The organism is Corynebacterium sp. LK2510, assembly GCF_040946405.1.
Lineage (GTDB): Bacteria > Actinomycetota > Actinomycetes > Mycobacteriales > Mycobacteriaceae > Corynebacterium.
In genome coordinates this window covers 115,343-228,485 of sequence record NZ_JAYWLR010000001.1, presented here as the reverse complement: position 1 = coordinate 228,485, position 113,143 = coordinate 115,343, and the positions used below count along the sequence as shown (strand labels likewise).

At 63.8% G+C, this 113,143-nt stretch carries 110 protein-coding genes, 7 tRNA genes and 1 pseudogene (2 of these 118 cut by a window edge); 49 read left to right on the top strand and 69 right to left on the bottom strand.

What is annotated here, in order from left to right:
* The 3 genes in view from VVR41_RS01100 to VVR41_RS01090 are tightly spaced (each overlapping or abutting the next) and all read left to right on the top strand, a layout consistent with a single transcriptional unit that may run on beyond the window.
* Window positions 1-189: the 3' end of a TIGR01777 family oxidoreductase gene (locus VVR41_RS01100; RefSeq protein ID WP_409338250.1), read on the top strand. The gene continues 1,107 nt to the left of window position 1, outside the view; only the last 189 of its 1,296 coding nucleotides appear in the window; its start codon lies off the left edge, out of view; its stop codon occupies window positions 187-189.
* Entirely contained in the window at window positions 186-728 is a 543-nt protein-coding gene (locus tag VVR41_RS01095; RefSeq protein ID WP_368523242.1) for a YbjN domain-containing protein, read from the top strand. The genes VVR41_RS01100 and VVR41_RS01095 overlap by 4 nt, the downstream gene beginning before the upstream one ends.
* Window positions 718-1,158, top strand: a complete 441-nt coding sequence (locus tag VVR41_RS01090) for a YbjN domain-containing protein (protein ID WP_368523241.1) — start codon at window positions 718-720, stop codon at window positions 1,156-1,158. Before VVR41_RS01095 ends, VVR41_RS01090 begins: the two co-directional genes overlap by 11 nt.
* 28 nt (window positions 1,159-1,186) lie before the next feature.
* Here VVR41_RS01090 and VVR41_RS01085 read toward each other — a convergent pair.
* From VVR41_RS01085 to aspS, 20 genes and pseudogenes are all read right to left on the bottom strand, one after another.
* A pseudogene (locus VVR41_RS01085) lies at window positions 1,187-1,548 on the bottom strand (2,3-butanediol dehydrogenase); the annotation flags it as partial.
* An 82-nt stretch (window positions 1,549-1,630) separates the two neighbouring features.
* Window positions 1,631-2,392, bottom strand: a complete 762-nt coding sequence (locus VVR41_RS01080) for an ATP-binding cassette domain-containing protein (RefSeq protein ID WP_368523240.1) — start codon at window positions 2,390-2,392, stop codon at window positions 1,631-1,633.
* 3 nt (window positions 2,393-2,395) lie between these two features.
* The gene (locus tag VVR41_RS01075) at window positions 2,396-3,424 is read right to left on the bottom strand and encodes an ABC transporter permease (protein WP_368523239.1); all 1,029 of its coding nucleotides are present in this window, start codon (window positions 3,422-3,424) and stop codon (window positions 2,396-2,398) included.
* Window positions 3,421-4,416, bottom strand: a complete 996-nt coding sequence (locus tag VVR41_RS01070) for a substrate-binding domain-containing protein (protein WP_368523238.1) — start codon at window positions 4,414-4,416, stop codon at window positions 3,421-3,423. The genes VVR41_RS01075 and VVR41_RS01070 overlap by 4 nt, the downstream gene beginning before the upstream one ends.
* A 120-nt stretch (window positions 4,417-4,536) precedes the next feature.
* Window positions 4,537-5,394 (bottom strand): PPK2 family polyphosphate kinase, encoded by an 858-nt coding sequence (locus VVR41_RS01065; RefSeq protein ID WP_368523237.1) that lies wholly within the window; start codon window positions 5,392-5,394, stop codon window positions 4,537-4,539.
* 93 nt (window positions 5,395-5,487) lie between these two features.
* Window positions 5,488-6,051, bottom strand: coding sequence for a transcription antitermination factor NusB (nusB, locus tag VVR41_RS01060; protein ID WP_368523236.1), 564 nt, complete (start codon window positions 6,049-6,051; stop codon window positions 5,488-5,490).
* A complete protein-coding gene (efp, locus tag VVR41_RS01055) occupies window positions 6,051-6,614 on the bottom strand; it encodes an elongation factor P (protein ID WP_321103596.1) in 564 nt (187 codons plus the stop codon). Before efp ends, nusB begins: the two co-directional genes overlap by 1 nt.
* A gap of 53 nt (window positions 6,615-6,667) precedes the next feature.
* Complete coding sequence (locus VVR41_RS01050) at window positions 6,668-7,759, bottom strand: M24 family metallopeptidase (RefSeq protein WP_368523235.1); 1,092 nt, start codon at window positions 7,757-7,759, stop codon at window positions 6,668-6,670.
* Window positions 7,746-8,201 (bottom strand): type II 3-dehydroquinate dehydratase, encoded by a 456-nt coding sequence (aroQ, locus tag VVR41_RS01045; RefSeq protein WP_368523234.1) that lies wholly within the window; start codon window positions 8,199-8,201, stop codon window positions 7,746-7,748. Before aroQ ends, VVR41_RS01050 begins: the two co-directional genes overlap by 14 nt.
* Window positions 8,198-9,259 carry a 3-dehydroquinate synthase gene (gene aroB / locus VVR41_RS01040; RefSeq protein ID WP_368523233.1) on the bottom strand — a complete coding sequence of 354 codons (1,062 nt, stop codon included), beginning with the start codon at window positions 9,257-9,259 and terminating at the stop codon, window positions 8,198-8,200. Before aroB ends, aroQ begins: the two co-directional genes overlap by 4 nt.
* A 26-nt stretch (window positions 9,260-9,285) precedes the next feature.
* Entirely contained in the window at window positions 9,286-9,894 is a 609-nt protein-coding gene (locus VVR41_RS01035; protein ID WP_368523232.1) for a shikimate kinase, read from the bottom strand.
* Complete coding sequence (gene aroC / locus VVR41_RS01030) at window positions 9,887-11,104, bottom strand: chorismate synthase (RefSeq protein WP_368523231.1); 1,218 nt, start codon at window positions 11,102-11,104, stop codon at window positions 9,887-9,889. The genes VVR41_RS01035 and aroC overlap by 8 nt, the downstream gene beginning before the upstream one ends.
* Window positions 11,105-11,143: 39 nt before the next feature.
* Complete coding sequence (locus VVR41_RS01025; RefSeq protein WP_368523230.1) at window positions 11,144-11,554, bottom strand: prepilin peptidase; 411 nt, start codon at window positions 11,552-11,554, stop codon at window positions 11,144-11,146.
* Window positions 11,555-11,578: 24 nt separating this feature from the next.
* Window positions 11,579-12,418, bottom strand: a complete 840-nt coding sequence (locus tag VVR41_RS01020) for a shikimate dehydrogenase (RefSeq protein WP_368523229.1) — start codon at window positions 12,416-12,418, stop codon at window positions 11,579-11,581.
* Window positions 12,419-12,432: 14 nt separating this feature from the next.
* Window positions 12,433-13,584, bottom strand: a complete 1,152-nt coding sequence (mltG, locus tag VVR41_RS01015; RefSeq protein WP_368523228.1) for an endolytic transglycosylase MltG — start codon at window positions 13,582-13,584, stop codon at window positions 12,433-12,435.
* A 3-nt stretch (window positions 13,585-13,587) separates the two neighbouring features.
* Window positions 13,588-14,076: a Holliday junction resolvase RuvX gene (gene ruvX, locus VVR41_RS01010; protein ID WP_368523227.1), complete on the bottom strand. Its 489-nt coding sequence runs from the start codon at window positions 14,074-14,076 to the stop codon at window positions 13,588-13,590.
* 210 nt (window positions 14,077-14,286) lie between these two features.
* Entirely contained in the window at window positions 14,287-16,956 is a 2,670-nt protein-coding gene (gene alaS / locus VVR41_RS01005) for an alanine--tRNA ligase (protein ID WP_368523341.1), read from the bottom strand.
* A 65-nt stretch (window positions 16,957-17,021) separates the two neighbouring features.
* Complete coding sequence (locus tag VVR41_RS01000; protein WP_368523226.1) at window positions 17,022-18,368, bottom strand: replication-associated recombination protein A; 1,347 nt, start codon at window positions 18,366-18,368, stop codon at window positions 17,022-17,024.
* A gap of 11 nt (window positions 18,369-18,379) precedes the next feature.
* The gene (locus tag VVR41_RS00995; protein WP_368523225.1) at window positions 18,380-19,621 is read right to left on the bottom strand and encodes a phosphotransferase family protein; all 1,242 of its coding nucleotides are present in this window, start codon (window positions 19,619-19,621) and stop codon (window positions 18,380-18,382) included.
* A gap of 23 nt (window positions 19,622-19,644) precedes the next feature.
* On the bottom strand, window positions 19,645-21,441 hold the full coding sequence (gene aspS / locus VVR41_RS00990) for an aspartate--tRNA ligase (protein WP_368523340.1): 1,797 nt from the start codon (window positions 21,439-21,441) through the stop codon (window positions 19,645-19,647).
* 181 nt (window positions 21,442-21,622) lie between these two features.
* Between aspS and VVR41_RS00985 the strand changes: the two genes are divergently transcribed.
* The 4 genes from VVR41_RS00985 (at window position 21,623) to VVR41_RS00970 (ending at window position 25,929) form a co-directional block, all read left to right on the top strand.
* The gene (locus VVR41_RS00985; RefSeq protein ID WP_368523224.1) at window positions 21,623-22,525 is read left to right on the top strand and encodes a neutral zinc metallopeptidase; all 903 of its coding nucleotides are present in this window, start codon (window positions 21,623-21,625) and stop codon (window positions 22,523-22,525) included.
* Between the two features lie 180 nt (window positions 22,526-22,705).
* Window positions 22,706-23,833, top strand: coding sequence for an LLM class flavin-dependent oxidoreductase (locus tag VVR41_RS00980; RefSeq protein ID WP_321103977.1), 1,128 nt, complete (start codon window positions 22,706-22,708; stop codon window positions 23,831-23,833).
* Entirely contained in the window at window positions 23,833-24,525 is a 693-nt protein-coding gene (locus tag VVR41_RS00975) for an FMN reductase (protein WP_368523223.1), read from the top strand. Before VVR41_RS00980 ends, VVR41_RS00975 begins: the two co-directional genes overlap by 1 nt.
* 9 nt (window positions 24,526-24,534) lie before the next feature.
* Entirely contained in the window at window positions 24,535-25,929 is a 1,395-nt protein-coding gene (locus VVR41_RS00970; protein ID WP_368523222.1) for an L-serine ammonia-lyase, read from the top strand.
* Here VVR41_RS00970 and hisS read toward each other — a convergent pair.
* Window positions 25,926-27,218 (bottom strand): histidine--tRNA ligase, encoded by a 1,293-nt coding sequence (gene hisS, locus VVR41_RS00965; protein ID WP_368523221.1) that lies wholly within the window; start codon window positions 27,216-27,218, stop codon window positions 25,926-25,928. The genes VVR41_RS00970 and hisS overlap by 4 nt on opposite strands.
* Before the next feature lie 39 nt (window positions 27,219-27,257).
* Complete coding sequence (locus tag VVR41_RS00960) at window positions 27,258-27,905, bottom strand: MBL fold metallo-hydrolase (RefSeq protein WP_368523220.1); 648 nt, start codon at window positions 27,903-27,905, stop codon at window positions 27,258-27,260.
* A 105-nt stretch (window positions 27,906-28,010) separates the two neighbouring features.
* Here VVR41_RS00960 and VVR41_RS00955 point away from each other — a divergent pair, with 105 nt between their 5' ends.
* Window positions 28,011-28,946: a peptidylprolyl isomerase gene (locus VVR41_RS00955; protein ID WP_368523219.1), complete on the top strand. Its 936-nt coding sequence runs from the start codon at window positions 28,011-28,013 to the stop codon at window positions 28,944-28,946.
* A 106-nt stretch (window positions 28,947-29,052) separates the two neighbouring features.
* Complete coding sequence (locus tag VVR41_RS00950) at window positions 29,053-29,385, top strand: hypothetical protein (RefSeq protein ID WP_368523218.1); 333 nt, start codon at window positions 29,053-29,055, stop codon at window positions 29,383-29,385.
* A 91-nt stretch (window positions 29,386-29,476) separates the two neighbouring features.
* Here the strand turns inward: VVR41_RS00950 and VVR41_RS00945 are convergent, their stop codons facing one another.
* The 20 genes from VVR41_RS00945 to VVR41_RS00850 form a co-directional block, all read right to left on the bottom strand.
* Window positions 29,477-31,753, bottom strand: a complete 2,277-nt coding sequence (locus VVR41_RS00945; RefSeq protein WP_368523217.1) for a bifunctional (p)ppGpp synthetase/guanosine-3',5'-bis(diphosphate) 3'-pyrophosphohydrolase — start codon at window positions 31,751-31,753, stop codon at window positions 29,477-29,479.
* Window positions 31,754-31,779: 26 nt separating this feature from the next.
* Window positions 31,780-32,337, bottom strand: a complete 558-nt coding sequence (locus tag VVR41_RS00940) for an adenine phosphoribosyltransferase (RefSeq protein WP_368523216.1) — start codon at window positions 32,335-32,337, stop codon at window positions 31,780-31,782.
* An 8-nt stretch (window positions 32,338-32,345) separates the two neighbouring features.
* Window positions 32,346-33,965 (bottom strand): ABC transporter substrate-binding protein, encoded by a 1,620-nt coding sequence (locus VVR41_RS00935; RefSeq protein ID WP_368523215.1) that lies wholly within the window; start codon window positions 33,963-33,965, stop codon window positions 32,346-32,348.
* A 90-nt stretch (window positions 33,966-34,055) separates the two neighbouring features.
* Entirely contained in the window at window positions 34,056-35,258 is a 1,203-nt protein-coding gene (secF, locus tag VVR41_RS00930) for a protein translocase subunit SecF (RefSeq protein ID WP_368523214.1), read from the bottom strand.
* A 2-nt stretch (window positions 35,259-35,260) separates the two neighbouring features.
* Entirely contained in the window at window positions 35,261-37,081 is a 1,821-nt protein-coding gene (gene secD / locus VVR41_RS00925) for a protein translocase subunit SecD (RefSeq protein ID WP_368523213.1), read from the bottom strand.
* 177 nt (window positions 37,082-37,258) lie between these two features.
* Window positions 37,259-38,335 (bottom strand): Holliday junction branch migration DNA helicase RuvB, encoded by a 1,077-nt coding sequence (gene ruvB / locus VVR41_RS00920; protein ID WP_368523212.1) that lies wholly within the window; start codon window positions 38,333-38,335, stop codon window positions 37,259-37,261.
* A gap of 17 nt (window positions 38,336-38,352) precedes the next feature.
* Entirely contained in the window at window positions 38,353-38,961 is a 609-nt protein-coding gene (gene ruvA / locus VVR41_RS00915; RefSeq protein WP_321100805.1) for a Holliday junction branch migration protein RuvA, read from the bottom strand.
* Window positions 38,961-39,515 carry a crossover junction endodeoxyribonuclease RuvC gene (gene ruvC, locus VVR41_RS00910; protein ID WP_321100807.1) on the bottom strand — a complete coding sequence of 185 codons (555 nt, stop codon included), beginning with the start codon at window positions 39,513-39,515 and terminating at the stop codon, window positions 38,961-38,963. Before ruvC ends, ruvA begins: the two co-directional genes overlap by 1 nt.
* A gap of 138 nt (window positions 39,516-39,653) precedes the next feature.
* Entirely contained in the window at window positions 39,654-40,409 is a 756-nt protein-coding gene (locus tag VVR41_RS00905; protein ID WP_368523211.1) for a YebC/PmpR family DNA-binding transcriptional regulator, read from the bottom strand.
* A 187-nt stretch (window positions 40,410-40,596) separates the two neighbouring features.
* The gene (locus tag VVR41_RS00900; RefSeq protein WP_368523210.1) at window positions 40,597-41,469 is read right to left on the bottom strand and encodes an acyl-CoA thioesterase; all 873 of its coding nucleotides are present in this window, start codon (window positions 41,467-41,469) and stop codon (window positions 40,597-40,599) included.
* 59 nt (window positions 41,470-41,528) lie between these two features.
* A complete protein-coding gene (locus VVR41_RS00895) occupies window positions 41,529-41,999 on the bottom strand; it encodes a hypothetical protein (protein WP_321102801.1) in 471 nt (156 codons plus the stop codon).
* Complete coding sequence (locus VVR41_RS00890; RefSeq protein ID WP_368523209.1) at window positions 42,000-43,100, bottom strand: glycosyltransferase family 4 protein; 1,101 nt, start codon at window positions 43,098-43,100, stop codon at window positions 42,000-42,002. It abuts the gene before it with no gap.
* A gap of 6 nt (window positions 43,101-43,106) precedes the next feature.
* Window positions 43,107-44,027: a phosphatidylinositol mannoside acyltransferase gene (locus VVR41_RS00885; protein WP_368523208.1), complete on the bottom strand. Its 921-nt coding sequence runs from the start codon at window positions 44,025-44,027 to the stop codon at window positions 43,107-43,109.
* A gap of 6 nt (window positions 44,028-44,033) precedes the next feature.
* Complete coding sequence (gene pgsA / locus VVR41_RS00880) at window positions 44,034-44,672, bottom strand: phosphatidylinositol phosphate synthase (protein ID WP_368523207.1); 639 nt, start codon at window positions 44,670-44,672, stop codon at window positions 44,034-44,036.
* Window positions 44,665-45,234, bottom strand: a complete 570-nt coding sequence (locus VVR41_RS00875) for an HIT domain-containing protein (RefSeq protein ID WP_321102809.1) — start codon at window positions 45,232-45,234, stop codon at window positions 44,665-44,667. Before VVR41_RS00875 ends, pgsA (VVR41_RS00880) begins: the two co-directional genes overlap by 8 nt.
* 19 nt (window positions 45,235-45,253) lie before the next feature.
* Window positions 45,254-47,338, bottom strand: a complete 2,085-nt coding sequence (thrS, locus tag VVR41_RS00870) for a threonine--tRNA ligase (RefSeq protein ID WP_368523206.1) — start codon at window positions 47,336-47,338, stop codon at window positions 45,254-45,256.
* Between the two features lie 114 nt (window positions 47,339-47,452).
* Window positions 47,453-48,712, bottom strand: a complete 1,260-nt coding sequence (locus VVR41_RS00865) for a Dyp-type peroxidase (protein WP_368523205.1) — start codon at window positions 48,710-48,712, stop codon at window positions 47,453-47,455.
* Between the two features lie 42 nt (window positions 48,713-48,754).
* The gene (locus tag VVR41_RS00860; RefSeq protein WP_368523204.1) at window positions 48,755-49,348 is read right to left on the bottom strand and encodes a copper chaperone PCu(A)C; all 594 of its coding nucleotides are present in this window, start codon (window positions 49,346-49,348) and stop codon (window positions 48,755-48,757) included.
* A gap of 58 nt (window positions 49,349-49,406) precedes the next feature.
* A complete protein-coding gene (locus tag VVR41_RS00855; protein ID WP_368523339.1) occupies window positions 49,407-50,039 on the bottom strand; it encodes a copper resistance protein CopC in 633 nt (210 codons plus the stop codon).
* 247 nt (window positions 50,040-50,286) lie between these two features.
* Window positions 50,287-50,358, bottom strand: a tRNA-Val gene (locus tag VVR41_RS00850).
* Window positions 50,359-50,670: 312 nt separating this feature from the next.
* Here VVR41_RS00850 and VVR41_RS00845 point away from each other — a divergent pair.
* The 9 genes from VVR41_RS00845 (at window position 50,671) to msrB (ending at window position 53,657) form a co-directional block, all read left to right on the top strand.
* Window positions 50,671-50,746 (top strand) — tRNA-Gly (locus VVR41_RS00845).
* Between the two features lie 22 nt (window positions 50,747-50,768).
* A tRNA-Val gene (locus VVR41_RS00840) sits at window positions 50,769-50,840 on the top strand.
* Between the two features lie 34 nt (window positions 50,841-50,874).
* Window positions 50,875-50,950, top strand: a tRNA-Gly gene (locus tag VVR41_RS00835).
* Between the two features lie 42 nt (window positions 50,951-50,992).
* A tRNA-Cys gene (locus VVR41_RS00830) sits at window positions 50,993-51,066 on the top strand.
* 16 nt (window positions 51,067-51,082) lie between these two features.
* Window positions 51,083-51,154: transfer RNA gene (locus VVR41_RS00825), tRNA-Val, on the top strand.
* 30 nt (window positions 51,155-51,184) lie between these two features.
* A tRNA-Gly gene (locus VVR41_RS00820) sits at window positions 51,185-51,260 on the top strand.
* Window positions 51,261-51,315: 55 nt separating this feature from the next.
* Window positions 51,316-51,972 (top strand): dihydrofolate reductase family protein, encoded by a 657-nt coding sequence (locus tag VVR41_RS00815; protein WP_368523203.1) that lies wholly within the window; start codon window positions 51,316-51,318, stop codon window positions 51,970-51,972.
* A gap of 31 nt (window positions 51,973-52,003) precedes the next feature.
* A complete protein-coding gene (locus tag VVR41_RS00810) occupies window positions 52,004-53,290 on the top strand; it encodes a glycosyltransferase family 87 protein (RefSeq protein WP_368523202.1) in 1,287 nt (428 codons plus the stop codon).
* Window positions 53,235-53,657, top strand: coding sequence for a peptide-methionine (R)-S-oxide reductase MsrB (msrB, locus tag VVR41_RS00805; protein WP_321103547.1), 423 nt, complete (start codon window positions 53,235-53,237; stop codon window positions 53,655-53,657). The genes VVR41_RS00810 and msrB overlap by 56 nt, the downstream gene beginning before the upstream one ends.
* Before the next feature lie 35 nt (window positions 53,658-53,692).
* Here the strand turns inward: msrB and hemQ are convergent, their stop codons facing one another.
* Entirely contained in the window at window positions 53,693-54,403 is a 711-nt protein-coding gene (gene hemQ, locus VVR41_RS00800) for a hydrogen peroxide-dependent heme synthase (RefSeq protein WP_368523201.1), read from the bottom strand.
* A 170-nt stretch (window positions 54,404-54,573) separates the two neighbouring features.
* On the opposite strand from hemQ, the gene VVR41_RS00795 reads away from it, so the two are divergent.
* On the top strand, window positions 54,574-55,176 hold the full coding sequence (locus VVR41_RS00795; RefSeq protein ID WP_409338257.1) for a DUF3000 domain-containing protein: 603 nt from the start codon (window positions 54,574-54,576) through the stop codon (window positions 55,174-55,176).
* 3 nt (window positions 55,177-55,179) lie between these two features.
* A complete protein-coding gene (locus VVR41_RS00790) occupies window positions 55,180-56,382 on the top strand; it encodes an HRDC domain-containing protein (RefSeq protein WP_368523200.1) in 1,203 nt (400 codons plus the stop codon).
* Here VVR41_RS00790 and dxs read toward each other — a convergent pair.
* The 4 genes from dxs to dut all read right to left on the bottom strand — a co-directional run bounded on the left by dxs (window position 56,372) and on the right by dut (window position 61,162).
* Window positions 56,372-58,291: a 1-deoxy-D-xylulose-5-phosphate synthase gene (dxs, locus tag VVR41_RS00785; protein WP_368523199.1), complete on the bottom strand. Its 1,920-nt coding sequence runs from the start codon at window positions 58,289-58,291 to the stop codon at window positions 56,372-56,374. The genes VVR41_RS00790 and dxs overlap by 11 nt on opposite strands.
* A 124-nt stretch (window positions 58,292-58,415) precedes the next feature.
* Entirely contained in the window at window positions 58,416-59,678 is a 1,263-nt protein-coding gene (locus VVR41_RS00780; RefSeq protein WP_368523198.1) for a class I SAM-dependent RNA methyltransferase, read from the bottom strand.
* Between the two features lie 38 nt (window positions 59,679-59,716).
* Window positions 59,717-60,619: a DUF3710 domain-containing protein gene (locus tag VVR41_RS00775; protein ID WP_368523197.1), complete on the bottom strand. Its 903-nt coding sequence runs from the start codon at window positions 60,617-60,619 to the stop codon at window positions 59,717-59,719.
* Between the two features lie 114 nt (window positions 60,620-60,733).
* Window positions 60,734-61,162 (bottom strand): dUTP diphosphatase, encoded by a 429-nt coding sequence (dut, locus tag VVR41_RS00770; protein ID WP_368523338.1) that lies wholly within the window; start codon window positions 61,160-61,162, stop codon window positions 60,734-60,736.
* Window positions 61,163-61,435: 273 nt separating this feature from the next.
* On the opposite strand from dut, the gene VVR41_RS00765 reads away from it, so the two are divergent.
* Window positions 61,436-61,861, top strand: a complete 426-nt coding sequence (locus tag VVR41_RS00765) for a DUF3093 domain-containing protein (RefSeq protein WP_409338256.1) — start codon at window positions 61,436-61,438, stop codon at window positions 61,859-61,861.
* A 76-nt stretch (window positions 61,862-61,937) separates the two neighbouring features.
* Here VVR41_RS00765 and VVR41_RS00760 read toward each other — a convergent pair whose 3' ends face one another.
* Window positions 61,938-62,231, bottom strand: coding sequence for a DUF4193 domain-containing protein (locus VVR41_RS00760; protein ID WP_321103187.1), 294 nt, complete (start codon window positions 62,229-62,231; stop codon window positions 61,938-61,940).
* Between the two features lie 158 nt (window positions 62,232-62,389).
* Window positions 62,390-63,277: an inositol monophosphatase family protein gene (locus tag VVR41_RS00755; protein ID WP_368523196.1), complete on the bottom strand. Its 888-nt coding sequence runs from the start codon at window positions 63,275-63,277 to the stop codon at window positions 62,390-62,392.
* Between the two features lie 110 nt (window positions 63,278-63,387).
* Between VVR41_RS00755 and ppgK the strand changes: the two genes are divergently transcribed.
* The gene (gene ppgK, locus VVR41_RS00750; RefSeq protein WP_368523337.1) at window positions 63,388-64,155 is read left to right on the top strand and encodes a polyphosphate--glucose phosphotransferase; all 768 of its coding nucleotides are present in this window, start codon (window positions 63,388-63,390) and stop codon (window positions 64,153-64,155) included.
* Between the two features lie 254 nt (window positions 64,156-64,409).
* Complete coding sequence (locus VVR41_RS00745) at window positions 64,410-65,876, top strand: RNA polymerase sigma factor (RefSeq protein WP_368523195.1); 1,467 nt, start codon at window positions 64,410-64,412, stop codon at window positions 65,874-65,876.
* 91 nt (window positions 65,877-65,967) lie between these two features.
* On the opposite strand, the gene VVR41_RS00740 is transcribed toward VVR41_RS00745, so the two are convergent.
* The 3 genes from VVR41_RS00740 to VVR41_RS00730 are packed head-to-tail and all read right to left on the bottom strand — an operon-like array spanning window position 65,968 to window position 68,503.
* A complete protein-coding gene (locus VVR41_RS00740) occupies window positions 65,968-66,486 on the bottom strand; it encodes a DUF4190 domain-containing protein (RefSeq protein ID WP_368523194.1) in 519 nt (172 codons plus the stop codon).
* A gap of 11 nt (window positions 66,487-66,497) precedes the next feature.
* The gene (locus VVR41_RS00735) at window positions 66,498-68,189 is read right to left on the bottom strand and encodes a DEAD/DEAH box helicase (RefSeq protein ID WP_409338255.1); all 1,692 of its coding nucleotides are present in this window, start codon (window positions 68,187-68,189) and stop codon (window positions 66,498-66,500) included.
* A gap of 59 nt (window positions 68,190-68,248) precedes the next feature.
* Entirely contained in the window at window positions 68,249-68,503 is a 255-nt protein-coding gene (locus VVR41_RS00730; protein ID WP_321103252.1) for a DUF3039 domain-containing protein, read from the bottom strand.
* A 62-nt stretch (window positions 68,504-68,565) separates the two neighbouring features.
* Between VVR41_RS00730 and VVR41_RS00725 the strand changes: the two genes are divergently transcribed.
* From VVR41_RS00725 to galE, 6 genes are all read left to right on the top strand, one after another.
* A complete protein-coding gene (locus VVR41_RS00725) occupies window positions 68,566-69,105 on the top strand; it encodes a DUF3099 domain-containing protein (RefSeq protein ID WP_368523192.1) in 540 nt (179 codons plus the stop codon).
* A gap of 97 nt (window positions 69,106-69,202) precedes the next feature.
* A complete protein-coding gene (locus VVR41_RS00720; RefSeq protein WP_368523191.1) occupies window positions 69,203-70,741 on the top strand; it encodes a methyltransferase in 1,539 nt (512 codons plus the stop codon).
* The gene (dtd, locus tag VVR41_RS00715; RefSeq protein WP_321103198.1) at window positions 70,738-71,172 is read left to right on the top strand and encodes a D-aminoacyl-tRNA deacylase; all 435 of its coding nucleotides are present in this window, start codon (window positions 70,738-70,740) and stop codon (window positions 71,170-71,172) included. Before VVR41_RS00720 ends, dtd begins: the two co-directional genes overlap by 4 nt.
* A gap of 84 nt (window positions 71,173-71,256) precedes the next feature.
* Window positions 71,257-72,252, top strand: coding sequence for a sigma-70 family RNA polymerase sigma factor (locus VVR41_RS00710; protein WP_321103199.1), 996 nt, complete (start codon window positions 71,257-71,259; stop codon window positions 72,250-72,252).
* 247 nt (window positions 72,253-72,499) lie between these two features.
* Complete coding sequence (locus VVR41_RS00705) at window positions 72,500-73,195, top strand: iron dependent repressor, metal binding and dimerization domain protein (RefSeq protein WP_368523190.1); 696 nt, start codon at window positions 72,500-72,502, stop codon at window positions 73,193-73,195.
* 43 nt (window positions 73,196-73,238) lie between these two features.
* Window positions 73,239-74,222 (top strand): UDP-glucose 4-epimerase GalE, encoded by a 984-nt coding sequence (galE, locus tag VVR41_RS00700; RefSeq protein WP_368523189.1) that lies wholly within the window; start codon window positions 73,239-73,241, stop codon window positions 74,220-74,222.
* A 42-nt stretch (window positions 74,223-74,264) separates the two neighbouring features.
* Here the strand turns inward: galE and VVR41_RS00695 are convergent, their stop codons facing one another.
* Complete coding sequence (locus VVR41_RS00695; protein ID WP_368523188.1) at window positions 74,265-75,383, bottom strand: DUF4192 domain-containing protein; 1,119 nt, start codon at window positions 75,381-75,383, stop codon at window positions 74,265-74,267.
* 393 nt (window positions 75,384-75,776) lie between these two features.
* Between VVR41_RS00695 and VVR41_RS00690 the strand changes: the two genes are divergently transcribed.
* From VVR41_RS00690 to hrpA, 4 genes are all read left to right on the top strand, one after another.
* Window positions 75,777-76,868, top strand: a complete 1,092-nt coding sequence (locus tag VVR41_RS00690) for a PAC2 family protein (RefSeq protein ID WP_368523187.1) — start codon at window positions 75,777-75,779, stop codon at window positions 76,866-76,868.
* A 35-nt stretch (window positions 76,869-76,903) separates the two neighbouring features.
* Window positions 76,904-79,447 carry a DEAD/DEAH box helicase gene (locus tag VVR41_RS00685; protein WP_368523186.1) on the top strand — a complete coding sequence of 848 codons (2,544 nt, stop codon included), beginning with the start codon at window positions 76,904-76,906 and terminating at the stop codon, window positions 79,445-79,447.
* A 154-nt stretch (window positions 79,448-79,601) separates the two neighbouring features.
* A complete protein-coding gene (locus VVR41_RS00680) occupies window positions 79,602-80,558 on the top strand; it encodes a hydrogen peroxide-inducible genes activator (RefSeq protein WP_368523185.1) in 957 nt (318 codons plus the stop codon).
* Window positions 80,559-80,625: 67 nt separating this feature from the next.
* Window positions 80,626-84,528, top strand: a complete 3,903-nt coding sequence (gene hrpA, locus VVR41_RS00675) for an ATP-dependent RNA helicase HrpA (protein WP_368523184.1) — start codon at window positions 80,626-80,628, stop codon at window positions 84,526-84,528.
* Between the two features lie 13 nt (window positions 84,529-84,541).
* Here the strand turns inward: hrpA and nrdR are convergent, their stop codons facing one another.
* Window positions 84,542-85,000, bottom strand: a complete 459-nt coding sequence (gene nrdR / locus VVR41_RS00670) for a transcriptional regulator NrdR (RefSeq protein WP_368523183.1) — start codon at window positions 84,998-85,000, stop codon at window positions 84,542-84,544.
* Between the two features lie 159 nt (window positions 85,001-85,159).
* Window positions 85,160-85,531, bottom strand: coding sequence for a hypothetical protein (locus VVR41_RS00665; protein ID WP_368523182.1), 372 nt, complete (start codon window positions 85,529-85,531; stop codon window positions 85,160-85,162).
* Between the two features lie 216 nt (window positions 85,532-85,747).
* Here VVR41_RS00665 and lexA point away from each other — a divergent pair, with 216 nt between their 5' ends.
* Both lexA and VVR41_RS00655 read left to right on the top strand, forming a co-directional pair.
* Entirely contained in the window at window positions 85,748-86,437 is a 690-nt protein-coding gene (gene lexA / locus VVR41_RS00660) for a transcriptional repressor LexA (protein WP_368523181.1), read from the top strand.
* A 130-nt stretch (window positions 86,438-86,567) separates the two neighbouring features.
* Entirely contained in the window at window positions 86,568-87,353 is a 786-nt protein-coding gene (locus tag VVR41_RS00655; RefSeq protein ID WP_368523336.1) for a DeoR/GlpR family DNA-binding transcription regulator, read from the top strand.
* 12 nt (window positions 87,354-87,365) lie between these two features.
* Here the strand turns inward: VVR41_RS00655 and VVR41_RS00650 are convergent, their stop codons facing one another.
* A complete protein-coding gene (locus VVR41_RS00650) occupies window positions 87,366-88,655 on the bottom strand; it encodes a uracil-xanthine permease family protein (RefSeq protein ID WP_368523180.1) in 1,290 nt (429 codons plus the stop codon).
* Between the two features lie 77 nt (window positions 88,656-88,732).
* Window positions 88,733-90,295: a GTPase HflX gene (gene hflX, locus VVR41_RS00645; protein ID WP_368523179.1), complete on the bottom strand. Its 1,563-nt coding sequence runs from the start codon at window positions 90,293-90,295 to the stop codon at window positions 88,733-88,735.
* Between the two features lie 239 nt (window positions 90,296-90,534).
* Here hflX and VVR41_RS00640 point away from each other — a divergent pair, with 239 nt between their 5' ends.
* The gene (locus VVR41_RS00640) at window positions 90,535-91,272 is read left to right on the top strand and encodes a hypothetical protein (RefSeq protein ID WP_321103255.1); all 738 of its coding nucleotides are present in this window, start codon (window positions 90,535-90,537) and stop codon (window positions 91,270-91,272) included.
* 23 nt (window positions 91,273-91,295) lie between these two features.
* The gene (locus tag VVR41_RS00635) at window positions 91,296-91,817 is read left to right on the top strand and encodes a hypothetical protein (protein WP_368523178.1); all 522 of its coding nucleotides are present in this window, start codon (window positions 91,296-91,298) and stop codon (window positions 91,815-91,817) included.
* A 6-nt stretch (window positions 91,818-91,823) separates the two neighbouring features.
* Here the strand turns inward: VVR41_RS00635 and dapF are convergent, their stop codons facing one another.
* Window positions 91,824-92,651 (bottom strand): diaminopimelate epimerase, encoded by an 828-nt coding sequence (gene dapF, locus VVR41_RS00630; RefSeq protein ID WP_368523335.1) that lies wholly within the window; start codon window positions 92,649-92,651, stop codon window positions 91,824-91,826.
* 35 nt (window positions 92,652-92,686) lie between these two features.
* Window positions 92,687-93,595: a tRNA (adenosine(37)-N6)-dimethylallyltransferase MiaA gene (gene miaA / locus VVR41_RS00625; RefSeq protein ID WP_368523177.1), complete on the bottom strand. Its 909-nt coding sequence runs from the start codon at window positions 93,593-93,595 to the stop codon at window positions 92,687-92,689.
* Window positions 93,596-93,737: 142 nt separating this feature from the next.
* Here miaA and VVR41_RS00620 point away from each other — a divergent pair, with 142 nt between their 5' ends.
* From VVR41_RS00620 to VVR41_RS00610, 3 genes are all read left to right on the top strand, one after another.
* Window positions 93,738-94,790: an ABC transporter substrate-binding protein gene (locus tag VVR41_RS00620; RefSeq protein ID WP_368523176.1), complete on the top strand. Its 1,053-nt coding sequence runs from the start codon at window positions 93,738-93,740 to the stop codon at window positions 94,788-94,790.
* A gap of 110 nt (window positions 94,791-94,900) precedes the next feature.
* A complete protein-coding gene (locus tag VVR41_RS00615) occupies window positions 94,901-96,481 on the top strand; it encodes an ABC transporter permease (RefSeq protein WP_368523334.1) in 1,581 nt (526 codons plus the stop codon).
* Window positions 96,482-96,487: 6 nt separating this feature from the next.
* Window positions 96,488-97,561: an ABC transporter ATP-binding protein gene (locus VVR41_RS00610; protein ID WP_368523175.1), complete on the top strand. Its 1,074-nt coding sequence runs from the start codon at window positions 96,488-96,490 to the stop codon at window positions 97,559-97,561.
* Between the two features lie 72 nt (window positions 97,562-97,633).
* Here the strand turns inward: VVR41_RS00610 and VVR41_RS00605 are convergent, their stop codons facing one another.
* Complete coding sequence (locus VVR41_RS00605) at window positions 97,634-98,224, bottom strand: hypothetical protein (protein WP_368523174.1); 591 nt, start codon at window positions 98,222-98,224, stop codon at window positions 97,634-97,636.
* Window positions 98,225-98,374: 150 nt separating this feature from the next.
* Between VVR41_RS00605 and VVR41_RS00600 the strand changes: the two genes are divergently transcribed.
* Together VVR41_RS00600 and VVR41_RS00595 are read left to right on the top strand one after the other, a co-directional pair.
* A complete protein-coding gene (locus VVR41_RS00600) occupies window positions 98,375-99,781 on the top strand; it encodes a DUF349 domain-containing protein (RefSeq protein WP_368523173.1) in 1,407 nt (468 codons plus the stop codon).
* Window position 99,782: 1 nt separating this feature from the next.
* Window positions 99,783-100,808 carry a GNAT family N-acetyltransferase gene (locus VVR41_RS00595; RefSeq protein ID WP_368523172.1) on the top strand — a complete coding sequence of 342 codons (1,026 nt, stop codon included), beginning with the start codon at window positions 99,783-99,785 and terminating at the stop codon, window positions 100,806-100,808.
* Between the two features lie 140 nt (window positions 100,809-100,948).
* On the opposite strand, the gene VVR41_RS00590 is transcribed toward VVR41_RS00595, so the two are convergent.
* Complete coding sequence (locus VVR41_RS00590) at window positions 100,949-101,596, bottom strand: hypothetical protein (RefSeq protein WP_321103228.1); 648 nt, start codon at window positions 101,594-101,596, stop codon at window positions 100,949-100,951.
* A complete protein-coding gene (gene miaB / locus VVR41_RS00585; RefSeq protein ID WP_368523171.1) occupies window positions 101,596-103,143 on the bottom strand; it encodes a tRNA (N6-isopentenyl adenosine(37)-C2)-methylthiotransferase MiaB in 1,548 nt (515 codons plus the stop codon). Before miaB ends, VVR41_RS00590 begins: the two co-directional genes overlap by 1 nt.
* 152 nt (window positions 103,144-103,295) lie before the next feature.
* On the opposite strand from miaB, the gene gluA reads away from it, so the two are divergent.
* The 4 genes from gluA (at window position 103,296) to VVR41_RS00565 (ending at window position 106,638) form a co-directional block, all read left to right on the top strand.
* Window positions 103,296-104,045 carry a glutamate ABC transporter ATP-binding protein GluA gene (gene gluA, locus VVR41_RS00580; protein ID WP_409338249.1) on the top strand — a complete coding sequence of 250 codons (750 nt, stop codon included), beginning with the start codon at window positions 103,296-103,298 and terminating at the stop codon, window positions 104,043-104,045.
* A gap of 32 nt (window positions 104,046-104,077) precedes the next feature.
* On the top strand, window positions 104,078-104,947 hold the full coding sequence (locus VVR41_RS00575) for a glutamate ABC transporter substrate-binding protein (protein ID WP_368523170.1): 870 nt from the start codon (window positions 104,078-104,080) through the stop codon (window positions 104,945-104,947).
* 66 nt (window positions 104,948-105,013) lie between these two features.
* Window positions 105,014-105,700, top strand: coding sequence for a glutamate ABC transporter permease GluC (gluC, locus tag VVR41_RS00570; protein ID WP_321103233.1), 687 nt, complete (start codon window positions 105,014-105,016; stop codon window positions 105,698-105,700).
* A complete protein-coding gene (locus tag VVR41_RS00565; protein WP_368523169.1) occupies window positions 105,700-106,638 on the top strand; it encodes an amino acid ABC transporter permease in 939 nt (312 codons plus the stop codon). Before gluC ends, VVR41_RS00565 begins: the two co-directional genes overlap by 1 nt.
* Window positions 106,639-106,796: 158 nt before the next feature.
* Here the strand turns inward: VVR41_RS00565 and VVR41_RS00560 are convergent, their stop codons facing one another.
* From VVR41_RS00560 to VVR41_RS00550, 3 genes are all read right to left on the bottom strand, one after another.
* Window positions 106,797-107,438 (bottom strand): regulatory protein RecX, encoded by a 642-nt coding sequence (locus VVR41_RS00560; RefSeq protein WP_409338254.1) that lies wholly within the window; start codon window positions 107,436-107,438, stop codon window positions 106,797-106,799.
* Window positions 107,413-108,549, bottom strand: a complete 1,137-nt coding sequence (recA, locus tag VVR41_RS00555) for a recombinase RecA (protein WP_368523167.1) — start codon at window positions 108,547-108,549, stop codon at window positions 107,413-107,415. The genes VVR41_RS00560 and recA overlap by 26 nt, the downstream gene beginning before the upstream one ends.
* Window positions 108,550-108,842: 293 nt before the next feature.
* Entirely contained in the window at window positions 108,843-109,058 is a 216-nt protein-coding gene (locus VVR41_RS00550) for a DUF3046 domain-containing protein (RefSeq protein ID WP_368523166.1), read from the bottom strand.
* A gap of 74 nt (window positions 109,059-109,132) precedes the next feature.
* Here VVR41_RS00550 and VVR41_RS00545 point away from each other — a divergent pair, with 74 nt between their 5' ends.
* The 3 genes from VVR41_RS00545 to VVR41_RS00535 are packed head-to-tail and all read left to right on the top strand — an operon-like array spanning window position 109,133 to window position 111,036.
* Entirely contained in the window at window positions 109,133-109,723 is a 591-nt protein-coding gene (locus VVR41_RS00545; RefSeq protein ID WP_368523165.1) for a biotin transporter BioY, read from the top strand.
* A 3-nt stretch (window positions 109,724-109,726) separates the two neighbouring features.
* Window positions 109,727-110,425, top strand: coding sequence for an energy-coupling factor ABC transporter ATP-binding protein (locus VVR41_RS00540; RefSeq protein WP_368523164.1), 699 nt, complete (start codon window positions 109,727-109,729; stop codon window positions 110,423-110,425).
* The gene (locus tag VVR41_RS00535; RefSeq protein WP_409338253.1) at window positions 110,425-111,036 is read left to right on the top strand and encodes an energy-coupling factor transporter transmembrane component T family protein; all 612 of its coding nucleotides are present in this window, start codon (window positions 110,425-110,427) and stop codon (window positions 111,034-111,036) included. Before VVR41_RS00540 ends, VVR41_RS00535 begins: the two co-directional genes overlap by 1 nt.
* An 84-nt stretch (window positions 111,037-111,120) precedes the next feature.
* Here VVR41_RS00535 and VVR41_RS00530 read toward each other — a convergent pair whose 3' ends face one another.
* The 4 genes in view from VVR41_RS00530 to pgsA (VVR41_RS00515) are tightly spaced (at most 56 nt apart) and all read right to left on the bottom strand, a layout consistent with a single transcriptional unit that may run on beyond the window.
* Window positions 111,121-111,963 (bottom strand): PspA/IM30 family protein, encoded by an 843-nt coding sequence (locus VVR41_RS00530; protein WP_321103245.1) that lies wholly within the window; start codon window positions 111,961-111,963, stop codon window positions 111,121-111,123.
* Between the two features lie 56 nt (window positions 111,964-112,019).
* A complete protein-coding gene (locus VVR41_RS00525) occupies window positions 112,020-112,427 on the bottom strand; it encodes a helix-turn-helix domain-containing protein (protein WP_368523162.1) in 408 nt (135 codons plus the stop codon).
* Window positions 112,428-112,435: 8 nt separating this feature from the next.
* A complete protein-coding gene (locus VVR41_RS00520; RefSeq protein ID WP_368523161.1) occupies window positions 112,436-113,008 on the bottom strand; it encodes a CinA family protein in 573 nt (190 codons plus the stop codon).
* Window positions 113,001-113,143, bottom strand: the 3' end of a protein-coding gene (gene pgsA, locus VVR41_RS00515) for a CDP-diacylglycerol--glycerol-3-phosphate 3-phosphatidyltransferase (RefSeq protein WP_368523160.1). The gene runs 430 nt beyond the window's last position; 143 of the gene's 573 nt are visible here — the last part of the coding sequence; its start codon lies beyond the right edge, outside the window — the gene reads right to left on this strand; the stop codon is at window positions 113,001-113,003. Before pgsA (VVR41_RS00515) ends, VVR41_RS00520 begins: the two co-directional genes overlap by 8 nt.

The following is a 113,143-nucleotide window of genomic DNA, read 5'->3' as shown; positions in this document are numbered from 1 at the left end:
CGCCCTGCACCGCTGCCCATTCCCGCGCTCGGACCCAAGCTTCTCCTCGGCACAGAAGGTGCGCGGGAACTTGCGATGGCGGACATCAAGGTCACTCCCGCCCCTGGGACACGCTTCCGTTACCCGCATCTAACCGAAGCCTTGGAGCATGAACTCGGCCTGGAGGCCCGGGTAGAGTCAGACGAGTGACTGAACCTAACCAGCCCGATTCCGCCAACACTGAGCCCGCTGAGCCCACTGCGCCCACTGCGCCCACTAATCTCACTGAGTCCCCCGTACTCAACGAGCGCAATGAGGTCGCCGACGTCGACCTTGCCGCGATCTCCGCAATCTTCGACGAGGAAGGCCTCGAGTACCGCATCGAGGACAACCTCGTTCGCACGGGGTTCGTGAACGCAGCGATCGTGCTTGTGATTGACGATTCCCGCCTCGTTTTCGAGGCGGTCTGGCGTGGCGAGGCTCCGCTCGAGATGGCCTCCCATCTCCTCTTCGCCTGCAACGAGCACAACCAAACTCACTTCGCCCCGACCTTGCGGTTTTTTGAGAAGGGCAGCGACAACCTCGCGGTGAGCGCGATCCGCTCGATGGATATCACACACGGCGCGAGCTTTAACCAGCTCGGATCCTTCATTGTCAGCTCCATCGATGCGACCATGCAGGCCTTCGACTTCCTCGCCACCTCTTTCCCCACCCTGGTCACTTGGGAGGACACACACAATGAGCGCTAACACCGCCACGCAGGTCACCATCGACCGCGTCATTACAACCATGGCAGCGAAAGGCATCACGCTTGACGACGACCCCTCGGGCCGCGCAGCACGCTGCAACCTCAACGGGTTCAACGTACTGTTCGTGCTGCTTGACTCGGTGCTCATCATCCGCGCCGATGCCGAAACCGACACGGCGTCCGACAACCCTGACGCCACCTTGTATTTGGCTGCAAACCAGATCAACTCGACGACTCTCGGCGCCCGCGCCCTCGTTGTGAACAAGACGCAGAACATCATCGTGCGCACGGAGGCGGAACTGCCCGTGGGTGCGGGGATGACCGACGCCCAACTTGACGCCTCACTCTCCTGTGCCGTCGACGGTCTTGTTCGGGGCCAAGACGCCATGAAGGCGCTATCTGAGGCGATCGCTCAGGAGCGCCGCGGATAACGCCTACATAGGTTAGTGCGGTCGAGTCTTACAGGCCCTCACCCGAAGGAGACACGAGGATCTTGACCGCAGTCTCGTTGTGGTTGATCAGGTGCTCGATGCCTTCCTCGACGAGCTTGATCGTTGCCGGGTGGGCGTGAGCGTAGGCGATCGTTCCGCGCAGGTCGATCTCCTTCATCACGAGCTCGCGAACTTCCTCAGCAACATCGACCTCGGCCGGGTTGAGAGCGTAGTCCGCGACACTTGAGTCCAGGGCCTTCTGTCGGCGCAGCGGGGACAGCTCCGAAATCGCCAGGTCGCGCCGAACGCCTTAAGAACCGCAGCGGTGAGCAAACCGAGCGGGCCGGCTCCACCGATGAGGGCGAGTTTGCCCTTCACTGCTTTGTCAGCAAGGTGGTAGTAGCGGTTGCCCTCGGAGGTGTCGACCTCTATTGCACAAGAAGATCGCGGATATTTAAAAAGGTATGTGATTCTAGTTCCTGTTTAATTCGTGACTGAGCGTGTCGAGTTCGGCCCCGCCCGACATCTGCCGGGTGAGTTCCTCGAGCGTCACCGCACTACGCGGGGCGTCAAGGACCTGGCGGCCGAGGTTGAGGATGGTGAAATGGTCACCCACGAGGAAAGCGTGGTGGGGGTTGTGGGTGACCAATACCACTGCCACACCGCGGTCCCGGGCAGCCGCGATGAACCGCAGGACCATGCCGGATTGTTTGACCCCGAGGGCTGCGGTGGGCTCGTCGAGAATCACGACGCGGGCGCCGAAGTGAATCGCCCGGGCGATTGCCACGACCTGGCGCTGGCCTCCCGAAAGCGTTCCCGCTTCGACGTCGACGTCGGGGATGTCCACGCCCATTTCGGCTAGCTGCGCCGCACAGATGCGTTTCATCTCCGCGGTTTTCAGCGAACCAGCCACCCCGCTTTGCTCCTGCCCCAGGAAGAAGTTGCGCCAGACGCTGAGCTCGTCGACGATCGCCAAGTGCTGGTAAACCGTCGAGATTCCCACCTCGAGCGCATCGCGCGGGGAGGAAAACGCGGTGGGTTGGCCGTCGATAAGCAACTCCCCGGCCGTGTGGCGGTGCATTCCCGACAAGATGTTGATCAGCGTCGACTTGCCCGCCCCGTTATCCCCCAAGACGCAGACAACTTCGCCTTCGCGGACGCTCATATTGACGGCGCGCAGGGCGTCGAATCCGCCGTAGGATTTGGAGACATCGCGCAATTCAATAATCGGCATGGGTTACCTGCTTCGTGTGTAGGTTGCGACAGAGGTGTTGGTGAATACGGCGAACAGGAGCATCGCGCCGAGGAAGAACTTGAACCAGTCAGGATTCCACCCGGCATAGACAATGCCCTGGTTCGTCATTCCGAAAATCAGAGCTCCCAACGCCGTGCCCACAGCGGTGCCCCGTCCGCCGGTCATGGCGCAACCGCCAATCACGGCAGCGATAATGTAGAGAAACTCGTTGCCAACACCCTGGCCCGCCTGGATCGAATCGAAGGCCATAAGCGTGTGCATGCCCACGAACCACGCGGCGAAACCGACGAGCATGAAAAGAACCACCCTGACGCGGCGCACGGGAACACCCACCGCCCGCGCCGCATCCTGGTTGCCGCCAACCGCGAAGATCCAGTTACCGTACTTGGTCCGGAGCAGCACGTATGACGCGAGCGCCACAAACACGAGCCACCACACGACGACCACGCTAATTCGGACTCCACCGAGAGTGAACGATCCGGCGAAGACCGCACGCGCCGAGGGAAAGCCCTCCATGTCGGCGATAGTTGGGGTGGCCACCTGGCGGGTCACCAATTTCGTGATGGCGAGGTTGAGACCTTGCAGCATGAGAAAAGTTGCCAATGTGATGAGGAAGCTGGCAATACCAGTGCGCGTGACCAACACACCGTTGAGCAGACCAATTGCTAGCGAGATGCCCAACGCCAGCAACGCACCGACCCACACGTTGAGATGCAGGTTGTAGTTGAGCATGGACGCGGCCAATGCCGCAGTCGTCACGGCCACACCCGCTGACAGGTCAAACTCCCCGCCAATCATGAGAAGGCCAACCGCCAATGCAACGATGCCCAGCGTTGCGCTGGCGTAGAGGATGGTGGCCATCGCCTCGAACGAGCGGAATGCCGGGGCGACAGCCATAAAGAGCGCGAAGATGGCGATGAATCCGAGCAAGCTCGCCAACTCTGGGCGCCGCACGAGACGCCCCAGACTGCCCCGCTGGCGCAGCCGATCGTCGGTCGTCGCTACCGTCATCGCATGCCCGCCTTTGCTGCCTCAGCGATCGTGTCGACGTTGGACTGGTCAACGAAACTGGGGCCGGTGAAGACGGGCTGGCCTCCACCCAGAGTCGCACCATTGCGCTTGGCCAGCCACAGGGAATCGACGGCAAGGTAGCCCTGCAGGTAGGGCTGCTGGTCGACCGCCCACTTCACGCGGCCGTCTGCGATCGCCGAAACAAGCTCAGCATTGGTGTCGAAAGTGACCACCTGCGCCGGGGAGCCTGCCTGCTGCGCCGCTTCGACAGCCCGCAGCGCGACGGGGGCCTGCAGCGCAAACACCGTGTCGATGCTGGGGTCCTGTGAAAGCTTGGAGTTGATCGTCGCCTGCACAGAGGTCAGATCTTGGCCATTGACGTAGAGCAGCTCGACGGGTTGACCGAGCCCCTCTCTCACTCCGGCGCAGCGCTGTTCCTGAGAGGTATTGCCCTGTTCGTGGACGACGCACAGAACGCGCGCCGCCCCTTCTGCCTTCAACCGTTCGCCCGCGGCGGTGCCGGCAACGCCTTCGTCCTGGCCGAAGAATCCGCTCAACCCGTAGGTCTGGTAGTCCCCCATCCCGGCGTTGAGCCCCACCGTCGGGATGCCGGCCTCAACGGCCTCCCGGGCTACCGGCCCGATCGCCTCAGGGTTGGGCAACGTCACGGCAATGCCGTCCACGCCCGAATCAATTGCGGAGCGCACCAGGTTCGCCTGGTTCGGCGACTGCGGGTCCGAGGAGTACCGCAGTTCGATGTTGTCCTTCGTCGCGGCATCTTCCGCTCCCTTGCGCACCAGATCCCAGTAGGTATCACCCGGGGCTCCGTGGGTGACCATCGAGACGACGTAACGCGGGGTGTCGACACCGCCTGCGGTCGTCGCGGTGTCCCCTGGACGCGGGGCACCGCCTGTCGACGAGCAGGCGCTGGCAGACAAGGACACAGCGGCGAGCACAGCGGCCGCCTTAAGGATTTGGGTAACGGAAGTCACCTCACGATACTGGTTCACCCTATTTGCCCACGTCAAACGCTCTTCCGGCACGCTTGACCGATACAGACGCGGTATCCAGCGCTGTTCATAGGGGGTGGCGCTACCCCCGACATAGACGGATCACGACTGCGCGAGCCGGCGTAGCTCCTCCTCTTGGTCGAAATCCGCCGCCGGCCACGCGAGATCGAGTGACATCAACGCCTCGTACATGAGGGTCTTGACCACGCTACGGCAATACTTCTTGTTGTCTGACGGGATGCAGTACCACGGAGCGACGTCGGTGGAGGTACGCGTCAGCGCAATCTCGTACGCCTCCATGTACTCCGGCCACAACGCGCGGTCATCGATGTCGCCGGGGCTGTACTTCCAGTGCTTCGTCTCGTTCTCGATTCTCTCGCGAAGATTCTTCGCCTGGAATTCACGGGAGATGTGCGCCATCACCTTGATGATGCGTGTCCCATTGGCGGCAAGTTGGTCCTCGAACGCAACGATGGCACCGTAGCGGCGCTCGATCTCCTCCGGCGGAGCCATCTTCTTCACCCGCTGAACGAGCACGTCTTCGTAATACGAGCGGTCGAAAATGGCGATCTCACCCGGTGACGGAAGGTGTTTTTCAAAGCGCCAGAGGAAATCGTGGGCCGCCTCCGCGTCCGTCGGCGGTCCAAACGCCGCGACGCGCAGGCCTTGGATGTCCATGACGGAGCCGAGCGCCTTGACTATCCCGCCCTTGCCCGAGGTATCCATCCCCTGCAGTACCAGCAGAACTGAGCCAGCATCGACGTTGCCACTTCGCCCGTTGGCGTAGAGGCATTCCTGCAGCAGCTCGAGGTTGTCATCGTATGCGGTGTAGGCAGCCTCAATTGCTTCGTGACGCCCGGCAGATGGGAGGCCCGGCGTCGCGCCTGGGTCAACCTCGGCGATCCTAAACCCCGGTTCGACCCGCAGCGCGTGTACTTCTTTCATCGATAGTGTGGCCATGTCCTGCTCCATCATTGTTGGTGCGCGCTCGCTCTGGAAAGCGCATCAGGGCAAAGAAAAAGTGCCTCTTACTGTAGAGGCACTTCCCTTCTTCTAGAGCTTCGGCGCTGCGTCCGGACCGTGGTCCGTCTCGTCGCCACCGTCCGTTGTCGCGGAGGTCGATTCCTCGCGCTCGGAGGTGTCCGCCTCGTCCGAAGCATCGCCCAACGCGGGCGCGTTTGCGGCGTTCCACTGAACGACGTCGTCGAGGACTGCGTGGATGTACGGCGGCGCTGCGCTGCCGGCGTATTCCGTAGCCATTTCAAGCGCGTTCGCGATGGTGATCGCGGGCGCGACGTCCTCGTTGTAAAGAATCTCCCACGTTCCGACGCGCAGAATCTGGCGGTCTACTGCCGGAAGGCGGTCGAGTTCCCAATTCTCCGAAATGAAGCGCTCAATGGCGTCATCGATGTCGTCCAGGTGCTCGGCGGCACCCCGGATGATCACGCGGGTGTACTCCGCGACGGGAGCGACGGCGTTCTGCGGGTCCTTGGACAGCTCGGCGCGATCTTCAACGATCGACACTGGGTCAATGTCGCGGGTCTCAGCTTCAAAAAGGATGTCCACTGCGCGGCGACGCGCGCGGTAGCGGGCTCCGTGTCGTTTGTAATCAGGCATTAGTTGTTGACGCGGGAGAGGTACTCACCGGTACGGGTATCAACCTTGACAACATTGCCCGTCTCCAGGAACAGCGGCACCTGAATCTCGGCACCGGTCTCGAGGGTGGCGGGCTTGGTGCCACCGGTGGAGCGGTCGCCCTGCAGGCCCGGCTCGGTGTGCTCGACCTTGAGGTCAACCGAGATCGGGAGTTCCGCAAAGAGGGCGTCACCCTCGTGGAAGGAAACTTGCACGCGCATGTTCTCGAGCAGGAAGCGCGCAGCGGGGCCGAACTTGTCCTCGGAAAGCTCAAACTGCTCGTAGGTCTTGTCGTCCATCACAACGAAGTTGGTGCCATCGTTGTAGAGGTAGGTCATGTCGCGGCGATCCACAGTAGCGGTTTCGACCTTCACGCCCGCGTTCCAGGTCTTGTCCACGGTCTTGCCGGAGACGACGTCCTTGAGCTTGGTGCGGACGAAGGCCGGGCCCTTACCCGGCTTCACGTGCTGGAACTCCACAATCTGCTGAAGCTTGCCGTCAATCTTCAGCACCAGCCCGTTCTTGAAATCAGCGGTAGTTGCCACTGGATACCTTCCTTATCAGGTAGACGAACGTGTGCAAACAGAACAATCCTACATCACAGCTCGACGAGGTCCTTTTTCCACGGCGTAATGATGCGTGGCGCGCCGGATGTGACAATCAAAGTGTCCTCGATGCGCACTCCCCCTTTGCCTGGAAGGTAGATTCCCGGCTCGATGGTCAGGGTCATGTTTTCACGCAGCACTCCCGTGGATGTCGCTGCCGCGTAGGGGCGCTCGTGAACCTCGAGCCCGATACCGTGGCCGGTCGAGTGCACGAAGTACTCGCCGTAACCCGCCTGCTCGATGATGTCGCGACAAGCCTTGTCCACGCGGGCGGTGTCGGTTCCCACAGTGGCGGCCTCCACACCCGCGAGTTGGGCGGCGTGGACGACGTCGTAGATCTCGCGAAGTTCGGGGGCGAGCTGGCCCATGGCGAAGGTACGCGTCATGTCAGAGTTAAAGCCGTCGCGGTGCGCGCCGAAGTCGATGGTGACTAAATCTCCCGGCTCCAGGACTCGGTCTCCCGCAGCGTAGTGCGGCAGGGCTGAGTTAGGCCCCGAGGCGACGATGGTGTCGAAGCTGACGCGCTCAGCGCCGAGGGTGCGCATGCGGTATTCAAGGTCGGCGGCGACCGCGCGCTCGGTTCGCCCTGTGCGCAGCTCGCCGGCGTCGATAAGTCCGTGGAGGGCGTCAACGGCGATCTCCGCGACCTGTTCGAGCTCGGAAAGCTCACCATCGTCCTTGATCTCGCGCAGCGGTTCGACAACCCCGGTGAGCGGAACCAAGGTCACGCCATCGGGGCAGGCGGCCTCGAGGTTTCGGTGCATGTTGACTGACACATAGTCGGCCTCAAAGCCCACGCGGCGGCCCTTTGCGACGCGCTCGAGCAGTGCCGGGGCGACGTTGCGGATGATTGTCGCCTCAATATCGGGCACTTCTCGCGCGATCTGGGACACGTATCGTCCGTCGGTGGCAATGGCCGCGGACCCGTCCCTCGACACGATAAGCGCGCCGTTGGAGCCGGAGAAACCGGACAGGTAGCGCACGTGCGTCAGGTTGGTCACCAGCAGATCGTCGACGTCGCGGGTGACCAGCTCCTCGGCAAGCGCCCGCCGACGGGTGTCGTATCGTGCATCAGCGGCGGTCATGGGTGCTCCCTCCCCTGCTGGCAAAGTAATCCAACGCTGCGATGTAGCCCTGCGTACCCAAGCCCGCGATCACGCCCGCCGCGATCGGCGACAGGTACGAGTGGTGCCGGAACGGCTCGCGCGCGTGCACGTTGGAGATGTGAACTTCGACGAATCCGGCGCCGTCGGAAATCTCAGCGAGCGCGTCGCGCAGGGCCACGGACGTGTGCGTCAGACCGCCGGGGTTAATGACCACAGCCCACCCGTGATCGGCTGCCTCGTGGACCCATTCAATGAGCTGGCCCTCGAAGTTCGATTGACCGCACTCCACCTCGAGCCCCAATGCTTCACCATGGTCGCGGCATCGCTTCTCGACGACCGCGAGCGTCTCCGCCCCGTAGACATCCGGCTGCCGGGTGCCGAGTCGGTTGAGATTCGGACCGTTGAGCACCAGGACCCTCATCGCTGTGCCCCCTCGGAGATTGCGGCGTACGCCTCCCGCATTTCCTCGACGGTGGCATCTTCCATCCTGGTGCATTGGCCGAGCGAGCTCAGGACGACAAAACGGATTCGTCCATCCCTGTTCTTCTTGTCGCGGGTCATGTTCTCGTAGAGCTCATCAAACACACCGCCCTCGTACGTCGTGGGCAGGCCGACCAAGTCAAGGATCTCGTGGTGAAGGGCGAGAAGGTCGGCGTCGATAAGCCCGCGATTGTGGGCGAGGTGAGCGACGAACATCATGCCAACGGCCACCGCATCGCCGTGGCGCCAGGCGTAGTTCTCCCGGCGCTCAATGGCGTGGCCGAAGGTGTGGCCGTAGTTGAGGATCTCTCGTAAGCCCGACTCCTTGAGGTCCTGGCCCACCACCCCAGCCTTGACCGCGACGGAGCGGCTGACCAGTTCCTCCCAATGCCTGTCGGCGCCCTCGCGGAAGAGGTCGAGGATGCGCGGATCCGCGATGAACCCGGTCTTGATCAGCTCCGCTGAGCCCGCGACCAATTCCTCTTCCGGCAGCGTGTGCAGACGATCCAGGTCCGCAAACACCGCATCGGGCTCGTGGAAGGCACCAACAAGGTTCTTCCCGTATGCGGTGTTGATACCGGTTTTGCCACCGACAGCGGCGTCGACCATGGCCAGAAGTGTCGTCGGGACCTGAATGATGCGAATACCGCGCATCCAGGTCGCGGCCGCGAACCCCGCGAGGTCCGTCGCCGCGCCACCCCCGAGTCCGATGACGAGGTCCTGGCGCCCGAAACCTGCCTCACCTAGAGAGTCCCACAACCCACTGAGCACCTCGATCGTTTTGCCGGACTCCGCGTCTGGCACATCGAGCAAGGTGAACTCGACAGTACTGCCGACTTCTTGGACAATTTGGCGGGCGACGGCAGCGAGCGGACGCTGGTGGACGATCGCCACATTTCGTGCGCCAGATTCGCGGACTCGCTGGGCAAGCGCCCCGGTCAGGGTGTGGGCGATATGGACGTCGTAAGGCGACGGCCCCTTCACTGTGACGACTGTCATGGCTAATCCGCTTTCTCTCGCTGCGCTTACTGTGAATCGATGATGCCCAGAACTTCGGCGACCACCCGTTGCGGCGGTCGCTCGTCAGTCCTCACTCGGAAGTCGGCGACCTCGCGGTAGAGCGGGTCGCGCTCCTCAAGGAGCTCGCGGTACCGCTGCGCCGGATCCTTCGCCGCGAGCACTGGGCGGCCGGGCTCACCAGCGGTTCGACGAACGCCTTCCTCGGCCGACACGTCAATCCACACCACGGTGTGGGGCTGCAGAAGTGCCCGCGTCATGGGGTGGACCACCGCCCCGCCACCGAGACTGACAACACCACCGGTAGCGAGAGCGCTGGCGACATAGCCTGCCTCGAGCGCGCGGAACTTCTCCTCGCCGAGCTCCGCGTACACGTCACCACAGCTCTTGCCCTCCCCGGCCTCAATAAGCTGGTCGGAATCCACGAGCGGCAGACACAGAGACGACGCTAGACGACGGCCAATCGTCGTCTTTCCCGCTCCGGGAGGACCGACTAGAACCACCCGAGGTCGGGAGTGCACTACCGAATTGGAGACGTCCCCGTTTGAGACATCCCCGCCTGCGATCGCGACGTCCAGCTCGACGCCGTCACCGTCGCGCAGGGTGGAATCAAGCATCTTCTCCTCCGAAGGCCATCCGCTGGGAAACGTATTCATTGTACGAGGAGAGATTGCGCTTCACCTCCGCGAGGCTGTCTCCGCCGAACTTCTCCGTCACCGCACGAGCAAGCACAAGGGCGACCATGGCCTCCGCCACGACACCGCCGGCGGGAACCGCGCACACATCGGAGCGCTGGTGGATGCCCGTCGCGGCCGCGCCGGTGGACATATCCACGGTGCGCAGAGCACGCGGGACTGTGGAGATCGGCTTCATCGCAGCGCGCACCCGCAGCTGCTCACCGTTGGTCATGCCGCCCTCCAGGCCACCGGCCCGGTTGGTCAGGCGCCGTAGGCCCTCGCCCTCACGCACCATTTCGTCGTGCGCCGCGGAGCCGCGCCGGCGAGCCTCTTCGAAACCGTCGCCGATCTCGACACCCTTGACGGACTGGATGCCCATGAGCGCCGCCGCGAGCTGCGCATCCAGGCGGTGGTCACCGGAGATGTGCGAGCCGAGTCCGACGGGCAGGCCATCCACGACGACTTCGACGATGCCGCCGAGAGTGTCGCCGTCCTTCTTGGCTGCCTCAATACGCGCGATCATGTCCGCCTCGCAGGTGGCGTCGAACGCGCGTACCGGGGAGGCGTCGATAGCCTCGATGTCCGAAAACGCCGGGGCGGGCCCCTCGTACGCGGCAGACTCGCCGATGGACACGACGTGGGAGAGAACCTCAACGCCCAGGGTGGAGCGCAGGAAACTGCGTGCCACGGCACCCGCGGCCACGCGGGCTGCAGTCTCGCGCGCAGACGAGCGCTCGAGGACCTTACGGGCGTCATCGAAGCCGTACTTCACCATGCCTGCGAAATCCGCGTGGCCGGGACGCGGGCGCGTCAGGCGCGCACCGCGCCCAGATGACATCGCCTTCGCCGTCTCGGGATCGTTCATGTCCAAAGGATCTGGCGACATGATCGTGGTCCACTTCGGCCACTCGGAGTTGCCGATCTGGACCGCGATGGGGCTGCCGATTGTCTCCCCGTGCACGATGCCCGTGAGAAGCGTGAGCTGGTCCGCCTCGAACTTCATGCGTGCACCGCGGCCGTATCCGAGTCGGCGGCGGGCGAGCTGGTAGGAAATCTCTTCTGCGGTGACGGGAACGCCAGCCGGCATGTTTTCGATGAGAGCGACTAGTGCTTGGCCGTGGGATTCCCCGGCAGTGGTCCAACGAAGCATGGTGTTCATTGTGTCACACAGGACGCTCTCAGCCGGTCATTAGTGCACAAACGCGCCCGCGCAGCACATCCACGCGGCCGCAATCATCGACGGCCCGTGGGCCACCGCCCGCTCTCGGACAACGAAGGCGTGGACGAGTGTCAGTGCACTTGCCAGCGCCATGGCGACGAGCACCCCCACGACACCTCCGGTGACGCCAGCGACTGCGACGCCCAAAGGCAGTGCAAGCTTGACGTCACCTCCGCCGACTCCCCGGCCGATGGCGAGGTAGATAAGCGGCCATGCCATCCCCCACCACCCAACCGGATGGGTCACGGCCCACCCAAGGGCGATGAAACCGGCCGGAAGCGTCAGTGCATCGGGCAGCCTCCGCGCACGCAGATCCCAGACGCACAACACGGCGCTCCATATCGCGGCCACGATCCCGGCCGCCAACCCCCCGGTCAGCACGGCTCGTAGCGTAGGCCAAAGAGACTAAGTCTGCACGGAACGCACGTGCGCTTCGAGCGCGGCGCGCATTGCGGCGCGCGGCGCGGGGTGCCCGGTGAACTGCTCGAACTGTGAGTATGACTGCCCGGCAAGCATGGACAACCCTCCGACTACACGGTGACCATTCGCCGCCGCGGCGGTAGCCAGGGGCGTCGGCCATGGGTTGTAGATAACGTCGAACACCGGCGCGTGTCCCAGATCTCCGGCGTGGAGTTTCAGCGCGTCTGCCGGAACCGTCGAGACAATGAGGTCGGCGTCCATTGCACGCTTTTCGACGTCGGTGTCGAAGCCCATGAACTCCAACGAGGCGGCACCAACGAGGTGCTCGACCTCACTGCGGCGGTCGCTCCGGTTGATCACCGTGATTGCCTCCACGCCCCGTCGCCCGAGTTCCCACAGCGCAGGCCGGGCCGTACCGCCAGCACCGACAACAAGTGCCGACCGTACCGGTCGATCCCCGAGGAGTTCGTCGAGTGCCGCGGCGATGCCCTCCGTGTCAGTGTTGTCAGCGCGCCACCCGGATGCGGTGCGAACGAGGGTGTTGGCAGAACCGATGGCACGCGCCCTGTCTGTGGCCTCCGTGGCACACTCCAGCGCGGCAAACTTGGCGGGCATGGTCACAGAGAATCCTCGAAAGCTGCGGTCTGCGCTCGCGACGACGCGGGCGAGGTCGGCCGCAGTGCATTCGATCCGGGAATACTCCCAGCCATCGAGTCCCGCGGCGAGATAACCCGCGCTGTGCAGCACCGGCGACAGGGAATGCGCAATCGGCGAGCCGAGCACCGCAGCCCGGTGTGTGACACCAGAGAGCGAAACGTCCGTCATGGGTCCAGCGCCACCTAGCGGTTGGAGTCGAGAATGCCGGACTCCACGGCGCGGGTGACGTCGTCGAGGTGCTCCTCGAAAGTGTTGTTGAACACCGTTGTGCCGTCGCTGTCGATGGTGACGAAGAACAGCCAGTCGCCCTCCTCCGGGTTTTCCATGGCCTCAATGGCTTCCATGGACGGCGAGGCGATCGGCGTCTCAGGCAGGCCATCCTTGGCGTACGTGTTCCACGGGGTCGGACGTAGGCGGTCTTCGTCGGTCGTGGCGACCTCGACCGACGGCAGCCCGTAGTTCACGGTGGAGTCGAACTCGAGACGCATCGGCTCCGCCAAGCGGTTGAGAATGACCCGCGCGACCTTACCGAATTCGCCGGCAGGCGCCTCGCGCTCGACGAGCGACGCGGCCGTGAGCAGCTCGTACGGCGTCAGGCCGATTGCTGCAGCGCGGTTGACGATGTCCGTGGACTCGTACTGGTTCGCAGAGCGTGTGATGAGGTCCGTCAGGATTTCCTCGGCGGAGGCGTCCGGGTTGACGATGTACTCACCCGGGGCGATGAGCCCTTCCAGGCGCTTCGGGTCGCCACTGTGCTGGTTGACAGCGTCCATCGCCCAGGCGGGCACTCCGAGCTGGGCGGGGTCCTCGTTGGCGGCAACGTTATAGAGTTCCTCTACCGTCACGCAGCCCGGTTTCGGAGAGTCACCGCAGGTGACCTGCTGAATCATGGAGAGGATTCCCAGACGCGTCTGTCCTCCCACGACAGCGACGTCCAGCAGCGTCGCTCCGCCGTAGACCTGCAGCGGGGTGATCTTGTTTGCAGGATCCAGCAGTGCCGCGACGGCGGACTCGGCACTCATTTCCTTTTGCAGGCGGTAGAAACCAGGCTGGATGTTATCCGAGTCCGCGTTGCTGAACGCCGCGGTTTGGAAGGCGCCGTTGGATTTGATCACGCCCAGTTCCTCGAGCTTCGGGCCCAGCTGAGAGACGTTGGAGCCTTCCGGAACCTCGACGATTTGCTCCTCCCCGTTTCCTGCGCCTGCAAAGTCGGAACCGCCTCCCGCCGACCGCGCGACCGAAATCCAGGCGACAAGACCGATGATGAGCAGGATCGACGCCACGAGGACGGCGGTGCCGCGCGTCCTGCGCTGGCTGTTGAGTCGGGAGCTCACGTGTTACTTCTCCTTTAGGTAGTTGGCTCGGCCATCCAGCCAGGACTGGAGGATCTCCACAGCCGCTGCCTGATCGATGACCTTGCGGCCGGCCTTCTCACTCACTCCTGCGGTACGCAGAGCGTGGGTTGCGGCAACCGTCGTCAACCGCTCGTCCGCCATACGCACAGCGACGTCGCTGCGGCGGCGGATGCGGAAAGCAATTTCTTTGGCGTGCTTGACGCTCGCAGATCCGTTGCCCTTGAGGTCTCGCGGCAATCCGACGACGACCTCCACGGCACCGTATTCCTCGATGAGTGCGAGAAGGCGCTCGATATCGGCGCCGTCCCGATCCTTGAAACCCGTCACTCGGGCAATCGTTTCAACCGGCATAGCCAGCCGCGCGTCCCGGTCCGAACACGCGACACCGATGCGCACGGTTCCCACGTCAACGCCGAGGCGGCGACCGGCGCCCGGGTCATCAACCCCAGGGGTGTCGGGCTGCACCTTCATACAGCACTCCTTGCGTCTCAGTGTTTCGGTGTTTCAGTGTTTCGGTGTTCAGGTATTTCAGTTGTCCACGGCCCGGGCACTGTGTCCTGTCGATCGGTACCAATTTTTGGCAATGAATCGGCCAAACAACACGCTAGCCGGTCACTGAGAGACCTCTGTGACCGGCTCGGCGTGTCTTAGACCTGTTTTGCTACGTTACCCAGGATCGGCCTAGCGTGCAGCGAGGTCCTCCCGCACGGCACGGAACGCGGCCTCAATACCGTCCGGGTTCGCGCCGGAGCCCTGTGCGAGGTCGGGTTTTCCGCCGCCGCGCCCATCGACGTACTCGCCGATGAGCTTGACCAGGTCTCCGGCCTTAACACCGGCGTCCACACCCGGTTTGGTCACTGCCACCGCGTACGGGATCTTCCCGTCGTTGCGGGAGGACACGACGACCACGGCCGGGGTGGTGCCAAGCCGTCCACGCAGGTCACCCGCGACGGTTCGCAGGTCCCCCGCCGCGACGGAATCGGCGAGCTCAGTGATAACGACGGTGAAGTCGCCGATGGTCTCGGAGCGCGCCATCAGCTCGGCGGTCTGGCTCATCAGCTGCTCGCGTCGCAAAGCTGCGATTTCCTTCTCCGCCGCGCGCAAGCGCTCGGTGAGCTGAGCAATACGGTCGGGCAGCTCCTCCGTCGGAGCCTTGAGCTCGCTAGCGAGGCCTGCTGCCAGTGCCGCCTCCTTGGAGAAGTAGCGGAACGACTCCATACCGGAGTATGCCTCGATGCGGCGCGCGCCCGAGCCAACGGAGGACTCGCCGAGAACGGCGACGGGGCCAATCTGTGACGAACGCTCCACGTGGGTACCGCCGCACAGCTCGATGGAGAACGGCCCACCGATCTCGACGACGCGTACCTGGTCGCCGTAGTTCTCGCCGAACAGCGCCATCGCGCCCATCGCCTTCGCCTTGTCCAACGACGTCTCGAGCGTGTTGACGGCGAGGTCGGCGTCGACAGCCTGGTTGGTGATGGTCGCGATGTCCTCGAGCTGCTGCGGGGTGAGCTGCTCGGTGTAGTTGAAGTCGAAACGCAGGTAACCGGGCTTGTTCAGCGATCCCGCCTGAACGGCGGTCGGGCCAAGCACCTGGCGCAGCGCGGCGTGGATGAGGTGCGTTGCGGTGTGCGCCTGGCGCGCGCCGTGACGCCACGCCTGGTCCACCTCGGCAGTGACCGTGGAGCCCAGGTCGAGGCCGCCGTTTTGCACGGTTGCTTTGTGGACCCACAGCTTCTTGCCAATCTTCTGCACGTCGTTGACGTTGAGAACCGTCTCCCCCATCACGAGGCGGCCACGGTCTGCCATCTGCCCGCCGCCCTCGGCATACATCGGCGAGACGTCGAGAATCACCTCGACCTCGTCACCCTGGCGGGCTTCGCCGACCTTCTCACCGTCGCGGACGAGACCGATGACAGTGCCGTCGTGAGTCAGTGTGTCGAAGCCGACGAACTCCGTCGGGTGAGCGTCGACCCACTCGCGGTACAGCGATTCGTCGATGTTGCGGTGCTTCTTCGCCTTGTTGTCGGCCTTGGCACGCTCGCGCTGGGCCTTCATCTCCGCGTTGAACGCGTCCATGTCGACCTCGAGGCCCGCTTCGCGCGCCATCTCAAGGGTGAGGTCAATCGGGAACCCGTAGGTGTCGTGCAGCTCGAAGGCCTGCTCGCCGGCCAGCACAGAGCTTCCCGACGACCGGACCGACGCCGCAGCCTCATCAAAGCGGTGCGTGCCGGATTCGAGCGTGCGCAGGAACGCGCGCTCCTCGGCCTTCGCCACACGCAGGATGCGGTCGCGGTTGTCCTCGATCTCCGGGAACGACGGGCTCATCGTGTCCATGATGGTGGTCATGAACGTCTCGATGACGTCGCCCGTGGCCCCGAGCAGTCGTGCCGAGCGAATGATGCGACGCAGCAGGCGGCGCAGGATGTAACCGCGTCCCTCGTTCGAGGGGGTCACACCGTCGAGGATGATCATCATCGCCGTTCGGGAGTGATCGGCGATCACGCGGAAGCGGACGTCGTCGACCTGGTTGCCCGCGTCGTAGCGGGTTCCAGTCAGCTGCGCTGCGGCGTCGATGACCGGGCGCAGCAGGTCGGTCTCGTAGACGTTGTCGACGCCCTGGAGGATGCAGGCGACACGCTCGATGCCCATACCGGTATCGATGTTCTTCTTCGGCAGCTCTCCGACGATGTCGAAGCCGCCCTTCTTGTCACCTTCGCCGCGGATGGACTCCATGAACACGAGGTTCCAGATCTCCATGTAGCGGTTGTCATCGGCAAGCGGGCCGCCCTCCTTGCCGTACTCGGGGCCGCGGTCGTAGTAGATCTCCGAGCAGGGGCCACACGGTCCCGGGATACCCATCGACCAGAAGTTGTCCTCCATGCCCATGCGCTGGATGCGCTCTTCGGGAACTCCGATAACGTCGCGCCAGATACCGGCGGCCTCGTCGTCGTCGAGGTAGACCGTCACCCAAAGACGATTCGGGTCGAGGCCAAGGCCGCCGTCCGCAACCGGGTTCGTCAGAAGCGACCAGGCGTGCTTGATCGCTCCCTCCTTGAAATACTGGCCGAAGGAGAAGTTGCCCGCCATCTGGAAGAAGGTGTTGTGGCGCGTGGTGATACCGACCTCTTCGATGTCGAGCGTGCGAACGCACTTCTGGATCGAGGTTGCGGTGCCGTTTTCGAACGGCGGATTCTGCTGGCCCAGAAAGTACGGCTTGAACGGCACCATGCCGGCGTTGACGAACAGCAAGGTGGGGTCATCCAAGATCAGCGAGGCGCTCGGCACGGGGGTGTGCCCGGCGTTGACGAAGTGCTCAGTGAAGCGCTTGCGGATCTCATGAGTGTGCACGGCGATGGCCTCCGGAGTGTTGGCGGAATTGTCCGCAACTACTTTACCCGCGCCCACCCGCTGCCCTACTTTCCCCGGACGATGCGGCGCAAGCGCCCGATGTAGTCGCGGATCCGTTTCTCCGCGCCGTGGTCCGTGGGCTCGTAATACACGGCGCCTTCAAGGCCCTCGGGAATGTATTGCTGAGCCACGACACCGCGAGGATCGTCGTGAGGATAGACGTAGCCCACGGCGTTGCCGAGCGCTTTGGCTCCCTCGTAGTGACCGTCGCGCAAGTGAGCGGGAACAGCGCCCGTCTTGCCTGCCTTCACGTCTTCTTGGGCGCGCGTGATCGAAGCAATCACGGCAGCAGATTTCGGCGCAGTGGAGAGGTGAATCACCGCCTGGGCCAGGGGAAGCCGCCCCTCGGGCATCCCAATAAGCTGCACGGCCTGCGCCGCAGCGGTCGCTGTCTGCAGTGCGGTGGGATCGGCCATGCCGATATCCTCCGATGCCAAGATGACCAATCGACGCGCGATGAACCGCGGGTCCTCCCCCGCCTCAATCATGCGAGCCAGATAGTGCAGGGCGGCATCAACATCCGAGCCACGAATCGATTTGATGAAGGCCGAGACCACGTCGTAGTGCTGGTCCCCGTCGCGGTCGTAGCGCACAACCGCGCGGTTGACGCTGTTTTTCACTACCTCGGGGGTGATCGTCTCGCCCTCGTCGACAGCTTCCGCAGCAGCCTCAAGATACGTCAGCGCGCGGCGCGCGTCACCGCCTGCGAGCATGACCAGTTGCTCGCGTGCTGTGTCATCGAGCCGAACCCGGTTGTCCAGTCCGCGGGGGTCAGTGACAGCTCGGTCGATCACGGCAGCGAGGTCATCCTCGCTCAGCGATTCAAGCTGCAGCAGCAGCGACCGCGACAAAAGCGGCGCAACCACGCTAAACGACGGGTTCTCGGTCGTTGCCGCGACGAGCAGAACGGTCTGGTTCTCGACAGCCGCGAGCAGCGCGTCCTGTTGCGTCTTGGAGAACCGGTGGACCTCATCGATAAACAAAACGGTGCGGTCCCCGCGCGCGAGGTCGCGGCTCGCTTGGCTGATGATGGCCCGCACCTCCTTCACCCCGGCGGACAAGGCGGAAAGCGCGACGAAGTTCTGTCCAACCTGGGCGGCGATGAGCGATGCGATAGTCGTCTTTCCCGTCCCCGGTGGCCCGTACAAGATGACAGACGCGGCGCCGGATCCTTCGATGAGCCGGCGCAGGGGCTTGCCCTCGGCGAGGAGTTGACGCTGTCCGAAGATCTCGTCGAGCGAGCGCGGCCGCATCCGCGCCGCCAACGGCGCAGACGCCGCGGTGTCGAAAAACGACGTTCCCCGGTGCCCGTCAGTCGAGCTCGTGCTGTCGCCGAAGAGTCCCTCCTGCATAGCGGCGTCGCCTACTTCAGCCGCTGCGCGACGCTGCAGGCCCACTCCGACATGACCGGGCAGGAGGGAGCTCGGCCGAGGGCGCAGTAGCGGGCTAAGGCGTCGAAGGTCTCGTAAAGATCGCGGCGCACCAGGATCTCGTCTTTGGTGAACGGGCCTTCGGAGCGCGGCCTGAGGACGTCGCCGAGGATCTCCAGCGATTCTCCCGGAGACACGACGGTGTCGAGATCTGCGCCGGCTGCACTGACGTCCTCGGTCAGCGCTTCGCCGGCAACACCGAGCTCGTCCAAGTCGGTCACGTTGAGGATAGACACGCTTGACAACGCCCACCCCAGCAAGGCCCCGGATACTAGGTCGTGCAAGGTGTCCTCGTGGCGCACGGCAGGCCAAATGGTTTCTACCTCGTGCACCCATGCGTCGAGAAACGCCTGCGCCTCGTCATCCGAGATCTGCCGGGTAGCGACGTAGTTGGGGAACCCGCCAACGACAAAACCAACGTCGAAAGTCGCGTCACGGAAGCCCGCCCACTCGTAGTCCAAGAACTCGGTGCGGCCCGCGTAGATGATGTTGTCGGGCGAGAGATCAAACGGAGTAAAAGCACGGTGGGAGCCGTTGAGCAGCCGGGTGTGCATTTTCTCCGTCGCCTGCGCGACCTCGGGAGGGATCGCAATGCCGGACTCCTCCACCATGGACAAACCCAACCGGATACGGTGCATAAGCAACCGCTCGCGCAGCCCCTGTACTTGACGCTGCGATTCCCGGCTGCGCATCATCCGGGCGAGCAGCGCATCAAAATCCGCCTCCCGGCCGGCTGTCCCGGCGTGCATCCTTCCCAGGGCAGAACCCAGCGTGCGCAGAATCTGCACGCGGTCCTCATCGCCTGCAGCGGCGAGGAGCGTTTCGAGGGTGTCGCCGTCACCGGAATCGGAAATGATGATGAGGCGCTGCTTAGTGTCATAGCCCAGCAAGAAGGGCCCGGGCCGAACTTCCTCGCTCAGCGAGGTGGTGAACTGATATGCCACGACCTCGCGGAGGAAGGCAGAATCCTCAAGCACGTCGCCGGTCCGCGGCGACTGCTTGACCACTACGGAACGGTGCTGCAGAAAGGGATTCGTCGCCACTCGGGCGCGGTAGACCTCCGCGAATCCCGAGCCGGTGAGCCGGGTGGCGTCGAGAAGCTTCTGCGTCCCTCCGTAGCGGCGGGTGAGGATATCCTCCGCCGCCGTGATGACCTCTGGGTTGTCGTGCTCCATCGGGGTCCTCCTAGCGGACTGGGTTATTTCTCCTCGGCGGCCTCCGCAGCCTTGGGCTTGGCGTCGACGCCTGTTTCCTTGCGCTGTTCGCGGGTGATGGGGGCCGGTGCATCCGTGAGCGGGTCGACGCCGCCGCCGGACTTCGGGAAGGCGATGACGTCGCGGATGGAGTCGAATCCGCCGAGCAGGGATACGATGCGATCCCAGCCGAACGCGATGCCGCCGTGCGGAGGCGCACCGTAGGAGAAGGCCTCGAGCAGGAAGCCGAACTTCTCCTGAGCTTCTTCGTCCGAGATGCCCATGACCTCGAAGACGCGCTGCTGCACCTCGCGGTCGTGGATACGGATCGAACCGCCGCCGATCTCGTTGCCGTTGCAGACGATGTCGTACGCGTAGGCGAGGGCCTCACCCGGGTTCTTGTCAAAGGAATCGAGGTATTCAGGCTTCGGCGAGGTAAAAGCGTGGTGGACTGCAGTCCAGCTGGAGTTACCCAGGGCAACATCGCCGGAGGCGGTGGCATCAGCGGCCGGCTCGAACAGCGGTGCATCGACGACCCAGGTGAAGGCCCAGTCGCCGTCCTTGATCAGGTCGAGCTTTCGCGCGATCTCACCGCGGGCTGCACCAAGCAGAGCGCGAGCGCTCTTCGCGTCACCGGCAGCGAAGAAAATGCAGTCACCCGGTTTTGCACCGACGTGTGCGGCGATGCCGGCCTTTTCTTCGTCGGTGATGTTCTTCGCCACGGGGCCGCCGAGCTCGCCGTCATCCTGGACCAGGATATATGCCAAACCCTTCGCGCCGCGCTGCTTGGCCCAGTCCTGCCACGCATCGAGTTGGCGGCGTGGCTGGGACGCCCCGCCTTCCATAACGACGGCGCCGACGTACTCATTCTGGAACACGCGGAATGTGGTGTCCTTGAAGAAGTCCGTGCACTCCACAAGCTGGATATCAAAACGCAGGTCCGGCTTGTCAGAGCCGTACTTCTCCATTGCGTCTTTGTAGGTCATGCGCGGAATCGGCGTGGAAATTTCGTAGCCGATGAGCTTCCACAGCTCAACCAAGATCTCCTCGGCGAGCTCGATGATGTCTTCCTGGTCGACGAAGCTAGCCTCGATGTCGAGCTGCGTGAACTCAGGCTGGCGGTCAGCGCGGAAGTCCTCATCACGGTAGCAGCGCGCGATCTGGAAATAGCGCTCCATACCCGCGACCATGAGCAGCTGCTTGAACAGCTGCGGAGACTGCGGCAGGGCGTACCAAGAACCCGGGCGCAGTCGCGCCGGGACCAGGAAGTCGCGCGCTCCCTCCGGGGTGGAGCGCGTCAGGGTCGGGGTTTCAATCTCGACGAAGTCGCTCTTGGCAAGCACAGTACGGGCGGCGCGGTTGGCCTCGGAGCGCAGGCGCAGGGCGCGCGCCTGGCGCTCGCGGCGCAGATCCAGGTAGCGGTACTTGAGGCGGGTTTCTTCGCCGACTTCGCTGGAGGAGAAGTCCTCAACCTGGAACGGCAGCGCGGCAGACTTGTTCAGGACCACCAGGTCGGTGGCGTTGACCTCAATCTCACCGGAAGCAAGGTTCGGGTTAGCCGAGCCCTCCGGGCGCGGCTCAACCACGCCTGTGACCTGGACGCAGTACTCACTGCGCAGGTCGTGCGCGGCTTCAGCGACCTCAGACTCTCGGAACACCACCTGCGCGAGGCCTGAGCGGTCACGCAGGTCGATAAAGATCACTCCGCCGTGGTCACGGCGGCGGGATACCCAACCGGTAAGGGTAACGGTCTGACCGTCGAGTTCTTTGCGGAGGTCTCCCGCCAAGTGAGTGCGCAGCACGGTAATTTCCACGTCCTTCCACGTGAGGGCTGTTGCTATCTGTGGGCAGTCTACCCGCGGCCCCGACACCGGGACACAGAACCCGCCCCATGGTTCGAACCAGCCCAGGGTTGCCAGAGGCAATCCAGCAGATGGGCGGGTCACGCTACCGACGGGGGCTATCTTTTGGCAGACTTTCGCTATGACATTCAACAGCAACTTTAACCGTGGCGGCGGCGGCCGCGTCACCACCAGCTCCGGAGGCGGAACGGGCGGTGGTTTGGGCGGCATGCCCATCGCCATCGGCGGCGGAGGTATCGGCACACTGCTCCTCGTCGCCCTGCTTTACTTCCTCGGCGGAGGTTTGGGTGGCGGGCAGACCACCCAGCCTGGCCCCCAGGCAAATTCCGCGGGCTCTTACAACCTCGACCACTGCGAAAGCCCGAACGCAGCGAACGAATACGACGACTGCCGCGTCGAAGCGACCATGTATTCCACCGATGCCGTGTGGCAGGAGGTGCTTCCTGCTCAGGCCGGGATTGCGTACCAGCAGCCTGGGATGCACCTTTTCCGTGATCGTGTCGCCACGGCCTGCGGTAACGCCTCCTCGGCTACTGGGCCGTTCTACTGCCCTGCTGATAGCACTGCGTACCTCGACGTCAGCTTCTTCGAGCAGCTTGGCCAGCTCGGTGGCGCCAACGGCCCGCTCACTCAGGAGTACGTGGTCGCCCACGAAATTGGTCACCACGTCCAGCAGCTTGAGGGAACTCTCGGGTTGAGCAACTACAACGACCCTGGCGAGGATTCCGCGGCGGTGGCTATCGAGCTTCAGGCTGATTGCTACGCGGGCATCTGGGCGAAGCACGCTGCTGAGGGCCCGGACGCAATGCTCGAACCCATTACTCGCGAGCAGCTGAGCCAGGCGGTGCAGACTGCCCGCGCGATTGGTGACGACAACATCCAGAAACGCTCCGGGCAGGAAGTCAACCCGGACGCATGGACCCACGGCTCCTCCCAGCAGCGCGAGGAAGCCTTCATGGCCGGTTACGAAACCGGCCGGATGGGCTCCTGCGACTTCCTCAACCGCGGGGTGTACTCCTCTTAGCTTTTACCCTTCGGCTCGAGACGGGTACGTTTCTTCCGACCTCTACCCAGTACGACGAACCCGCCTTGGCAGTATCTGCCGGGCGGGTTTCGCTTTGCCCCGGCGGGAATAGGTGACACATCATCAATGTTGCGTAGAATGTAAACCACGAACCCGACACACCGACAGTTAGGAAAGCTCATGCAGTTCGGAATCTTCAGCATCGGCGACGTCACCACCGATCCGACCACCGGGCACACCCCCACGGAAAAGGAGCGCATCGACGCTATGACAGCGATCGCGCTCAAGGCTGAGGAGGTGGGGCTCGATGTCTTCGCCACCGGCCAGCACCACAACCCGCCTTTCGTCCCCTCCTCGCCGACCACACACCTCGCCTACATCGGTGCGAAAACATCGCGGATCCAGTTGTCCACCTCCACTACGCTTATCACCACCACAGACCCGGTGCGCATCGCCGAGGACTACTCATTTTTACAAAACCTTGTCGACGGCCGGATGGACCTCATGCTCGGGCGCGGCAATACCGGACCGGTCTATCCATGGTTTGGCAAAGATATCCGCCAAGGTATCCCGCTTGCTGTAGAGAACTATCACCTGCTGCGGCGACTGTGGCGCGAACCTGTAGTGAACTGGCAAGGACAGTTCCGCACCCCGCTCAACGGGTTCACCGCAACACCCTCCCCACTCGAGGGCGTCGCACCCTTCGTCTGGCACGGCTCTATCCGTTCGCCCCAGATCGCCGAGCAAGCTGCGTTCTATGGGGACGGCTTCTTCCACAACAACATTTTCTGGAACATGGAACACACCGCCTCGATGGTGAACTTGTACCGCAACCGGTACGAGTCTTACGGCCACGGCCGCGCAGATCAGGCAATTGTGGGTCTGGGTGGACAAGTCTTCATCGCCGAGTCGGAGGAGGCAGCAAAGAAGCAATTCCGCCCCTACTTCGACAACGCGCCGGTCTACGGCCACGGCCCGAGCTTGGAGGAGTTCACGGCTAGCACCCCGTTGACGGTGGGCACGGCAGAGATGGTCATCGAGCGCACCATGAGCTTCGCCGACGCTGTGGGCGACTACCAGCGACAGTTGTTCCTCATGGACCATGCTGGTCTGCCGCTCGAGGTTGTTCTCGACCAGATCGAGCTGCTCGGCACCCAGGTCGTGCCCGAGCTGCGCCAGCGCATGGAGGCACGTCGCCCGGAGCACGTGCCGTCAGATCCGCCCACCTTTGACACCCTGCTCGCCGCCAAGAAGGCAGGCACACCCCACCCGCACTTCGAGGTCAACCCGGGAGAGGAGAAGAAGTAATGCCCACTCTGTTCGTTATCAGCGCGGGGGTCTCCACCCCCTCGACGACCCGCCAGGTGGCAGATGCGCTTGCCGAAGCCGTCGCGAACGCGGCCGGATCGAATCCACTCGACATCACCACTGTGGAGCTGCGGGAGTACGCTTCCGACCTCGCACACGCCGTCTCCACCGGTATCTCCACGAAACGCCTCGATGAACTCAAGCGCTCATTGTCCGCCGCGGATGGGTTGATCGCGGCCACGCCGGTGTTCGCGGCGAGCTACAGCGGCCTATTCAAGATGCTCTTCGACATCCTCGACACCGACGCGCTCAACGGCATGCCGACCATTCTCGCCGCAACAGCGGGCACACCACGCCACTCACTCGTTACCGAACACGCAATGCGCCCGCTGCTGACGTACCTCCGCGCGGTCATCGTGCCGACATCGGTTTTCGCTGCCACGGAAGATTTCGGCGGTGTAGGTGGTAAAGCCCTCAACCAGCGCATTGAGCGCGCGGCCCAAGAACTTGCCGGCCTCATGTTCTCGACTCCCAACACGCGCTTTTCTGGCCCGGAAAACGCCGACTACAGCACTCGGCCGCGCAAGTCGGGGCTCGATCTCGACGATGACTTTGTGCCCTTTAGCGAGCTGCTCGCAGGCCACTCCGGTGTACCCGCCTCGTCCGAGCCGGGAGCCGCCACGATGCGTTAATATTCCGTCATGTCACAGAGCACAGTGAGCGTGGTTGACCTATTCAGTATCGGAATCGGTCCGTCGTCATCACACACGGTCGGGCCGATGCGCGCCGCGAATCAGTTCGTGGAGAAGCTTGGCGCAGTGCCTACCCGTGTCCGAGTTGAGCTGCGCGGCTCACTCGCGGCGACAGGCATCGGCCACGGCACAGACCGTGCAGTCCTGCTCGGTCTTGTGGGGTGGACCCCGCTCACCGCCTCGTCGGACGTTGCTCCACTACCAGGTGAGTCAATCCCCGCAAAGGGCACCATTGAGGGGTCCGGCGGAACCGTCGAGTACGAGGTCGTCTTCGACCCCGCACCGGTGTCCCCACACCCCAACTGTCTCATTTTTGATGCGTGGGATGACGCAGGAAACCTCGTCGCTGACCGGGCGGAGTATTACTCCATCGGCGGCGGGTTCATTCTTGACCACGCAGGGATGAACGCTAAAGGTGCAGATCCCGACATCGCCACCGAGCATGCGGGGCAGGTCGTGCCGTTCGAGTTCCACAGCGCCGCCGAACTCATGCGCATTTGCGAGGACAACGATCTGACCATCGCAGAGGTTATGCGGGCCAACGAGGACGCTCTTCACGGGTGGAGCTCCGTACGCGAGCACCTCGATCGCGTGTGGGACGTCATGCAGGAGTGCGTCTCCCGCGGGTTGAAATCAGAGGGGATCCTGCCGGGAGGATTAAACGTGGTGCGCCGCGCGCCCCGCCTCTACCGCCTCCTCACCGCAGAATACGAGGCTTCCACCGCGCGCGGGCTTGACGCAATGGAATGGGTCAACCTGTACGCTCTGGCGGTCAACGAGGAAAACGCCGCCCACGGCCAGGTGGTAACAGCGCCGACGAACGGAGCGGCCGGAATCATCCCGGCAGTCATGCACTACTGCCGCGACTTCACCGACGGTTTTACCCAGGACAAGGCCCGCGAGTTCCTGCTCACCGCAGCCGCCATCGGCATCATCATCAAGACGAATGCATCGATCTCCGGCGCAGAGGTGGGCTGCCAGGGTGAGGTTGGTTCCGCATCGTCTATGGCTGCTGCGGGCATGTGCGCCTTGCTCGGAGGATCCCCGTCGCAGGTAGAAAACGCCGCCGAAATTGCCCTCGAGCACAATCTCGGGCTCACATGCGACCCGGTCGGGGGCCTTGTCCAGGTGCCGTGCATCGAGCGCAACGCGATCGGCGGGGTCAAGGCCATCAATGCCGCCCGCTTAGCCAAGCTTGGCGACGGCTCCAACATCGTCACACTCGACAACGTCGTCGAGACGATGGCCTCCACGGGCCGCGACATGTCCGACAAATACAAAGAGACCTCCATGGGAGGCCTCGCTGTACAGCTGGGGATGCCGGTAAACCGGATCGAGTGCTAGCGCATCGCCCCGATCACGGCCTCAATGTTAAGCGCGACGTCGACCTGCGAGTGGTTCGCCAGATCCTTAACAGCAATTTGGCCGGATTCGAGTTCGCGCTCGCCGAGGACAAGCGCGTAGCGTGCCCCCGCACGGTCTGCGCCCTTCATTGCGCCCTTGAGCCCGCGGCCGCCGTAGGACATGTCGGCGGCGATGCCGGAAGCCCGGAGGGCGTCGATAAGCGAGCTCATCCGCTTGCCCGCTGCCTCACCGATGGCCACGCCGAAGACATCGACGCGACGGTCAACACCCTCGAGCTGGACCTGTTCCGCCTCGAGCGCGAGAACAGTGCGGTCGACGCCTAGGCCGAAACCAATGCCGGACAGATCCTGCCCGCCGATCTGGGCCATCAATCCGTCGTAGCGGCCGCCGCCACCAATGCCCGACTGGGCGCCGAGGCCGTCGTGGACGAACTCGAAGGTGGTCTTGGTGTAGTAGTCGAGGCCACGCACCATGCGCGGGTTCACCACGTAGGGAACACCAAGTTCGTCCAGGCCCCCGGTAACCGTCTCGAAGTGGGCCTGAGACTCTGGTGAAAGGTGATCGAGCATCAGGGGGGCCTCGGCAAGCAACTCCTGGACCTCCGGGCGCTTATCGTCGAGCACGCGCAGCGGATTAATCTCCGCACGGTGGCGGGTCTCCTCGTCCAGCGGAAGCTTGAGCAGGAATTCCTGCAGCTTCTCGCGGTACTGCGGGCGGCACGTTGCATCGCCCAAGCTGGTCAGCTCGAGACGGAAACCGTTCAGCCCGACGCTGCGGTAGCAGCGATCGGCGAGCGCGATGACCTCGACGTCGAGCAACGGGTCATCGACGCCGATAGCTTCGACACCGACCTGCTGGAGCTGGCGGTAACGACCAGCCTGGGGGCGCTCGTAGCGGAAGAAGGGCCCGTAGTAGTTGAGCTTGACCGGCAGGTATCCGCGATCGAGGTTGTGTTCGATGACAGCGCGCATGACACCCGCGGTGCCCTCGGGGCGCAGCGTGACGGAGCGGTCGCCGCGATCCGCAAAAGTGTACATCTCCTTGGAAACAATGTCCGTCGACTCACCCACACCACGAGCGAAAAGGTTGGTGTCTTCGAAGATTGGCAACTCGATGTGCTGGTAACCCGCGAGGCGGGCCTGGCGGGCAAACTCATCGCGCACCCGGATGAAGGTTGCGGAGGCCGGGGGCACGTAATCTGGCACGCCCTTCGGGGCAGAAAGGGGCTGGCGCTTGGCGGTAGTCGAGGTGTTCTGGCTCGCGGTCATGACGACCAATTCTAGCGCCCCTCCCCCGCTGACCCGCTGCTAGCGTCCGGTGTTTGCGGCGCGCAGGTACGGATTGGTTCGACGCTCGTAGCCCATCTGGGTTGTCGGACCGTGTCCTGGCAGGATGGCGGCTTCATCTGGCAGATCCCACACGGGACCGCGCAAGCTGTCTCCCATCGCCGCATCGTCGGAGTACGGCAGGTCCGTGCGGCCGATGGAGCCGCGGAAGATGACGTCGCCGGCGAGCACGAAGCCCTCGCCAATAAACAGGGTGCTTCCCGGGGAATGGCCAGGGGCGTGGCGTGGGAGCAGCTCGATGCCGGCGAGAACGATCTCCTCGCCGTCGTGGACGTCTACAACCTCCTCGACTCGAGTCATCGACTCCACGTCGAAGGGAAGACGAAGGCGCTCGGTCACGCCCTCGCCCGCTTCGAGCATGAACGCGTCAGCCGGATGGATGTATGTGGGAAGGCCAAACGCACCGGCGTCGCGGGTGTGGTCGATGTGGCCGTGCGTGAGCAGCACCGCCTCCAGCGTCGCGCCCTCCTTCGCTACGAGCTCGCAGACGCGCTCGTAGGCACCGAGGCTCGGGTCCACCACGAAGGCGGGACAGCCCGTAGCCGTGTCGTTGATGATGACGTAACAGTTCGTCTGGAATGGTCCTGCGCCGAAACCTGTAATTTTCATACCGCTACCCTACTGCCCGCGCTGCTACACCTGTGGTGGTGAGCACACCTGATAGGCTGATCGCGTCCATTTGACCGTCAGCTAGGCACAACGAGGTAACCCAAAGTGGCACACAACGAGCAGCGAGGCAAAGACGCTCTGAAGAACTTAGAGCGCGACCTCAACTCCCGCGATCGCAAGGAGAAGTCCGCCCCCTGGACCATCGCGGCACTCTCCGCCGTGGTCCTCCTGGCTGCTGGCGGCGGTATCTACTTCCTCGCCAACCAGGACGACGGCGATACTGAGGTCTCCGCAGCCGACGAGTCCCCTGCTTCCACCACCGCCGAGCCGATCCAGGGCGAACCTCTCTCGCGCCAGCGCGCCACCCCCCTTCCGGCAACGGTTTCCTGCTCCTACGACGAAGCCCCAGGTGCGGGCAAAAGCACCGACGCGGGCGTCCCCCCGACTGACAATGTTTCCACCGAGGGCACCGCGACCATCAATCTCGAGACCTCCGCCGGCCCGATCGGCCTCGAGCTCGACCGCTCTGTTGCACCCTGCACCGTCAACTCCATGGAGTATCTCGCGTCCGAGGGGTACTTTAACGACACCGTCTGCCACCGCCTGACCACCAGCGAAGGCCTCAAGGTCCTGCAGTGCGGCGATCCGACGGGTACCGGCTCCGGTGGCCCGGGATTCCAGTTCGCCAACGAGTACCCCACCGACGAAGCACTGGAAAACCTTGACGATTCCGCCCTTCCGGAGGGCATTCCTGCCGAGCAGGAAGATGCCTACCGTGGTCAGCTGCTGCAGGCCGAAGGCCCCGTCACCTACGAGCGCGGCACCATCGCTATGGCAAACGCCGGACTCGGCACCAACGGCTCCCAGTTCTTCCTCAACTACGGCGATTCCACCCTCCCGCCGCTCTACACCTACTTCGGCACTATCAACGACGAGGGCCTTCGCACTCTCGACGCCATCGCCGAGGAAGGCGTCGAAGGCGGGCTTGCCGACGGCGCCCCCGCCGAAGAGGTCAAGATTGAGTCTGCAAAGACAGCCTAGAGGGGTGTGGCGGGGCATGGTCTCACCTCCGTGCCCTTGCGATACGTTAACTACAGCATTAAGGTAAGTCAGCGTCACTTCGATGCCCAGAAAGATTGGATCAAACATGCAGTTCCGCAAGGGATTCCTCGCAGCCGCAACCGCTACCGCTGTTCTCGCCGGTGGCCTCGCCGCTCCGGCCCAGGCCGAGGAGAACAACGCCCCCGTCGTTGACGCCACTATCAAGGTCGAGACCACCACCCCGGAGAAGACCGAGACCACCGACACCGAGAGCAAGGGCTCTGCTGACGACTTCTCCTCCCAGATCGGTTCCTCCGACTTCGCAGACAAGACCTCCAAGGAGCAGGCTGACGAGATCAAGTCTTGGCTCAGCGTCATCACCGCCATCATCGGTGTGCTGACCGCAGTCGGCGGCTTCGCCGTGAAGTACATGCGCTAAATCCCTTCGGGGTTTACAACCCGCGCGTAACCGAAAGGCCCGCAACCAGATGGTTGCGGGCCTTTCGCATGCACGCTTCTGCGCGTACACTCTACGAGGTCACACGGTAGATGTCGAAAACACCCTCGATGTTGCGCATCTGGTTCATCAGCGTGCCGAGTTGCTTGGTGTCGGACACACCTACGGTGAAGCGGACGTTGGCGATGTTGTCGTCGCCGAGCCTCGAGCTCAGAGCCATGATCGGCAGCTTCTGTTCGCTCAAAGCACCCGTTAGCTCGGCGAGAAGGCCCTGCCGGTCGAGGGCCTCAACCTGAAGCGTCGACACGGTCGCGCTCGAGTCTGCCGGCGTGTTCGACCAGGCGACGCTGACCATCCGCTCCGGCTCTTCGTTGAGCTTCGCAGCGTTCGTGCAGTCCGTGCGGTGCACCGACACGCCGCCGCCGCGGGTGACGAATCCGAAGATCTCATCCCCCGGCACCGGCTGGCAACACTTGGCAAGCTTGGCCATAACGTCGGGGCTGCCCTCGACGAGGATCGCGGGCCCACCAGTGCGCGGTGCTGGGCGGACCAGCTCCGCAATTGGTGCACGCGCGGTCAGCGCGTCGACAGCATCGCTTTCTCCGCCGACAAGGTCGGTGAGGAGCTTGGTCACATGCTGCGCGGAGACAGTGCCTGCGCCGATTGCCGTGTAGAGCGCATCCACATCCGGGTAGTGGAGCTGGACCGCGACCTGGCGCATGTACTCGGCGGTGAAAAGCCGGTGCAGCGGAAGGCCGCCGCGCTGCACCTCCGTGGCAAGGGCATCGCGTCCCGCTTCGAGGTGCTCCTCACGGCGTTCCTTGGCAAACCACTGCCGGATTTTCGCTTTTGCCCGCGGGGAGACGACAAAGTCCTGCCAGTCGCGCGACGGGCCAGCGTTCTCGTCCTTGGAGGTAAAAACCTCGACCTTGTCACCGGACTTCAGCTCCGACTCCAGGGCCACGAGTTTTCCGTTGACCTTCGCGCCGATACAGCGGTGCCCCACCTCTGTGTGCACCGCGTAGGCGAAGTCCACGGGAGTCGAACCCGCCGGGAGGTTGACCACGTCGCCCTTCGGCGTGAACGCGAAAATCTGCTGGCTGCTCAGGTCGTAGCGCAGGGAATCGAGAAACTCGTTCGGGTCCGCGGCTTCTTTTTGCCAGTCGAGCAGTTGACGCATCCACGCCATCTGATCGACCTCTGCCTGGTCGCCCTTGTGGGAGCCCTTCGTTTCCTTGTAGCGCCAGTGCGCAGCCACACCGAATTCGGCGTTGTAGTGCATCTCGTGGGTGCGCACCTGCACCTCCAGAGCGCGGCCCCCATCGGTCATCACGGTGGTGTGCAGCGACTGGTAGACCCCGAATCGGGGGTTGGAGATGTAGTCCTTGAAGCGTCCGGGCAGCGCCGAATAGAGAGCATGCACCACACCAATGGCGGCGTAGCAATCGTTGACGTTGTCAACGAGCACGCGCAGACCCACTAGGTCGAAGATCTCGTTGAACTCGTGGCCGCGCACGACCATCTTCTGGTAAATGGACCAGTAGTGCTTTGGCCGGCCCATAACCTCGGCGTGAATACTGTTGGCTTTAAGCTCCGCCTCAAGTTGGGCGGTAATTTCCTTCAAGGCGCGATCCCGCGACGGTGCTCGGTCAGCAACGAGGCGGACGATCTCCTCGTACTTCTTCGGGTAGAGAATGGCGAACGCGAGGTCTTCGAGCTCCCACTTCACCGACGCCATACCGAGACGGTGCGCGAGCGGGGCGATGACGTCGAGCGTCTCCTTAGCCTTCTTCGCCTGCTTTTCTGGCGGCAGGAAGCGCATGGTGCGCATGTTGTGGAGTCGGTCGGAGACCTTGATCACCAGCACGCGCGGGTCTTCGGCCATCGCGACAATCATCTTGCGGATCGTCTCGGCCTCGGCGGCCGCGCCGAGAGCGACCTTGTCGAGCTTCGTCACGCCGTCGACAAGCCTGGCGACCTCGGGGCCGAAGTCGCGCGAGAGATCCTCCAGCGAGTAATCCGTGTCCTCGACTGTGTCGTGCAATAGCGCTGCGACGAGCGTCGTGGTGTCCATGCCGATCTCGCCGCAGATTGTGGCAACGGCCAACGGGTGGGTGATGTAGGGCTCGCCCGACTTGCGGAACACGCCCTCGTGAAGCCGCTCGGCGGTGTCGTACGCGCGGTTGAGCAGCTCGGCATCCGCCTTGGGGTGGTACGTCCGGTGGATCGACAAAAGTGGATCCAGAACGGGATTGACCTTGGCTCGGCCCCCCGTTAGGGAACGCGCCAGGCGGGCAGAGACGCTGCGCACGCTTGAGGCCGAACGCCTCGGCGTCTTTTCACTGGTCATCAACAGCCCCTTTCCTCGCGGCGCCGCTACTTGCCCTCAGCCAGGACCACCAGCGGTGCACCTGACAACTTGTCTCGGCCCCCAAGGTCGGGGACCTCGAGGACTACGACGTAGCCCACGACGCTACCACCTGCGCGCTCAATGAGGTCGGTAGCAGCTACGAGTGTGCCACCGGTGGCGAGGACATCGTCGACAAGCACAACCTTGCGGCCCTTAACCTCGATTCCCTCCCCGGGGATCTCGAGCGCTGCGGTGCTGTACTCGGTGGTGTATTCCTGCGTAAGCACAGGAGGCGGCAGCTTGCCTTTCTTGCGAATCGCCAAAACGCCAAGCCCGAGCTCGTAGGCGACAGCGGATCCGAGGAGGAAACCGCGGGCGTCGAGGCCGCCGATCAGATCCGCACCCAAGTCACGGCTGTGCTGGGCAAGTTCGTGAATCACGGCGTGGAGCGCGGGGCCGTCAGCCAGCACCGGTGTGAGGTCTTCGAACACAACCCCCTGCTCAGGGAAGTCCTTCACTTTCCGGGTCTTTGCCGCCAAGGCCTCCGCTGCCGAGGTGTACGGCTGCGTCGCGTTAGGTTCCACCGGTTACCTCACTTGTTCTCGGTCATGCTGGCAGACTGCGGGCTCGCAGCCTGCCATCGGTCCATGTTCCAGCCGATGCCGGCACTTCCCGTGTACACAACTACGTTACCCACGTTGCGGTCGACGACGAAGTTCCTAGGTTGCGCGGACAGCGGGATCGACGGAAGCTCCTCCCACAGGCGTCTCTCGTTGTCGCGCAGCGCTGCGATATCCTGCGCTCGCGTTCCCACCCCGGTGTATTCCGTTGCCGGGTCAACCGGGCGAAGAAGGACGTCGATCGTTCCCTCTGTCTCGATCGCCTCCCCCCATTCGCCGAACTCCACGCGCGCGAGGTCACCCAGCGTCTTGTCCCCGCCGGCGTCGATCACGGTCACGCCGAAAGGCTCGCAGGAGGCGCGAACTGCCTCGAGCATTGCTGCGTAACGAGCGGACGATCCGGTGTAACCGATCCTGATCTCCATCCCAGCCAGAACACTCGCGGCGGCGGGGTCGACCCCGCCATGCGCGTCGACGATGTCGTAGAAGCGCCGCGCAAGAGCGTCGTTCGCAGAAACAACGTGCACGAGGTGAGGCGGCACCTCCATTCCGCTTGCGGCACTCGACGCCGCAGCCACGGCTCCATGGTCCATGCAGGCAGCGAAGGCGCGCCTGTAGTCGTGGTACGCCCAGATACCGTTCGTGGCGAAGGTCAAAGAGTCCGTCAGATCGCCCACAGCCTGCTTGACGTCGAAGGGGTTCGCTTCTTCGTTCGGATCGAGCCAGCTTGGGGTGGAGCTCGGAAGCTCAGCGACGCGCAGTGCGCCGGACTCAGCGAGCGTCGCTGTATCAGCGCTCGCTGGCCACACCACTAGCTTCGGAGTGCGTGGAGCGTCTCCGTGGTATGACTCGTTGGCTACGAGGGTTACCTCTCCCGCCTCGCCGACTGATTCGATCCGGTAGGGCCCAAACGCGGCCGCCATCTCGGGGTCGAACGTTGCGAGGTCGAACCCGTCACGCCACGCTTGAGCAATCGTATACATGCCGGTGACATCGCTCGATGCAAGTACATCGCCGAGCTGGTTCTCGTCGATACCAGCCTTGCGTGCGACGGCATGCGCAGGCACAACGGTTCCGGCGCCGAACAACCCGCGCCACCTGTCGCCGGCACCTTCGTTGAACACAACGGTGAATTCCTTGCTCCCGGGCTCGCAGAGTAGATCCGCGACCTCAGAAAACAGCGGCATGTGGGAGCCGAAAAGCTCCGGCGTTTCGCCTGCTTTGAAGGCTAAGAGGTAATCCGTGCAGGTAACCGGGGCACCGTCGGAAAACGTCGCGGCCTCGTTGAGTGTGTAAATCACCCGCCGTTGAGCGCCGGGCAGAACCTGCGTGGTGGCCAGATCCGTATTCGGGATCATCTGCCCGTTCGGTCCCGGCACGAACACGCCTGGATACAGGCGCCCGGACAGCGTCTGCGCCATCTCCGAGACACCCGCCATGGTGCCGGCATTCGTCGTCGAGACGTCTGTTGGCAACTGATAGCCGAAGTGGTCGGTGGTCTCCCCCGCCTCCTGCTGTGAGGTCGGACCGGAGCACGCCGCGAGAAACACCCCGGCTCCCGCCAGGACACCCACGGTGCGACTACGGTTCATGCTCACTCCAATCTCTCCGGCGCCGTGCGCTGACACAGTGCGTTTAGGCCGCGTGTTGCAGCCTCGCCGCAGTGCTTATCGACGCCACCGCTACCTCGTGGTCGGCCGCCACGTGCTCGTCGCGGCCGCCGGGGCGTCGTCGACAGCACCCGGATGCTGCACGGGGCTCGCGACGGTGCGCGAGGCTGCGGTCGCGGCCTTTGTTTCGGCTGACTCGGTGAGTTCACCAGAACGGTAGCGTTCTACCTCCCGGTTGTGCTCGCGGAACTCCTTGCGGCGATTGACGATGGTCACCAGCAGCGGGGTTGCGAGGAACAGGGAGGAGAAGATGCCTTCCAGAACTCCGATGAGCTGGATCAGTGCGAGGTCGCGCAGCGTGCCCACGCCCATCATCCACACTGCGACGACCATCAGGGCGATAATCGGCAAGGCCGAGATGACCGAGGTGGAGATCGAGCGCATGACCGTCTGGTTGATTGCCAAGTTGGCTTCTTCCCCGTAGGTCGACCGGCGCGAGTCAAGCACCCCGGAGGTGTTCTCCTTGACCTTGTCGAAGACGATGACCTTGTCGTAGATTGAGAAGGTCAGCACGGTGAGCAGACCGATGATCATCGCCGGCGTGACCTCAAGCTGGAACAGCGAGTACAGGCCGAGGATGAGAATGCCGTCGACGACAAGAGTCACCATTGCTGCGATAGCCATGTCGCGCTGCAGACGCAGAGCAACGTAGAGCGCAGCGGCGATGAGGAACACGCCCATGGCCAGAAGCATGCGCTGGGTGATGGTGGAACCCCACGACTCGGAGACGGTGGAGTCGCCGATGGCGTCGGCAGTGGCCTCACCTTGGTCATTGACCGGCTGGTGCTCCTCGTAGATCGCTTGGCGTGCCGCGTCGATCTGCTCCTGGCTCAGGTGCTCGGCGTTGATCTCGAGGACGCGGGTATCGCCGGCGCCGACGATCTGGGTCAGTTCAGGCACCACGCCGGTGGCGTCGATGAAGGTCTCTTCGACCTGCTCTGCGACAAGGTCGCCGGCAGGCATGCTGAGCTTGGTGCCGCCTTCGAAGTCGATGCCGAGGTTAAATCCGCGCACGGCGATTGCCAGCAGGGAAATTGCCAGCAAGGCGGTCGCGAGGATGTACCACAGCTTCGATCGTCCGATGAAGTCGATGGCGCCGTCGCCGGAATACAGCTTGTCGTAGCGGGAACGGACACGCGGCGATGCGACGGCGGTGGTGGATTCCGCGGTGTCGGCAGCGGCTGCACCGTTGTTTGAGATAGAGGTGCTAGACATGGTTACTTCTCCTCACCGTGGGTGTCGGCTGCTACGGGGGCTACAGGCGCTGCGGTGGGCGCTGTCCGAATAGTGCGCGCAGTGCGCTCCTCGTCCGCGAGACGGAAGATCTTGCCCAAGCCATTGACGGAGGGTTTCGACCAGAACTTGCTTCGCGACGCCAGCACCATCAGCGGTGCAGTCACAAGGAACGTGACCAGCAGATCGAAGACCGTGGTCAGACCCATGGTGAAGGCAAAGCCCTTCACGTCACCGACTGCGAGCAGGTAGATGGTCACGGCGCCGATCAGCGTGACCATGTTTCCTGTCACGACGGTCGCCTTTGCGCGGTCCCAACCGTGCGCAGTTGCAGAGCGGAACGTCTTGCCCTTACGTAGCTCATCCTTGATGCGCTCGTAGATGACCACAAACGAGTCGGCGGTAGTGCCGATACCGATGATCAGACCGGCGACGCCGGACAGGTCGAGCGAGTACCCGATCCACCGGCCCAGCAGGACCAACGTGCCGTAGACCAGCACACCGGCGACGACAAGGGTGGCGAGCGAGATCAGGCCGAATAGGCGGTAGTAAGCGAAGACGAACAACGCCACCAGCGCGAGACCGGCCAGACCCGCGTACATACCGGCCTTGAGCGATGCCAGACCGAGCGACGGCGGAACCGTCATGGCCGTACCGCCCGGCTCGCCGTTTTCACCGGCGAACGACAGTGGCAGCGCACCGTAGCGCAGGTTGTTGGCAAGCGTCTCTGCCTCTGCCTGGGTGAAGTTGCCCGTGATTGAGGTAGCCGAACCCGGAGGGGTCGCTCCCTGGATGACCGGAGCCGAAATCACCTGGGAGTCCAGCGTGATCGCAATCTGCCGACCGAGCATGTCGCTGGTGAGCTGCGCCCACGTCTGCGAACCGTTCGAGTCTCCACCCTGGCTAAAGGCGAAGCTGATCTCCATCTGCGAGCTTTGCGGGTTGAATCCACCGGTAATCGGGCGCGAGGTGTCGATCTGGTCGCCGGTAAGCCGCTGGCCGGCCTCGTCGGTCTGGCCGTTGAGCAGCGGGACTGCGTCGAGAAGCATTGGCTGACCGGTTGTGGAGTCGCAGGCCACGAGCGGCGCGTCCGTCTCGTCGGTGCCCGCCAACGGGTCGGTCTGCTGGGTAGAGCACACTCCCGACATCAGGGCCAGGGAGGCATACTGCTCCGTCGGGTCCTGCGACTGCCGGGTCTCACGCAACATGTCGATCGTTTCCTGGCGGCGCTGCGCGGTCTCGGCCGGACCGTCTGGCGCATCGAGCGGCTCCGCGTCGATGGTGGGGGCCTCGGCACCCTCACCAACGGCCTGAGCGGCGACCGCCTCAGCCGTAGCCTTCGGGATCACTCCGTAGCGCACCCACTGGTTCGCGGTCTCCTCCAGCGCGGTGGGCAGCTGCGCCGGATTTACCGCGGGCGGGTCGAGCACCGGGCGGAACGCGAGCTGCGAGGTCTGTCCCAGGTTGCGAACCTCGGAGGTGTCGTCTCCGGCAGCGGTGATCACCAACGTGTTGCCATCGACAACGACGGACGCACCGCTGACGCCCATACCGTTGACGCGGTTTTCGATGATGTTCCTCGCATCCTCGAGCTGCTCACGGGTCGGCTCGGCGCCCTGCGGCACAAGGGTGACACGGGTTCCGCCCTGCAAGTCAATGCCGAGCTTCGGGGTTGCGGACCTATCGCCTGTGAAAAACACGAGGCCGTACACAAGCGCGACGATGCATGCGAACAGGGCGAGGGCCTTTGCGGGCCACGTCCTTTTCGCACCTGTCTCGCCGGGACGCCGGTTACTAGCGGACACTGAGGTGACTCCTCTACATCAGAACTGCACAATGAGCCTTCCACCAAGCCCGGTGACGGCATGGCGAGCACGCAGGGCCTGGCGGAAAGAGCACAACAACGGGTCATGGTACGGCATCGACCGCATGAACTGAGCCCTGCCCCACTGTGAACCCGTGCAAAGAACCCGTGTAGAGAACTAGTGCAGGTTGAGTTGGCCCGGCGCCTCCGGTGGCGGTGCGAGCCCGAGATGGTGCCAGGCGGCTGCAGTCGCAACACGCCCACGCCCCGTCCGGGCCATCAACCCAGCGCGGACCAGATAGGGCTCGCAGACCTCTTCGACCGTGGCGGGTTCCTCACCCACAGCGATCGCGAGGGTGTTGACTCCCACCGGCCCACCGCCGTGTCCACGGATCAGTGCATCGAGCACTGCCCTATCCAACCGGTCCAGGCCAGCCTCGTCCACGTCGAACACATCGAGCGCAGCCTGAGCCGCCGGCACATCCACCCGGCCCGAACCATTCACGTCCGCCCAGTCACGCACACGCCGCAACAGGCGGTTCGCAATTCGAGGTGTGCCACGAGACCGCGAGGCAATCTCCACTGCGGCATCCGGGTTGATTTCGACCCCGAGGATGCCCGCGGCGCGCGTGATCACGCGAGTGAGGTCATCGACGTCGTAAAACTCCATCTGGGCGGTAAACCCGAAGCGGTCGCGCAGCGGACCAGTCAGCATTCCAGCCCTCGTCGTAGCGCCGACAAGGGTAAACGGAGGGATCTCCAGCGGAATTGAAGTTGCACCCGGACCCTTGCCCACGATCACATCGATGCGGAAGTCCTCCATCGCCATGTAAAGCATTTCTTCGGCGGGACGGGCAATCCGGTGGATCTCGTCTATAAAGAGGACATCGCCCTCCATCAGGTTCGACAGCATCGCCGCAAGATCTCCCGCCCGCTCGAGGGCGGGCCCTGAGGTCATGCGCAGTGAGGTGCCGAGCTCCTGGGCAATGATCATGGCCATCGTGGTTTTGCCCAGCCCGGGCGGGCCCGAGAGCAAAATGTGGTCCGGGGTCACGTCGCGGCGCCGCGCCCCAGCAAGCACGAGATTGAGCTGCTCGCGCACCTTCGGCTGCCCAATGAACTCCGTGATCGACTTCGGACGCAGGGACTTTTCGACGTCGCGCTCCTCGGCGTTCACTGTTGCGTCGACAATCGAAGCGTCGGGGCGTGCATACCCTGCGGGCAGCGAAAACTCGGTCTTTTCGACGTCGGACATGCGCTACACCCTACCGTCTACTTCTTGCCCAGCTGGGTCAATGCGGCGCGCAGCACCACCGAGGACGACTCCTCCGGGGACTGCTCGATGAGAGCTTCCACCACCGGGCGAGCCGATTTCTCCGCAAACCCCAGCCCGACGAGAGCCTCCACCACCTGCTCGGTGACGAGGGTGGTGCCGGCAGCCGCGGGGGTTGCGGCGCGCGCCCCGCTTGCACCCGCCGCGAAGCCTTCGACTTTGTCTTTGAGCTCAAGTACGACACGTTCCGCCATCTTCTTACCCACGCCTGGGATCGCTTGGATCGCTTTGGCGTCACCGGCGGCGATGTGACCGGCAAGCTCGCCAGGCTCGAACACCGACAGGCATGCCAAGGCCAATTTTGGGCCAAGCCCCGTCACCGACTGCAGCTTGTGGAACATCGAGCGCGCATCCGCATCCGAGAAGCCGTACAGGGTCATCCCGTCGTCCTTGACCACCATCGCGGTGAGCACACGCGTGCGCTCCCCACGGACAAGCCTGCCCAAGGTCGGAGGTGCCGCGAGGAAGCGGTAGCCCACACCGGCGCACTCGATCACGCCATGATCCAGCCCGATGCTGAGGACCTCACCGTGCAAAGAATCGATCATTATGTCCTCCTGTTGTTGTCAGCAAGCTCGCGCGCCGCACCGGCCAGCTGCGCACTGCGGGCAATCAGCGGAGCGCGCCAGCAGTGGCACACCGCGATGGCGAGTGCGTCTGCGGCATCCGCAGGTTTCGGCGGCTCTGCCAGCCCGAGGATGCGGGTAACCATCGTGGTCATCTGTTTCTTGTCGGCGCGGCCATTTCCGGAAATCGCTTTCTTCACTTCCGACGGGGTGTACATATCCACCGGGATGCCCCGCTCCGCAGCCGCGAGGATGAGCACCCCAACGGCGTGAGCGGTGTGCATCACAGTAGAGACGTTGCCGCGCTCGAATATCCTTTCCATCGCGATCACGTCCGGCTGATACTCGTCTATCCACTCCCGGACAGCAGTGGACAACCGCAGCAGACGCTCCGAGATCTCCGCCCCCGCAGGGGTGCGAACGACCCCGACCGCAATGGGGATAACCTGCCTTCCCCTGCCCGCCTGCACCACAGAGAGCCCGCACCGCGTCAAACCAGGATCAATGCCCATGACTCGCAGGCCCTCCAAGTTCATCGGACACCTCCTTAACCTGCCACCGTAGACCAATGCGCTAACACATATGTTCTACCACACCCAGAAGACACCAGCCGCACTCTCCCGATACGCCAAACGCCCCGCCCGGTTAGGGCGAGGCGCTGACGCGAGCGCAGGCTAAGCCTCTTCGAGCTGCTGCGCTACCTCATCAGAGATGGACATGTTCGTGTAAACGTTCTGCACATCGTCGGACTCCTCGAGCGCGTCGATAAGCTTCTCCATCTTCTTCACTCCCGCGATGTCCATGTCGACCTCGACCGAAGCGCGGAAGTCCTGCTCCGCGTCCTCGACTTCGATACCCTCAGCAACGAGTGCGTCGCGCACGGCGTGGAGATCAGTGGGGGCGCAAATGACCTCGAACATTTCACCGAGGTCGTTGACCTCCTCGGCACCGGCGTCGAGCACAGCACCGAGGACATCGTCCTCGGCCAGCTCGCCCTTCTGCACGGTCACCACACCGGTACGGCTGAACATGTAGCCGACGGAGCCGGACTCGCCGAGGTTGCCACCGTTCTTCGACATAGCGGTACGGACCTCAGTTGCCGCGCGGTTGCGGTTGTCCGTGAGGCACTCGATGAGAACGGCCACTCCATTGGGGCCGTAACCCTCGTACATCACGGACTCCCAGTTCGCACCGCCGGCTTCCTCGCCGGAACCGCGCTTGCGGGCACGCTCAATGTTGTCGTTGGGAACCGAGGCGCGCTTGGCCTTAGCAATCATGGTTTCAAGCGTCGGGTTGCCTGCCGGGTCACCGCCGCCGGAGCGTGCCGCCACCTCGATGTCCTTGATCATCTTGGCAAACATCTTGCTGCGCTTGGCGTCGTTTGCAGCCTTCTTGTGCTTGGTGGTCGCCCACTTTGAGTGGCCTGACATGTCAAGCTCCCCTTTCCCGTTGCTGGTGCGCCGCACGCGAACATTGGCCGTTTCGGGCCTGGCTGACCCCGCGGGGTCTCCTGCAGCGCGCAGGTGTTATGAACAGGGGCCAATTATACGTGGGGCCCACAACCAAGGTCGCGTCGCATTGGGCTTGGCACAGCCTGCGCACTCCTTTGGGCAAGCGCTACTCCGGGCGCGATCCGTTCGCCACAGGCACAGAGGTGGCTCCCTCACGCAGGTCGCGGGTCAGCCCCTCCTGCATGCACACCGCCACCAAGTTGCCACGCTCGTCGTAGATCTTGCCCTGGGCCAGTCCCCGCCCGTGGTGTGCAGAGGGCGAAGACTGGTCATACAGCAGCCACTCGTCGGCGCGGAACGGGCGCACAAACCACATTGCATGGTCGAGCGATGCCAACTGCACCTTGTGGCCGGGGTGCGGCACGAGAGCTGTGTAGATCAGGGTCATGTCCGACATGTAGGCAAGAGTGCACACGTGGAAGGTGTCGTCATCAGGAAGCGGGACCTTCGACTTGAACCACACCAGCTGCTGGCCGGCGGAATTGGCATCGGGTTCAAAGGATTCCGGCGGGACCTGGCGCACATCCCAGTCAGACCACTCCTTGGCCAGGCCGAGCATCGTCGGGGCCAGCGTCTGGTCCGCGGGAAGGAGATCCTCGGGACGTGGCACCTGGCGCATGGGGTCGAAATGCTCCGGTCCGGAATCCCCCGTGGCGTGGAAGCTGGCTTGCATGGAGAAGATCACCTCCCCGTCCTGCACCGCTTCGACAGTGCGGGTAGAAAAACTGCGTCCATCGCGGGGCCTGGAAACCTTGTAGACAGTCTCGGCGCTCGCCACCCCACCGCGCAGGAAATAACCGTGGAGTGAGTGCACCCGCTTGTCGCTGCCCACCGTGCGCGTCGCGGCGACCAGCGCTTGGCCGGCGACGTGCCCACCGAAGGTGCGCACAAAAATCTGCGACTCCATGGCCCGACCGCGGTAAAAGTCCTTATCAATGCGTTCGAGGTCGAGCACTGCTTGAATCGTCGGGGTAGCCATGGACGATAGGGTAGCGCTTTGCGACGATCCCCGGTGGAGGCCCTGTTTGTGTGTGCAGGCTAGGGCACGTCAGGCATTCTCGCTACCTCGGGCAGTGCAGCCGTACCGCCGAGCTTGAGTGCCCGCACAAGCGGGTGGAGGCGCAGCGCCCGCGTGTCGCCAACCGCCTCGTTGTAGAACCGTAGTGCGAGCAACACCCGGGTGTCGGCCTCGCGCATGTCGCCGTCACTGCCAGTTGCCGATTCTGTAGCGCTGTCGTCTGGCACACGGGCTCGCAGTTCTGCGTCCGCCCGAAGCCGGCTATCGAGGTCAGTCGGGCGCAACGGTATGTTTTCGACCGCCCGCGCCGCCGGACCGAGCCGTTCATGGTGCGCCGCGATCACGGCGCAGCGCCGGTCAAGCGCCGCCTGCAGCGCGTCGCGCGAGCGGTCAAGGCGGATGTGGAGGCGGTCGAGCCGCTGCGCGGTGAGCACCGCCCAGGCGCACACCAACGCCACTGCCGCAACCAGCACAACCCACACAGCCGTCACCTACCCCACCCGGACCTTCTCGTTGTGGGAGACCGTTTCGTAGACGGCCAAAATCTGGTCGGTCACAACAGCCCAGTCGTAGTGAGCGGCGCGCGCGGCGCCGGCCTGAGCGAGACGCTGCCTGCGCGCGGGGTCATCGATTAATGCTCGCAACTCGTTGGCGAGCGCGGCTGCGTCCCCCGTCGGGAACAGGACACCGGCTGGATTGGCCTGATCGGCCGCGCAGACGGCCGCGAACGCATCGAGGTCGCTGGCGACAACGGCGCAGCCCGCTGCCATTGCCTCGACGAGCACGATGCCGAATGATTCACCACCGGTGTTCGGGGCGACGTAGATATCCGCTTCACCCAGAATGCGTGCCTTGTCCTCGTCGCTGACTCGCCCGACAAAGTCCACCCCGGGCGCGCTCGGGTGGTCTCCTCCCCCGATCACTGTCACCCGCACATCTCGGCCGAGCATTTCGAGTGCGTCCAGGAGGATTCCCAACCCTTTGCGGGGCTCGGCGAGGCGGCCGAGGAACGCGATGTGTACCGTTTCGCCGCGCCGCGCTTGCGGCTGAGCGCGGCGCGCGAAACGACCGGTGTCAACGCCGTTCGGAATCACAACCGGGTCGGTGCCCACCTGTTGGACCTGCCAGCGCCGCGCCATTTCACTGACAGCGATGCCGCCGCGGATCTTCTCCAGACCGATGCGCAAGGTGGGAAGCGCCGCCCGCAGGGCGAGCGACGACTGCGCCGAGGCGTGGTAGGTGGCCACAATCGGGCCCTCCGCAGCGAGCAACGCGGCCAGTGAGTAACTCGTCGCGTTGGGCTCATGTATATGCAGCACGTCGAAGTTGCCGCCACGAATGAACTTCCTCGCGATCATGCGCACCTGGGGCCCTAGGGCGAGCCGCGCCACCGAGCCGTTATAGGGCAGCGGCACGGCGGGACCCCCGCGGGTCACCCAGTCGGGCAGCTCTCGGGTGCGGCCTGCCGTCGCCGGGCCAAGAACGTAAGCGTCATGGCCCCGACTGCGCAGTGAATGCGCTAAATCAAGGACATGGGCTTGAACCCCACCAGGTTCATCAAAGGAGTACGGGCAGATGAGTCCCACGCGCATGGACCGTCACCGTCCCTTTGTCAGGCGCCGCGGCGTGGCCGGGCGGTCGGCGGGCCACATCGGCTGGAGCATGTGCCAGTCCCGCGGATGGGCAGCGATGTTGGCGGCAAACAGGTCCGTAACCCGCTGCGCGGTGGCACCGACCTCGGTCACCTCCACTTCCGGTTCCACCTTCATGCCCCATCCCGGGCTGCGGTGAGAACCCGTGCGCTCCGTAAACCACGTGTGCGCGACGAGCAGGCTCGCCCCCGTGCGTTGGGCAAGCGCCACCGAACCAGCAGGGATCGTGGTGCGCTCGCCGAAGAAATTGACCTGAATCCCGGTACCTTTCAGGTCGCGCTCCCCCATCAGACAAACGACTCCGTTGCTGCGCAACACCTCCTCGAGACGTTCGCGCGGCGGTGTCGTGCCGCCTGCGTGCGGCAGCACCTCGAAGCCGAGGGAGGTGCGGTAGTCGACGAAGGCGTCGAAAAGCGCCTCGGGGCGCAGGCGCTCGGCGACGGTGGTGAAACCGCCGTACGTTGCGGCCGCCCATACCCCCGCCATGTCCCAGTTTCCCGAGTGCGGCAGAGTCAGCACCACGCCGCGGCCGCGGTCGAGCGCCGCGTCGATGTGGTCGCGGCCCGCAATAGCCTCATCGAGCCTGGCCAGCAACGCCGGATCACCCGCCAACCTCGGCAGCTGGAAGGCCTCACGCCAGTAGCGCGCGTAGGAGCGGACCGAATCCCGGACGAGAGCACGCGTGACGTTTTCCGCGCCCACCACGCGGGTGAGGTTGCGCCGCAGGGTGTCCATGCCGCGACCGGAGTGGGAGATCGCGTCCGCCCCGGCGTCGAAAAGCAATTCGGCAACCCGCGACGGCATGGCCCCGACGACCTTCCATCCCGCCAGGTACGCCGCAGTCGTCGCTGTGTCCCGCACATCCACGTCTAACTACCCCGATCCCTCGGGCGCGGCGACGGGAGCCGTGGCGCGCGGATCCCGGGCGGCGGCGAGCAGGCGCTGCGCCACCGTCACGGTGGAACCGGCGACAAGGATCCAGAGCGCAACCTCGATGGCGAATGCGACGCCCATACCCTCGAGTGCCAGTCCGACGAGCGCGATGATGAGACGCTCCGGGCGCTCCACAAGGCCACCAACGATGCGGATGCCACCGGCCTCACCACGCGCCTTGACGTAGCTGGTCACCTGCGACAGCACAAGGACGATCAGTGCGGCCACCACCGTTACGACGGAAGCATTATCGACGTAGACGAGCCACACAACCATCGCCCCAAACAGGGCGCCGTCCGTAATTCGGTCACAGCTCGCATCGAGAGTCGCACCGAACGCGGTACCGCCTCCCCGCAGCCGCGCCATTGTTCCGTCGATCATGTCGAATGCGGCCAGGACGAGCGAGAGGACAGCCGCCCACACCAGGTGGTCCTGCGGGATGAGCAGCACGGCCGCGGCCACTGTCGCCGCGGTGCCGCACACCGTCGTCGCATTCGGGGTCAGCCCGACCTTGAGCAGGGCTCGCGCAACCGGTTCAACGACGACCGCGGCGGGCTTGCGCCCGTGGACGCTAAGCATCGTCTCCCCCTTCCCGGCGGGCGGAAGCGACGTCCTTCCAGCCTTCGGCAAGCACCTCGCGGGTCTGCTTAAGCAGCTGAGGCAAGACCTTGGTCCCACCGATCACCGTCATGAAGTTCGCATCCCCCGCCCAGCGTGGCACGACGTGGAGGTGGAGGTGATCGCCGACCGATCCACCCGACGCCTTGCCCAGGTTAAGACCGACGTTGATCGCCTCAGGACGCGACACGTGCTTGAGGGTGCGCACGGCGAGTTTGGCAAAAGACATCAGCTCCGCCGTCTCCGCGTCGGTGAGATCCTCCAGGTTCGCGACCTTGCGGTACGGCACAACCATGAGGTGTCCCGCGTTGTATGGGTACAGGTTGAGCAGAGCGTAGACCGTCTCGCCACGTGCGATAACGAGCCCGTCTTCGTCACTCATCTGAGCCGCCGCGACGAACGGATCGCCGCGCCCATCACGTCCATCACTTGTCGACGCCGCCGCAGAGACGTAGCTCAGCCGGTAGGGCGCCCACAACCGCTCGAGGCGGTCGGGCTCACCCGCACCGGTGTCCACGTACATCGAGGCGCCTTCTTCCCCGCTACGCCCGCCGGGCAGCAATAGCTTCCTCGCTCGGCTGGTCGTTGCGCTTGTCATCAACCCACGCGGAGATGATCTCCACTGCTTCGTCAACAGGCACGCCGTTGATCTGGGTGCCGTCCAAGAAGCGGAAGCTCACTGCGCCAGCTTCCACATCCCGCGCTCCTGCAAGCAGCATGAACGGGACTTTGCCGGTGGTGTGGGTGCGGATCTTCTTCTGCATCCTGTCGTCGGAGTAGTCGACCTCGGCACGCAGCCCGCGAGCCTTGAGCTTTGCGACGACATCCGCCAAGTGCGGCGCGAAGTCATCCGCGACCGGGATGCCGACAACCTGGCGCGGAGCAAGCCATGCCGGGAATGCGCCCGCGTAGTGCTCGAGGAGCACGCCGAAGAAGCGCTCGATGGAGCCGAACAGGGCGCGGTGGATCATGACCGGGCGCTGCTTGGTGCCGTCCGAGGCGGTGTACTGCAGGTCGAAACGCTCCGGCAGGTTGAAGTCGAGCTGCACGGTGGACATCTGCCAGGTGCGGCCGATCGCGTCGCGCGCCTGGACGGAGATCTTCGGGCCGTAGAACGCCGCACCCGCGGGATCCGGGACGAGTTCCAGACCGGACTTTTCCGCAACCGACTGCAAGATCGACGTCGAACGCTCCCAGATATCGTCGTCGCCGATGTACTTCTCCGGGTCCTTCGTGGAGAGCTCCAGATAGAAGTCGTCGAGGCCGTAGTCCTGCAGCAGCGAGATGATGAACTCGAGGACGCTGGTCAGCTCGTCCTCGAGCTGGTCTTCGGTGCAGTAGATGTGGGCGTCGTCCTGCGTGAAACCACGGGCGCGGGTCAGTCCGTGCACCACGCCCGACTTCTCGTAGCGGTATACGGTGCCGAACTCGAACAGGCGAAGAGGAAGCTCGCGGTACGAGCGCCCGCGCGAGTCGAAGATGAGGTTGTGCATCGGGCAGTTCATCGGCTTGACGTAGTAGTCAACCGCCTGCTTGGTCACGGTGCCCTGGTCGTCGGTCTCACCGTCGAGCTTCATCGGCGGGAACATGCCGTCGGCGTACCAGTCGAGGTGCCCGGACTTCTGGAACAGCTCACCCTTGGTCACGTGCGGGGTGTTGACAAACGAGTAGCCCGCCTGGATGTGGCGCTGGCGGGAGTGGTCTTCCATGGCCATGCGCACGATGCCGCCGTCCGGGTGGAACACCGGCAGACCAGAGCCGACCTCGTCCGGGAAGGAGAACAGGTCCATCTCGTTGCCGAGGCGACGGTGGTCGCGCTTTTCTGCCTCGGCCAACATGGTCAGGTACTCGTCGAGCTTCTCCGTGGACTCCCACGCGGTACCGTAGATGCGCTGCAGGCCAGCGTTGTTCTGGTCGCCGCGCCAGTAGGCAGCCGAGGAGCGCGTCAGCGCAAACGCAGGGATGTACTTGGTGGTGGGCACGTGCGGGCCGCGGCACAGATCGCCCCACTCGACCTCGCCGGTGCGCGGGTTGAGGTTGTTGTAGTACGTCAGCTCTCCTGCGCCGACCTCGGCCGCCTCGTCGGAGTTCGGGTCGACGTTGCCTTTGTCGTGGACGAGTTCAAGCTTGTACGGCTCATCTTTGAGCGACTCCGCGGCAGCGTCGGCTGAGTCGTAGACGCCGCGGGCGAACTTCTGGCCCTGCTTGATGATCTTCTTCATTCGGCGCTCGATGGCCTTCAACGCATCCGGCGTAAACGGCTCAGCGACGTCGAAGTCGTAGTAAAAGCCGTCGTTGATCGCCGGGCCGATGCCCAGCTTCGTGCCGGGGAACTCCGCCTGGACGGCCTGCGCGAGAACGTGGGCGCAGGAGTGGCGGATAACGGAGCGCCCGAGCTCGGTGGACGCGGCCACCGGCATGAACGTTGCCGCCTCATCCGGGACGTAGGACAGGTCCTTCAGGTTTCCGTCGGCGTCTTGCACGACGACAACCGCGTCCGGGCCCTTGTTCGGAAGCTCGAGCTCGCGCATCGCCACCCCGACGGCTGTTCCCGCCGGAACCTCAAACGGCTCGAAAGTGTGGGCAGGCTGGGCGTTGGCGTCAATGTTGTCGGTTGCGTCGGCCATAATGGTGCGCTCCTTTGCGCTTACGGTGTTCGACATACCTGGCCGCACACCTGTGTTGTCGTGGATTCCTACGGCACCCGCCCCGGCATGTCGGGTCAGATACACGCGGTGAGTTTACCCCGGCTGCGAGTTCAGGACCGTCTCGCCCCAATAGGAGTCTCCGTCCCGTCCCGCCGATGCTGGATCGCGGGTCCCGGGTGGCACCCAGTACACGGCGGAGCCGATATGGGTTATCCACGCGTTGAGGCGATCGGAAGCGTCCAGGCGCTGGAGCACCGGGGTGAATTGGATGTCTGGGTTTCGCTGGTAAGCGATGAAAATGAGGCCGGCGTTGCTGAGGTGTTCCGACCCCGGCTCGGGAGGCAGGTTGTAGTTGTAGGGGCGCCTTTTGAAGCGCTGCTCCGGGTGGTCCGCGGGTGGCATGGCGCGGGCCATGTGGGAGCCCCGGTCGATGACCGGCAGGCCGTAGTCGTCGGTGGCGTCCATGTCGGGGGCGGTGAACTCGTCGCCGCCGGTGAGCGGGGCGCCGTCGACAAGCGAGCGCCCGATGGCCTGCTCCCGCGACGGTCGATCGAGCAGCTCCCACGTATCGAGGTTCATGGCGATGCGCCGCACCACCATGGAGGTGCTGCCGGCCATCCCCGCAGGTTCGTCGATCCACACCTGCTCGGCGTACTCGTCGGCGCTGCGTGGATTGACTGTTCCGTCGACCTGGCCGAAGAGGTTGCGTGGAGTGCGGCCTTTCGGGATCGCGCCGAAGGCGTTCATGAACCCCTGCTGCACCCACATTGTGCGCGCGTAGTCCATCCCGCTGCGCGTCATGTGGCGCATCGCCCAGGCGCACATGACGGGATCGTCGGAGCAGATCTGCAAGACAAGATCCGTCTGGGACCACTCGGGGCGAAGCTCGTCGCGCGTCAACGCCGGGATGTCGTGGAGCCACGCAGGTTTCGCCCCGGGCGCGGCGATGTCGAAGATGCGTTCGCCGAACCCAACCGTGATGGTCAGGTTCGCAGGCCACTCGCTCATCTCGGGTTCGAGCCCGCCCAGCGGAGCGCGGCCCGAACACAGGGCGCGGGCATCTTCTGTCCACACACGCATCAACCGCACGACCGCTCGCTTGTCGACGCCCTCCTTAAGATCGAACCCCACAAGGTTGATGCTCGCCTGGGTTGGGGTGTCCACTCCCGCCTGGTGTTCGCCATCGAACTCGACAACGGCATCGGTGAGTGGTTCGGCGTTGGTGGCCGAGCTGGTGCCTTCTCCCCCGCTTGCTTCGCCCGAGGTGCTTGCTCTGTCTTCCGCGCACGCGGCAAGCGCTGCCGCGGACGCGACTGAGGTACCGGCGATAAACGCCCGCCGTGTCACTGCCATGGCGTCGCTCTCCTGCCCGGTGCCGGGTCCATCTTTTGCACCCTACTGCTGTTCGCGGTCTGCATGGTCGGCGTGGTCGGCGTAGTCCTCGTGGCCCGGGATCATCGTGCGCACTGCCACACCAGGGATGCTGATCTCGGCGCCGTCTGCCGTGTCCAACGTGATGTCGACTGTGTCACCGGCGGGAATCTCCGGGGCGTAGTCAAGGATCATCATGTGGTCCCCACCGGGGCCCAGCTCACGCGTCCCGCCCGCGGGAATCTCGAATCCTGTCTCTACCGGACGCATGGTGCCGTCGACAGTTTCGTGCAGCTCGTAGCGGGCCTCACCCAGGGACGTGGTAAAGCCCGTGATGGTGATCGTCCTGTCCGAGGTGTTGCGCAGTGTGCCGAAGATGGCCGTCATCGTCATGGACGGGTCTGTCTTCGCCCGCACGGTTGCATTGTCAAGCACCACGTCGCCGGCGCCCTGCGTTGCCGCAGGGGCAACAGCGTCGCTTGTCACTGATGGTGAAGGTGCAGTCTCTGACGACGTGGAAGCCGAGGAGACCGTAGAAGTCTCAGAGCTCGGCGCAGTGCACGCAGAAATGCCGATGCTTGCCGCGACAACGGCGGCGAAGAGAGGAAAGTTACGCATCGTGGTTTCGTCCTTCCTGAGGTGTGGTTGGCATGGTGTGTTGGCGAGCAGCGGACCGCTAGCGGCGCACCTGCTCCGACGAGCCCGCCGGTTCCGCAGGGCCTGCGTTGCGGCCACGCTTGCCCAGTGCCGCAATCGCCGCAGCGGCCACAATCACGACACCCGCGCCGACTGAAAGCCACGTCACCCACGTCGACGGGGAAGCGTTTGTGTTGTCGGTGGACTCAGCGGGCACGGCAGGGCTGGCAGGTTCGCTCGCCGTCGGGGCCACCGCAGATTCTTGGGCGGTGGACTCAGCGGGCTGGAAACTAAACGAGGTCACACCCTTGGTTGCGTGCCCATCCGAGGAGATGATCTGGAATCCAACTTGGTAGGCACCCGGTGCTGGCTCGAGGTCGTCGGGCACGTCAAGAATGACGTCGCGGCCGTCAAGGTACGGCTCACCCGAGTACACAACTTCACCGGAGTCGGCGCTACTTACGGCGAACGTGTTGAATCCGTCTTGGACCTCGCCGGAAAACGTCAACGCGATGGTGGAGGGAAACTCCTGCACCACCTCCCCTTCTGCTGGCCGAGCATCGACGACGGCGTCGTGGGCGAGAGCCTGCGGCACCCCGGTCCCCACGACCAAAAGCGCAGACACAGCGGCCGTGGCCGCGAACGTGAGTGGGGTGGACAGGTGCGGTGGCATGGTCACCGAATCACTCCTTAGCGTGGACGTTTGTCCTACTGGACTGTTCATTGTCAGACAAGTTAATAGTCGGTTAACCACGCTATCGAGTTCCCCAAGCCCCCGCTGGGGTTACATTCCTCACACCGGGTCAGGACCCCCTGTGGGTTAAGGTGCAGAAGGTCCACGTCCCCTTTTGTGTCTTACCCCCGGCCCGGTTCACACGAAAAATCGCCTCGGGTGAATACCCCGGGGCGATTTGTTGATGTGGTCCTAGCTGGGATCGAACCAGCGACCTTTCCGGTGTGAACGGAACGCTCTTCCACTGAGCCATAGGACCTTGTGCTGCGAGAAAACTCTACACCGCCACAAAGGCTAGCGACGAATCCGCTGGTGATCGACCACTTCAAGCGCGTTCCACCAGATGCGCCGCGAAGCTCCCAGCGAAAGCGTCCGCCAAGGCGCTTGCCGATCCACCTCGAGACCCCACCTAGGCCCGCACAGCGCAAAGTATCCGGCGCCCGCCATAAAGAAGGGCGACGCGAAACGGCGGTTGACCTTTCGATTTGGCCATTAAGCGCCGTGCGGATAATGTTTACTCTCGCGTAACACAGAGATGCCAGACCGGCAACGGCGACATCAAGTTGCGTGTGCGGATGTAGCGCAGTTGGTAGCGCATCACCTTGCCAAGGTGAGGGTCGCGAGTTCGAGTCTCGTCATCCGCTCCAAGTTCCTCGAGAACTTGATTAGGCGCGTTTAGCTCAGCGGGAGAGCGCTTCCCTGACACGGAAGAGGTCACTGATTCAATCCCAGTATCGCGCACAGAGGGTTCACCCTCTTCAACCAAATAGTGAATGCGGATGTAGCGCAGTTGGTAGCGCATCACCTTGCCAAGGTGAGGGTCGCGAGTTCGAGTCTCGTCATCCGCTCCAAGTACATTCCGGCTTAGCCGGGTACTTTGGAGGTAACTCCACGGTGGATTGGTCGAGTGGTTAGGCAACGGTCTGCAAAACCGTGTACACGGGTTCGATTCCCGTATCCACCTCCAAGCCATCAGGCTTCCTGCGCGATTAGCTCAGCGGGAGAGCGCTTCCCTGACACGGAAGAGGTCACTGGTTCAATCCCAGTATCGCGCACAGAGGGTCACTCCTCTCAAACCGAATAATGCGGATGTAGCGCAGTTGGAAGCGCATCACCTTGCCAAGGTGAGGGTCGCGAGTTCGAGTCTCGTCATCCGCTCCATTTAGACGTAGCAGCCCCGCCCGGGACCACCGGCGCGGGGCTGTAGTCTTTGCGCATGGACGTCTCGCACATCATCGGCACTTCTTCTGACACCCACGAATTGCGCGCGGTCATGGCCACTACGCTGCTCGGATCCTTTACCCGGGGCGGCACCTCCGGCCCCCTCGGCAACACCAACGACGCCGCGCTACTGGCTGGCCTGCGCGCGTGGTCCGACTGTGTGCTCGTCGCCGCCGGCACAGTGCGCGCAGAGAACTACGGCTACTCGGACACCCCGATGTCGATCGTCTCTACGTCCCTCGATGTCGATGCGGGTAGCGAGCTGTTCCACGGTCACGTCCTCGTGCTTTGTCCCGAAGCCTCGCTTTACGACGCCTCCCTCGCCCCGCGCCGCGCAACACTCATCAATGCCGGCGCGCAGTTGATCTCCACCGGCAGAGGCTCAGCCGAAGAGATCCTCAATGCCCTCCACGAGCACGGCTACGCACACATCAGTTGCGAGGGCGGCCCCAGCCTGTATAGCTCCCTACTCCAAGCTGACCTCGTGGATGTGCTCCACCTGACGATTGACCCCTCGGTCAGCGACGCCGACGGCCACGGCGGCCTCAACTTCGAGGGTGACAGACCGTTTCTGCACCGCTTCCAGCTCGAAGCTGTGGAATCAGACGCCGAGTCCATGTTGTTCTGCCGCTACCGCCGGGCACGTCCCTAAACCAGCCGACCTTCTCGGTACGGTATGGGGCGTGAATACAACCCGACTCAGCCAGGTATGGACCTGCTCTGCCCCACCCGCGGCGCCGCGCGACGAGCGCCTATTGCGTGCCGTAAACGCCGCGGCGTGGCCGTTTGCCATCCTGGCGATAGTCCACCGGCTCCTCGTCCTCGCGTGGGCGGGTTCCGTCACCGACGACTTCACCACCGTGTGGTCCGCGGCTCGGAGATTCGTCGAGCGTGTGCCGGTGTACAACGAGGTCTACGAGTACGTCGACCCCCATTATTTGTACAGCCCGGGCGCGACACTGCTCCTTTCACCGCTCGGGTTGCTGCCCAGTGCAGAGGCCGCCCGCCCCGGGTTTGTCCTCCTCAACGCGGTGGCGATTATCGTCGCCGTCGCCTGGCTGGTGCGCCGCAGCGGGTTTTCGCTGTCGCATCCGCTCTTTCCCGTCTCCCTGGCAGCCGCGTTTCTCACCGAGGCGGTGACCAACACGTTGGTGTTCTCCAACATCAACGGCGTGCTCCTGCTTGTCCTCGTCGCTTTTCTGGTTGCCCTCGTTGACTCACGCCAGTGGCCGGCCGGTCTTCTGCTCGGGGTTGCGATTCTGATCAAGCCGATGTTCGCGCCGCTGATTGTCTTGCCGCTGATGCGATTGCAGTTGCGCGCCGCAGTGGCCGCCGTTGCCGTACCCGCCGCCATGAACCTGCTCGCTTGGCCGATCACTCCTGGAGTCGCGGAGTACACGGACAGACTCGTGCCGTACCTGGCCCAGACACGCGACTACGCAAACTCGTCGCTTGCCGGTTTCGCCGTGTATTTCGGTATGCCGGCCGCGATCCACGCGGTGTTCTTCATCGTTTTCGCGGCCTCAGTGGCCGTCGCGGTCATCGGGTTGGCGCGCTTTCGCTACAGCGATAGTTGGCTCTGGGCGTGCACGAGCGCAGGCGTGCTGATCGCGGGCGTCTGTTTGTTGTCCTCGTTGGGCCAGGCCTACTACTCGCTGATGCTGTTTCCTGCCATCGCCACCGCCGCTGGGCGCAACAGTCCCCTCCACCTGCCCACGACGTGGCTGGGAATACTGCTGTGCCTAGTTCCGTTGACGTGGAATAACCCGGCATTCGGCAGCGCGAGCAGCTGGATTGGGACCTTTCTCCCCACCGCGGGCTGGGCAGTTTTCCTCATCTCGGTCGCAACGTGGGCGGGGATCTTCGCATTCAATGCACCTACAGCGGATTCGACAACACGTAAGGGAGCGGTTCATGACGGACATCAATTACACCGGTTGGACGGAAGATCAGTGGCGCGAGAAACTTAGCCCCGAGGAATACCACGTCCTGCGCGAGGCCGGGACTGAACGACCGGGCATCGGTGAGTACGTCACAACGAAAACCGAAGGCGTCTACCGCTGTCGCGCGTGTAACGCTGAGCTGTTTCGCTCAACCGAGAAGTTCGATTCACACTGCGGCTGGCCGTCGTTTTTCACCCCGCTGGCGGGTGATTCCGTCATCGAGCGGGAGGATCGTTCGCTCGGAATGGTGCGCACTGAGGTGCTCTGCGCCACCTGCCACTCCCACCTCGGCCACGTCTTCGCCGGCGAAGGCTACAACACACCGACCGACCTGCGCTACTGCATCAACTCCATCTCCCTCACGCTCGAAGAAAAACCGGTCGAGGGCCGCTAGGCGCACTCGACCGGTCATTTCCCCGGAAGTTTCCGCTACGGCAGGATCTCAACGACCTCGCCGATGTCAGCTACGCGGCGGCCGGTCTGGAACGGCAGCTCCTCACGCACATGCAAGCGCGCCTCGGTGTAGCGCATCTTGTGCATCAGGTCCTCAATGCGAGCCAGGTCGGAGGCTTCAAACGCGAGCATCCACTCGTAATCGCCGAGCGCGAACGACGCCACGGTGTTGGCACGAACGTCGGCGTGGTTTACCGCGGCGCGGCCGTGTTCCGCAAGGATGCGGGCGCGCTTTTCCGGTTCCATGACGTACCAGTCGTAGGAACGCACGAACGGGTAGACGGTAATCCACTCCTGCGGAGGTTCACCCATGATGAAAGCGGGCAGATGCGCCTTATTGAACTCAGCCGGGCGGTGCAGGCCATTGCCGATCCATCCAAGCTCGAGACGCTGTCCGAGGGAGGTGGTGCGGCGGAAATCGGCGAGAGCCTTCTGGATCTGCTCGAAGTTTTCGGCATGCCACCAGATCATCATGTCGGATTCTTTGCGGGTGCCAGTGACGTCGTAAATGCCGCGCACCGTGACCTCGCCCGCTGCCTCCAACCTTGCGAAGAACTCCTGCGCTTCAGCGATAATCTCACCGCGCTCCGAGCCGAGCGCCCCTGGGATAGCGCGGAAAGTCACCCACTGGGTGTAGCGCTGCACCTTGTTGAGTTCCTCGAAGTTGATGTTGCTCCCGTCGGTCATACGACCGTCTCCTTTCTCACCCGCGTCGGCGGGCCGATCCAACTAAAGTACGAGTTCGGTGACGCCGCTCAGTCTAGTCACACCACCTGGGTCTCCGGCGCGCCTCCCCCTATGTGGACCGCAGGAAAGATAGTTTGTTCGTCGTGACGAATTCCGACACCTCCTCCCACTTGTCCGGCATCGCGGCGTCCCACGGGGACTCGACCGGTACGCCGACGGAGTTCACCGCGGCCGCGGAGTCCATGCACGCAGCACGGTTGCGTCCTGAGATCACTCTCGGGGAGATTCGCCCGCCCCAGCGCCCAGCTCCGTTCAGCCACGCCGTGGGCCTGGAAGTGACCCGCTCTCTCGACGAATCTCAGGTGCCGGTAGACTCTGAAGGCGACGCATTTGGACGTCTCATCCTCCTGCACTCTCCCGACGCGGAAGAGTCCTGGGAGGGCTCCATGCGCTTGGTCGCCTACATCCAAGCAGATATGGACGATGCAGTCGCCTCAGACCCATTGCTTCCCGACGTCGCTTGGCAGTGGCTGAACGAATCCCTCACGGAAACGGGTGCGGGCCACACCAACCTTGGCGGCACGGTCACGTCCACTGCGTCCGTTCGGTTTGGGGAAATTGGCGGCCCCCCGCGCGCCTACCAGCTAGAGATGCGCGCCTCCTGGACCGCTGACGGAATCGATTTGTCCACCCACGTGGAGGCTTTCGCGCGAGTCTTAGCCCTTGTCGCCGGGTTGCCGCCTGAGAATGTCACCGAGCTGCGCGCCCGCTAGACCGTGGCCACCCACCCTCCGTACGACGTCGCGGATTCACCTGCCGCCTTTGAGCAAGTAGCCGCGAGGTTACTCCGCGGCCGTGGCCCCTTCGCGCTCGACACAGAACGCGCGTCTGCCTACCGCTACGACGACCGCGCGTTCCTTATCCAGGTGCACCGCCGCGGTTCAGGCACCTTTCTCATTGCGCCCGAGGGGCACCGCGACGACGTCGAACGCATCCTCGCCCCCGTCCTCAACGGGCAAGAGTGGATCCTCCACGCTGCAGGAGAAGACCTGCCTAGCCTGGCTGCACTCGGGCTTTACCCGGGTGTCCTCTTCGACACCGAACTTGCTTCTCGCCTGGCCGGTTTCGACCGTCCCAACCTCGCAGCGATGGTCGAATTCTTCACTGGCGTGACTCTGGCCAAAGGCCACGGCAAGGAAGACTGGTCGGCCATTCCCCTACCACCGTCGTGGCGCACCTACGCGGCCGAGGATGTCCTGTATCTTTTCGCCCTCGCCGAAGGGCTGGCAGAGTACCTCGACGCCGCGGGCAAACTGGAGATCGCAGAGCAGGAATTCGCCCACCTAGTGCGCAGCTCCAGCGATTGGTCGCGCGCCGCGCGCCGGACGTGGCGCGAGTCGAAGGGCGTCTCGGCACTGACTCGCCCACAGGAACTGCAGGTGGCCAGGGCCGTGTGGACCGAGCGCGACGAACGCGCGCGCCGCTCGGACACGGCACCTGGTTCCATCCTGCCGAACCGGGTGCTCATCTCCATCGCACGCGCCCAGCCGACGTCGTCGGCTGCCGCGGCCTCCATCTCAGGTTTTCCCCGGAAGCGCCGCGGGGCCGCGGAAAAGTGGTCAGCGGTGGTGCGGCGTGCTCTTGACGAGTCTCCGAGTACGTGGCCAACCCGTGCCCCGCGCACGACGGGTGCGCCGCCGAAGAAGATGTGGGAGCACAAGGACCCGCAGGCGTGGGCTGCCCTCATCCGCGCACGCGATGCGGTGCACGCTGCAGCGACGCAACTCAACATTCAGCCGGAAACGGTGCTCGCTGCGTCGGTCCTACGGGAAACTGTGTGGGCGGCGACACGTTTGCCTTGCACCCCCGATACACACTCCATTGCCCTCGAGCTGGCTGGCCACGGTGCTCGTCCCTGGCAGGTGGAGATCACGGCGCCGCTGATCGCCGCAGCGCTAAACGTCCCTGCTACTGCGTAGCGATCGTCTCCACCCAGCCACGCAGTGATTCTGCCGCTGAAGCGGAGTCAAGCCCGTGGTCAGCAAGCAGCTCGGAACGGCTAGCGTGTTCGGGGAAAATGTCCGGAAACGCGAGGTGACGCACCGGAGTGTCGACCTCCGCGGCGGATAGCGCTTCTGCGAACGCGGAGCCGACACCACCACGAATGACGCCGTCTTCGTACACGACGACGAGGTCTGCGTCCACGGCGGCGTCGATAAGCTCAGGCTTGATCGGGATGACCCAGCGAGGGTCGATCACGGTGACCTTGATGCCGTCGTTCTCAACCGCGTGGGCGACCTCGATTGCCTGCTCAGCGAGGGACCCAACAGCGACGAGAAGAACGCTGAACTCGTCCTCGGATACTTCGCTGCCCGGACGGTAGAGCACATCGGATCCGCCGGAGAGCCGCTCGAGTGCCGGGACGGCCTCTCCGACGTCCCCCTTCGGGAAACGCACCACAGTAGGGCCGGTCTCGACCGCGATGGCCTCGCGGAACTGTTCGCGCAAACTCTCAGCATCGCGAGGCGCGGCGATGCGGATGCCCGGGATGACCGAGGTGAGCGCCATGTCCCATACGCCGTTGTGGCTCGGCCCATCATTGCCGGTAACACCGGCGCGGTCGAGCACGATCGTGACAGGCTGGTCAATAAGCGCGACATCCATCAGGACCTGGTCGAACGCGCGGTTGAGGAACGTCGAATAGACCGCCACGACGGGGTGCAGCCCGCCAAGCGCCATTCCAGCTGCCGATGTAATCGCGTGCTGTTCCGCAATCCCGACGTCGAAAAAGCGCTCCGGAAACTTCTCGGCGAATGGTGTCAGCCCCGTCGGCCCGGCCATCGCGGCGGTCAGCGCCACGATGTCATCACGCTCGTGCGCCGCGAGAAGCAGCTCTTCAGAAAAGATTGAGGTCAAACCTGGCGCGGCGGCAGTCAACGCCTCACCTGTAACCGGATCGATAACCCCGGTCGAGTGCATCTGATCGGCGATATTGTTCACTGCCGGAGCGAAACCGTGGCCCTTCTCCGTAACCACGTGGAGCACAATCGGGCCATCGAAGCGGCGAGCGTACTCAAAAGCTTGCGTCAAGGCCTTGAGGTCGTGTCCCTCGATCGGGCCGACGTACTTCATACCGAGGTCCGGGAACATTTCGGTGGGCACGACCTGGGCTTTGACGCCTTCTTTGAGAGCGTGGAGTGCCTCGAACGTGCGCTCCCCGACCCACCCCATGGATTTCAGAGTGCGCTTGCCGGACTCCATGACCTCGTCGTAACCGGGCTGAATTCGAATCGCGGCCAACTGGCTGCGCAGGTGGGTGAGATTGTTGGCAAAACCACCGATGGTCGGTGAGTAGGACCGGCCGTTGTCGTTAACGACGATAACCACGTTCCGGTCACCATCAGCGATGTTGTTCAACGCCTCCCAACACATGCCGCCGGTAAGCGCCCCGTCACCTACTACGGCGACGACATTTTCGTGGCCGCGCCCTGCCAAACGCTTGGCCTTCGACAACCCGTCCGCATAGGACAGCGCCGCCGATGCGTGGGAGGATTCCGTCCAGTCGTGCTCGCTCTCCCCGCGAGATGTATAGCCCGACAGGCCACCCTTCTGACGCAGGGTATCGAACTTCTCCGCGCGCCCAGTCAGGATCTTATGCACGTAGGACTGGTGCGAGGTATCGAAAAGAATGGGTTCATCCGGCGAGGAAAATACCGAATGCAAGGCAATTGTCAGCTCAACCACGCCGAGGTTGGGACCGAGATGACCACCCGTCGCGGAGACTTTCTCAATGAGCAGGACGCGAATCTCGTCCGCTAAAGCAGTCAGCTCATCGAGTGAGAGCCCCTTCAGGTCCGCCGGCGACGCAATCGTGTTGAGCAGTCCCACAGCTAGATCAATACTCCTTTAACGATCGGTACCCGAGTCGGTCCGGGCCGGGAAAATCCCCGCGATTCTTCCCAGTAATCTTACACTCCACGCGAATGGCGCAAGAACCAATCAGCTACGTTCTTTATTGTGCGGCCGCGGTCACCGCGGGTTCAAGCAGCGCAATGGTTTCGAAGTGGTGGGTGCCTGGGAAGGCGTCGATAAGCTCCATGCGTGCGACCTTGTATCCCCCCTCACCCCAGAGACCGAGGTCCCGCGCGAAGGTAGCTGGGTCGCAGCCGACGTGGATAATTCGCTCCGGCGCGGCGTTGACCACAGCGCCGATGACCTCAGCGCCCGCGCCGGAACGGGGCGGATCCAAGACGACGAGCCCGGGTTGCTCGAGATCAGCGAAGCCAGCCTCGACCTTCCGATTGTGCTTGACCATGTCCACACCGTCCAGCTCGGCCGTCGATGCCGATGCTGCCGGGGAATAGTCCACTGACTCAACGCGGCCACCGCCAATGGCGCGTGCAATGTACGGCGCGAACACGCCGACTCCTCCGTAGAGATCCCACCCCACTTTGCGGGCGTACGAGCCTGCTCCCCACTCCGCGACAATGGCGGCATAGCGCTCGGGCGCGGCAACGTGAGCCTGCCAAAACGCCGTTGACGGGAAGCTGAAGGTGTACTCGCCGACCTGTTCGGTCACCGTGCCGGAGCCATCGATGACGGTGTCAATGCGTTCGACGCGACGGCCGCGCTGCGCCCGAGTGGTCTCCACGACATGGCGCGTACCAGTGGAATCGAGCACTGCAACGACTTCCGCGCCAGGAGTGAAGGTGCGCGCACCTTCTCCCACGAGGCCTGCGAGAAGCCCCGGCGCCGCCTGGGTACAGGTCACCTCATGCACTACCTCGTTGGATCGCGCCTGACGCAGCCCGGCGCGCCCCGCTGCGTCGACTCCGAGGCGCACACGCGTGCGCCACCCACGCACCGGCTCGAGCTGGTGGGCAGAAAGCGAGGTGTCGAGATCAAAGCCCTCGAGGGCCGCCGAATTGCGAGCCAGTGACGTGAGTTGACCGCGCAAGACGTCGAGTTTGAGTCCGAGCTGCGCCGCGGGCGCAATGTGCGAATAGTCGCAGCATCCTGCGCCCATGGCGGCGGCGGGACAGGCAGGATCAACGCGCATGTCGGAAGCAGCGGTGACCTCCATGAGTTCAGCACGCGCCCAGCGCTTCTTGGACTTGGTTACCTGCGCGGTCACTGTGTCGCCCGGGACGGTTCCGGCGACGAAGACGACGCGGCCGTCGGCGCTGCGTCCGATGCCCTCGCCCCCGTGCGCCATCGCCGTGATTTCCAGGTCCTCGAGAACGAGGCCGGCTCCTGCGGTAGAAGGTGAGGTCATTGGCGCGGGGCCTTTCGTGTCGTCGATGCGTTCGGCCACTACTGCTGCGGCTTCGGGTTGTTGTTGTCGTTGACGAGGTTTTGCACGCCGTTGCTCAACGCGTTCGGGTCAGCCTGGGCTGGAGGCTGCTGAGCGCTTTGCTGAGCCTGTTGCTGCTGGGCGCGTTGCTGCGCGTCGCGCTGCGCAACCGCTTGCTGCACCTGGGCGGCGAGCTGGTTCGGCAGGACTACGGGAAGAGAGTTGCCCGCAAGAATCGGGTCGGTGCCGCGGTAGACGAACGAGCGCGCGACGATGTCGCGGCCCAGCGCAGTCAGCTCATCTTCCTGGCCGGCTGGTGCCGCAAGAGTGAGGCGGTAGAGCCAGCGCGGGCCTTCAACGCCGATGATGCGAATGGTGCCGTTGGTGCCCGTGCCCACGACCTCGCGGCCCCACGGGCCGGTTTCGAAGGTCACGGGCATGCCCTCGGCGCGCATGCCTTCGGCGATCTCTTCGGAGGAGCTTTCCCAGAGTCCACCGGTACGGGGCGCGGCGAACGCGACTGGGGTGGCGCGGCCGTGGCGCGTGACGATGTGGATCATCTTCGGGCCGGTGTCGCCCATCTCAACCTGGACCTGGGACTGCTTCGGCAACGGAATGCGCACAGACTTCAGGTCCAAGGTGACCTGGGAGAAATCGGAGAAGTCGAAATCGCCAATCGTGACGGAATCACCATCGAACGGACCCGTTTGACCGTTAACTGCGTCGTGCGCGATGACCACGGGGGAAGCATCGCCGTGCACGGAGTCCGCCCGCACAGCCTCGGTGCCGGGGTCGGTCTCATTCGCGGAGTTGGCGGCAGACGCCTGTTCCCCCTGCGCTGCCGGAGCGGCGGCCGGAGCGGTGTCCGCAGCCTCGGCGGGACGCTCGTTCTTCTTGTTCTTTCCAAACGGCCACATGGCCATGGTGAATCACCTTTCGTCGCGGTTGTTGTCGTTGTCGCGGGTGCAATAGACCCGACTCTAATGCGGTGCTTAGCCCTGGCGCGGAGTTGGTCAGCGGAGCCGCACCGGAGGGCGTTAGTGGGTGCCCGTCGATCCGTGGCCCCCCTTGCCGCGTTCGGTGGTGTCCAGTTCGGCGACTTCGGCGAAATCGACCAATTCCACCTCCTGGATGACGAGCTGCGCGATGCGCATCCCGCGTGTGACCTGGAAGGCGTTGTCGCGGTCCGTGTTGAGCAAGCAGACCTTCACCTCGCCACGGTACTGCGCGTCCACCGTGCCCGGAGCGTTGACGACGGTAAGCCCGTGCTTGGCTGCGAGGCCGGAGCGCGGGTGGATCAACCCCACAGTCCCGAGGGGCAACGCAAGTGCGATGCCCGTGCCTACGAGGGCGCGCTCACCGGGGCCGAGAAGAACGTCCTCAGTGGAGAACAAGTCCGCTCCGGCATCGCCCGCGTGCGCGCGACGCGGCATCTCCAGGTCAGGGTCGAGGCGCTTGACCGGGATCGGGGAATACCGAGAACGCGGCGCGGAGCCAGCGGTGGAGGATTCTTGTGACGTGTCGGTTGTACTCACGCCGTCTACCCTACGCGTGGCAGCTTATGCCTCCACCTCGCGCAGGGCACGCCCGGAAGATGCGCTGCGCCCCTATCTGCTTTGAGGCTGACCCCCATTGCTGAACTAGAGTGAGGGAAAACTCAAGGAGGGACAAGAGTGGAAAACACGCAGGGGCATGCACCACAGATTCTCTACCGTGAGCGACAGTGGGCCCCGTGGTACATGTGGCTCGCTGGCGCGGGCCTCGTGGTGTTGCTGGCGGCACAGTTCGCCCTCAACCGGAACGTGTGGTGGTTCATCGTCCCGCTGATAGCGCTTGGCGCGATAGCCGGGTGGTTTCTGATGTGGCTGTCACGGACGGAGGTTGTCGTCGAAAAGCATGCGGACGGCTCGCGCTGGTTGCTTGTCGACGACGCCTCCCTCCCCGCCGAGGTCGTCTCCCGCTCACTCGCAGTTCCTGCATCAGCCCGCCGCAATGCCCTCGGCCGCCAGCTGGATCCCGCCGCTTTCTTGGTATCGCATGGCTGGGTTAAAGAGCACGCGCTCATTGTTCTCGACGATCCGGAGGATCCGACGCCCTACTGGCTCATCGCGTCACGCGACCCGGAGGCGCTGCTCACGGCTTTTGTTCCTCATCAACGCAACTAGGTGAACATTTCGCCTCACGCCAACGCCGCCGTACCCCCATAAGGAGTGCGGCGGCGTTGCTGTGCGCTGCGGAGAACTATTCGCAGTCGAGGCACACCTTTGAGCCATCGGACTCGGTGAACGCGAGCCGGTTGTTTTTCTGGACCAGGAAGCAGAACGCGCAGGTGAACTCGTCGTCCTGGCGAGGCACCACGGTGACGTTGAGCTCCTCTCCGGAGAGGTCCTGGGTGGGGATATCGAAAGAGTCGACGATTTCACCGTCGTCATCCATGCTGCTTCCGGCAACCTCTGCAGCCTTCAGGCCTTCGAGGGAGTCGGTTTCAATCTCATCCTCCATACGGCGGCGCGGGGCATCGTAATCGGTGGCCATCTTGACTCTCCTTTGAGCAGTTCACGCTCAGTCGTGGCCGCCTCGCTCCCAGCGAACATCGGCCCTTTTTTACGCTGTTCTGCGGAATCATAAAGCATCTAGTTATGACTGTCATATCCGCCCTACACCCAATGTTTTTGGAGCCAAACCGACCGGTTTTACGCCCCAGAATCGCCAGTGTGCGCAAGCGGTTCGAGAGCCCCCGCCGCGCGAAGCGTTTCCTTCAACGTTTCGGCGACACCCGGGGCCGCCGCGTACACGACGTCGCCGGTCGATCCATGTGCCGAGATTTCCGGGTGTTCCACAATGGCGCCCGCTTCTCGAGCGATGAGGGAGCCTGCGGCCCAGTCCCACGGATGGGTGCCGTGCTCGTAGTAGGCGTCGACGCGTCCTGCCGCGACTGCGCACAAGTCGAGCGCCGCTGATCCGGCACGACGGATGTCACGCACTGCCGGCAAGACGGCTCCGAGGATGGCCGCCTGCCGGGAGCGCCACTGCGCCGAGTAGGAAAACCCGGTGGCGAGCAGGACGTGCGACACCTCTCCTGCGTTCGACGCGCGCAGCGCGTGCGCGCACCCGCCCACGGTGCACGTCGCGCCCTCGCCGATTGCCGCGGAGAACACCTCCCCCGTCACGACGTTGTGGACGGCCCCAGCCACGACCTCCCCATCGACGGCCGCGCCGAGAGAGACGGCAAAGGCGGGAATACCGTAGAAAAAATTCACCGTTCCGTCGATTGGATCGATGATCCACTGCACACCGGTGGCTGAATCAGTTCGTGCACCTTCTTCTCCGCGGACCCCGTCCTCGGGACGTACTTCGCGCAGGCGCTTCACAATCAACTGTTCCGCGGCCGTGTCCACCTCCGTCACCGGATCGACAGCGCTCGACTTCGTCGACACCGCGGCACCGTGCCCCTCGCCCCCGCCGATGCCGAGGCTCTCGCGCATGGTAGCGATGAGTTCCGCGGCTTCGCGGGCGACGTCGACAGCGATAACGCGCAGCTCAGCCGGGGACGGACGTGACGTGGTCTCGTGTGCATTCATGCGACCCATAGTGCCGAATCCACCCACCGTCCGCAGCTCCGCCAGCGCTCCGGGTGTTTTGTATGCTGAGCCCCATGGAAGACGGCACCGGAACTACCTCGACAACGTCCATGCACTCCGCCCCCGGCAGGCACTACGGCTTCGGTGTCGATGTCGGAGGATCGGGAATCAAAGGTGCCGTGGTCGACCTCGCCAGCGGTGAGTTCGTCGGAGACCGCATCAAGATTTCCACTCCGAAACCGGCAACTCCCGACGCCGTGGCAAACACCATCGCCGAGATCGTCCAGCGCGCTGAGTGGGACGGTCCTGTCGGGGTAACGCTGCCCTCCGTCATCAAAGACCAGGTCGCGCTCACCGCGGCCAACATCGACCCCTCGTGGGTTGGCACGAATGTCCACAAGGTGCTCGCTTCTCGCCTCGGCGACAGGGAGCTCGCCGTGCTTAACGACGCCGACGCTGCCGGCCTGGCCGAGGTGGCCTACGGTGAGGCCGCGGCGCGTGAGGGATGCGTCATCTTCCTGACGTTCGGCACCGGCATCGGATCCGCCTTCCTCGCTAACGGGGTCTTGTTTCCCAATACAGAACTCGGCCACCTCATCGTCAACGGCACTGAAGCAGAACATCTCGCGTCCTCGGCTGTCAGAGACCGCGAGGAGCTTAGCTACAAGGCGTGGGCGAAGCGCGTCTCCACTGTTCTCAACGAGTTCGAGCGACTCTTCAACCCCTCCGCGTTCGTCGTCGGTGGCGGGATCTCACGCAAAGCGCACAAGTGGGTACCCCTTCTCAGCGTCTCCACGGAGGTGATCCCCGCGCAGTTGCGCAACCGTGCAGGGATCGTCGGCGCGGCGATGGCTGCAGCAGAACATGTGACCCCGTAAAACGGCGCGGAGGGGTTTCGGGTACGGTGGTGCGACGAACGTTGAATGGTCTGCGCAAATCGCGTGGACAGATCGGTGTTCCGCTCCGCACCCGCAACATAATCCGGGTGGTCAGCGACGGGGGCCGGATCTGTAATACATGTCGGTCGTGAAATAGCAACCCCTGTTGCGTATTCTTTATACTTTAAGAGTGCGGAAACTGACGTGACCGACGAAGCGAAAGGGCGTACGTGGCAACCAGCGAGACTTCCGGAATGAACACCGCGGATCTGTCGACTGCTGTCGGCACCAGCGGTGCCGCAGGCGACGGCACCTCCGCATCGACGGAAGCGTCGGCCCCCGCGAAGGCGGCACGCGCGACGAAGAAGGCGACCAAGAAGACCGCCAAGAAAACGGCTAAGAAGACCGCCAAGAAGACTGCGAAGAAAACGGCCAAGAAGACCGCCCGCAAGTCAGCAGCCAAGAAAGCTACTTCGGCGTACCCGGGTGGCGTTGAGGGTGAATCCGATGAGGACGAACTCGCAACTGGGACGTCCGTCGACACCGACTCTGCGGACACCGACGACGTCGACGATGACTTCGATCCGTTGATCGATGACGAAGACGGCGACGACTTCGACACTGACCTCGCAGACACCGACGACGTCGACGACACCGGCATCGATGGCGAAGACGACGCCGAAGACGAGGACGAGGCCGACGAAGCTGACGAGGGCTCTTCGGTCTGGGATATCGAAGAGTCGGCCGCACTGCGCCAGGCCCGCAAGGACGCGCAGCTCACGGCATCCGCAGACTCCGTGCGCGCCTACCTCAAGCAGATCGGCAAGGTCGCGCTTCTCGACGCCGAGATGGAAGTCTCCCTGGCCAAGCGCATCGAGGCCGGCCTTTACGCCCAGCACCGCCTCGACGAGATGGAGCGTGCCGCGGCCGAAGGCGACAAGGACGCGAAGCTCACCCCGGCGGTTAAGCGAGACCTGCGCGCTGTCGCCCGCGACGGCCGCAAGGCGAAGAACCACCTGCTCGAGGCGAACCTGCGTCTCGTGGTCTCCCTGGCCAAGCGCTACACCGGCCGCGGCATGGCCTTCCTTGACCTGATTCAGGAAGGCAACCTCGGTCTGATCCGCGCCGTGGAGAAGTTCGACTACTCCAAGGGCTACAAGTTCTCCACCTACGCCACCTGGTGGATCCGCCAGGCCATCACCCGCGCCATGGCGGACCAGGCCCGCACGATCCGTATCCCGGTCCACATGGTGGAGGTTATCAACAAGCTCGGCCGCATCCAGCGCGAGCTGCTCCAGGACCTCGGCCGCGAGCCGACGCCGCAGGAGCTGGCCAAGGAGATGGACATCACCGAGGAGAAGGTCCTCGAGATTCAGCAATACGCCCGCGAACCCATCTCGCTCGATCAGACGATCGGTGACGAGGGTGATAGCCAGCTCGGAGACTTCATCGAGGATTCCGAGGCCGTGGTTGCCGTCGACGCAGTGTCCTTCACCCTCCTGCAGGATCAGCTGCAGGACGTGCTGCACACGCTGTCCGAGCGCGAGGCAGGCGTCGTGCGCCTGCGCTTCGGCCTGACCGATGGCATGCCGCGCACACTCGACGAAATCGGGCAGGTCTACGGGGTCACGCGCGAGCGTATCCGCCAGATCGAGTCCAAGACCATGTCGAAGCTGCGCCACCCCTCGCGCTCCCAGGTGCTGCGCGACTACTTGGATTAGGCGTCAGGGGCACACCCCCTCCGCTGACAGCACCAACGGCCTCCCCTTCACCGGGGAGGCCGTAGTCGTTGTTACGGTGTATCGCAACCCCCTAGCGGGCGCGCACCGGAGAATTGGGGTCGTTGACCACAAAGTCCGCGATACACTCGCGCATCGCCTCGGTGTTATGGTCCAGGTGCTGGCACTGCTCCATGACCCCACTGGTGAGCACGGAGCCGATCAGGGACATAAGCGCAAAGGTGATCAGCAGAGAAACGGCGGCGAGGACGAGACCTGTGATCGCCCTGCCGCGCCGCCCGGCTCCTGGCGCGACATGTTCGATACGCCGTGCGTTGCGCAGTCCCAGCACCCCGCAGACGATCGCGATGAGCGCCGCCAAACCGCCGAGCGGGGCGAGTAAGACAATGAGTAGCGAGAGAATGCCGAGCACAAGCGATGCCGTCGCCGCGCCGTTGCGTGGCGGCGCGACCGGGGCGTAGCCGAACTGTGCACCAGCAGGATCGGTGCTGCGCTCACCAGTTACAGGCTCGTAGGCGGAGTAGCCCTCCGGGTGGTTGAACCCGTCGGGGCTGCGGCGGTCAGGGCCATGGGGATCATACGGGTGCGTCATGGCGCCCCAGACTACCAATCGCGCAGGTAGGCGATACGCTGCCGCAGTTGCTCGGCATTGCACAGGGCCGTGGGGGGCCCACCACACGCCTTGCGCACCTCCGTGTGAATCGCGCCGTGCGGCCGACCCGTCCGGCCGGCGACGATACCCACGCGGGCGTTGAGCTCGCGACGCAGATCGCCAATCTCGTCCACCGCAACCTTGCCGGATTCTCCGCCCGGCGCGGGCTGCGGCGTGACTGTCGCACCCAGGACTGCGCCATTTTCGCGCGCGGCGCGCTCGGCCGCCTGGCGCGCCTTCTCCTCCGCGGCGCGGGCGTCGAGCTGGTCGCTTTGGCGCTTGCGCAGGAGGGTACGGACCTGTTCGGCGTCGAGAAGCCCGGGAAGCCCAAGGAAGTCCTGTTCCTCCGGGGAGCCTGCGGCCGTGGCAGTGCCGTAGGTGGAGCCGTCGAAGATAAGTGAGTCGAGCTCGGCTGAGGCGCCAATCGACTCGTAGGGGGAGGTCTCGTCGGGTTCGTTGCGCGTCTGGTTGGCCTGCTCGAGCAGCTCGTCCGACCACCCGGATTCGCGGTGCGGCTTGCCCAGGACGTGGTCGCGCGAGACTTCCATTTCTTCTGCCAGGCGCAACAGCACCGGCACCGAGGGCAGGAAGACGGACGCCGACTCCCCCGGCCGGCGCTTACGCACAAAACGCCCGATGGCCTGAGCGAAGAACAGCGGTGTGGAGGCCGATGTGGCGTACACGCCAACGGCTAGGCGCGGCACGTCCACACCTTCGGAGACCATGCGCACGGCCACCATCCACTCGCTGGTAGAGGCGGAGAATTCGTCGATGCGGTCGGACGCACCCGCCTCATCGGACAGGACCACGGTGACGGGCGTCGTACTCATCTTCGACAGAATCCTCGCGTACGCCCGGGCGGTCGTCTTGTCGGTAGCGATGACCAACCCGCCGGCGTCCGGGATGTGCGCGCGCAACTTGAGCAGGCGCGTGTGCGCCGCCTGGAGCACGGCGGCGATCCAGTCACCTTTCGGATCCAGCGCGGTCTTCCAGGCCCGCGCTGTCTGCTCGGCGTTGAGCGGCTCCCCGAGGCGCGCGGAGTACTCCTCCCCCGCCGAGTCCTTCCATTGCGCCTCACCGGAGTAGGCGAGGAAGACGACGGGGCGCACGACGCCGTCGGCAAGCGCGTGCGAATAGCCGTAGGTGTAATCGGACTGGCTGACCCGGTGCCCGTCGCCGTCTTCTTCGTAGCGGACGAACGGGATGGCGGAGTCGTCCGAGCGAAATGGCGTACCCGTCAGGGCCAGGCGGTGCACGGCGTCGTCGTACGCCTCGCGCACACCGTCGCCCCAGCTTTTCGCATCGCCCGCGTGGTGGATCTCGTCCAGAATCACCAGGCTGCGCCGAGCAGTCGCCACGGCGCGGTGCTTGAACGGGTGCATTCCCACCTGCGCGTACGTCACTACAACACCGTTGTAGGCAGCGTTGACCGCCGACGAGTTGGTAAAAGCAGGATCGAGGGACAGACCAAAACGCTTCGCTGCCTCCGACCACTGATGCTTCAGGTGCTCAGTCGGCACAACGACAATGACGCGTTGGACCGTGCGGTCGTCGACAAGCTTTTTGGCCAAGGTAAGCGCGAACGTCGTCTTTCCCGCACCCGGGGTCGCCACGGCGAGAAAATCGCGCGGCTTCGAGGCCATAAACGAATCAAAGGCCTCCTGCTGCCAAGCGCGCAGCGAAGGCCCGGTAGCCGGGTGGGTCACTTACGACGCAGCCCCTTGAAGATGCGCTCGCAGTCCGCGCAGACGGGCGAGCCCGGCTTCGCCTGCTTCTTCACCGGGAATGTCTCCCCGCACAGGGCGACAACCATCTTCCCGGAGATCGCGGAATCGACGATCTGGTCCTTCTTCACGTAGTGAAAGAACTTAGGCGTCCCGTCATCCGTGGTTGACGAGGTATCTTCCCGCAGATCAGTGCGCTCAAGGGTCTTCGTCGTCGTAGTCACGCCCACCATCATGCCCCAATTCGGGCGGAATTTTAAGCCTGCATCTCAGCGAGGGTCTACCCTCGGACGACATGGATAGCGCAGCCAACGACCGTGCCGCCGGGCAGGACGCTCGGCAGGACGCTGGTCGGGGCCCGCGCCCCGACCCGGTCACGGTCGACGCTGTCGTTGATGCCGCAGCCTCCCCAACCGCAACAGGCCGCAGGATCCGCCTGCGCCGGCGCCGCGGCGCACTCATCACGGATGCGACGCGCAGCCCAGAGCAGAACCTGCGCAGCCGCGAGCGCACGTACATGGTCCTTCAGCTTCTGCGACTTCCCTTTATCGTCGCGTCCATCGTCAGCGCGTGGAGCTTCGACAACTGGTGGCTCGCCGGCATCCTCTTCGTCATCTCCGTGCCGCTGCCGTGGATCGCGGTCATGATCGGCAACGGGCAGGGAGAGAAGCGCGATCCGCGGGCGAGGAATGTCTACAAGCCGGCGGTCCAGCGTGAGCACGAGCGCCTTGAGATGCAGCGCCGCGCGGAGCTCGAAGCGGGGCCGCAGACAGCGGAGGGCACGAAGGGCTCAGGGGACGCGGACCCAGGCACTATCATCGACCACGACAATTAGTGACAATTAGCACGGCGATCAGTTCGACGATCGGTACTGTACCGCCTTTTCACCCATTCCCCTACCGCGCGCCCCGCCGCGATGCGAAGGAGCCACTGTGGACGATTTGACCATTTCTGCCGCTTTCCGCGCCCTTGCCGAGGAGTTGCGCGAGGCAGGATTCACCTCCGAGGCCATCGCGGCCCACCTCGGCCCGCATGCGACAGAGGCGTTGTACCGGGGAGAGCCCGGCGCGGTCGCCGACGCGTGCCGCGGCGGGGGACGTCTTTCTGCGCTGATCAGATTCTTCCTTCTCCGCGAGCCTGTGTCCGGCGACGAGCTCGCCGAGATGCTGTCGCCGCGACTGGCTTTAACGCTTATCGACGCCTCCCTAACCCGCACCCTGCCCTCCGGGCATATCCAGGTGGCCTACGATATTCGCCCGCACGTCATCGCGGGTGAGAACCGGCTGATCTTGTCGGATCTCGATGCCTCCACCACCGTCCACGTTCCTGGTCCCGACCACGTCCTGGGCGTGGGCTCGGCTTCGCTGTCGTTGTTGAGCGCGTCCCCGTTAACGCCCGTGGCAACGGTGCTGGACTTGGGCACGGGTTCCGGAGTGCAAGCGATCGCGCAGGCGGCGTGTGCACAACGCGTCGTCGCCACCGACGTGCACCCTCGCGCTCTTGAGCTTGCGGCGGCGAATCTCGCGGCAAACGACCTCACCAACGTGGAGCTGCGCGAAGGGTCGTGGTTTGAGCCAGTCGCCGGGGAGACGTTCGACAGGATCGTGGCCAATCCGCCGTTTGTGGTCGGGCTGCCTGAGGTAGGCCACGTTTACCGAGATTCGGGTCTGTCTCTCGACGGCGCGACGGAGCTGGTTCTCGGTACGGCTCCGCAGCATCTCGCGGACGATGCGACCGCGCACATTCTCGGCTCCTGGGTTCACACCATCGACGGTTCCTGGAGCCAGCGGGTCGCTTCCTGGCTGCCTCCGACCGGTGTCTCGGCCTGGGTGGTGCAGCGAGACGTCGTCGACCCAGCGTTGTACGTCTCCACGTGGCTCAAGGACGAGTCGATCGATCCACGCACGCGCGAGGGCATTGACAAGACCCAGCGGTGGCTGGAGTATTTCCGCGAGGCCGGTGTCCGGGCCATCGGGTTCGGCTGGGTGTTCCTACGCAATATCGGCGACCATCCGACGGAGGTCACCGCGGAGGATCTGACCCACCCGTTCACCAACCCGCTCGCTCCCGAGGTCGACGAGTACTTCGCCCGGATGGCGTGGCTGCGCGAGGCGGATGAAGCAGCAGTGCTCGATTCACGGTTCTTGGTCCGCCCGGGAGTCGCGCTCGAAGACGTCAGCGTCGCAGATTCAGAGTCAGGCATGGGCTTTGCGACGACAGTCGTGCGCCTCACCCGCACCGACGGGCCCCGCTTCAGCCACGAGATCGACGCTGGCATGCGCGCCATCCTGTCCGGTCTGCATCCTCACGGCTTGCCCCTGCGCGACGTGGTCGATCTGTGGGCGGTGTCCAATGGGGCGGATTCCGAGGACGACATCGCAGATGCCGCGCGGTCTGCTGCCGCGGCCGTCATCGACCTCGTACGCCACGGTTTGGTCATCCCCGCCGAGATTGCCGAGGTGGTGTCATGAGAGCGGTTCTCACCCGCGTTTCCAGCGCGACCGTCACCGTCGATGGCGAGGTCGTGGGAAGGATCGACTGCCCGACCACGGGCGGTGTGCTCGCTTTGGTCGGTGTCGGACGAGACGACGACCCGGATTCGTGGCGCACGGTCGCTCGCAAGATTGCGGAGCTTCGCATGCTCGACGGCGAGGTCTCCGTCGAAGACGCCGGTGCCCCTGTGCTGCTTGTCAGCCAGTTCACACTGATGGGTGCGACCGCCCGCGGGCGCCGACCGTCGTGGTCCGCGGCCGCGCCAGGAGACATTGCCGAGCCCGTCATGGCGAACATCGCGCAGTATCTCCGTGAGCGTGGGATCCACGTGGAAGAGGGCCGGTTCGGCGCAATGATGCAGGTGGAGAGTGTGAACGAGGGGCCGTTCACACTTTTGGTGGAGGCGTAGTCACCCATCGTTTTTGGGGCGGGAACAATTCGTATCGCTCAGGCGTTGTATTCCTAGGAACCCACCCTTGGAGGAGACGCGCTTATGACTCAACCGGATCATGTGCAGGCCGATACGGCGGAAGAGCCTGTCGACCGTGGCAGTCGCCGCAACCAGACGAACGATAATCCCTCGGCGGATCTCGTTCGCGTCTATCTCAACGGTATCGGCAAGACCGCCCTGCTCGACGCCGAGGAAGAGGTGGAGCTCGCTCAACAGATCGAAGTTGGCCTGTACGCCCAGCACCTCCTGGACGACCCAGAAGTGCAGCTGACACGCGCCCGCAAGCGCGACTACAAGATCCTGGCTAAGCAGGGGCGCAAGGCTCGCGCCCACCTGCTTGAGGCGAACCTGCGTCTGGTCGTCTCTTTGGCCAAGCGCTACACGGGTCGCGGAATGCCGCTTCTGGACCTGATCCAGGAAGGCAACCTCGGTCTTATCCGAGCCATGGAGAAGTTCGACTACGCCAAGGGGTTCAAGTTCTCCACGTACGCCACGTGGTGGATCCGCCAGGCGATCACCCGCGGTATGGCAGATCAGTCACGCACCATCCGCCTCCCAGTCCACCTGGTCGAGCAGGTGAACAAGCTCTCCCGCATCCGCCGCGAGATGTATCAGTCTTTGGGCCGCGAGCCGACGAACGAGGAGCTCTCGGAAGAGTCGGGCATCGAAGAGTCCAAGATCGAGATGCTCCTGCGCCAGTCCCGCGACCCGGTCAGCCTGGACATGCCCGTCGGCGCCGACGAGGAGGCGCCGCTGGGCGACTTCATCGAAGACGCGGAGGCAACGGACGCCGAAGACGCGGTCGTTTCCGCCCTGCGCCACGATGACATCCAGGACATCATCAACGGGCTCGAGGAGCGCGAGCAGGACGTCATTCGTCTGCGCTACGGGCTTGACGACGGTGTCCCGCGCACCCTCGATCAGATCGGACGCCAGTTCGGGCTCTCCCGCGAGCGGGTCCGCCAGATCGAGCGCGAAGTGATGGCGAAGCTGCGTGTCGGCGACCGCGCCGAGCGTCTGCGCGACTACGCGCTGTAGCCTCCCCGGCCGGGGCCCAACCGGCGCTCCTCGACACCGATTAGCGCTGGTTGGGCCCCGTCTCACTTTTTCCCGCGCCTCTTCCTGCTCGTATGCGCCGACACTTCTATCTCAGTCCGCTACGATAGGCGTTGCTTTTTCATTATGGCGGTTCAATTGGCCTATCCGGGATCGCACCGTGCCACAGGGCGACGCTTTCGCCCAGGCAGGTAATCCGGCAAGGCAGCTGAGAGTGAGGATGACCAGCGTGCGCGATCTAGTTGACACAACAGAGATGTACCTCCGTACGGTGTACGAACTTGAGGAGGAAGGCATCGTGCCTTTGCGTGCGCGCATCGCGGAGAGGCTGGACCAATCCGGACCGACGGTTTCGCAGACCGTTGCCCGGATGGAGCGAGCTGGTCTCATCATTGTCGAGGACGACCGCTCCCTGTCACTGACTCCCGCGGGCCGTGAGCGCGCCACCGCAGTGATGCGCAAACATCGCCTCGCAGAGCGCCTCCTCACCGACATCCTCCACCTCGATCTCAACCACGTCCACGAGGAGGCGTGCCGCTGGGAGCACGTCATGAGCGAGGAGGTGGAGAAGCGTCTGGTCGCCGTGCTTGATAACCCCTCGCACTCCCCCTTCGGCAACCCGATCCCCGCTCTCGACGAGCTGGGTGTCGCCGCCGCTGAGCCCGTGGAACTGGGCAAGCGCGCAAGCGATATCGATATCACCGGCTCTGTCACCGCCACCGTCGTGCAGATGAGCGAGATCCTCCAGCTCGACACTGCGCAGTTTTCCGCACTCAACGCCGCGGGCATTGGTGTGGGTTCGGTGGTCACCCTGCGCCCCAGCCGCGACGGAGACGGGATCGATCTCGAGGCAGCAGGAGGCACGACGGTTCCGCTGCGCGACGAGCTCACCCATGCGCTGCGTGTAACGGTGGATAAGCTTTAGTCCACAAATCGCGCTCGGAACAGCGCTGAGAAAGGCGAGGGTAATGAAGCTTCTGGTCACTGGAGGCGCAGGATACGTCGGCAGCGTGTGCGCGGCGGTCTTGCTCGATGCTGGGCACGACGTGACGGTGCTCGATGACTTTTCCACTGGTAACCGCTACGCCGTGCCCGAGGGCGCCCGGTTGGTGGAGGGTGACATTCGAGACGTCATCGATGATGTCTTGTCCGCCGAGCATTTCGACGCCGTCCTCCATTTCGCCGCGCGTTCACTCGTCGGCGAATCGATGGACGTGCCCAACGAGTATTGGCAGGACAACCTGGTCGTGTCCCTTACTCTCCTCGACGCCATGCGTACTCACGGTGTGACCAACCTTGTCTTTTCCTCTACTGCTGCAACCTACGGCGAACCAGACAGCGTGCCGATCACGGAGGACGCACCGACGCGGCCCACCAACACGTACGGTGCGACGAAGCTCGCCATCGATCACGCGATTTCGTCGTATTGCTCGGCGTACGGCCTCGGTGCGACAAGCCTGCGCTACTTCAACGTCGCAGGCGCTCTCGGCCACGCAGGTGAGAACCACAAGACGGAGACTCATCTCATTCCGCTAATCCTTCAGGTGGCGCTTGGCTACCGCGACAAAATCATGATCTTCGGTGACGACTGGCCGACGGAAGACGGCACCTGCGTGCGTGACTACATCCATGTTGGAGATCTGGCCGACGCGCACGTGCTCGCCATGGAAAGCAACTCACCGGGGACCCACCGCATTTTTAACCTCGGATCCGGTGACGGTTATTCGGTGCGGCAAGTCATCGACGCGTGCCGCGCCGTGACCGGGCACGAGATTCCGGCAGAGGTTGCTCCCCGGCGCGCCGGGGACCCCGCCGTCCTCGTTGCGACCTCAGCCAAGGCCCGTGCGGAGCTCGGATGGAATCCGTCGCGCACCACGCTGCGCCGGATCGTGGAGGACGCGTGGTCATTCACCGAAGATCTAGGGGACCGCTCACACGCCGCCAATAGCTAGACCTGCGCGGCTGCACGCCCCGCACCGTGGAGCACTGGGTAGTCACGGCTCAGCAGTGCGCTTAGCCCAGCCTGCCAACGATCCATCTCGGATGACGTCAACGAGTTCGTCGTGGCACCCGTTGTGGATCAGCGTAATCAGGATCTCAGACAGGCTGTGTCCCGGAAGCTCCTGCTGTGCGGTGACCAGCGCGGCGAGCGCCCATGATGTCAGTCCTCGTTCCAGAGCAATGACCGCCCAGGCGCTCAAGGCGTTTGCCCGCACGGTGGAGGTGAATGTCTTCGCCACGCTCAGCAATGCGTGGGCCGCGCTCAGCGGCGCATCGAGGGCGTGGACAAGTAGTCGATCGCGCAGGGTGCTGCGAGAAAGCAGTGTTGCCAAGGCCAACCGATCGTCGGCCTCGCCGAGAAGATCGGCGAGCTCGTCCGTGTCCCACGGCTCGACAATGGGACGCGATTGGCCCATGCATAGCACCTCGCAACCCTGCCGCACTGCCAGAGAGGCCCCTTCGTCCCCGCGGTCGAGCCGCTCGCACAGTTCGAGCCCGCGTTTCATCGCCAGCCAGGTCAGCGACTCGCGATCAGCATGATCACATTCCTCACTTGTGGGAACCGGATCGAAGAAGCGGAACGTGTCCTCCCGGTTGAGCTCGGGAAGAGCGTTGTTCCGGTGCAGCGCGTACATCGCGGGTGAGGCCATCACAGAGGACACTGTGCCGAAGAACCATTGATCCCCACACATCCGCATCACCCGGCTGTCTGGTCCTGGACCAAACATGATGCGATACGGCGTGCCGGGGGCGACCTCGGAGACGTGCCAACAGGCGTCGACAAGCGGGAGCCCAGCGGTTGAGGTCGCCCCGTAGATCGCCTCCGCAGCCTCGTTGACGAGACCCGAGTTGGGGATTCGGCTGATGATTACTGCATAGACGGCGATGCACTCACTCAGTGGAAAATCGTCCAGGCTGGCGCACACTTCGGCGACGTAGGTCAGGTCCGCTCGGAGGACGGGCCCGAGCGTCACGCAGTTCGGGTCATCGTGCTCGTCCAGGCCGAGCAGGACAATGGACTCTTGCGGGTAGAAGCCCAAGATACCGGGCAGGGAGGCGATGATGTCGGCTGGGCCAGTGAGATCTCTGTGGGAGCTGTCGAGGATATGCATACTCTCATTCGTCTGCGTTTCATCCCCTACGGTTCCAGCGGTTTACGCAGGTCAAGCGGGGCTTATCTTGTTTCTGTGGACAACCCGAAGTTTATTGTCGTTATCCACAATGCAACCAGGGCCCCTGTGGCGTGGTCGGGTCCTCCTTGACATGCTGAGGGGTCGGCTCACCACTACCGAGCGGGAATGAATGGACGGTGAGATGTGTTGAAACCCATACAGGCGCCCAGCCGAGCGCAGCACTACTCGGCGCGCGGTCCGGACTCGTCGGATTCCGCGCGTTGACGCGCTAAGGTCGAACGTCAAGGTTCACGGTGCGGCGGTTCGACTGGGCCGGAAGGCCCACGCCGAATCCATCGGTATCCGCACCGTCTGCATACGGAGGTAAGCAACATGTCACAGCAGGATCGTCACATGTACGAGTTGGAATACCCGGCTCCTGCGGTGAGTTCGAGCGGGCCGGAGGGCCCCACGCTGGTCATCGCAATGCAGGGATACGCCGATGCTGGCCACGCTGTCGAAGGCGCAGCCGACCATCTCAAGGCGGCATTGGAGTCGCGCCCGGTAGCAACGTTTAGCAATGATGAACTGATTGATTACCGCTCCCGGCGCCCCGCGGTGACGTTGGCGCACCACGAGATCACCAACATGGAAGACCTCCAGTTGGACATGCGGGTCTTGCGCGACGAAAACGGCAGTGCCTTTCTCCTCTTGTCCGGCCCTGAACCTGACCTGCGGTGGGAGGCATTCAGCGGAGCAGTCGCCGACCTCGCCGAGCGTTTCGGCGTGGAGCACACGATTTGCCTGTACGCCGCGCCGATGGGCGCTCCCCACACCCGGCCCCTAGTGGTGTCTGCGCACGGAAACGACCGCGACCTTGTGGGATCAATGTACACCTTCGACGGAATGGTCACAATCCCCGGCTCTGCCGCAATCATGATCGAGCGTGAGCTGCACAAGCGCGGGCTGTCCGTGGCTGGATACACCGCGCATGTTCCCCACTATGTTGCCGCTTCGCCGTACCCGCATGCGACATACCAGCTGCTCCAGTCCGTGTCCGACTCCTCAGGGCTTCAGTTCCCCCTGCGATCCCTCGAGCGCGACACGCAGCGCGTGGCCATGCAGCTCGCGGAGCAAACCGCGTCCTCGGAGGAGATCTCTCACGTCGTGGGGGCGCTCGAGCAGCATTACGACCGCGAGATGGAGGAATACCGCGAACGACACCCGAACGCGATGATGCCGGGTGAGCCGCAGACTCCCTCGGGTGAGGAGATCGGCGAGGCGTTTGAGAACTTCCTCGCTGCCATCGAGGACCGCGACCGCGAGCAGAGGTCATTGCCCTACGATGAGGCGACGAGTGCTCGCTTGTCCGATCACTACTACATCGACGACACCGCGGATGAGCGCGGCGAGGCGGGCGAAGACGGCCAGGCTGGCGAGAACGGTCAGGACGACGCCGAAGGTGGTGCCTCGGGGAAGGTCTAGTCGCGCTGTCCGACCCGTCGGCTACGGTGGGAACCGTGAATCTCGCCGACCTGCTCCCCGACCTCGACGATGTCCCAGCCAGCCTTCTCAATGAGGTGGTGTGGGACACCTTCAACGCCTGGACCCAGCAACGGGGCATCTCGCTCTACCCTGCGCAGGAGGAAGCGTCGCTTGCCCTGCTTACCGGCGACAACGTCATTCTTGCCACACCGACGGGCTCCGGTAAGTCCATGGTGGCCAACGCCGCCCATTTTGTCGCGCTGGCCAAGGGCAAGCGCACGTTTTACACCGCACCCATTAAGGCACTGGTGAGCGAGAAGTTCTTCGCGCTCTGCGAGATTTTTGGTGCCGACAATGTCGGGATGATGACGGGGGACGCCACCGTCAACGGCAACGCGCCGATTATCGCTGCGACGGCCGAGATCGTTGCCAATATCGCTTTGCGGCAGGGGAAGAACTCCCCCATCGACCAGGTGGTGATGGACGAGTTCCACTACTACTCGGATCCCGAGCGCGGATGGGCGTGGCAAGTACCTCTGTTGGAGTTGCCGCAGGCGCAGTTCCTCCTCATGTCCGCCACGCTGGGCGACACCCAGTGGCTCCAGGACGACCTTACGGCGCGCACAGGGCGCGAGACGGTCTACGTCGGTGGCTCGCAACGCCCCGTTCCCCTCGACTTCAGCTACGTGTTCTCCGCGGTGCACGAGACCATCGAAGAACTGGTCAAAGACGGAAAAACTCCGATCTACGTTGTTCACTTCTCCCAGCGCGAAGCCGCCGAACGCGCCCAAGCTCTGACCAGCATGACTTTGGTCAACCGGGAGGAGAAGGACCGCATCGCCGAGGAAATCGGGGATTTCCGCTTCACCACGGCATTCGGCAAAACCTTGTCCAAGCTGCTGCGACGCGGCATTGCCGTCCACCACGCAGGAATGCTGCCAAAGTACCGCAGGCTCGTCGAAAGACTCTCCCAACGTGGATTGCTCAAGGTGATTTGCGGAACCGACACTCTCGGCGTGGGAATCAACGTCCCCATCCGCACGGTCTTGATGACAGGCCTGGCAAAGTACGACGGAACACGGCAGCGCATCTTGAAATCTCGGGAGTTCCACCAGATCGCCGGGCGCGCCGGGCGCGCCGGGTTCGACACGGAAGGCTCCGTCGTCGTGGAGGCCCCCGAACACGAGATTGAGAACGCGAAGCTGCGCCGGCGTGTCGGCGACGATCCTAAAAAGCGCAAGAAGATGCGGACCAAGTCCGCTCGCGAGGGCGACGTCTCGTGGTCGAAGAAGACTTTCGAGCGTCTCACCACTGCTGAACCGGAGGAGCTCACCAGCCAGTTCCGGGTTTCCAACTCGATGCTGCTCAACGTCATCGCCCGCCCCGGGGACGGGTACGAGCACATGAAGCACTTGCTGCGCACCAACCACGACAACCGCGCGAAGCAAAACCGCGACATCCTCACCGCCGTTGACCTGTTCCGCGGCTTGGTCAATGCTGGCGTTGTCGAGCGCACTCCGGATTCACCAGCAATGCGGCCCTACACGCTCACGGCAGAACTCGACCGGGATTTTGCGCTGAACCAACCACTGTCCCCGTTCGCCTTGGCCTTCCTCACGCTCCTGGATCCGGAGTCGGACACCTACACTCTGGACGTGATCTCGACATTCGAGGCGATCCTCGATGATCCCCGGCAACTGCTTCAGGCGCAGCAGTCCGCCGCGCGCTCAGAAGAGATCGCCGCGCTCAAAGCCGACGGGGTGGACTACACCGAGCGCATGGCGATTGTTGAGGAGATCACCCACCCGAAGCCGCTGCACGACGAGCTTGATGAGGCATTCGAGACGTTCACCAAAGGCAATCCGTGGGCGCGGGAATTCGAGCTTTCCCCGAAGTCGGTCGTGCGCGACATGATCGAGCACGCCATGACGTTTTCTGATCTCATTGCAACCTACGGCCTGGCACGGTCAGAAGGCGTAGTCTTGCGCTATCTCACAGACGCCTGGCGCACGCTATCGCACTCGATCCCTGAGGCGCACCTCAACGACGAGCTGGAGGACATCATCGCCTGGCTCGGCGAACTAATCCGCCAGGTCGACTCCTCACTCATCGACGAATGGGCGCACATGGCGGACGAATCTTCGCCGATCTCCCAGGAGACGCTCGACCGCGAGCTCGCATTCGGGGTGGACGACCCCACAGCCCTGACGGCGAACCGTCGTGCGTTTCGCATCATGGTCCGAAACTACTTCTTCCGCATGGTCGAGCTGTTCGCTTTTGAGAAGGAGGACGCCCTCGCCGACATGCTTGACTACCTCGACGCCGACTCGCGCCCGGACTGGCCCGCAGCCATGGACGACTACTTCGACGAGTACGACGACCTTTCCACGGGCACAGACGCCCGCGGCCCGGAGTACTTCCGCATTGCAGACGACACCGGTCGGGAATGGGAGGTCGTGCAGATTCTCAAGGACCCGGAAGGTAACAATTCCTACCAGCTGCGCGGCATCGTCGACCTTGATGCCTCTGATGCGGCTGGCGAGGTTCGTCTCCGCTCAGTCGAACTCGTCGTGCGATAACCATTGCGGGGTTGTGCCTCGTGTCGCTGTGTGGGGCTGGTCGTCGATAAGCGCCCAGCATAAGCACGCCGCACCATCGGGTGTATGAGGACACAGCGTTTTCACATTGGGGAGTGCGGCCATTGCCCTATAACGTTCTTGTACACTAATAGGTATGAGCAATAGGGAATATCGGCCGACACTCGCACAGCTGCGAACTTTTGTCACCATCGCAGAGAACCGCCACTTCGGCACCGCCGCGAGCAAGCTCAACATTTCCCAGCCCTCCCTCTCCCAGGCACTCGTTGCACTTGAAACCGGATTGGGAATTCAGCTGATCGAGCGCTCCACCCGAAAGGTGATTGTCACCTCCGCTGGCGAGGAGCTACTTCCCTATGCCAAGGCGACGCTCGAGGCGGCGGATAGCTTTGTCGCGCATTCCCGCGGTGCCCAGGGCGTGCTGTCGGGTCCGATGAGCATCGGCTTTATCCCGACTCTCGCGCCGTACGTCCTACCGAACTTCCTGCGCGCGTGCCGCTCGGAGTTTCCCGAGCTCGCCCCGCGTATCGTCGAGGACCAGACCGAACGCCTCCTCCAGCAGCTGCGTGACGGCCAGATCGATTTCGCCATCCTCGCCATCCCGACCGATTCGACCGGCCTGTCCGAATTCGAGCTTTTCACGGAGCGTTTCGTCGTTGTCACCGATGAGAACCACCCGGCCGCCGGTCGGAGGGATCTGCCACTCGAGGTGCTCGAAAAGCTCGACCTTCTTCTGCTTGACGACGGCCACTGCTTGCGCGACCAGATCGTCGACCTGTGCCGCATCGTCCACGCATCCCCCGTCACGAACACTGAGACTGCCACCCGCGCGTCGTCGCTCACCACGATCATGCAGCTCGTGGTCGCTGGGCTGGGCTCGACTCTGGTTCCGGAATCGGCGGTGGCCACGGAATGCACCCGCCCGGGCTTGCGCGTTGCCACCTTTGATGATTCCGTCATCGCACAACGCACTGTCGGGTTAGTGTGCCGCTCGAGTTCCTCGCGCGCGAAGGAATACCAGGCCGTCGGTGAGCTCGTGACCCGCGCCTTGGAAGACGCCGTCGAGCGCGGCAAGGCAGTGATTGCGGGGTAGATCCCCGCGTTGTTCGGCCTGCGCTGAGGTCGTATCCAGGCCGAACGACTAAGGTAGTTGGGCAGTTATGAACGATGCCTCCACTGCCCCAACCCGCGCCGACCTCCACGACCGTCTGGACGCCGTCCCGCTGTCCGAGGTGCGCCGTTTCCAGCGACGCTTGAAGAAAGCCCGCGCCCCTCAGGCTCTCGAGGCGATCGCGCGCGACATCGACGCCGCAGCCGCTGCTGTGGCTGCGCGCGATGCCGGCATCCCAGCCATTTCCTACCCGGAGCAGCTGCCCGTATCCGCGCGCAGAGAAGACATCATGGAGCTGATGCGCGACCACCAGGTCGTGATCATCGCTGGTGAGACGGGCTCGGGTAAGACTACTCAGATTCCGAAGATGCTCCTCGAGCTCGGCCGCGGACGCCGCGGCCTGATTGGCCACACGCAGCCGCGCAGGCTGGCCGCACGCACCGTAGCAGAACGCATCGCCGACGAGCTCGGCCAGAAGATCGGCGAAAGCGTCGGATACGCCATTCGCTTCGACGACCGTGTCTCGCAGACAACCGCCGTGAAGCTCATGACAGACGGCATCCTGCTCGCCGAGATGCAGCGCGACCGTTTCCTCAACGCCTACGACACCATCATCATTGATGAGGCGCACGAGCGCAGTCTCAACATCGATTTCCTTCTGGGCTACCTCAAACGCCTTCTACCCCACCGCCCTGACTTGAAAGTCATTGTCACCTCGGCGACCATCGATCCGGAAAGCTTCGCGCAGCACTTCGCAGCACCCGACGGGACCCCTGCCCCCATCATTGAAGTCACCGGGCGCACCTATCCCGTTGAAATCCGCTACCGCCCGCTCGTGTCCACCGTCGGCGGCAAAGAAGTGGACGTCGACATGATCGACGGCGTAGTAGAAGCCGTCGAGGAGCTGATGCGGGAAGGCGACGGCGACATCCTCTGTTTCTTCTCCTCGGAACGCGACATCCGCGACGCGATGGAAGCCATCGAAAAGAAGCGGTGGCGCGGAGTGGAGGTCACTCCCCTGTTCGGGCGACTGTCCAACGCCGAACAGCACCGTGTTTTCTCTCCGCATTCGGGTCGGCGAATCGTGCTGTCCACTAACATCGCGGAGACCTCGCTAACGGTGCCCGGAATCCACTACGTTGTCGATACCGGGCTCGCGCGAATTTCGCGCTACTCCACGCGCACCAAGGTGCAGCGCCTACCCATCGAGGAAATCTCCCAGGCCTCCGCCAACCAACGCTCTGGAAGATCCGGTCGCGTTGCCGACGGCATCGCAATTCGTTTGTATTCCGAGGAACATTTCGAGGCACGCCCCGAGTTCACCGACCCGGAGATCCTGCGCACCAACCTCGCCAGTGTCATCCTCCAGATGATTTCGCTGCGCCTGGGCGACATTTCTGAGTTCCCCTTCATCCAGCCGCCGGATCCCAAGGCCGTGCGCGACGGGTTGCTTACCCTCCACGAGATCGGAGCCGTCACGGACAAGGAGCGCGACGGGGCTCCCGTGCTCAGTGACATCGGCCGCGACATCTCGCGCATCCCCGTCGACCCGAAGATGGCGCGCATGCTAGTTGAGGCCGAACGCCTCGGTGTGTTGGACGACGTCACAATCATTGTCGCCAGCATGACCATTCAGGATGTTCGAGAACGCCCGCTGGAGTTCCAAGCCCAAGCTGACCAGGCACATGCGCGTTTTAAGGACACAACGTCTGATTTCCTCTCGGCGTTGAAGCTATGGGACTACATCGACGAGTCGCGCGACGAGCTGTCCGGAAACCGCTTCCGCAAGCGGATGACCAAAGAGTTCCTCCACTACATGCGCATTCGCGAGTGGTACGACCTGGTGCGCCAGCTCCGCGACGTCGAAAAGCAGCTCGGGTGGTCCAGGGCCGAGAATATCGCCGGGGAACGGGACGCGGATGCTATCCACAAGTCTCTGCTGACGGGCCTTTTGTCGAGCATTGGAGCACGCGTAGGCGAGTCCCGCGAATTCCTCGGTGCGCGCGGGACCCATTTCCTTGTCTTCCCCGGGTCCTCCCTCGCAAAGCGCCCCCCGGCTTTCCTTATGGCCGCAGAGCTCGTGGAGACCTCTCGGCTGTGGGCGCGCGACGTGGCAAAAATTGAGCCGGAATGGGTCGAGAAGGCCGCTGGCCCCCTGCTCAAGCACAGCTATTCTGACCCGATCTGGTCGCGCAAGCGTTCTGCGGCGATGGTTCACCAAAAGTCCCTCTTGTACGGTGTGCCCATCGTGCGCGACCGCCTCGTCCCGCTGCACCGGGTTGATCCCGAGGGCGCGCGCATCATGTTCATCCGTCACGCGCTGATCGAAGGCGACTGGAACCGCCACCACACGTTTATTGATCACAACGAGGCCCTCCTGCAGGAAGCCTCTGAGGTGGAGGAGAAGCTTCGTCGCCGCGGACTCGTCGTTGACGAGGACACCTTGTTCGACTTCTACGACGAGAGGCTGCCCGCGTCCGTCACCACCGCGCGCCATTTTGACTCGTGGTGGAAGAAGAAGCGGGCAGCGGATCCGGCATTCCTCGACTTCGACCCGGCCGCGCTTGTCGACGACTCCGCCGTCGCCACCGACACCGCCTTCCCTCCCACCTGGCGCCAAGGCAGCATCGACTATGCGCTGCGCTACAAGTTTGAGCCGGGCGACCCGTTGGACGGCATCACCGTCGACGTGCCCGTTCCTCTCCTGGCGGGCTTCGACGCTTCCGGGTTCGACTGGCTCGTGCCGGGCCTGCGCGAAGAGCTGGTCACCGAGCTGATCCGCACACTGCCCAAGGCCCTGCGACGCACGGTCGTGCCCGCCCCCGACTTCGCCGCCCGAGCGGTGCCCAAATTGCTGCCACGCGAATCCCCTCTCGTCGAACAGCTCGCAGACGTCTTGCGCTCCCTCGGCGGTGCCGGCATCAATGCCGGTGACTTCCGCCCTGATGCACTGCCTGCTCACTTGCGAGTGACCTACGCCGCGATCGATAAGCGCGGCAACACCATCGATCACGACAAGGATCTCAGCGCGCTGAAACAGCGCCAAGCTGGGCACATCCGGACCTCGGTATCTAAGGCCACCAAGCATTCGGAAACGGACACGGTGCAGAAATGGACCGCCGACAGTTTGGGATCCATCGACGAGACGGTCGAAACCACCATCGACGGCAACGTGGTTGAAGCTTTCCCCGCGCTGGAGGTGACCAGCACCGGGGTCCGCGTTCGGGTCCACCCAACCCGCGCCGCCGCAGACGCGTCGATGGTCACTGCAACGCTTACGCTGCTCCTGCGGGAGATATCGGTGTCAACGTCCCAGATGACTAAGGGGCTTCCGCTGCGGCACAAGGTGGCAGTGGATAACTACCCGCATGGTGGGGCTGAAGGGCTTGTCGACGACGCCCGTGTTGCCAGCATCCGAGACCTCATGTTTGCTCACGGTGGGCCCGTGCGCAGCCCCGAGCAGTTCGAAGCGTTGGTGTCCAAGGTGAAGCCCGAGACACCAGGTGCTGTGCGACGAATGGTGGTCGGAATTGCTCCAGGACTTGTCGAATACGCAAACATTGCCGCGGAGTTAAGCAAATGGGAGGGCCCAGCAATCGACGATATGCGTTCGCAGTTGGCGTTCTACCTACCTCGCCATGCTCTGACTATCCATGGTTTGGAGCGCCTCCAGCACTTACCGCGCTATATCGCCGCGATGAAACTGCGCCTCGAGGACATGGCGCTGGATCCAGATCGTGACGCAGAGCGCCAGGCGGTTGTGGATTCGGTGAAGAATCAGCTCGCCACTAAGGTCTCCCGGCTGCCAGCTGGCCGAGAAAAGACCCCCGCCTTCAAGGAAATAGCCTGGCGCATCGAAGAACTGCGCGTCAGCCTGTTCGCTCAACGACTCGGAACCGCGAAACCGGTGAGCCAACGTCGCATCGAGAAGATGATCGACAAACTTGCGTAGTCCTGGCCGCGGCCTAGAAGCGTTCCCGGTCGCGGCGACGCATGAGTCGAATCTCGGATTCAAAATCATCCGCAGACTCGAAAGATTTGTATACGGAGGCGAATCGCAAATACGCCACCTCATCTAACGCGCGCAACGGTTCCAGAACGGCCAGTCCAACGTCGTTGGCGTTGACCTGGGAGCTTCCGTGGCTTCGGACGGTCTCTTCGACTTGCTGAGCCAGACGCTTGAGGGCGTCATCGGAAACGTCGCGGCCTTGGCACGCGCGGCGCACGCCGACGATAAGTTTGTCGCGGTCGAATGGCTCACTGACACCGTTTCGTTTCATCACCATCAGGATCGCCTTCTCGACCGTGGTGAAGCGTCCCCCGCACTCAGTGCACTCGCGGCGGCGCCGAATAGCCGAGCCCGCGTCAATTGCCCGGGAGTCCATCACCCGGGAGTGCTGATTCTGGCAGAACGGGCAGTACATTCTCGCCTTTCTCCTTCCGCGGAGGATTCGACCTCCGTGAGGTCGGCTCCGCACATGGCGCATCTAAGCAGCGCAGTCAACACGAATGGCAACTGCAGTAGGGCCATCATAATCTGGAAGGCAACCCGATCAACGAGTGAGGCCACGCTAGCTGTACAGCTAGCGCAGCTCAGCGTGAATGACCTCGCGGGTGGTGTCAACCGGAGCGTAGGCATTTTCCCCATCAGCGAAGATGCCGCCAATCGAAGAACCCACGAGCAGCGCGAAGCCGGCGAGGGTTCCGAGGAGAACTCCCGCACGAACGTCTTGACGTACGCCTTCCCGTTCGAACCCAGAATTCTCGGCGGAAACTCGTTCGAATCGTGAGCGTTCAGACGTTCGAACATGTGCGTGCAGAGTCCGGACCGAGGATCCCTCTGTCATTCGAACACCACTCGATGGAATGTCCCAGATTTCCGCCGGGCGAGCAGAACGTAAGGCAGTAGGAGCTTTGAAGGACCCAGCTACGGTGGGACGAATTGCAATGGTCATGGTCTCTCCTTTGTTCGATGGGTGCAGTGTAGGACGGTGACCCAACACTGCAATCCAACGTTCGCGCAGTTGTTCGAGTCTCGCTGCTGTGTTCGATTTATAGCACATGACCCAAAAGGTGTCTACACAAAACGCAGACGACTCGAACATGTTTGCCCTATCTGTTACTTTGGATGAGGAACGCACGGTGTCGGAGAGAGAAGAGGGAAAACTACAATGGCCCGCAAGAGAAATGACGCAAACGAACTCGACCTCAGCGTCCTGTCCGATCGGCAGCGGCGAATCCTAGAAGTGATCCGGGATGCGGTCGTTCTTCGCGGTTATCCGCCGAGCATCCGAGAAATTGGAGATGCCGCGGGACTTCAGTCGACATCCTCGGTCGCCTACCAGCTCAAGGAGCTTGAAAAGAAGGGCTTCCTCCGCCGAGACCCCCACAAGCCCCGCGCAGTCGATCTGCGCCACCTGCCGGAAGCAACGAAAGCTCCCTCGCGGGCCAAAGCCAAAGCTGTCGACACTCCGGAGGATGCCTCCGCCGCACGCTTTATCCCTGTTGTCGGACAAATCGCGGCGGGCTCCCCCATTTTGGCGGAGCAGAACGTCGAGAGCTACCTCCCGCTGCCGGGAGACCTTCTCGGCGACGGAGAGCTTTTCATGTTGCAGGTTGTCGGCGAGTCCATGCGAGACGCCGGCATCCTCGACGGCGACTGGGTAGTGGTGCGTTCCCAGCCTGTGGCTGAGGAGGGCGAGTTTGTCGCCGCGCTTCTCGACGGCGAAGCGACTGTCAAAGAGTTCCACCGCGACTCCACAGGAGTGTGGCTTTTGCCCCACAACGATGCTTTCTCTCCCATTAAGGGCGACGAGTCGCAGATCATGGGCCGCGTGATCTCTGTCTTCCGCACGCTGTAACAGTTCCACTCCCCCGCCAGGGGGAGCCCCATCCCCGGACTCGCTCTGGTAGGGCAGGATTTGAGAGAATAGTTCTCAACAATGCCATCGAATGCCCACCATCCGGTGGCGGAGGAACGCGGAGGTAGGAATGTACGCGGATGAACGGCGTCGCCAGATTGCATCGCTGACTGCGGTTGCGGGGCGCGTCAGCGTCACTGAATTGGCTGAGCGATACGACGTCACAGCGGAGACCATTCGCCGGGACTTGGCGGTACTCAGCGCGGAAGGTGTCATCCACCGTGTGCACGGTGGTGCCGTAGCCAGCCAGGCTTACCTGAGCGCTGAGGTGCCTCTCGACGCACGCTACCGCTCGGCCTCCGGCGCGAAGACCGCCATCGCCCGGGCAGCCCTCGATTTCATTCCGGATCACCCCGAGGGCGGTATCTTTCTGGATTCCGGCACAACGATCAGCATGCTCGCTTCCCAGCTCGTGGACCACCCCGGCGCCGACGATCTGCCGATCGTCACCAATTCCCTCCCGATCGCTCTGGAATTATCCAGCGAAGGTCTAACGAACGTGCAGTTGCTCGGCGGGAAGGTACGAGCCCTGTCGCAAGCGGTCGTCGGAGACACTGCCCTTCGTAGTTTGGCCCTGATGACGGCCGATGTAGCGTTTATCGGCACCAATGCGCTCACCGTCGATCATGGGCTGTCTACCGCCCACGCCCAGGAGGCGGCCGTTAAAGCGGCGATGGTGACAAACGCAAGTAAGGTCGTCGTACTCTGCGACTCGTCCAAGCTAGGTAACGACTACGTGGTCAACTTCGCCACCTTGGATGACATCGACGTTCTCGTCACCGACGCTGGGGCTCCACCCTCAATTGTGGAGCGATTCGAGGACCACGGCATCGAGGTCGTGCTCGCTGCGCCCTGATCCGCGCTACGGCTACCTGCCGAAGCCGTCGTAGGAGCCTTCCCCAAACGTGGTGTATGCGGCCCTCATGAGGGGATACACCACGATCACACCGACTGAGCCTAGGGCGATTCCCTCGAGTTGGACGGAGCCGATGGTCAGCGACAAGTTACCGATCCCCACGATGAGCGCGACCGCCGCCGCCGCCAGGTTGGCAGGATGTGTGAAGTCCACACGGTTGTCCTGCCAGATCCGCACTCCCAGCATGCCGATGAGGCCGTAGAGCACCAGGCAAGCACCACCCAGGACGCCGACGGGGATCGTGAAAATGACGGCGCCGAACTTCGGCACGAACGCGAGGGCGATGGCGAACAGTGCGGCCACCCAGTAGGCAGCCGTGGAATAGACCTTCGTCGCGGCCATTACACCGATGTTCTCCGCGTACGTCGTCGTACCGGAACCACCGAAGCTTCCCGCGAGCGTCGTAGCGACACCGTCACCAATGAGCGCGCGACCCTGGTATCCGTCCAGGTTTTCCTTGGTCATCTCCCCCACTGCCTTCACGTGGCCCACGTTTTCGGCGATCAGGACCACCAACACCGGCAGGGTGACAAGAATTGCTGAGAGGTGGAACTGCGGAGTGTGGATCGGTGGCAATCCGAGCCACGGGGCGTCGGCAATTGTCTCCAGTGCGTCCTGTGACAAGCCACCGGTCAGGGCTGCTGCGACCCAACCAACAATGACACCGACGAGGATGCTGAGCCGCGCGGCCATCCCTCGGGTTGCCACTGTGAAGAGCAGGATGGTTGCGAGAGTCACTCCAGCAATCGCGGGTTGCGCTTCGAAGTTTTGTACCGCGGTTGGCGCGAGGTTGAAGCCGATCAGCGCGACGATCGCGCCTGTGACCACAGGAGGCATCACCGCATCGATGATTCGTCTGCCCGCGGCCTGCACGAGGAAGCCGACAAGGATCAGGGCAATACCTGTCACAACGACTCCGCCGAGCTGCGCTCCCACTCCATAGGCCTGGGAAGCGGTCAGCGGCGCGATGAAGGCGAATGACGACCCCAAGTAGGAGGGCACCTTGTCCCGGGTCAACACAAGGAAGATGATCGTGCCCAGGCCGGAGAAAAGCAGTGTTGTATTGACAGGAAAACCGGTCAGTGTCGGAACCAGCAGTGTGGCACCGAACATTGCCACAACGTGCTGCATTCCGATACCGATTGTCCTCGGCCAACTGAGGCGCTCATGCGGTGCTACGACCGCACCTGGGGTGACTCGGCGTCCGTCTCCGTGGAGGGTCCATTTAGATGAAGTACTCACGAAGCGCCATTATGCTCCCGTGCGGCGCACACACGTCAAGTGGCTGCCAGGGTGGCTGCGCACCGGGGCGCAGCCACCTAGGCGATGACGAACTCCGCGTATCGATCGGCAAGGACGCGCGGGAGGCGGACGTCGATAAGCGTGCCGTCCTCTTCGTAGCTCTCGGAGCGCACCGTGCCCTCCTCGTGGATGCGGCTGACCACATCGCCACGCGTAAAGGGCACGAGCATCTGCACGTGGGCGTCAAGGGTATTGAGGAACATCTCGATGCGGCCCTCGAGCTCCGGGATGCCCTCACCCGTCAATGCCGAGACGAACACAACCTCGTGGCCCGTTCCGTCAAAGGCGTGGCGCAGCTCGGCGAGGACAACCGGATCAGCCTCATCGATCTTGTTCACCACGATGATCTCCGGCGGGATTGCCTCGCCGGTGTCACGCGTGATGTCAGAGAGCACCTTGTTCACAGCGGTGATCTGCTTCAGCGGGAAAGCGTCCGAGCCGTCGACTACGTGCAGGAGGAGATCAGCGTTGGTGACTTCCTCCAGTGTCGACTTGAAAGCCTCCACGAGCTGAGTGGGCAAGTGGCGGACGAAGCCGACGGTGTCGGTCATGACGACACTGCGGCCGTCGGCAAGCTTCGCGCGGCGCGTCGACGGGTCCAGTGTGGCGAACAGGGCGTCCTCGACAAGCACGCCCGCGTTCGTCATCGCGTTGATCAGCGACGACTTACCCGCGTTGGTATAGCCGGCGATCGCAATCTTCGGGGTGGTGGACTGCTGCCGCTTGGCGCGCTTGATCTCGCGCGCGGTTTTCATGTCGCGCAGCTCGTGGCGCAGCTTGGCCATCTCCGAGCGCAGGCGGCGGCGGTCCGCCTCAATCCGAGTTTCACCAGGACCACGCAGGCCCACGCCGCCGTTGGAACCGGCGCGTCCACCCGCCTGGCGCGACAGGTTTCCACCCCAGCCACGGGTGCGGGTGTAGAGGTACTCCATCTGGGCCAGGCTGACCTGTGCTTTACCCTCTTTGCTCTTTGCGTGCTGCGCAAAGATGTCGAGGATGAGCATGGTGCGGTCGATCACCTTGGTCCTCAAGGCTTCCTCGAGTGCAACCAACTGGCCGGGTGAGAGCTCGCCGTCGAACACCACAGTGTCCGCGCCAGTTGCCTGGACGATTTCTTTGAGCTCGGTCACCTTGCCGGAGCCGATATACGTGCCCGGGTCTGGCTTGTCGCGCTTTTGGTACAAGAGGTCGACGACCTCGGCACCAGCAGTCTCTGCCAGGGCCGCGAGCTCGGACATGTTGGCCTCAACCTCCGCGGTTGTGCCCTCCGTCCACACACCGACAAGGATGACCTGCTCAAGGCGCAGCTTGCGGTACTCGACCTCATAGCCGTCCTCGGTGTCCTCCGAGCGCAGTTCCGTGTCACGGATGACGCGCCGAAACGCGTTGCGCTCCTCCAAGTCGAGCGCACCAACGGTCGGTGCGCCATCATTGTCCCCGGGCTGGGGTGAGTTGTGTCGGAATGCCTGACGCAGCAGCTCGTCGTGACGCGCCTGTTGCGAATCTTCCGCTGACGCCGAGTCGCGGTTCGTCAACGCGCCCGAGTCGGCGGAGAAATGTGTGTCTGAAAATTGTGTCATTGAGTCCTTAGTCTACGAGATGGCATCGCTGCCGTGGATGTTGTTGGGCCGGCACGGGCCCGATAAAGGGAAATGTCACGTCATCCCGCACAACACCGCGCGGCGGCTTTTTCTTCCCGCTGCTTCCCAACACTCTGACAGCAAGGGTTGCCGAATACACGTCTCGCCTACGGACGTCGCTCACGCGGTTGCCGCCACACTCGCCAGCACGACTAAGATGCGCTGGTATGAGCCAGACAATCATCTCGGACCTGAGCAGCATCGGCCTCGGCTTTGACACGTGGCAGGACGCGGTCGAAGCAGCAATCGCCACTGATCGCCTCAGCGTGGTCGGCGAGGTCCGTGGCGGCCAACTCATCCAGTACGCAGACCCCTCTGGCGCGCAGCTGACCATCCTCGCCGTCGAGCCGTTCGCCACCTTCGCGGGTTTCGACGCCTCCACGCGCACGTACGCGCACATCAGCATGCTTGACGACGTCGTCGCGCTCGCCGACATCGTCGACCCGCACGGCAACCGCATCGCCTCGGTCACGCTCAACCTTGCGCAGGGACCACTGCTTTCCGACGGCCCGACGCTGCAGTGGCAGGAGCTCGCCGTCACTGCCCTTGGCCTCGACGTGCGCCGTTACGCCACCGCCGAGGACTACCACGCTGCAGAGTCGGCGACCCTCGGCGAGGTGCGCTCCGCCGGAGCTGCGGCGGTCGCCTCCGGCGCTGCCACCGCCCCCGACGCCCGCGCGGAGTTTTCCGCTCGCGTGCTTGAGGCGCAGTACCGCACGAGCGAGCTCACCGGCGCGCGATTCATTCACGTCTCCGTCGACGGGGCCTTCCCCTTCGAGGTATGCCTACCCGACGGTGAGTTGCCCGAGCGCAATTCCGTCATCGCAGGCTCGGCCGTACTCACGGGTTCGATACCCACTCCGACCGGGGGCGGTTGCGGCGGATGCGGTGACGCCTGCGGCTGCGGCGGCCACTAGGCCAGGGCGAGATCGGGCAGACCGTGGACTCCTCCGGCCGGGACCTAAGCCGCGCACTCGGTGCGGGTCTACTCATCGCTGCGGCGATCGTTCTCGTTATCACCCTGCGCGTACCGGGCATTGTCGTGGCAGTGCTGCTCGCAGCGGGAGTATTCGCTCTGCTGCGCCGCTACAACTCCGATCCGGAGCTTGCATCGCTGACCGCGTCGCTGGAGATTGCTCGCGACGACATCGCCGACATCCTCGCGCAGTTCGATGACCTCGAGGCGGGTCTGGGAACGGATGCGTTGGCCCAACGCACGCTCTACATGCCGGCTCTCACCGACCCCTACACCACCCATCCGGACATTCAGGAATTCCGTGCGCTGGCGTCGTCCGCCCGGCGGTTTGTTTCGCGGATCGACGCCCGCATCAGCGAAGGCACGATGAGCCGCGCACAATTGGAGCGTCTCATCGCCGTGGCAGATGAACGCGCCCAAGCGCTCGATTCCGCGTGGAACAACGCAAAACGCGCGGCCCGGGAGCTTGGTCCAGGCACGCGCTAACGGCCCCTAACCTCGGCTTGGGGCCATCAACGCGGCGATGTCGACCTCGCCACGTGCAACAATGCGCGACGGCCCGGTCATAACCGCCTGGCCTGCGTTGATGTCTACACGTACCGCGCCACCGGGGACGTGGACTTTGACCGTCCCGTTCTCTATGCCGGCATCCGCCAGCGCGGCCCGCGCGGCAGCGACAGTGCCCGTGCCACAAGAGCGGGTCTCGCCCACTCCCCTTTCCCACACGCGCATGTAGACGTCGCCGTGCTCAAGCTCTGTAAGGACTTCGACGTTGACACCCTCGGGGAAGAACTCGTGGTCGAAGGCCGGCTGGCTCAGCTCGAGGTCGGACAGGGCGTCCGCACTCAGACCCGGGATGACGGCGGCGAGGTGCGGATTGCCCACATCTACGCCGAGACCTGCGAAGTCGAAGTCCCCCATGCGCGCCGTGGACACACCGGTGACCTCCACCTCGCCCATGTCGACCCGGACCACAGCGGCACTCCCGGAGTGATCCAGCACCGCGACCTGCTTGTCACCGGCGCGAGTCGAGACCTCGAACTCGTCCTGATCGATGAAACCTTCTGCCCGCAGCACATGAGCGAAAACACGCACACCGTTTCCGCACATCTCGGCGATGGAACCGTCGGCGTTGCGGTAGTCCATGAACCACCGGCCGTCCCGGCGCACGACGCGCAACAAACCGTCGCCGCCGATCCCGGCGCGGCGATCGCACAGCGTCGCAACAGTTGCGGGCGAAAGGTCGAGCTTGTCATCGGGATCGGGGATGATGACAAAGTCGTTCTCGGTGCCGTGGCCCTTGAGAAACGGTACGGTCATCGGCCGGGTGCTCTGAGCGCTATTCAAGTTCTCCATCACTCAAGCGAGTTTAGCGCGGCCCCCATGAGGTCATTGCCAGCCGCATCCAGCCATGCGATGCGCTTGTCCTGGTTGAACCACGACTTTTGGCGCCGCACGTAGCGCCTGGTGCCGGTAATGGTGCTCTCCAGCGCCTCATCGCGGGAGAGCTCTCCAGCCAGCATCGCGAGCACCTGCGCGTAACCGATTGCTCGGCCCGCTGTGGACTCGGCACGCAAGCCGCGACCCACCAGCATTTCGACTTCGTCGACGAGCCCGTGCGCGAACATGAGCTCGGCACGCAACGCAATGCGCGGATTGAGCCACTCGGCGTCGGTGCGCAGCCCGATGATGCGCGTCCCCCAGCGCGGTGGTGCGTCCTTCGGCGGTTGAGAGGCCTGGAAGGGCTTGCCCGTCAGTTCGATGACTTCTAACGCACGCACAGTGCGCCGCGGGTCCTTGTCCTCGATAATGCTCGCCGCTTGCGGGTCCACCTCAGCGAGCTGCGCGTGGAGGGCGTCAATGCCGACCTCGTTAAGCCTCGTCTCCCACCGGCCGCGTACGGCAGGGTCTGTGGGAGGGAACGACCAGGCGTCGATAAGCGATTGAACGTACAGCATGGAACCGCCGACGAGGATGGGGACCTTGCCACGCGACGCGATTTCCTCTACGACTCGAACGGCGCGCTGCTGGTACTCCGCCACCGACGCGGTGCGGGTCACCGGCCAAATGTCGAGCAGATGGTGCGGGATCCCGCCGCGTTCCTCGGGGGGAAGCTTCGCGGTGCCGATGTCCATGCCTTGGTAGAGCTGCATGGAGTCAACGTTGACAACCTCCCCGTCGAGCTGTTGCGCAAGCTCAATACCGAGCGAGGACTTTCCCGAGGCCGTCGGGCCTACTACTGCTACGGGCTGTGGTGTCGTCACGGGAGACAAGCCTAGCGGGCTGGGAGGTGGCGGGTTAAGAGCCGGTAAAGCGTCGATGAAGGCTCGGCTACACGGCACAGCATTCAGGATCTTTCAAGCTAACATCAATCCGTCCTTACTCCACGACAGATAGAAGACTTCAATGATTCACCTTGGGACCCGCGGCGGCCGCATGTTGGCCGCCACCACTGCTGCTTCCGCCCTGGTTCTGGCAGGCTGCAGCGAGCCGTCAGCGAACGAGACCACTGCCGAAGGGACCGCCACTGCGGCTAACGAGCAGGTCACCTTGACCGTCTACACCTCTGAGCCGGAGGAAAAGGCTGACGAGATCAACGCTGCATTCGAGGCCGCGAACCCGGACATCAACGTTGAGATCTACCGCGCGGGAACCGGCGATCTGAACGCGCGCATCGCCGCCGAAAAGCAGTCCGGTGACATTGAAGCCGATATCCTCTGGGCAGCGGATGCCCCGACGTTCGAGGCCTACGCAGCTGAGGGCGATCTCGTCGAGCTCGACGGTGTTGACACCTCCATGGTTATCGACCAAGCCCGCGACCCGAACAATTTCTACGTGGGAACCCGTATCATCCCGACGGTGATTGCCTACAACACCACCGAGGTTCAAGGCGATGACATCCCTTCGAGCTGGCAAGACCTGACGGATTCCCGCTACGCCAACCAGATCGTCATGCCCAACCCGGCTGTCTCTGGGGCGGCCGCTTTCAACGCATCGGCGTGGCTGCTCGAGCCGCAACTGGGCGTGGAGTGGCTCCGGTCAATCTTTGCCAATTCCCCCATGATCGCAGATTCCAACGGACCGACGTCCCAGGAGATCGCCGGCGGCGGACACCCGGTGGGCATCGTGGTGGACTACCTGGTGCGTAGCCTCGCAGCCGATGGTTCGCCCATCGCGGCGGTGTACCCGACCGAGGGTGCCCCCTACATCACCGAACCGGCAGGGATCTTCGCTAACTCCGAGAACCAAGACGCAGCAAAGCGTTACATCGAGTTCCTTCTGTCCGAGGAAGGCCAGCGCATCGCAGTTGACCAGGCGTACCTGCCCGTGCGCAACGACGTAGGCACCCCGGAAGGTGCTCCCGAGCTGGCCGATACCCCGTTGATGGACTTCGACCTCAAGGCCGTGTCGGAGAACCAGGCCTCCGCGATCGAAGCCTTCCAGTCCTTGGCTGGCTAGTCTCGCCGTTTCTTCGTAGACGGCTCGTCACAGTGAAACTAGTCCGACACATAACAGGCACGGGGCTAGCCAGGGTGGGCGTGTGGCTCATCGTGGCTGGCCTCATTGTCATGCCGTTGGCCACCGTGGTTGCCCTCGCATTAGGTGGCAACCACATTCCCGTCCTGATAGATCAAGGCGTCGGGGTGGCTGCCTGGAACTCGCTCACCACCACGTTCTTATCTTCATTCGGCGCAATTGTCGCCGGGCTTGTCGCAGCGGTTGTGCTAGATCGCACAGATGTTGCTGGCACGCGAGTGCTGCGGATGTTTGTCCTGTCCCCGCTACTCATCCCGCCGTTCGTCGGTGCCATCGCCTGGTTGCAGCTCTTTGGACCCAATCAAGGGGTCAACGGCTGGTTCGACTCCCCCGTGTGGGACATCTACGGCGGCGATGGCGTGACCTTCCTGATGACGGTCCACTCGTACCCCATTGCCTATCTCATCATCTCCACAGCGTTACGCTCCATCCCTGGAGACTTGGAGCTAGCGGCTCGGATCTCCGGAGCTCGAGCTCCTACAGTGATCACCACCGTGACGCTGCCATTGCTCAGCCCGGCGATTCTCAGCGCGTTTACTCTGACAGCGGTGTCGAACCTGGCGGACTTCGGAATCCCTTCGTTGCTCGGTTCGCCGCGCGGATTCGAGACGCTGGCGACCATGATGTATCGATTCATCAATACCGGGACTGTGGACAACCCCCTTCAGGTCACCGCCACAATTGGGGTGCTGCTGATCATCCTCGGCGTCGCCGCCGTGGTTGCCGACCACGTCATGTCGGCCCGCCGCCCTGCTGCGATGCAGGACACCGGATCTCTTTCCCTTATCGAGTTAGGCGCTGCCCGCTGGCCGGTCACCTTCGCTGCGTGGCTTCTCACCCTTCTCATCACGGTTGCGCCCATCCTCGGCCTTGCCTATCGCGCGCTTCTGCCAGCCCCTGGTGTCCCACTCACATGGGAAACCATGACCTTGGACAATTTCACCCGCGCCCTCACCAATCCGCGCGCGGTGGATGGATTCACCAATTCGGTCGTGCTTTCGCTTGGCGCGGCGTTTTTGTGCGGGATCATCGGCCTCGTCGCCGGTGTACTCATCACACGCACGCGGCACTGGTCTAACGGAGCACTGACCTTGCTCTTCTTGCTACCAACGGCACTTCCAGGTCTCCTGATCGGCGTGGGCTGGCTCATTTCGGGGCGCTACCTGGGCGTCTACAACTCTCGCTGGGTCATTCTTGCGGCCTACGTGTGCGCCTTCACGGCTCTGGTCCTCCAGGCAGTCCGCGCACCGCTCGCACAAACCCCGGCGTCGGTGGAAGAAGCAGCACGAATCTCTGGAGCAGGGCCGTTGCGCGCACTTGTGGACACCACCGGGCGCATGGCCGTTCCCGCCGCCATCTCCGGCGCAGTGCTGGTCGCGGTCACAGCAGTGCGCGAGCTGACCATTTCGGTGCTGCTCGTGGCCCCCGGTATGACCACTCTCGGAGTTCAGGTTTTCAATCTGCAGCAAGCGGGAAACTATAACCAAGCATCTGCGCTATCGCTATTGTTCGCCATCGTCGGAATCGCCTCTCTTGCGCTGACGCTTTCTCGATCGTCCCCGACTCGGCACCGTAGTCAACCGCACTCCCATCAGCAGCACGGAAAGGTGTAGCCCTCCATGTCAGCAGTTTCTTTGGACCACGTCTCGGTGACCTTCGCTGACGGCACCGTGGGGTTGGACGACGTCTCGCTTGATGTCTCCGATGGAGAGTTCGTCGCGCTTGTTGGCCCCTCCGGCTCAGGTAAGACGACGCTGCTTCGCACCATCGCGGGTTTTAACGCACCATCAGCGGGAAGCCTCCGCATCGCCGGTGTAGCCCAGACGAAAACTCCCCCTGAGCAGCGCCATCTCGGCATGGTTTTTCAGCAGCACGCGGTCTGGCCGCACATGAGCGTGTTCGACAACGTGGCCTACCCGCTGAAGCGTGCCGGCATGCCCGCACACGAACGGAAAGCTCGCGTCGCTGAGGTCTTGGGCACCGTCGGTCTGGCCGATTTTGCGCGCCGGCGCCCCGATCAGCTCTCCGGTGGCCAGCGCCAGCGCGTGGCCCTTGCCAGGGCGATTGTGAGCAAGCCTGCGCTTTTGCTTCTCGACGAAGCCCTGTCAGCCCTCGACGAACCACTTCGCGACCAGCTGCGCCGCGAGCTCGTGTCTTTGATCAAGCGGACCGGACTGACCGCGATCCACGTCACACACGATCGCGCCGAAGCCCTGGCCATCGCGGATCGGGTTGTCGTTCTCTCCGCTGGTCAGATCCACCAGGTTGCACCCCCCGCCGAGATTATTTCGAACCCGGCAACCCCCGTTGTAGCCGCGTTCATGGCCGATGCGACGGCGATCCCCGTCGTCGTGGAGCGCGGGTCCGACGAGGTTGTGGCTCAGATGCCGGGCCAGGCTCTGCGCCTAGGCGTGGAGGCTGTTGATTTTCGCGGCGATGCAGAGGAAGCCAGCGAACATCTCATGCTCGTCGCCCCACACCACATCCAGGTCGTCGGGGCTGACGCCGCTGCGGATGACACGAGCGTGCTGCGCGCCGAAGTCACATCCGTCCTTTACGAGCGCGCAGGCTTTTCCATCACCGCCGTCGCTGAGGGAGGAGTGACCCTCCGCGCGAACGTCCACGGCGCCCGACCGAGCGAGGGACACCACGTGGGTCTGAAAATCGCGAACCCGTGGGTCTTCGGCCGCTAAATGCTGTCCTTGCGGGGATGCGATGAGACGTCGAGAGACGATGCCAACCCGCGGCCAGCCCTGCGGCTCATCTCACACCTCCCACTTCGCCACGTATCCACCCACCCCGAGTGAGTCCTCGGTGACGATAAGCTCAGCGCGCGCCGGGATGAATTCGGCCAGCTCGAGCCACAGGGCAGGCTCGTCGACACCAGCTGTGCGTAACTCGTCGGAGCTCAGGCCGAGTGCGCGCCGCCCGGCGAGGAATTCCTGCAGCTGGGTGTGCACCGCGGGGGCTTCCGGAATCATCGCCAGCGGGGCGCGTGGTGTGAGCCCCGCTGGACCGTCGAGAACTACGACCGTGAGTACCTCGGGGTCGAGCGCGCCGATCGCGGAACGAGACTCGGCAATCAGGGACTCGGAGCCGAGCACGTAGCGAGCGACGAGCTCAGGGAGGTAGTTCCCACCGCCCACATCGACGTGGGCGGCTCCCCAGGCGGCGAAGGTCCCCGTGTGGTCGGTGCGCCACCGCTCATCATGGCTGCCGACGATGGCTGCACGCACGTGGCGCCCCGCGGCCTGCCGGGCGGCGGCGACGATGCCGCGTGCCGGTGCGAAGGCGGGGGCGAGCTCACCGACGACAGCCGGGGTTCCAGGGATAATCAACAATTCGCTCGCTACCACATCGACCACCCTAACCTTACCCGGTTCCGCTGACCCGTCTGCCTGACAGTTGCGCACCGTTGGCGGTATCATGATGCCTCATGCGGGCGTTTTCTGGCGCCCTACTCTGGCAGCCGTGACGCGCGGCACCGAATCGAAAGGACCGAGACCATGACGCAGCCTCCCACCCCCGGAAACAACCAGGGCGCAGGCCCCGTTCCTTCACCGGCGGCACTAGCCAAGCGCTCCCCGAAGCCCTCCGGAGCACGCACCGGCGCACCAGAGTCGGCCGATGCCCAGCAGACCACCCCCTCGCCCGTGCCCAGCCCAGTGATCTCCTGCCCGGCTGCCGTGATCACTCCGTCCGATCCGGCGAAGTTTGGCCGCGTCGCCGAGGACGGCACCGTCTACCTCACCCGCGGAGGCATCGAACGCGAGATTGGATCCTGGCAGGCCGGAACGCCTGAAGAGGGACTGGCCCACTACGGCCAGCGCTTCGACGACCTCGCTACCGAAGTCGGGTTGCTCGAAGCCCGGCTCGCCGCGCATCCGGATGACGCCCAGCAGATCTGCGCGAAGGCGAAGCAGCTGAAGGACTCCCTTGACTCCCAGGCCGTGATTGGGGACCTCGACGCCCTGGAGACCCGGCTCGACGCAGTCATTTCTACCGCTGACTCTGCCGGTGAGCGCGCCAAGGTGATCAAGGCGGAGAAGCGCGCCCAGGCCATCGCTCGCAAAGAGGAGCTCGCGCAGGAGGCGGAGGATCTCGCGGAGAATTGCACCGACTGGAAGAAGGCCGGCGACCGCATCCGCGAGATCCTGGACGAGTGGCGCACCATTCGCGGGATCGACCGTGCGACCGATGACGCGCTGTGGAAGCGCTACTCCCGTGCGCGCGACGCCTTCAATCGCCGCCGTGGCTCCCACTTCGCCGAGCTCGACCGCAGCCGCGCCAACGCCCGCAAGGCCAAGGAAGCTCTCGTTGAGCGTGCCGAGGAGCTGAAGGACTCCACTGATTGGATCGACACCGCGCGGGCTTTCCGCGATCTCATGTCGGAGTGGAAGGCCGCCGGTCGCGCCCCGCGCGAGGTGGACGACAAGCTGTGGGCGCAGTTCCGTGCCGCGCAGGACCACTTCTTCGAGGCCCGCAATGCGGTCAACGCTGAACGCGACCGCGAGTACGAGGCGAACGCTCAGGCCAAGGACGCCTTGATCGCTGAGTACAGCCCACTGATCGACCCAGACAAGGGCCTGGGCGCCGCGAAGTCCAAGCTGCGCGAGCTGCAGGACAAGTGGGAAGAGATCGGTTACGTCCCCCGCACCCAGGTTCGCGAGTACGAGAACAAGATCGCCGAGCTGGAGAAGCGAGTATCGGACGCCGAGGACGCGCGCTGGCGCAAGTCGGACCCGGCCGCGCAGGCCAAGGTCAACCAGTTCCAGGTCAAGGCTGACGAACTGACCAAGCAGGCCGAGGCCGCGGAGGCGAAGGGCGCGAGCGCCCAGGCCGCCGAGTTGCGTGCGCAGGCACAGCAGTGGCAGGAGTTCGCCGACGTCGCTGCGAAGGCCGTGAACGGTTAACGTGCTCCTCCCCCTGACCATCGGCCGCGCCGGCACCTCCGACCACGCAGAGGCCGTCGCGGCCTATGTCTTCTCCGCCACCCTCGCGATCCAGGACATTACGGGCATGGCCACCTCCGGGGTGACGGCCTCGCACGTGGCCAAGCGGCTCGAGGGTTCCGCCGAGTCGAGCTCGCACCTGTTCGCGCTGGCGCCGCGCACTGCTCCTAGACCCGTCGGCGAGCTCGGGTTCCCACAGCTCACCGCCGAGGACCTCCTCGACGTCGAAGCCTGGGTCTTCGTCTCCTGCCCGCTTCTCGAGGACGTCCAGGTCATCGAGGCACACGTCACGCTCGATGCATCCATCGCGCCGCTTCCCGGCGAGAGCATTCCCGAAGCACCCTGGGAGGCCGCGCTTTCGCTTCTCGACACCCTCTCGGCCTTACTCGACAGGCCCATCCGCCACGTCTGGATAACAGGGCCTGCCCCCGAGGCGCTGCACACCCGCGGGTTCAAGGCGGCATTTTCGGAGACCCAGGCGGTCTTCGACGTCCCGGAGGTCACCTCGACCCTGGACGTTGTCGCGGACATGGACTTCTCCCCGGCTGATCTGCCCGCACTGCAGGACGTCCTGACGTCATCCTCTCGTGACTACCCGCGCGGCTCGCTCATTATGGACACCGTGAACTGGGACAGCGCCAGGCTTCGCGACGCCGGAGCACGCCTGCTCGACCGCGGCGGGACGCAACTGACCGCCCTGGCGCGCGACGCATCCGGTCGCGTCATCGGGATGGCAGAGGTGGTCCACTACGACTCCGATACCGAGGCCATCTGCGAAATGGGACTCATTTACGTGCTTCCGGAGCACCGCCGCCGTGGCCACGGCATGGAGATGATTCGCTCCGCACTGGCCGCTGCCCGCGAGCGCTGGCCAAAGATCACCACGTCGTATCTGTCCTACCCCACCGGCGACGACGCCTCTCACGCCGTCGCTAAACGCCTCGGCGCACGGACCGTCTCCACGACAACCGCGTGGCAGAATACGTAGAGGTGCTCCACCCATCCGGTGTTAGGGCCGAGGTGTGGACAGCCTCCTGAGTCCCGGCTGGGGATGGGCGGAAGAGTTCGTAGTTCGCCCGCCGATGAACGCCACAGGTTGCGTGTCGTGCACGGGCCGGTTAAAGGCGCCTAGTCGAAGCGTTTGTGCCGTTCGGCGGCACGCGCCCTGCGGTCGTCGACAAGCAAAGGATTAGCCTCCCCACGCGAGTTCGTGGCGTCGCTTTGAGCGATCGCTACGTCGTCGCGCTGGTCGGTACGGGCGCGCAGCCGTGCAATCTCCTCCTGCTGGGCGCTGCGCCCGAACACGACGGGAATGTAGGCGATAACCGCGACCGCAACCGCCGCGATAGCGAGGTAAATCCCGGGACCGTGGTGGAATCCCGCATCGAACGTGGAGCTGGTGCGGCGCAGCCAAATCGCAAGAACCGAACCGAGAAGCGCGATACCACAGGCCATCCACGCTGGCGCGGCGAAGACGAAACGACGGGTGGCCACGACCAGGCTCGTCAGCACAACCAGTCCGAGGAAGCTGATCCAGACAAAAGCGAACTCCGTCAGCTTCGTCTGCACCTCATCCGCGGCAGCGGTCGCGCAGAGGATCTGCCATCCGCTTGCGGTGCCGGCGAACGGAAGAAACAGCGCAACAATGTAGGCGACAACACAGCCGGCAAGCACCCAGCGTGAGGTGCCAAGATGCATGCTTTTCGACGCCTCCCTCTCCTGCCACTCCAGCTCGCGCGCCGCCGTAGCGCTGTGCGCGGTGGAGTCGGAACCCATCACGACGTGCTCCCGTAGCAGCCAGTGTCGGTGGTGGGTGCCGGGGCGGGCCGGCGGAGCGTCGGCAAGCCAAGCCCGACTCCGATGGGAGCGGTTGTGGGAACCGTGCCCGCTTGAGCGTTGTCACCCGCCAGTGTGCGGCGGTGGGAGATGACGCCGGCGTCTGCGATGAGGTAGTGCGGCTTCGCATCCGTGACCGTCACCGTGACGATGTCGCCCGGCCGGACCTCACCGTCGATGGAGCCCTCGGGGAGGAAGTGGACGAGGCGGCCGTCGCGGGCGCGCCCCGACATGCGTTGGGTGGCGTCGTTTTTGCGGCCGCCGCCCGCCTGTACTAGCAGTTCCTGCTCCGTACCGATCAGCTTCGCGTTCTCCTCTTCGCTGATGCGCTCCTGCAGCGCGAGGAGGCGCTCAAAGCGCTCCTGGACGACCGCCTTGGGCAACTGCTCGTCCATCTCGGCGGCCGGGGTTCCCGGACGCGGCGAGTACTGGAAGGTAAACGCTGAGGTAAAGCGGGCCTTTTCGACCACGTCGAGGGTCGCCTGGAAGTCCTCCTCCGTCTCTCCGGGGAAGCCGACGATGATGTCGGTGGTGATCGCCGCGTTCGGCAGCTTTTCGCGCACCTCATCCAGGATGCGCAGGAACTTCGCGGAGCGGTAGGAACGGCGCATTTCTTTGAGCACGCGGTCGGAGCCCGATTGCAGCGGCATGTGCAGCTGTGGGCAGACGTTCGGCGTCTCGGCCATCGCGTCGATGACGTCGGAGGTGAACTCGGCCGGATGCGGTGAGGTGAAGCGGACCCGCTCGAGGCCTTCGATGTCGCCGCACGCGCGCAGCAGTTTGGAGAAGGCGGAGCGGTCGCGCTCGAGATCCTCATCGACGAAGTTCACGCCGTAGGCGTTGACGTTCTGGCCCAGCAGTGTCACCTCGGACACGCCCTGGTCTACAAGCGCCTTGACCTCCGCAAGAATGTCGCCGGGTCGGCGATCGAGTTCCTTGCCGCGCAGGCTGGGAACGATGCAGAAGGTGCACGTGTTGTTGCAACCGACCGAAATGGACACCCACCCCGCGTACGAGGACTCGCGCTTGGCGGGCAGCACCGAGGGGAACACCTCGAGCGCCTCGACGATCTCTACCTGCGCTTCGTCATTGACACGTGCCCGGTCGAGCAGCGTCGGAAGCGCCGAGATGTTGTGGGTGCCAAAGACCGCATCGACCCAGGGTGCCTTCTCCACCACGGTTGCGCGGTCTTTCTGGGCAAGGCAACCGCCGACGGCGATCTGCATGCCGGGGCGGCGGTCTTTGGTGTTCTTGAGCTGGCCGAGCGAGCCGTACAGCCGCTGGTCGGCGTTGTCGCGCACCGCGCACGTGTTGAAGACGACGAGGTCGGGTTCCTCACCCTCCGCGGCGGCGGTGTAGCCCGCGTCCTCGAGCAGACCCGACAGACGCTCGGAGTCGTGGACGTTCATCTGGCAGCCAAAAGTGCGTACCTCGTAGGTACGCCCGGTGCCACTGTCTCCTGCGGTTTCTGCTGTCCTCGCTGTCACGGTCGCACAGTCTAACCCCGATGCGGGTGTAGTCCTAAATGTGAACAGCTACCCCCACAGGGTATCCGTATCCTGCGACTTCGAACGTGACTCGGAATTCGTTAGCAAAACTATATGTATTCGCTCACGTCTGTCATGTAATAGTTATTCTCATGACACAGGCGTCTGAACCAATGATTCGCATCAACAACGTGGAGAAGTACTTCGGTGATTTCCACGCCCTTAAACACATCAACCTCGAGGTCCCCCGTGGCCAGGTTGTCGTCGTCCTCGGCCCCTCCGGTTCCGGCAAGTCCACCCTGTGTCGCACCATCAACAGGCTCGAGACCATCGACGAGGGCACGATCGAGATTGACGGACACCTCCTCCCCGAGGAGGGCAAGGACCTGGCCAAGTTGCGCGCTGACGTCGGCATGGTGTTCCAGCAGTTCAACCTGTTCCCCCACCTCACCATCCGCGACAACGTCACGCTTGGCCCTATCAAGGTGCGCAAGTCGAAGAAGCAGGAGGCCGTAAGCCGCGCCAACGAGCTGCTCGACAGGGTCGGGATCGCCAACCAGGCTGACAAGTACCCTGCCCAGCTCTCCGGCGGCCAGCAGCAGCGCGTTGCCATTGCCCGCGCTCTCGCGATGGAGCCCAAGGTCATGCTTTTCGACGAACCCACCTCCGCACTCGACCCCGAAATGGTCGGCGAAGTTCTGGACGTCATGTCCGAACTGGCGCGCTCTGGCATGACCATGGTCGTGGTCACCCACGAGATGGGATTCGCCAGCAAGGTTGCGGACCGCATCATCTTCATGGCCGACGGTGAGATTGTCGAAGACTCCGACCCGGAGAGCTTCTTCGCCAACCCGCAGTCGAGCCGCGCCCAGGACTTCCTGGGCAAGATCCTGCCCCACTAGACCCCTCCCCTTTTCTCTTAAGGAGACTCCCCATGAACCGCACGATCCGCACCCTCGCCGCAGCAGCAGCGGCCGTCGTCACCGCCACGACCCTTTCCGCTTGCGCTGGCGGCTCCGCCGCAGGCGGCGAGGGCCTTCTGGCTCAGATCGAGTCCGGCAACGTCACCCTGGGCACCAAGTTCGATCAGCCGGGCCTTGGCCTGCGCGAGGGCGACGGCTCCATGACCGGCCTTGATGTCGACGTTCTGACCTATGTGGTCAACTCCATCGCTGACGACAATGGCTGGGAGCACCCGGAGATCTCCTGGCGCGAGACCCCGTCCGCTCAGCGCGAGACCCTCATTCAGAACGGTGAGGTCGCCGCGATCGGCGCGACCTACTCCATCAACGCCTCCCGCGCCGAGGCCGTCAGCTTCGGCGGCCCCTACCTCTTGACTCACCAGAGCCTTCTCGTGCGCTCGGACGAGACCGAGATCAACGGCCTCGACGACCTCGACGGCCGCCTGCTGTGCTCGGTGACCGGCTCGACCCCGGCCCAGAAGGTCAAGGAGGCCCTCCCGGGTGTTCAGCTGCAGGAGTACGACACCTACTCTTCCTGCGTTGAGGCCCTGCGCAACGGCAACGTCGACGCTCTGACCACCGACGCCACGATCCTCGGCGGCTACGCAGCCCAGTCCCCGGGTGACTTCACCGTCGTTGAGCTCGAGCAGGATGGCGAGCCGTTCACCAACGAGCACTACGGAATCGGTGTGACCAAGGACGACAGCGAGGCCGTCGCTGCGGTCAACGCGGCACTCGAGGCGATGTACGCCGACGGTTCCTTCCAGCGCTTCGTCGACGAGAACCTCGAGGGCGGCGTCGGCGTCTCCGAGGACAAGCCGGGCGACCTCTCGTTCCTCTAAGCACAACACCGAGGTGCCGGGTCCATCCCCGGCACCTTGCCATGACCCCACCGCAAGGAGAACCCCATGGATGCCTTATGGGCAGACCTGCTGCCTAAACTGTGGCCAGCATTTTTCACCACGATCAAGCTGACGGTGTACTCCGCCATCGGTTCAATGATCTTGGGAACCATCCTGACCGCAATGCGCGTCTCCCCTGTCGGCATCCTGCGCGGGCTGTCAACGACCTACATCGAGACGGTTCGCAACACGCCACTGACCCTCGTGATCCTTTTCTGCTCTTTCGGCTTGTACCAAAACTTGGGTCTGCAGCTAGCCAGCCGCGACTCGAGCACGTTCATCATTGACCAGAATTTCCGCCTCGCGGTGCTGGGTTTCGTCCTCTACACCTCGTGCTTCGTCGCGGAATCCCTGCGAAGCGGCATCAACACGGTGCACTTCGGCCAAGCCGAGGCAGCCCGTTCTCTGGGGCTGGGATTCGGTCAGATTTTCTCCCTCATCATTTTTCCGCAGGCGCTGCGCGCCGCGATCGTCCCGCTGGGCAACACACTTATCGCGCTGACAAAGAACACCACCGTGGCGTCCGTCATCGGCGTGGCCGAAGCGTCGCTGCTGATGAAATCCACCATTGAGTTCCATGCCAACCAGCTCTTCGTCATCTTCGGTGTGTTCGCCCTCGGATTCCTCATCCTCACCCTGCCGATGGGTCTTGCCCTCGGCTGGCTTTCTGAACGACTGGCGGTGAAGCGCTAATGACCGTGCGCGCAACAGTTCTGTACGACGCCCCGGGCCCTAACGCTATCCGGCGCAACCGTATCTACACGGCTGTGACGGTTGTGGTCGTCGCCCTTGTCCTGTGGTGGGTCGTCGACCGTTTGGCGGCCAACGGGCAACTCACCGCCGCTAAGTGGGCGCCTTTTATCGACGCACAAACGTGGCAGACTTACATCCTTCCCGGTCTGTGGGGCACGTTGAAGGCCGCCGGAGTGAGCATCGTGTTCGCCCTCGTCTTCGGCGTCGTGTTCGGGCTCGGCCGCCTCGCAGAATTGCGAGTCGTGCGGTGGCTCTGCGGTGTGGTCATCGAGTTCTTCCGCGCTATTCCAGTGCTGATGCTGATGATCTTCCTGTACCAGTTCTTCGCCGTCTTCCGGATCGTCCCTCCGCGCGGCTTGGCGTTCTGGGCGGTCGTAGTCGCGCTAACGCTTTATAACGGCGCTGTCATCGCGGAGATTCTCCGCGCCGGAATCCGCTCGCTGCCCCGCGGCCAGACCGAAGCTGCCCAGGCACTGGGGATGACGCACTCTCAGACTCTATGGAAGATCCTTCTGCCGCAATCCGTCGCCGCGATGCTGCCGGCGCTCATCGCGCAGATAGTGATCGCGCTGAAGGACTCCGCCCTCGGCTACCAGATCGGCTACATCGAGGTGGTGCGCTCCGGTACCCAGGTGGCGTCTGCGCACAGCAACTACATTCCGTCACTGATTGTCGTGGCCATCGTCATGATCCTGATCAACTTCGCGCTCACCCGCTTGGCGGTGCGCGTGGAGTCGCAGCTTCGCGCAGGCCGCGCGCGGCGCAATCCTTTCGCCCGCGTCCCGGTCGCCGCTCACCAGGGCATCGACACCAAGGACAACGCGACACAGGATTGGCACAACCCGAACTACACCGACATCAAGAACCCGGGACAGTAGGCACCCGCGGGACCGAACTGCGTTCCTCACGCCGAGGTCCCCTCCGCCACAATGAAGGGCGTCCACGTATAACGCGTGGGCGCCCTTTTTCGTCGCGCACGACGGCTCTCCGGACGACAACCAACCGAGCAACGATCGTGTGACCGGCGGTGTTCGACTTACCCGCTCACTTCCGTAATACGGGCGTCGAGGACCTCACGGCCGATGCGCATGCACATCTCCGAGCGGTACCCGCGGCGGGCCAGCACACCAATAATGCGGCGAAGATGCCTGTCGTAGTCGGCTCTATCGGCCGGAGGAATCCTCACGTCGCGGGCCTTCTTCTCGGCTACCGCGTACGCGGTACGTTCTTCGTCCTCCTGCGTGATTTGCTCGAGGGCGGCCGCACGCTCGGGCGCACCGACGCCCTTTAGTTGCAATTCGCGTTCGAGCGCCATCGCGGACTTGCCGCGGCGCGCGGCCCGCTGGCGCACCCACTCGAAAGCAAAAGCGGCGTCGTTGATGAGGCCAGCCTGCTCGAGATTATCGAGCACCTTATCGACCAGGGTTTCTTCGAATTCTGCCCGAATCAGGCGCTCGCGCAGCTCGTGGCGCGAGCGCAACCTCTGGTCGAGCAACCCCAGTGCTCTCGCCCGCACGGGAGCGAGCTGCTCCTCCGCAGCGCGGTCGAACAGGGTCCCGGACACTTCTCCCCCCTCGTAGGCAGAGAGAGCTTCCTGGAGTTGCTCGACCTTGCGTGGGTCCGGTTGCGGCTCGCTGCGGTCCACGCTCGCGCTACTTCTGCGCGTCGAGCGCGACATCGTCCTCGTCATCGTCGAAATCGATGTTCGGGACCATATCGACGGGGTCGTCGGTCAGGTCATCAGACGCATCCGAGTCCCCATTGGCATAGGCACCCACGCCGAGCTTGCGGAAGATCTTGTCCTCGATCTCGTTAGCCAGCTCCGGGTTGTCCTTCAAAAACAGGCGCGCCTTTTCCTTGCCCTGACCCAGCTGGTCGCCCTCGTAGGTGAACCACGAACCGGACTTCTTCACGATGGCGTTGTCGACACCCATGTCGATGATCGAGGACTCACGCGAAATCCCCTCGCCGTACATGATGTCGAACTCGGCGATCTTGAACGGCGGGGACACCTTATTCTTCACCACCTTGAGCTTGGTGCGGTTGCCGATTGAGTCCTGGCCGTCCTTCAGTGTCTGGATGCGGCGCACATCGCATCGCACCGAGGCGTAGAACTTCAAAGCCTTGCCACCCGTGGTGGTTTCGGGCGAGCCAAACATGACGCCGATCTTTTCGCGCAGCTGGTTGATGAAGATGGCCGTGGTGCCGGAATTGTAGAGGGCACCGGTCATCTTGCGCAGCGCCTGCGACATGAGGCGCGCCTGGAGACCGACGTGGGAGTCACCCATTTCGCCTTCGATTTCAGCCTTCGGCGTCAGTGCCGCCACTGAGTCAATCACGATGATGTCGATTGCACCGGAGCGGACAAGCATGTCGGCGATCTCCAGCGCCTGCTCACCGGTGTCGGGCTGGGACACGAGAAGGTTGTCGGTGTCCACACCGAGTTTACGGGCGTAATCCGGGTCGAGAGCGTGCTCGGCGTCGATAAACGCGGCGATGCCACCCGCGCGCTGCGCGGACGCAATGGCATGCAAGGCAACCGTCGTCTTACCCGAGGATTCTGGGCCGTAAATCTCCACCACGCGGCCCCGGGGCCAACCGCCAATGCCGAGGGCGACATCGATGGCTGTGTTGCCGGACGAGATCGACCGGATCGGCGGGCGGTTCTCTTCGCCGAGGCGCATGATCGCACCCTTGCCGAAGTCCTTCTCGATCATCGCGAGAGCGGCATCGAGTGCATTTTTCCTATCAGCACCCGCAGCGGATGCGGTCTTCTTCTTCGTTGCCATGATCAGATTTCCCTTTTCTTTCGTCCTTTATTGCTCTCAACGCACCCGGCTTTTACGCCGGGGCGACGTTGCCACGGGATGGGCTGGGCGTCGAGCACCTAACGAGCACCTAACACTGAATTAGACTCACTCCACCGAGCCGCGGTTCCGTCGTGAATGTCGCATCGATCCGGCATTGCTTCCGAATTCCGCGGCAACCACGTCCACGTCACACGCTAACGGGCCCGAAGACACGCAACCTCACGGACGAGAGCATACACGAATGCATGTTCGAAACCCAACGACACGCGCCGTCACCAACCCGGCCGATCCACCCCGAGGCGACGTTCATCTGGGACATCGAACGCCTCACACAGACCCTCCCACGCCTCCCGCGGATCGACACCGCGTTCGATCAATTCCGCTGACGTCACATTGTGACCCGGAAGAACTTGGGAATCAATAATCCACCGAGCCTTAGCGGAGCCGAACTCGTCTTCCACTAGCTGATGAAACTCCGTCAAACGCATGACGGTCAATATACGCGCGAATAGGGGTAGCCAGTTTTTCAATCAAGGAATTGAACACTGTATAGTTCCGATCTATGACAACTCGTACCCGCACTCGGTCGAACTCCTCCGCGATGTCCGACCTCGCTTACATCGCTGTTTTCACCGCTCTCGTCATCGTCCTCGGCTTCGTCGCCATTCCCGTCGGTGCCCTGGGTGTGCCCATCGTCCTGCAGAACGCCATCATTGTCCTCGCAGGCCTCGTCTTGGGCGCGCGCCGCGGCTTCCTCGTCGCAGCGCTGTTCATCACCATCGGCCTCTTCCTTCCCGTCCTGGCCGGCGGACGCACCACGCTGCAGTCGCTGAGCAGCCCGACCGCCGGATACCTCCTCGCCTACCTGGTGTCCGCCCCGGTCGCGGGTGCAATCGCACGCTGGGTCATTGGCAAGTCCAAGGGCGCCCAATTCGGTTTGTTCGCCCTCGCCGGTTTCATCGGCATCCTCGTCCAGTACATCGGCGGCGCCATCGGCATGATGGTACGCGCAGACCTCGGCCTTGTTGCCGCTATCCAGGCCCAACTCCCCTTCGTTCCGACCGGACTGGTCAAGCTGGCCGTCATTGTCATCGTCGCAGTCGGCGTCCACGCCGCCTTTCCCAAGCTCCTGCGCGGCGAATCCGCACGCTAAGCAATGCCGGTCATCTCGTTTAAGGGCGCCACGGTAGAGATTGAGGGAGAGACAATACTTCATCCCGTCACCCTCGAGCTCACCGAGCGCCGCATCGGCATCATCGGCTCCAACGGATCCGGAAAGTCGACCTTCGTCCGTCTCATCAACGGGCTCGTCGAGCCCACTTCGGGCTCAGTGCTTTACGACGGCCTCAGCCCCACCGACGACGGAAAGAAAGTGCGCCGAGAGGTTGGTTTCGTCTTCGCCGACGCGGAGTCCCAGATAGTGATGCCGTTGGTGGCTGACGACGTAGCCTTCTCGCTGCGCCGTTTCCGACTTCCCCGCGAAGAGGTCCAGCGACGCGTGGATGCCATTTTGCGGAGGTTCCGCCTTGAGGACAAGGCTGAGAACTCCCCTCACACGCTCTCGGGGGGCGAGAAGCAGCTCCTCGCGCTCGCCGCGGTGTTGGTCATTGAGCCTGCCACCGTCATCGCAGATGAGCCGACAACCTTGCTTGATCTGCGCAATCGCCGCCGTATTGTCGAGGAGCTATCCACGTTGGACCAGCAAGTCATCGTGGTCACCCACGACCTCGACATCCTCCGGGGCTTCGATCGCGTCCTGTGCATCAATGACGGCCGGGTCGCCTTCGACGGCGGGCCCGACGAGGCAATTGAGTCCTATCTCGACCTCATGGACCCGACCTCGAGGCCGCTATGATCCGCGCCGTACCCCTCGGTGTCTACGTCCCTGGAACGTCGTGGATTCACCGAATCCCCGCTTCGGCGAAGTTCATCGCTGTCCTCCTCCTCATCCCGGCAGTGACGTTTTTGCCCACTCAGCCCTGGCACGTCGGCATCGTCACTGCGGCAATTGCGGTCCTTTACGTGGTGGCACGGATTCCTGTGCGCACGGCGTGGACCCAGTTCACCCCTGTAATCCCAATTCTCGTCGGTTTGGGTCTCTACTTGTGGTGGCAAAACGGTCCCGTACCGGCTGCCACGGCCATGCTGAGCATTTTTACCACTCTGGCCGCAGCCAACCTCTTGACCCTGACCACGACAATGGAGGAACTTCTCCATACACTCGAACGGGGACTCGCCCCGTTCGGGCGATTCGGGCTCCCGGTCGAATCGATCAGCTTGGCTATCGCGTTGACGATCCGGCTCATTCCCCTCATGTTCATCACCGTCAACGAGGTCTTTGAGGCCCGCAAGGCTCGCGGAGCAGATTTCTCCTTCGCAGCGTTCGGAACCCCAGTACTCGTTCGCTCCATCCGCCGCGCGGAGAGCATCAGCGAAGCCCTCCTCGCGCGTGGAGCGGCAGACTAGCACCCCCGATCCGCTCGCTTCACGTACACGCGCAAACGCCCGGTCCGCAGACCGGGCGTTTGTTCGTTGAGAGGATGAGAAAAGCTACTCGCCGCGCAGCTCGCGCATACGCTGGGCAACCGCGTCATCCGACACAGCTCCGCCAGCGTTGCCAGCGCGGCCGTCCGATGCAGCGGGCTTCTCAATAGCTGGCTTGGCGCCAGACGTCAGCTCGCCTGCCATCTCAGCGCGAATCTGCTCGAGGCGGCCGTGACCAGCCATCTGGATGCTAGCCTGCTGAACCTCGGCCATACGACCCTCGACAGAGTTCTGGGCCAGCTCAGCCTGCCCGAGGGCGTTGGCGTAGCGACGCTCAATCTTGTCGCGCACCTGATCCAGGTTCGGGGTTCCCGAGGTGATGGAGTTCATCGACTGCATGGTCTCGGAGACCTTCTCCTGCATCTTCGCCTGCTCCAGCTGAGACAGAAGCTTGGTGCGCTCGGCGACCTGCTGCTGCAGCTGCGCAGCGTTGCGCTCGACAGCCTGCTTCGCCTGCGCTGCCTGCTGCAGCGCCTGGTCATGGAGGTGCTTGGTGTCCTCGATCGACTGCTCTGCAGTGACGAGCTGTGCGGCGAACGCTTCTGCCGCGTTCTCGTACTCCTGCGCCTTCTGGGCGTCACCTTCGCCCCGCGCCTTGTCCGCGAGCTGGAGTGCCTGGCGGGTGTTTGCCTGCAGCTTCTCCACCTCCTCAAGGCGGCGATTCAGCTGCATCTCAAGCTGGCGCTGGTTGCCGATCACGGCCGCCGCCTGCTGGGAAAGCGCCTGGTGCTGGCGCTGTGCCTGACCGATGGCCTGCTCGATCTGGATCTTCGGATCGGCGTTCTCCTCAATCTTGCTGTCGAACAACGCCATGAGGTAGTTCCAGAACTTGGAAAATGGGTTCGCCATATCGGGTTGTGGCCTTTCGTGAGTCAGGGTTTATCGCTAAACCATCGTAGTCAAAGCTAAGCCTCGGCGGCAGCGGGTGCAGCGTGTTCCAACTCGTCCGTCAGTGCGTGGAGCGACAGGTTACTGACTGCGTCGAGAAGCACCTCCGCGACGGTCGTGTCCAGCGCGTCGCAGATCGCCTTGAGCAGCTCGGAGGAGACCTCTTTGCGCCCACGCTCCAACTCGGAGAGGTACCCCGAGGAGACGCGCGCTTGCACGGCGAGGTTGCGCAGGCTGATGCCTTTGTCAGCGCGGTAGGCGCGCAAAGACATCCCAAGTGCCTCGCGCAGAAGCGGCTCTCGCTGCGCATCGCGTCCAAACGCGGGCCCCAAGTCGAGCGCCCCGCGCGCGACGGTCGCACTAGCTGAAGACGCAGCACCCGTCCCGCGGGCGGCGTCGTTGAGAAGCAGAGTTGTTGTTGCCATCACGTAACTCAACGGTCGAGGGCGGGCTTTTGTTCCCGGATCCCGATCAGCGCCCCTTTGAGAGCAGCCAGCACGGCGGACTCGCGGATGCGCGCCCGGTCCCCCGCCACGACTCGCACGGGCTCAGATGCACCCTCCGCGAGCGCGAAACGGCTCCGGGTGGCGTCGACAAGCGTCGCGGCAGACGATGAGGCTGTCCTGTGCGGCCCGGACAACCCGATCCACACTTCACCAACTGGGCGCCCGCCCTGCGCGTCCGGCCCGGCAACCCCGGTGATCGCAACAGCCCAGTCGGCGCCGCACACGCGTCGCGCCCCGCGCGCCATCTCGCGGGCGGTCACCGGCGACACCGGCCCGTGCGAGTCAAGGACCTCCTGGTCGACCCCGGCGAGGGTGGCCTTGAGTTCTGTTGCATAGGTTACGAGACCGCCGCGCAGCACGACAGATGCACCGGGTACGTCGGCGAGACGGGCGGAGGCGAGACCAGCGGTCAAAGACTCGCAGAAACAAATTGTCTGTCCGCGCTGACGAAGCTCCTCAATCAAAGACTCAGCAAGCAGATAGGTTTCGGTATCAGACACTGTTAGCCTTCCTCCCATCGAGAACGTACTGCACACCGGTGACAACGGTCACCGCGACGGCGATACACATGACGATGAATGTCGGGATATCCATCCACGCCGGCAGCGGGCAAAGATAGAGCGCAACACCAAGGC

Bases quoted from the DNA above. Each gene is read 5' to 3' on its own strand.
- VVR41_RS01090 (WP_368523241.1), top strand. From the start codon at position 718: ATGAGCGCTAACACCGCCACGCAGGTCACCATCGACCGCGTCATTACA.
- VVR41_RS01080 (WP_368523240.1), bottom strand. From the start codon at position 2,392: ATGCCGATTATTGAATTGCGCGATGTCTCCAAATCCTACGGCGGATTC.
- VVR41_RS01075 (WP_368523239.1), bottom strand. From the start codon at position 3,424: ATGACGGTAGCGACGACCGACGATCGGCTGCGCCAGCGGGGCAGTCTG.
- VVR41_RS01065 (WP_368523237.1), bottom strand. From the start codon at position 5,394: ATGGCCACACTATCGATGAAAGAAGTACACGCGCTGCGGGTCGAACCG.
- nusB (WP_368523236.1), bottom strand. From the start codon at position 6,051: ATGCCTGATTACAAACGACACGGAGCCCGCTACCGCGCGCGTCGCCGC.
- VVR41_RS01050 (WP_368523235.1), bottom strand. From the start codon at position 7,759: ATGACCGCCGCTGATGCACGATACGACACCCGTCGGCGGGCGCTTGCC.
- aroQ (WP_368523234.1), bottom strand. From the start codon at position 8,201: ATGAGGGTCCTGGTGCTCAACGGTCCGAATCTCAACCGACTCGGCACC.
- aroB (WP_368523233.1), bottom strand. From the start codon at position 9,259: ATGACAGTCGTCACAGTGAAGGGGCCGTCGCCTTACGACGTCCATATC.
- VVR41_RS01035 (WP_368523232.1), bottom strand. From the start codon at position 9,894: ATGCTTGATTCCACCCTGCGCGACGGTGACGGCGTCGAGCTGGACGTC.
- aroC (WP_368523231.1), bottom strand. From the start codon at position 11,104: ATGCTTCGTTGGACCACTGCCGGGGAATCCCACGGCCAAGCACTAGTC.
- VVR41_RS01020 (WP_368523229.1), bottom strand. From the start codon at position 12,418: ATGACGGACGTTTCGCTCTCTGGTGTCACACACCGGGCTGCGGTGCTC.
- ruvX (WP_368523227.1), bottom strand. From the start codon at position 14,076: ATGAAGGTGCAGCCCGACACCCCTGGGGTTGATGACCCGGGCGCCGGT.
- VVR41_RS01000 (WP_368523226.1), bottom strand. From the start codon at position 18,368: ATGCAGGAGGGACTCTTCGGCGACAGCACGAGCTCGACTGACGGGCAC.
- VVR41_RS00995 (WP_368523225.1), bottom strand. From the start codon at position 19,621: ATGGAGCACGACAACCCAGAGGTCATCACGGCGGCGGAGGATATCCTC.
- VVR41_RS00985 (WP_368523224.1), top strand. From the start codon at position 21,623: ATGACATTCAACAGCAACTTTAACCGTGGCGGCGGCGGCCGCGTCACC.
- VVR41_RS00980 (WP_321103977.1), top strand. From the start codon at position 22,706: ATGCAGTTCGGAATCTTCAGCATCGGCGACGTCACCACCGATCCGACC.
- VVR41_RS00975 (WP_368523223.1), top strand. From the start codon at position 23,833: ATGCCCACTCTGTTCGTTATCAGCGCGGGGGTCTCCACCCCCTCGACG.
- VVR41_RS00970 (WP_368523222.1), top strand. From the start codon at position 24,535: ATGTCACAGAGCACAGTGAGCGTGGTTGACCTATTCAGTATCGGAATC.
- hisS (WP_368523221.1), bottom strand. From the start codon at position 27,218: ATGACCGCGAGCCAGAACACCTCGACTACCGCCAAGCGCCAGCCCCTT.
- VVR41_RS00960 (WP_368523220.1), bottom strand. From the start codon at position 27,905: ATGAAAATTACAGGTTTCGGCGCAGGACCATTCCAGACGAACTGTTAC.
- VVR41_RS00950 (WP_368523218.1), top strand. From the start codon at position 29,053: ATGCAGTTCCGCAAGGGATTCCTCGCAGCCGCAACCGCTACCGCTGTT.
- VVR41_RS00945 (WP_368523217.1), bottom strand. From the start codon at position 31,753: ATGACCAGTGAAAAGACGCCGAGGCGTTCGGCCTCAAGCGTGCGCAGC.
- VVR41_RS00935 (WP_368523215.1), bottom strand. From the start codon at position 33,965: ATGAACCGTAGTCGCACCGTGGGTGTCCTGGCGGGAGCCGGGGTGTTT.
- secF (WP_368523214.1), bottom strand. From the start codon at position 35,258: ATGTCTAGCACCTCTATCTCAAACAACGGTGCAGCCGCTGCCGACACC.
- ruvB (WP_368523212.1), bottom strand. From the start codon at position 38,335: ATGTCCGACGTCGAAAAGACCGAGTTTTCGCTGCCCGCAGGGTATGCA.
- ruvA (WP_321100805.1), bottom strand. From the start codon at position 38,961: ATGATCGATTCTTTGCACGGTGAGGTCCTCAGCATCGGGCTGGATCAT.
- ruvC (WP_321100807.1), bottom strand. From the start codon at position 39,515: ATGAACTTGGAGGGCCTGCGAGTCATGGGCATTGATCCTGGTTTGACG.
- VVR41_RS00905 (WP_368523211.1), bottom strand. From the start codon at position 40,409: ATGTCAGGCCACTCAAAGTGGGCGACCACCAAGCACAAGAAGGCTGCA.
- VVR41_RS00900 (WP_368523210.1), bottom strand. From the start codon at position 41,469: ATGGCTACCCCGACGATTCAAGCAGTGCTCGACCTCGAACGCATTGAT.
- VVR41_RS00890 (WP_368523209.1), bottom strand. From the start codon at position 43,100: ATGCGCGTGGGACTCATCTGCCCGTACTCCTTTGATGAACCTGGTGGG.
- pgsA (WP_368523207.1), bottom strand. From the start codon at position 44,672: ATGCTTAGCGTCCACGGGCGCAAGCCCGCCGCGGTCGTCGTTGAACCG.
- VVR41_RS00875 (WP_321102809.1), bottom strand. From the start codon at position 45,234: ATGTACGTGGACACCGGTGCGGGTGAGCCCGACCGCCTCGAGCGGTTG.
- thrS (WP_368523206.1), bottom strand. From the start codon at position 47,338: ATGGCCGACGCAACCGACAACATTGACGCCAACGCCCAGCCTGCCCAC.
- VVR41_RS00865 (WP_368523205.1), bottom strand. From the start codon at position 48,712: ATGGCAGTGACACGGCGGGCGTTTATCGCCGGTACCTCAGTCGCGTCC.
- VVR41_RS00860 (WP_368523204.1), bottom strand. From the start codon at position 49,348: ATGCGTAACTTTCCTCTCTTCGCCGCCGTTGTCGCGGCAAGCATCGGC.
- VVR41_RS00855 (WP_368523339.1), bottom strand. From the start codon at position 50,039: ATGCCACCGCACCTGTCCACCCCACTCACGTTCGCGGCCACGGCCGCT.
- VVR41_RS00815 (WP_368523203.1), top strand. From the start codon at position 51,316: ATGGACGTCTCGCACATCATCGGCACTTCTTCTGACACCCACGAATTG.
- msrB (WP_321103547.1), top strand. From the start codon at position 53,235: ATGACGGACATCAATTACACCGGTTGGACGGAAGATCAGTGGCGCGAG.
- hemQ (WP_368523201.1), bottom strand. From the start codon at position 54,403: ATGACCGACGGGAGCAACATCAACTTCGAGGAACTCAACAAGGTGCAG.
- VVR41_RS00780 (WP_368523198.1), bottom strand. From the start codon at position 59,678: ATGACCTCACCTTCTACCGCAGGAGCCGGCCTCGTTCTCGAGGACCTG.
- VVR41_RS00775 (WP_368523197.1), bottom strand. From the start codon at position 60,619: ATGGCCATGTGGCCGTTTGGAAAGAACAAGAAGAACGAGCGTCCCGCC.
- VVR41_RS00765 (WP_409338256.1), top strand. From the start codon at position 61,436: ATGTGGCTCGCTGGCGCGGGCCTCGTGGTGTTGCTGGCGGCACAGTTC.
- VVR41_RS00760 (WP_321103187.1), bottom strand. From the start codon at position 62,231: ATGGCCACCGATTACGATGCCCCGCGCCGCCGTATGGAGGATGAGATT.
- VVR41_RS00755 (WP_368523196.1), bottom strand. From the start codon at position 63,277: ATGAATGCACACGAGACCACGTCACGTCCGTCCCCGGCTGAGCTGCGC.
- ppgK (WP_368523337.1), top strand. From the start codon at position 63,388: ATGCACTCCGCCCCCGGCAGGCACTACGGCTTCGGTGTCGATGTCGGA.
- VVR41_RS00745 (WP_368523195.1), top strand. From the start codon at position 64,410: ATGAACACCGCGGATCTGTCGACTGCTGTCGGCACCAGCGGTGCCGCA.
- VVR41_RS00740 (WP_368523194.1), bottom strand. From the start codon at position 66,486: ATGACGCACCCGTATGATCCCCATGGCCCTGACCGCCGCAGCCCCGAC.
- VVR41_RS00735 (WP_409338255.1), bottom strand. From the start codon at position 68,189: ATGGCCTCGAAGCCGCGCGATTTTCTCGCCGTGGCGACCCCGGGTGCG.
- VVR41_RS00730 (WP_321103252.1), bottom strand. From the start codon at position 68,503: ATGGTGGGCGTGACTACGACGACGAAGACCCTTGAGCGCACTGATCTG.
- VVR41_RS00725 (WP_368523192.1), top strand. From the start codon at position 68,566: ATGGATAGCGCAGCCAACGACCGTGCCGCCGGGCAGGACGCTCGGCAG.
- dtd (WP_321103198.1), top strand. From the start codon at position 70,738: ATGAGAGCGGTTCTCACCCGCGTTTCCAGCGCGACCGTCACCGTCGAT.
- VVR41_RS00710 (WP_321103199.1), top strand. From the start codon at position 71,257: ATGACTCAACCGGATCATGTGCAGGCCGATACGGCGGAAGAGCCTGTC.
- galE (WP_368523189.1), top strand. From the start codon at position 73,239: ATGAAGCTTCTGGTCACTGGAGGCGCAGGATACGTCGGCAGCGTGTGC.
- VVR41_RS00695 (WP_368523188.1), bottom strand. From the start codon at position 75,383: ATGCATATCCTCGACAGCTCCCACAGAGATCTCACTGGCCCAGCCGAC.
- VVR41_RS00690 (WP_368523187.1), top strand. From the start codon at position 75,777: ATGTCACAGCAGGATCGTCACATGTACGAGTTGGAATACCCGGCTCCT.
- VVR41_RS00680 (WP_368523185.1), top strand. From the start codon at position 79,602: ATGAGCAATAGGGAATATCGGCCGACACTCGCACAGCTGCGAACTTTT.
- hrpA (WP_368523184.1), top strand. From the start codon at position 80,626: ATGAACGATGCCTCCACTGCCCCAACCCGCGCCGACCTCCACGACCGT.
- nrdR (WP_368523183.1), bottom strand. From the start codon at position 85,000: ATGTACTGCCCGTTCTGCCAGAATCAGCACTCCCGGGTGATGGACTCC.
- VVR41_RS00665 (WP_368523182.1), bottom strand. From the start codon at position 85,531: ATGACCATTGCAATTCGTCCCACCGTAGCTGGGTCCTTCAAAGCTCCT.
- lexA (WP_368523181.1), top strand. From the start codon at position 85,748: ATGGCCCGCAAGAGAAATGACGCAAACGAACTCGACCTCAGCGTCCTG.
- VVR41_RS00655 (WP_368523336.1), top strand. From the start codon at position 86,568: ATGTACGCGGATGAACGGCGTCGCCAGATTGCATCGCTGACTGCGGTT.
- hflX (WP_368523179.1), bottom strand. From the start codon at position 90,295: ATGACACAATTTTCAGACACACATTTCTCCGCCGACTCGGGCGCGTTG.
- dapF (WP_368523335.1), bottom strand. From the start codon at position 92,651: ATGACCGTACCGTTTCTCAAGGGCCACGGCACCGAGAACGACTTTGTC.
- VVR41_RS00620 (WP_368523176.1), top strand. From the start codon at position 93,738: ATGATTCACCTTGGGACCCGCGGCGGCCGCATGTTGGCCGCCACCACT.
- VVR41_RS00615 (WP_368523334.1), top strand. From the start codon at position 94,901: ATGCCGTTGGCCACCGTGGTTGCCCTCGCATTAGGTGGCAACCACATT.
- VVR41_RS00610 (WP_368523175.1), top strand. From the start codon at position 96,488: ATGTCAGCAGTTTCTTTGGACCACGTCTCGGTGACCTTCGCTGACGGC.
- VVR41_RS00600 (WP_368523173.1), top strand. From the start codon at position 98,375: ATGACGCAGCCTCCCACCCCCGGAAACAACCAGGGCGCAGGCCCCGTT.
- VVR41_RS00590 (WP_321103228.1), bottom strand. From the start codon at position 101,596: ATGGGTTCCGACTCCACCGCGCACAGCGCTACGGCGGCGCGCGAGCTG.
- gluA (WP_409338249.1), top strand. From the start codon at position 103,296: ATGACACAGGCGTCTGAACCAATGATTCGCATCAACAACGTGGAGAAG.
- VVR41_RS00575 (WP_368523170.1), top strand. From the start codon at position 104,078: ATGAACCGCACGATCCGCACCCTCGCCGCAGCAGCAGCGGCCGTCGTC.
- gluC (WP_321103233.1), top strand. From the start codon at position 105,014: ATGGATGCCTTATGGGCAGACCTGCTGCCTAAACTGTGGCCAGCATTT.
- VVR41_RS00565 (WP_368523169.1), top strand. From the start codon at position 105,700: ATGACCGTGCGCGCAACAGTTCTGTACGACGCCCCGGGCCCTAACGCT.
- VVR41_RS00560 (WP_409338254.1), bottom strand. From the start codon at position 107,438: ATGTCGCGCTCGACGCGCAGAAGTAGCGCGAGCGTGGACCGCAGCGAG.
- recA (WP_368523167.1), bottom strand. From the start codon at position 108,549: ATGGCAACGAAGAAGAAGACCGCATCCGCTGCGGGTGCTGATAGGAAA.
- VVR41_RS00550 (WP_368523166.1), bottom strand. From the start codon at position 109,058: ATGCGTTTGACGGAGTTTCATCAGCTAGTGGAAGACGAGTTCGGCTCC.
- VVR41_RS00545 (WP_368523165.1), top strand. From the start codon at position 109,133: ATGACAACTCGTACCCGCACTCGGTCGAACTCCTCCGCGATGTCCGAC.
- VVR41_RS00540 (WP_368523164.1), top strand. From the start codon at position 109,727: ATGCCGGTCATCTCGTTTAAGGGCGCCACGGTAGAGATTGAGGGAGAG.
- VVR41_RS00530 (WP_321103245.1), bottom strand. From the start codon at position 111,963: ATGGCGAACCCATTTTCCAAGTTCTGGAACTACCTCATGGCGTTGTTC.
- VVR41_RS00525 (WP_368523162.1), bottom strand. From the start codon at position 112,427: ATGGCAACAACAACTCTGCTTCTCAACGACGCCGCCCGCGGGACGGGT.